Origin of the sequence: Puia sp. (assembly GCF_035546395.1) — a bacterium.
Lineage (GTDB): Bacteria > Bacteroidota > Bacteroidia > Chitinophagales > Chitinophagaceae > Puia.
The window spans coordinates 115,343-230,685 of the sequence record NZ_DASZXR010000008.1 but is presented as its reverse complement, the minus strand read 5'-3'; the positions used below and the strand labels follow the sequence as shown (position 1 = coordinate 230,685).

Below are 115,343 nucleotides of genomic sequence, written 5' to 3'. Positions count from 1 at the left end.
AGGCCGGCAAGCAACGCCTGTATCAGGTCACGTTTCGCCGCCGGATCTAGCACGCCGGCATCCCAACCTGCGGGCCAATCGAGGTCCAGCCCCTTCGCCATCTTTTTCAGATCGATCTCTTTCGAACCGGAATCCAGGTATTCCTCGAAATCCTCATGGTAGGGCAATCGGTCCATCGCATTGCCATCTGAAAAACCTTCTCCCTGCGCCCGAAAACCAGGTCCGCCCATCGTCCACCGCAACAGGAACACCTCCCTCGCGATCCGGCGGATCAATCCGTAAAGTCCCCACAACAATCCCCCGACAAACAACACCAATAAGAAACTTTTCCAGAAAAAGCCAAGATACGGGTACCGCACCGGCAAGGCCGAAAAGATCACCGTCTCCATCGGCGGCGCCACTCCCGCCGTACGCCCCATCACACCCACGCCGGCCCGGCGAAGATCCGGGCCCTCCAAAAACGCAAACGGCAGCGTATCGGCCCGCAACTCCATCCACTTCCAATGCCGGTCGGCCGAATAATTTCGCAACACCGGCACATAGCTGGGGTCGTAGTTGATATTGCCAAAGCGTTGCGCGAGGTTGAAATAGGCCCGCTCGAAGATAAACGGCTTCGCCGCCACCAGCGTGGAGTCCTCGGTCGCCCGGTAATGCCGGTCACCATAAACAGAATAGATGCCCGCGCGGTCGATCGACCAATAATATAGGCTGTCGCGCGGCAGCCCCGCCCGCAGCCGGGACAACGGCGCATACAAGGCCGGCCGCCGGTCCGACAGCTGGTATCCCGTGAGCAGCTGCTCCCGCTTCACCGATTGTAAGATCTCCTGGTTCTGCGCATGCCAGGAGTACAGGAGGGCCGGCGCCACGCCCAGGCAGACGATCAGCGTTAATATCAGCAAGGCGTACGACTTGATATAGCGCCGGCTGGAGAACCGGCCCTTCCCCTCGTCACAAGCCTCTTTCTCATTCATCGCCTTCTGATCCTCCCGCCGCTTCCACCTCCGCCATAGACCCCAGAAAGATCCAAGAACCAACGCAACCGCCGGCGGCGTAACGAGCAACAGCAACAGCACCCCTTTATTGATACCCGGGTTATAAGGATTGAATCCGGCCACCATCACCAACACCACGGAATAGAGCGTCAACAACAACGCGCCTCTTATATATATCGGCACCTTCGTTCTATCCGGCCTTAGATTCACCAAATAATCCAGCGGAGGGAACAGCAGCGGTCGCGACGTCCATCGCCTCCGCGCCGCCACCACCCAGATCACCCAAACCAACACACAACTGAACAGCGTCACCCCACAGCCTATCAGCGAGAACACCAGGATGCGCATATTTACCGGGAGAATATATCCCTTGTCATAAAACACGGCCAGGTAATAGGGCATATTCCCAATGGGACTCAAATGCAGTCCGTAGACGCCCCCGTATAGATCTGTATTCTCCAAATACAACGCCTGCCTCCCCGTCATCGCCGCCCGCAGTTGATCGGGCTCCCCCGACTGATCGAGGAAATTCTCCACCAGGTTCCGGCTGGGCTCGGAATGCAACTGTACCCGCCCATCGGGATCGATGATGCAAAATCCATAACCCGAAGGCAGCACGGTATGGTTCACCGAATACAAATTCGCCGACATCGTGACGATCAGCATCCCCCTGCAACTGCTCCGCCGGGCAAGCACCACCCGAAAATCCCCATCCGTCCACGTGAGCACGGCCCGCACACTCACGACGGAGGTATCGTTGCCGGGCAAACGGTAAGCCGTGTTGTTGATAAAGTCGGTGAAATAAGGTCGCGCCGAGACATCGACATGGAGTTCGCCCTGGGTCGTGTCCAGCGAAGCGGTCACTGCCTGCATGCCGACAGTATCCACCCATACGATACGGTCGAAATGGAAATAACCTGTATCCTGTCCCCCCATGAACTTCACCAGCTGATCCGTCACATCATAATACGCCTTTCCCTTCGGCTTCCAGAGTCCCGAGTCGGCCGCCCGTTGGTCAAGTACCTGCAGCTGCCAAAAGGCCTTTTGCAGTTCGCGGCTCAGGTTGTTGTCAATAGATCGGGAAAGCCGGCTCAACGCCATCTGCTGCCGCGCATTGGCATCCTTCAGCAGGATCACCTGGATGATCGTCAGCGTGATCAGCATACCCCCGCCCAGAAGCGAAAACGCCACCCCCGCCAGGTCACGGGGGCGGATGGCCTCGGTAGGACTGATGATATAGAATTTGATCAGCGGCAACGCGATGGCCAGCAGGATCAGGATGATGACAAAGGGATAGACAAAACTCGCGGGCAGCTGCCGCAGCGACTGGTTATATGCCTCGGCATCCTTGATGCCGCAAAGCGAGAATTGCAACTTGCCCTCCGTCAGCGGCACATAAAAGAGTTTGAAATCCTGCCCACCCGTGTGCAGGTCCGTTATACCCGGATAGAAGGCGCCCTTACTGCCCACCAGCAGGCTGTCCGTAGGGATCTTCAACCCAATAGGCACCCCATCGGATTTATACAGAGTAACCGCCGTCCCGTCCTCGCATTTCAAAAAGATAAAGGCGGAATAAAAATGCGCCGGATAGGCATGCTCGAGATCGCCCATCAGCCGGGAGATCGGCCGGGTCAAAACGATCGTCCGGCGCGGAAGCCTGAACTCATAGATGAGCCGGCCATTGGCGATATCCGCCAGCCGGCGCGAGACGAGCGGCCGCGTGTTGGATCTTGCCTTGCGGGTCGACGTCGTATCCGCCTGTTGGGTGGAGTCGGCCCGGGCGGCGGCAAGGGCGGAAGTCGGGGCCTGCGCCGCCCTGGATGTCGTCCCCACGATCACGCTGTCGACCCCCAATGCCGTCAGGCGCTTCCTCAACTCCCCGGGGACCGTAGAATCTTTGGCCGTATAAAGTGTTTCGAGATTGTTGGCATAGGTGTCGAGGTCCGCGTCGATCTTATCCTGGATAGCCGTCTCCAGCTGCTCCAGGATATGGAAGCCGTATTTGTTGACGCTGGCCTTGTTCGAGGGAACGATGAAAAGATAGAATCCCGCAAAACCAAAGAACAGCACCACCAACCATAGGAATAAGATGCCCAGCTTTCGCATGCTTAAATATACGCATTTATCTGACTAGTACTACCGTGCCTTTTCGCGTAAAACTCCCGCCGGACGGGCATGACAGCTGCACAAAATACGCATACACCCCCGTTGGCGCCGGCTGTCCATGGAAGGTCCCGTCCCACTGCGCATCCGCGTCGGCAGTATAATAATGATCCCGCTCGAATACCATCACCCCCCAGCGGTCATAGATGACCAGGTGGTCGACCTGGCCGATCCCAAGGATGTTGAAACGATCGTTATGCCCATCCCCATTCGGGCTAAATGCCTCCGGGATTCGCACATTCGCCTCGATACAAAGCAGCTTCACGGGCACCGTATCCCGCGCATGACACCCCACATCATTGGTCACCCGCACCTGGTACGTCTCCGGTTTCTTCGGCGTACACACCGGCTGGGCGCAGTCCGTGCAGCTGAGATACTCCGCGGGCGTCCACTCCCATTGCACGATATCGGCGCTGCCCATAGCCGCCAGCGTCACCGGCGTCCCCACCAACACCGCAACCCCGCCACCCCCATTGACCGTTGGCAACGGCAACACCGTCACCGTCACCGCCGCCGTATCGCTAAAGCAGGCATAGGCATCACTCCCCACCACGCGGTAATGCGCCGTCCGCACCGGTTGCGCGAGCGGACTGCCCGAACTGGCGCTGCTGAGCCCATCGAGGTCGCCGATCCACTCAAAAACATCAGTCCCCTTCGCATGCAGCCGCAGCGTATCCCCCAAACAAAGACCCGTCGAATCGGGCGCAACGCTGAGTGGTTCCGGGAACACCACTTTTACCTCGATGGAACGCTGCGCCTGGCAGCCATTCTCATCCGTCCCCGTCACCTGGTAGATGGTGTTCACGGTCGGCGAGGCAACGGGGGCCGGAGCGAGAGCATCATCCAGCCCGGTCACAGGGGTCCATTGGTAGTACTTCGCACCCGTCGCCGTCAATGGCGTCCCACTCCCCAAACAGGCATGCGGATCGGCCGGGTTGATGTTCACGGCCGGCAAGGGGTTCACCCGCACGCTCACCGGCGCATCCGCCGCTACAGAACAACCCACGGTGTCGGTGACTACCAACTGCGCCGTATAGTTCCCGCTCTGCGTATAGACATGCATCACCCCGCTGTCAAGCCCATTGCTCACCGCCCCATCCCCATAGTCGAAGACAAAATTCAGCGCACCCTTCGCCTTCGCCTGCAGTTGCTCGGGTTGGTTGATGCAAATGGCGGGACTCGTCGCCGTTACGCTGGCTGAAGGTTGGCGTACAAAGACCGAATCGTAATACTTCGCGACCAGCCCGCCCGATCCATACACCAACAGCGTCACCCGGTAGGCGCCCGGATGGGTATAGACATGACTCGGATAGTTGAGATTGCCCGCCGTCATCCCGTCGCCAAAATCCCAGGCCACGCTGCTGTAGTTGGTGGAGGTGTTCGTAAACTGCGCGAGCACCGGCGGACAATGCCCATTGCTGACATACAGTGGTGCGATTTGGAAATGAGGATTGAAATAGTTGACGACGATGGTCTGCTGGGTCAGGAGCGTGCAGGTATTCCCATTCGGTCCCTGGGCTGTGAGCCTCACGATATACGTGCCGGGATTGGGATATACATGACTGGGACTGACATCCGTGGACACCGGCGATCCATCCCCAAAGTCCCAGGAATACGCCGTCCCCGGCGCGCCAAGGGTATTCGTATTGTTGTAGAAATAGACCGTATTGCCCATCAGCACGCGGGAGGGGTTATAGGTAAAGCCCGGGGCCGGCCCATTCACCTGTACATTGGCCGTCTGCCCGGCGCTTGACGATATACAGCCGCCCTGGTCGGTTATTGTCAGCCGGGCGATATAATTCCCCGGTTGCGCATAGGCATGACTGACACTTCCACCCGTAGCGTTGGTCGCCGTGACGCCGTCCCCAAAATCCCAGGTCCAGCTCGTGATCGCATTGTTAGGCCCCACGGTGGAGGCGTCTGAAAATTGCACCGGGGTCTTGAAACACCGGTTATCGCCGCTGACCGCAATCCCCGCCGTTGCCGATCCGATGACCGTCAGCGGGATGGCATTGCTCACATCCGTACAGTTGAACCCAAAGCTCTGCGTGGAGACATAGAGCCCGCTCTTCCCTTCCTGTAAACCGGTCAGCGTCCAGCCGAACGCGCCGTTGGAATAGGCATTGTTGGGATGGGTGAAGCTGACCGAGCCCGTAAAAGGCGTTCCATCTCCATAGTAAAAGGTCGGAAGATAGTCATCGTAGTACCCGCTATTGATCTCCCGCGGATTCCGCTCCATCGCCAGCGATACATCGAGACTCCCGGTGCTGCACGCTTTCGGCGCCGCCGACAATATAGGATTCTGTCGTAGCAACACCATCACCGCGTCCGAGTTAGGATTATTGCAGGTCCCATTGGTCGCGTTGACATTGATATAGAACGTACCCGTGTGGGCATAAGTATGTTTCAGCTGGCCCACATTGCCGCCCGTGGTCTGGTTCGTGCCGTCGCCAAAATCCCAGCTGATGCCCGTCGCGCCCGATTGGGTATAGTGAAAGGTCACGATATTGCGATTGCCGTCACAGGTGGTCGTATACCCATCATAGTGACCCGGCGGCGGAAGCACGGTGATATAATTCGTCTTGGTCGCACTCGCCGTACACCCGCCTGCGTTGGTAGCATTGAGTGTGACGGTATAGACGCCGGGCTGGCTATAAATATGTGTGCCCTGGATACTCGCCTGTCCATCCCCAAAGGTCCAGGTGACCGAAGTGGCGCCGGCCGCATCGAGTGAGGGGCTGTTGAAATGGATCGAAGTGCCCGTACAGATCGTCATCGGGGAGGCCGAGAAATCGAGATTCATCGGCGGCGCGATCAACAGTGTGATGCTGTTGGAGATCCCGCTGCACCCGTTCACATCCGTCCAGTGCAGCCTGGCGCTGTACCATCCCGGCTGGGTCCAGGTATGAGTGGGGTTTACATCGGTGCTGGTCGTCCCGTCGCCAAAATCCCAACTCCAGGATTGCAGCGCCGCAGCCGGCGGGTTCCAGGCCAGGGTCTTCGTGATCGGCTGGTTGCAGGTCGCACTGGGCGAGACCGGAGTGGGTTCGTAAATCGAGACGGTCGGCGGCGCGATCGTCAGGTATTGCGTATTCCCACTGGTGCAACCCGCCGCAGTCGTCACCTGCAGCACGATACCGAACTGGCCATTGCCGGTGAAGACATGGCTCGCCGTGCCATCGCTGGTGCTTTGATATTCAGTTTGCGGGGCCGATCCGTCGAGCGACTGAAAGAACCAGTGCCAGTTGGCGATGCCCGCGGGGTTCGATCGATCCGCAAAGTTTACCGTCACCGGTGCGCCGCAGACGGATTGCCTGGTGATGTCAAAGGCCGGCACGATGGGAATCGGGTTCACAAGTATCGTCCGGGTCTTCTGTTGCGGGCAGGCGCCGTAGACATTGGCGAGGGTAAGCGTATGATTGCCGGGCGTGAGGAAGCTATAGTACAATTGATGAAAGCCGCCGCTGGGCACTCCATCCACCGACCAGGTGGTGCTGTTCGGGGTCGGGTTGCTGATGTCGGTGAAGGTCAGCGGTGTGTTGGCGCAGACGCTTGCGATCGGCGGCGTGAAGTCGGTATGATAGTTGGCTACATTCAGCGGGGTCGCCTGCATCGCCGTCGACACACAACCGACACTACTGGTCACGGTCAGTTTGACCGGGTAGTCGCCGGATTGCGCATAGCGATGGGCGGGATTCTGTTGCGTGCCCGTCGTTCCGTCCGCAAAGTCCCAGCTGTAGGTTAAGGTGCCAGGTCCCGTACTGGTATTGGTAAACTGCACGGGATCGCTCACACTGCAAAGCACCGACTTGTCCGGGTTGAACCCAGCGGTTAGTTTTGGAAGCACCTGTACAATATTGGGTTGGATGGCGCTCGCGGTGCAACCATGGTTATCCGACACGGTCAGGCTGACGGTCATCATCCCTTGTTCGAGAAAACTATGGTTCATCGTCGAGCCGCCGTATTGGGTGCTGCCGTCGCCAAAGTCCCAGAGATAGCCGGTAATCGATCCATCGGAGCCAGGCCCACCACCCGTGCCGGTTCCCCCCGCTTGCGCGCTCGCAGTAAAGCTCACAGGCGTGCTGCATACCAGATTGGTGGAAGCGCTAAAACCAACCGATGGGGCCGCATAGACCGTAATAACATGAGATGCGCTCATATTCCGATTTCCAAGAGTCACCGTAAGAGTAACCGTATAGGAGCCGGGGGAAGAATAAATAGCTTGCGGGCTGGGCGTCGTAGCGCTGTTACCGTTGCCAAGGTCCCACTGGTAGCCGGCATTGGGGTTATTTAGGGTGGCGAGAAAGCTGACGGTGAGGGGAGAGCAACCGCTGGAATGATCGACGGTAAAATCCACCGACGACTGGGCTTTCCCGGGGAAGGCGAGGCATAGGAGGAGGACAGTGGAGATCAGCAGTCGGTACATAGAAAAAGACGGGGAAATGGGCCGTGCAACTCGGAAGAAATAGAACGTTTTTGGCAAAAGTTTGTTATATTTCTAGATATGACGTCCAAACAAAGCGCGGGAATTTTGTTGTACCGGCGCCTAAACTCCGGCGTGACCCTTGGTCTCGAAGTATTCCTCGTACATCCTGGGGGCCCCTTCTGGAAGAACAAGGACGCCGGCGTTTGGACGATCCCGAAAGGAGAGTTCACCAACGACGAGCCGGCGCTCGACGCCGCCGTGCGCGAATTCCGCGAAGAGACCGGCGTCACCCTCAAGGGCCCGTTCCAGCCCCTCAGCCCCATCCGTCAAAAAGGCGGCAAGCGCGTCTATGCGTGGGCGTCTCGCGGCGATCTCGACCCCACCACTCTCGTCAGCAACACCTTCGAGCTCGAATGGCCCCGCGGCAGCGGCCGCACCAACACCTACCCCGAAGTCGATCGCGGCGCCTGGTTCACCCTCGCCGATGCGCGGGAATATATCAATCCAGCCCAGATCCCTTTATTGGAAGAATTGGAAGAAACGGTTACGACGCACTAAGCGCCGCCACCTCCGTACAGATATCGTCCACACTCCCCCGATGCACATGCCTGGCCACCACCCCCAGCACCCGTTGCAACACCCGAAACGCATGCGGTTTCGTGATAAAGCACAACGCCCCCATCTCGCCGGCCGTCCGTTTATCCTTCACATTCGATGACGTCGAATACATGATCACCGGGATATGCCGCAACCCCTCCTCACTCTTCAACTTTGACAGGAACTGCCAGCCGTCCATCACCGGCATGTTCACATCCAAAAAAATGATCGACGGCTCCGATAGCTGCTTATTCTGTAACCGGCTGAACGCCTCCTGGCCATCCGTCGCCTGGTCACAAACTATCACCGAGTCCACCGCGGCAAGCGCTTCACAGAACAGCTCACGATCGTCCGTATCATCATCGATCAGCAAGAATCTCGTTGTAAAAGGGTCCTTAGACATGTCGTTCCAGTTGGGTCAAAGGAAGCCGGATGACAAAGCTCGCCCCACCGTTCAACACTCCGGTTGCGGCGATCGTGCCATGATGGCGTTCCACTATCTTTTTGCAAAGCGACAGACCCAGACCGGTGCCCTCGTAGCGATCCTTTGAATTCAATCGCACAAAGGTCTCGAAGATTCGGTCCGCATGCCCGGGGTCAAACCCGATGCCGTTGTCCGTCACCGTCAGCTCTGCAATTCTCCTGCCACCCCCTTCGGTCAGTCTTGACTCAATGGTTACCAACGGATTGTCTCCGGATTTGGCAAATTTCAGCGAGTTATTGAGCAGATTGTAAAAAAGTTGATACAACAACACCGATGCCCCTTCAATCGTCGGCAGCTCACCCCGATGGATGGCCGCCCCCCTCTCCCGAATGGCCAATTCCAGGTCCGCCTCCACCTGGTCGACCACCTCGTTGAGATCGACCTCGACGATCGGTTGCTCGCTTCCGTTGATGAGGGAATAATTCAACACCCCATCGATCATCGCATACATCCTGGCGGTAGCCTGTTGGATCTTCTTCAGGAACACCTGCGCCTCCGCCGGCAGGTTCCCGGCATACTCATCGAGCAACCGCCCGGTAAACGTCCGGATCTTCCGCACCGGTTCCTTCAGGTCATGACTCGCGACATGGGCAAATTGTTGAAGATCCTCATTGCTCCGTTCGAGCGAATGGTTCAGCGATCGCAGCTCCTGCGTCCGCCGCCGCACGGCCTGTTCCAGCTTCTCCGCATATTCTTTCATCGCCGCACTCCGCTCCTTTGCTATGCGGATATTGGCCTCCACCCGGGCCAGCAACTCCCGGGCGGCAAACGGTTTGATCAGGTAGTCATCCGCGCCCGCCTCCAGTCCCTCGACCTTCGCCTCCTCACCCGCCCGCGCGGACAGCAGGATCACCGGCGTCCCCTGCAACACCTCGGATTGCCGCACCAGCTTCAACAGCTGGAACCCGTCGAGCCGAGGCATCATCGCATCGGACAGCAGCAGATCGGGCCGGTGCTCCAGCATCTTTGCAAAGGCATCTTCCCCGTCGACGGCCGTGATGACCGTAAACTGCCGCGACAGCAATCGTTGCACGTACTCGCGCATATCTGCGTTGTCGTCGGCCAACAAAACTTTATATCGCGCCCCGTTACCTTTCTCGTGTCCGTTTCCAGGCCTCTCATCTTCCGGCCCCTCGCCCACCCACATCATTGCCTCCTGCACAAACGCCTCCGCATGCCTCAGCCTGCGCTCCCCCTTCGCCTCCCCCACGATCCGATCCGCCGGCAAATGCGCCGTCCCAACCGGGATGCGCACCGTAAACGTCGACCCCACCCCCACCGCACTGGTCACCCCGATCGTCCCCTGGTGCAGCCGCACCAACTCCCGCACCATCGCCAACCCGATGCCCGTCCCCTCCTGGCTCCGCCCCTCGCTGTTCTCGATCCGGTGGAACCGGTCGAAAATCCGCTCCTGTTGGTCCGCAGGAATACCCACGCCGTCATCAGAAACACCGACAACCACCTCGCTACCCTCCTGCCGCACCTCGACACTGATCACCCCCTGCTGACTATATTTAAAAGCATTGCTCACCAAATTCAAAATGATCCGCTCCCAAAGCTCCACATCCACATACACTTCCCCCTCGATCCGCCGCGCCCCAACATGCAGCCGCATCCCTGCTTTCTCTATCGCACTTCGGAAACTGCTCGCCAGATCCATCGTCAGCCCCGCAATATCCACCCGCCGGAACTGCCCCTCCAACCGCCCCGCCTCTATCCGCGAGAACTCCAGCAGCGTATTGACCAGCTTCTGCATCCGCAGGGCATTGCGATAGGCCACGCCCAGCCGGTATCGCATGGTCTCCGCATGCCGTGCCGCATCAAAGTCCCCGGCCAACGGCAAGGGTTCGTTCAACAACTCCTCCAGGGGACTCAGCAACAAAGTAAGCGGCGTCCGAAACTCATGACTGATATTCGAAAAGAAAGTCGTCTTCGCGCGGTCGATCTCTGCCAGCGCCTCCGCCCGGCGCCGCTCCACCTCCAGCACATGGATATCCGCAAAGCTCGTCGCCACCTGGTCGCCCACCAACGACAAAAACGCCAGGTATTTATCATCAGGCAGTCGATAGGGATTCACCCCCATCACCAGGAACCCATAGGGATCCTTCTCCCCCGCGGGGAACATCGGCAGGACTACCGCCCGGTCCGGCGACACCTCCCACGCGCCGCCCGGCAAGGCCCCCATCCGCTCCCGCAGTCCATCGACGACCACCAGCTCCCGGCCGCCGAGGCCAATGCGAAACGCATCCGGCAACTGTGCGGGAGTATAAAAAAAGACAAAAGGAAAATCATGGGGATTGTCCGCCAGCGTATAAATCGTCCGCCGGATCGTCTCGGCATAGCTGCCGCTATCAACCAAACCACTGGCCAGTTCGCTAAGGGTCTTCAGCTGCCGCTGGCTGATGATCCGATCCGTATCGTCCGTATTGGCGCAGATCATGCCCGCCGTCTCACCATTATCGCCGGGGATAGGCGTATAGCTGAAAGTATAGTAAGTCTCTTCCGGGTATCCGTTCCGCTCCATTATCAGCAGCTGCGACTCGACATAGGTCCCCTCGTCCTTCTCCATCACGGTCTTCAACATAGGACCGATCCGCGGCCATATCTCCCGCCACACCACGGAAGCCGGCGTCCCCAACGCCCATGGATGCTTGCCGCCGACGATCGCTTTATAAGGATCGTTGTAAAGCTTAATGAGTGGCGCCCCCCAGCCGATCCAGATCGGCTGCCGCGAGGCAAGCATAATGCGCACACAGGTCCGAAGACTCTGGGGCCAGGACTCCACAGGTCCCAACGGGGTCGACGCCCAGTCGTACTCACGGATACGCCGGCCCAACTCACCCCCACCCGAAAGAAACTCCGGAACTACGGTCATTGCAGCCTAAAGATATGCAAAAAAGAGACCGCCCTTTTTGAGGGCGGTCCGTATGTGTATCGGAGTCCGGGGTTAGTAAGTGCTATTTCTTATCCTTCGGATAGTTCATCAGGATCATTTCCGTCCGGCGATTGACCGCCATGCCTTCCGGGGTATCATTCGGCGCCAGCGGCTTCTTGCTGCCAAACCCGGCATAGTCCATCCGGTCCGCCGCAATCCCCTTGAACAGGAGGTAATTGTAGACTGCCTTCGCCCGCCGGTCGGAAAGCTTCTGGTTCCGCTGGTCCGTCCCTTCGCTGTCCGTATGACCCTCGATCCGCAACCGCAGCGTCGAGTCCTCTTGCAGGATGGCGGCGACCCGGTCGAGTTCGGCAAAGGAGACCACTTCGATAATGGCCTTCGCCCGGACAAAGAAGATGCGATCGGCCGCGCGGTTCACCGTCGAGATATATTCGGGTTTGATCGGGGGACAGCCATAGTTGCTGGCCACACCCTTCACCAACGGGCATTTGTCTTCATCGTCGTTCACGCTGTCCCCATCGCTATCGGGCGCGGGACAACCCTGGAAGTTGATCGATCCCTTCACCTTCGGACATTTGTCCTTATAGTTCGGAACACCATCTCCATCGTCATCCGGGCAACCGATGAGCTTCACCGGACCGGCGCTGTCCGGGCATTCGTCCTTCGCGTCGACGACCCCGTCGCCATCGCGGTCATTGGTCAGGTTCTTTTCCTGGAACGTGCTATCGGATAGCTTCGGTTCCTTCCGCGCGTTGCGATGCTGGAAGACAGGGATCGTTATTCCGATATGCGCATCCGCCGCCTGGACCCGCTTCTTCAACATATTGCTGACGATCGATCCGCTGCCTACGAATAAAGGCCCAATTCTTACACCGGCGCCCCAGTTCAGTTGACCGTTGGCGCTGTACGAGACGGGAGAGTAGACGCTTACCCATTTCTTTTCGAGGCGCGGCGTCACCGTAAACGTGGTTACATAGTTGGGGCTCATCGGGTTGGTGGCGGACAGCATATTCAACAGCACGTCACCGTTGATATAGATCCGTTTGTAGATATTATAGTCGATGTTCACGTGGACCGCCGTCGGCAGGCTCACCTTCGAAGCCGGCGCCGCACTTTTTACCACCGCCAGACCGGTCGATTGGATACGGGTAAAGTAATTGTTCAGCGATTCCCCGTTCTGCGTCATGAATTCCGTCGTGTTATGACCGTCGGCCGTGAGGGTATATTGGTGACTGTTGGCGCTGTTGACATAGCTCAGCGAACCGATATCCGTCACCGACAGACCCAACCGCAGTTTGGTGATGTTGGGGTCCTTGGCCTTCAGTTCGTAGACAAAGCCGAGGTCGAATCCAAAGCCATGGCTGTTGCGTTTATTGATGATATCCGAAAGACTTGCGCCGCCATTCAAATTATCGAGGTTGCCGCTATACTGCGCGGTTACATCCGCCTGCGCCTTGGCGATCTGGTTGGTTGGGTCGATGTTAAGTACCAGTGGGCCCGAGGCAAGGCTGCCATAGCCAAGGCCTACGACATATTTGCCGGTGACCCCCAGTTTTATCTCCGCCCGGTCGTCCTTGAACAGCACCCGGCCATAGCTAAGACCTGCCTCCGCAAAGGAGTTCACCTTCACCTGCAGGCTGCGGTTAATGATATCGACATTGTAGAAGTTCGGATTGCTGTTCCCCATCAGTTGGAAGAGGGGGTTGCCGAGGTTGTATTCGTTGCCGATCACCCGCATCCGTGTCGTGATGCCCAGCCCGTCCTTGGGAGTGAGGCTGACCGTGGCCGAAGGGCCAAGGATGTCCAGGTTGGTATAGAGGTATTTATAGGCAGTGTTATTCGCCTTGTAGTAGCCGTTGCCTTCCTGTAAGTGGGAGAAATGCAGGCCAAGGAGGCGGCTGCGATCCATTTCATAGGCATTGTTCCCAGCCAACGCACTGACGGCGAATATGTTGACATTGACCTTATAGGCGTTGTCCGCCAGGGTGCCGGGGTTGAGGATCATCCCGTTGACGCCGGCATAATTATCATAGCCGTACCCGATAAACGATTGGGAAGAAGCAGTCAGGCAGACGGTACTGGTCAATAAGAGAGCGAGAGTACTCTTCTTGATCATAGACGCGATTCTTGGTTTTTAAAAGGATTGGACGGCCAAACCACCGGACGGATCCGGGGGTTTATCCTGTGGATAACGGAAAACTACGTGCTTTATTGTTGTACCTTGCCTTTAATGCCCGAAGACCTCTTCTTGTCCAGCAATGACCCCGGTTCCAACCATTATCTCGTCGTAGAAGGTGATAATCTAGCTGTCTGGGCTTATTTGCTCAACGTTGAGGATGAAAAGATTCTAGCGCATGGGTTGGTCTGCTCACGTATGGAACCCGACGAAGAATTAAAAGACCCAATCGATAGGACAAAGCCTCCGCCGCTGATAAAACGGTTTGCCAGCTCCCATAGTATTATTCCCGACCTAAAGGAAGAACAGATGAAAATCGAGTGGATAAATCAGCAAGCCAAACTATATATCGATGGTATCCTATATCTCGTGATGGAGGTTAACACTCGGAGAGCGAGGTGCAAGGCTGTATCAAAACCTGGTCGTTACGGGTTTCCGATGGAGGATTGAATGCATAATATGATCGCTTGCTTTATTTGGCGGTCGCCCGGCTCAGCCCATCCACATCCACCGACGAATTGATCTCGACCTTCTGGATAATGATGGGGGCGCCAATACCGCTAACAGAAATGGAGTAAGGAAGGATATATCCCCCGGGACCGCTCTTGTAGTCGCCATATTCAATGGTAACCGCATCCCCGGGATTCCCGTTCCAAGGGCCGCCCAACTGGCCGCCGCAAAGGATACCGCCGCCCCGGCGCACTTCCTTTAGCAAATGATAATCTTTCCGGTCGATAGAATAGGTGATGGAATGGTTGGAGGGGCAGGAGACTTTTACCTTATAACAAGGCTCCCCGTTCACCGTATCGACACCGGCGTTCTCCACTTTGAAACCCTTGGCGCTATAGTCGGCCAATGGTCCGGCCGGGTCAATCTCCACGCGTAGCGCTTTCAGGTCCTCCCCGGTGATGGCCTTCGCTTCTCCTCCGGTACTGGGGTTTATTGTCCAGGCCCGGCCGGGCGTAGCGACAAGCTTGATATGACTTTCGCCGTAGTCAAGCTCCATCCGGTAAAGCCGGTCGTACACCCGCCACTTCCTGGCCTTTACCTCCAGACCGCTGGGCAATACCGCAACGCCCTCCTCATAAATGGAATTCAATCCCTGCAGCTTTTCTTTCCCACCCAGCGCCTCCACATAGTGGGCAACGATCTGCTCCGCAGACAAAGGACTGGAGGGCGGGGTCGGCCCGGGCCCAGGCAACCCCATAAAGGCAATGACAATCGTAAACAGGATACGCGACATAGGTTATTAGTTACTCAGTACATCAATAGTGGACCAATATCCTAAATATAACGTTATTTCGCGGGTAAATAGTAGTTAAACCCATGCAAATTCGCGGCCACCTCGTACATATTTTCGACCAAAAGATCGATCCGGTCGAAATTGAGATCACAAACGGTATCATCAGCAGCATCACCCCCGCCCCCGCCCTCCCCAAAACGGCCCGATATATCCTCCCCGGCTTCATCGACGCGCATGTCCACATCGAATCCTCCCTCCTGATCCCATCCGAATTTGCAAGGCTCGCCAGCGTCCATGGCACCATCGCCACCGTCAGCGATCCCCATGAGATCGCCAATGTCTGTGGACTGCCCGGTGTGGAATTTATGGTCCGGAATGGCAAAACCGTCCCCTTTTACTTCTTCTTTGGCGCGCCCAGCTGCGTTCCCGCCACACCCTTCGAGACGGCCGGCGCCACCCTCGACGTCACCGCCGTCACCCGGCTGCTCGAGAATCCCGAGATCAAATACCTCAGCGAGATGATGAACTTTCCCGGCGTGTTGAACAAGGACCCCGAGGTGATGGAAAAACTCGCCGCCGCCCACCGCCTGGGCAAGCCTGTCGACGGCCATGCCCCCGGGTTGCGCGGCGAGCAGGCCCGGCAATACATCGCCGCCGGCATCAGCACCGATCACGAATGCTTCACGGCCGAAGAGGCGCTGGATAAATTGCAGGCCGGGATGAAGATCCTTATCCGCGAAGGCAGCGCCGCAAAGAATTTCGAGGCCCTCATCCCCCTGCTCAACGATTGGCCCGGCCAGATGATGTTCTGCAGCGACGACAAACACCCCGACAGCCTGCTCGCCGGTCACATCGACCGCCTCTGCGCCCGCGCCGTCGCCCACGGAATTCCCCTTTATAATGTCCTTCGCGCCGCCTGTATCAATCCCGCCGATCACTATGGGCTGCCCACCGGCCGCCTTCGCGTCGGCGATCCCGCGGACTTCATTTTAGTCGAAGATGTAAAGAATTTCAAAGTCCAGCAAACCTATATCAAAGGGCAACTCGTCGCAGCCGATGGCCGAACGAACATTCCATCCACTCCGCTCGCGGAAACCCCCATCAACAACTTCAAGGCAAAGCCGCGCGACGTCTCGGAATTCGCCTACCCGCTCGATAAATGGGGCGAGCAGGAGAATGTGGAGCAATGCTATTGCGTCGGCGCCCTCGACGGCCAGTTGATCACGGAGAAATTGATCCTTCCGGTTACCGACGTCCTCCCCCGCAACGGCCTTCTCCACGCCAACCCCGAAAAGGATGTCTTGAAAATAGTCGTCGTCAACCGTTACCAGCCCGAGGCCCCCGTCGCCAAATCGTTTATCAAGGGCTTCGGGCTGAAACAAGGCGCCATCGCCGCCTCTGTCGCCCATGATAGTCATAACATCGTCGCCATTGGCGTCGATGATGAAAGCCTCTGCCGGGCCGTCAATCTCATCATTGACCAGAAAGGCGGTCTCGCAGGCGTTTCACCCCAAAAAGAACTCCTCCTCCACCTCCCCATCGCCGGTCTCATGAGTCCTGACGACGGCTACAAAGTTGCCGACGCCTACATTGCCATCGACAAAATGGCCAAAGGCCTTGGCTCTACGCTCGCCGCGCCGTTCATGACGCTGTCCTTCATGGCCCTGCTCGTCATCCCGCATTTAAAGCTCAGCGATCTCGGGCTTTTCGACGGAGACAGGTTTGCTTTAGTTTAACACTGAAGTATAACCGCAGTGAAGGCTTTCCAACGCAAAAATTTTTGCCGGCAGAGTATCCTCCCGGCATAAAGAAGTGTCTTTACTTAATGTGTAGTGAAAACATTAACCTTAAACCTATTTGTATGAAGAAATTCAACTGGTTATTCCCTTCGCTGTTTCTTATCGCCCTTGCGGGTTCTGCCTTTACCCGTCACTCTTTAGGTAAATCCAAAGGTACAGTCGTCGACGCATATTATATGAATACCCATCGCTATTGCGTATTCGTAGATTACTATGATCCGTATGACAATTGCGTAACTGAGGTCACAAATTACATCTGTAAGGAAAATGCCTACTGGGACGGTTCCGGCTGGGTCGTCTTTAACCAGTGCGGATTCAACACTGTCTGCTGGCAGCCCTACTACTCCTATTACCCAAATCATTGAAGTCAATATCGTCCTTGGGAGTCAGAAACCTTGTTCTCCCGGGGCAATTTAGGGTCTTCATGCAAAAATAACGGCCTCCCGGTAGTTATTCTAAGGACAAAGTCGGTATGTATTGTTGGAGCAACGCTCCGGTCCTTCGCTTGCCATCATGCGTTAACCCATTGTTAACGAATCGTTTCTTTTTCCCATATCCACCTTACGTAGACCAAACATTCTTTAGACCTAAACTGCCCAACCATGTTGTTCCAAAACATGTCCTTCACCTCCTATCTCTGCGCGCGAAGTTCTTATTTATCCACAAGTCCTGCTCCCTACCCGGGCCCATTCTGCTGTGAGTCAAACGGTAACTGTGAAGAAAGGTGATCGTCTATTTTGTTTATAACTTGTTAATAATTATAGTTATACAAATTAGATATTTTATTAACTTCACAACACAACCAATCATATGAAAAAGTGGTACTGGTCCTTTATCAGCGCCCTTCTGCTGTCCATTTGCATTTTTTCCATTTTCTCATTCCGGTCCGCCCTTAACGTCTCCGGTCCACCTGTCAACTTATATCTGCATCTTGACAAGTCTGTCTATCAGCCCGGGGAGACTGTCTGGTTTACGGGTTATATCCTTAACCGGGACGCCGGCATCATGCAGGCGCAAAATACCTTGTACGCCGAATTGGTCGATATCGTTACGAGGAAGCCTATATTGCAACAACGCTTCCTGATAAAAGATGGCCTGAGCAAGGGTTTTCTTTCCTTACCCGATAGTCTTATCGAAGGAGATTATTGGGTGCTGGCCTATACAAACGCTTGGCTGGAACAAGGCCCCCAGCCGGTATTCCGTCAACTGATCAGCTTGCGGACCGGCTACGTACCGCCTTTTAAGATCAGTGCGCCGACGGTGCTGCCCGCTTCCAATGACGATACTCTCCGCGTCCGGTATAAAATAAGCACTTCGTACAACGGCATCGCCGCAAGCGGAAGATTCGAATACACGGTCTTCAGTGATGCAAAGCCCATTAGTTCGGGCATCCAAACCGTCGATGCCTTCGGCGAAGTGACCATTCTCCTCGATAAGGCAAAGGTCGCAGGAAAGGATCTTCAGCTGGCTGCCAGGGTTAGCCGCGAAGGGCTGACAAAGAATTTCGTCCTTCCGGTCACCGAACCATTGCCGTCAACCGCAGACGCCGGATCATCCCATCCTGCCGTACTCGCGATCAGGAGTGGTCAGCAGGCATCCCACGAACTCCTGGCGGACCGCTTCGCCGACAGCCCCATGTCACCCCCGGCCCTTCCCTCCTCCCCTGTGGACATCTCCATCCGACCGGACTCCGCCGAATATCATCAACGCTCGAAAGTCACCCTACATATTCGAATCCGGGATAGCGCAGGCAACCGCCTGCCGGCCATCTTCTCGCTGGCGGTAGTAGCGGCAAAAAAGCTCAAGCCCAAACAAATGCCGTCGATCACGGAATATGCCGATCATCCCGCTACCATCTCGGCTGCCGAGGCCGCCATTGCTCTGCCCGCCGGCGATTCATCGACGGCCTATAACGGAGATCCCCGGATGCCCGATCATGGCTACGTCCTCTGTGATGACCAGGCGCCTAAAAGACCCATATCACTCACCATTTTCGGCAATGTTTTCGCTTCGATGACCACCGATTCCTCCGGCCGGTTCGAACTGCCACAGGAACTGCTGGTTACTCCTGTTGGCGCTGTCAACACCCTTAGTGTAGCCGAGAAATCTGTCGATCGCTATAAGATCTTCGTTCAATGCAAGGCCGATACCCTGAATAAACAACTGGCGTCCATCTATCAGCCCTTCGACCTGCGGCAACCAGAACCGCTGGACACGGATGAATCCATTCTACTATCCCGTCCGGGCCTGTTAAAGGCTGCCCTCGTAAAGCAAAAGGTCGCCAATGGCTACGATTTTCTCAATGACGAATTTCGCAGCAACCGTTGCGACACGGATTTTGTCGATATGCATTCGAGTGTCAGAGGAGGAAAAGCGGGTGTACTTAATTGTCCATATGGAAACCCAAGACATCCCTGGCCGGATCCACACAACGGTCATCCAGTCTCGAGGGAAAAACCGAAAGAAGGTGAACAATATCTTGTCTATCAAAATTTCCTTCTGGCCGATAGGATGGGAGGCGGAATACTCGTACCTGTCCGCTACCATTGTACCACTCCCCCCACCCCGCCCTTTATGAAAAGCCTGCAGTCTATCTTGCTCGAAAAACCCTTTCCCCTGCTGGATACCGTCAGTCGAATAGCCCATGGCTCAGGACTGCAATCTACCCTGCTCTGGACCTATGCTCTATCCACCCTTGACAAAGGTGAAGTAACGGTGAGCTTTTATACCGATGACCTCACCGGCTCCTTCTCGTGTGTCCTACAAGGGGTCAGTACCGCGGGCGTCATCAGTCAACGCAGTAGTTTTGCAGTAAAGCCCTCTGAATATTAATTTTTTACAAGCAGGTGTCCTGTCACCTATGCAGAAGTGTCTTTACTTTTGATATAGTATTTTTATTAACCTTAACCTAGTCGTATGAAGAAGATCAAATGGCTATTCCCATCGCTATTTCTCATTGCGTTGGCCGGCTCCGCCTTCACCCGGCAATCACATGCCAAGAGTAAATACACCGATGTGCCCGGTTACTACCAGAACTCTTACCACTATTGCGTCTACTACAACTACGACGACCAATTCGACAATTGTGTCACCGACAATCTCAACTACATCTGTTGGGAAAACGCCTACTGGGACGGCTCCGGTTGGGTAGTCTGGAACCAATTCGGTCTCGGCACCGTTTGCTGGCAGCCCTATTATTCCTACTATTCCAACAAACCCTGATCGATGGCCCTACCTTCCCTCCCGAAACAGAGCAAGCGCCGCTTGCTCTATTTGAGTTATTGCCTGGCAGGTAGCATCGCGCTCATCCTCTCACTGGCCTTCCTATCCGAAGCAGCCAAAAACAGCAGCAATGCCTTTATCCGCATGGCGCCTTCCCATGTCGCCATGCCCACGCAAATTCGCGACCTCCACTCCGCCTCCTGGTACCTCGCAGGCGGCACACCCACCCGCTTCTACCTCGCCAATCGCTCCGCACCCGCCCTGTTAATGGAGATCGGCATGCAATTAAAAGATTCCACCCTGCACTATCTAAGCCTCATCTCCCTATCCAACCGCATCTCCAAATCACTAAAGATAACCGTCGACTCCCCGAATATCTCCCTGGCGGAAGGTGTCTCGCCCCTTCTCGCCGGCGGCCGGGTAGGCGACACCACGCTCCATCGCCTGGCCAATCACGCCTATTTCGGCCTGGCAGCTCCCCTCTCGCCCAGCACCCAGATCCTCCGCGCTACCGACGCTCGCCTGAAACAAAACATCCTGCTCAAACAGACTCCCGATACCCTCATGAGTAAAGGCCCAATCCTCGAAAAACAGGTCGACGGCATCTTCTGCACCGACGGATACCTTCACGCTCAACCGGATTCCAATCGTCTGATATACATTTACAGCTACCGCAACCAGTGGATCTGCCTCGACACCAATTTAAACATCCGGTACAAAGCCAGGACCATCGACACCATCAGTCGCGTAAAATTTTCGGTGGGCTCGATCCCCTCGCAACACGCCCTCACCCTTTCCTCGCCACCCACTTTTGTCAATCAACAAAGCTGTATCAACGGGAATTATCTATTTGTCCATTCCGCACTACGTGCCGACAACGACGAAAGGGATTTATACGAAATGAGCTCTCCCATCGACGTCTATTCGCTCATCGACGGCAAATACCTCCTAAGCTTCTATCTTCCCGACTACCGGAAACATAAGATCCGCGATTTTCGGGTTTTCGGCAATACCCTCGTCGCACTCTATGACCATTACGCTTACACCTATACCCTCTTTTTCCCACCAAAATTGCAAAAATGAAAACCCTCACTGGCACCCCCACCCACAAGCTCACCATCGACAAACGCGAGATAGCCATCCAAACCATCTCCTGCCTGCTCGTCCTCCTCTTCGTCTACGCCGCCGGCAGCAAACTGATGGACTACACCAAATTCCGCGTCGAGATCGGCAAATCCCCCCTCCTCACCGCCTTCGCCGCCCCCGTCGCCATCGCCGTCCCCATCATTGAACTCGTCATCGCGCTCCTCCTCAGCTTCACCCGCACCCGCCTTCCCGGCCTCTACGCTTCGTTTACCCTCATGGTCCTGTTCACCGCCTATATCTTCTACATCCTCCGCTTCAGCCCCTATGTCCCCTGCTCCTGCGGCGGCGTCCTCCAAAAACTCAACTGGACCACACATCTCTGGTTCAACCTCTTCTTCGTCCTCCTCGCCGCCCTCGGCGTCCTCATTTTTCCGTATCTTGAGCCATCGAAAAGCAACAAGGCGCCATGCCCGGCAGATTCACCCTCCTCCTCACACTAACCCTCTTATCGCTCTGCGCGCAGCCTCAGGAGCCAGCCGGCGAACACCTTGCCGACACCACACCCGCCGCAACACACCTCGCCAACGCCAACGGCACCCGCACGCGCCCGGCCGGAACCCATGCCGCCCCAAAAGCCGCCTCAACGCAGCATCTCACCCCCGCCAACCCCTACACCGACTCCATCCACATCCTATGCCTCTACGGCTCCATTCCCGCCAAAGGATTCCAGGGCAAAGAACCCATGTACGGCCCCAACAATCCATTCAATAGGATGGCCAAGATGCACGGCGGCCACGTCGCCATCGAGTACGAAAAAGACAAAGCCCTCAGCTTCCAGCCCCTGCACTACACCGGCATCGCCCGCTCCGGCCACCTCACCAACCGCAGCAACCCCAAAAACTTCAACTCCTGCTTCCGCATCTACACCGCCCACCGCGCCTGGACCGTCCTCGGCAATTATTACAACAACCTCGACAGCCTCCGCCGCGCCACCTTCGTTATCCCCATCACCGCCGCACAAAAGAAGCAGTTAGACAGCATCGCCAAAGCGTACACCCAAAATACGCCCTACGACTACTCCTTCCTCGGCATGCGGTGCGCCTCCGCCTCCTATGAAGTCCTCGCAGCAGCAGGCATCGTCAAGGAATACAAACGGAACTTTTGGTACAATATCTTTACCACCCGCCGTTTCCGTTATATTTTATACAAGGAATATCTCCGGAACAAAGACAAAGGCTGGCGCCTCTATACCTGCAAGGGCTCCCAAAGCCGCGACTGGGAAAAAGACACGGACAACTGGACAAACTTTTAGGTCCCCGATCGCACAACCCGAGGTATCCTTTTCCCTCCGCCAGGTGTCTTTATACTATATCTCTTCATATAGGAGGCTTCTGCATGCTTCTGACGCCCGGCCGAAACAGCATCGTCGACCGGGCTATTTTTTTTCACCGCGCGACCCCAAATAATCCCTACCTTTTGATGACAATTTTATCCCGTTATGTCCTCCCTTCATGTCAAGCTCGCCATCCGCCAACTAAAAAAGAACCGCTCCTTCTCCCTCCTCAACATCTTCGGCCTCGCCCTCGGCCTCACCACCTTCCTGCTCATCGTCCTCTATATCGCCGACGAGTGGAGCTTCGACCGATGGAACACCAACGCCGATCGCATCGTTCGCCTCCATACCGATCTTCTCTCCGATGGTCGGCTCAGCCAATTCGCCGACGCCGCTCCACCCGTCGGCCCGATCCTCAAACGGGACTATCCCGAGGTAGCCAACGCTACCCGCTGCCTCCCCGAAGACGATATCCGCTTCCGCTTCGGTAGCCAGGACATGACCGAACACCATGTCGCTTCCGTCGACCCGGCCTTCTTCGACATCTTCACCCTTCCGGCCATCGAAGGCAATCCGGCAGTAGCAACAGAACAACCCCGCACTGCCGTCCTCACCGCCAGCGCCGCAATGCGTTACTTCAACACCACCCACGCCGTCGGCAAGACCCTCGCCCGTCTCGACGACACCCTCGTCTATAAAGTCGTCGCCGTTATAAAAGATCTCCCCAAAAACGCCAGCTTCAACTACGATATCTTCCTCTCCCTACGCGGCAGCGATATGGAGAAGAACCATAACTTCTGGGCCATCTACCGAATGAGCACATTCGTTCTCCTCCGGCCTGGTACCGATCAAGCCGCTTTCAATACCAAGCTCGCCGGGATGATGGGCAAATACCTGAAAGACTATTCCGCCATGGAAGCCCAGAACGGCGGTAAATGGTATTTCCGCATCGGCTCGATGCCGCTGACAAAAATTCATCTCTACTCACACCGCCTGGACGAACTCGCCGTCAACAGCGATATCCAATATGTTTATATCTTCTCGGCCATCGCCGTCTTCGTGCTGCTTATCGCCGGGATCAATTTCATGAATCTATCGACAGCCCGATCGGCCAACCGCGCCCGCGAAGTGGGGGTCCGCAAAGTCCTGGGTTCGGCCCGCGGAGCACTCATCGGCCAGTTCCTCGCCGAGTCCCTCCTCCTCACGGCCGCCGCCGCGGGTCTCGCCCTAATGCTCACCCGCGTCACTCTTCCGGCCTTCAACCACCTCACGGGCAAAGCCATCGCCTTCGATGGCGCCACCCTCCGCTGGCTGCTACCGGCGCTGGGAATGATCATCATAATACTAGGCCTTTTCTCCGGCGCCTGGCCCGCCTTCTTTCTTTCTTCGTTCCGTCCCGTACAGGTCCTGAAAAGCAAGCTCGGCGCGGGTAAGGGTGGCGGCCTAAGAAACGGGCTCGTCGTCGGCCAGTTCGCCATCTCCATCTTCCTCATCGTCGGCACCGGCGTCGTCTATCGCCAGCTGACATTCATCCAACACCGCGACCCCGGCTACAACCGGGACCAGGTGCTCGTCATAAAGGATCTCGATGCGCTACCGCACCCCGAAGCATTAAAGCAGCAAATTCAGCAGTTGGCCGGCGTTACCGGCGTCACCGGCAGCGATTTTATCCCCACCGGCACCCGCCGCTGGCATAACTGGGGCGTCGCCCGCATTGACTCCCCCAAAAATATCCAGACCGAATTATGGGTCGTCGACAAGGACTATATCCCCACCATGGGCATGCACATCGCCACCGGCCGCAATTTCTCCGCAGCAATGGGCACCGACACCTCGGCGATCATTCTCAACGAGGCCGCCGCCCGGATGTTTGGCATTGCAAAGGACCCGATCGGCAAGACTATCCACTACGCCGCCTATCTCCACCACCCCACCGATTTCACCGTCATCGGCGTGGTCCGCGACTTTAACTATACCAGCATCCGGAACGCGGTCCAGCCGCTGGTGCTCGTCAACCGCCCCGCCGACGTCCCGCCCGGGTTCAGCATCCGTATCGCCGCCGGGCACACCCCCGACGTCCTCGCGCAGGTGAAGAACCTCTTCTCAACGTACGCGCCCGCGGTCCCATTTCACTACTCGTTTATGGATGATGATTTTGACGCCATCTACACCGCCGAGCAGCGGATGGGCACTGTCACCCTCGTCCTCACCGCGCTGGCGATCGGCATCGCCTGCCTCGGCCTCTTCGGCCTCGCCGCCTATGCGGCCGAACAACGCGCTAAAGAGATCGGCATCCGCAAGATCCTCGGCGCGGAAGTTTCGTCCATAGTCGCGCTGTTGTCAAAGGATTTTGGCCGCCTCATCGTGCTGGCCTTTGTAATTGCTACTCCCATCGCGGGGTGGGGTATGCATCGCTGGCTGGAAAATTTCGCGTATCGCACCACCATCAGCCCCTGGCTCTTCGCCGCGGCCGCAGCCATCATCGGCCTCGCTGCCGCGCTGACCACCCTCTTTCAATCGCTCAAGGCCGCTGTCGCCAACCCGGTGGAGTCCTTACGTAGCGAATAGGCCGCTCCACGTCCGGTCCTGCGATCGGAATAAGAAAGGGCCCGCAAAGGCCCCACTATATTTCACCGGCGCATACTGTCAATCTATTTCGCCTTCAACCCCCGGTCCTTTTCCACCGACTCGATCCCTTTTATCTTCACCTTCCCCAGCGACAACGCGCCACTCTCCCCCGTGATCGTCCCCGTCAGCTTCATCACGCGCTTCACCTGCACGCCCATCCCTTCGAGAGACTTAGCGATCTCCCGGATATTCGGCTTCTGCCCCTCTTCCACCTTCGCAATAAAAAGCATAGGACAAATTTATAAAAAATGCTTCAGCCCGCATAGGGCCCAGGCGGTAGGAGGCTGCCCGGCCAAAGGTCGATCATTAGACTCCGCGCCGCAGCAGACCAAAGCCTCGGAGCACCTAAAGCCTCAATCCGCCCACACCAACCCCGCCCCCACTGCCGACGCCGGCAGTCCCAATCTCCTCGCCCCCTGCCCCAGTCTCGCCCAGATCTCCCACGCGCTCGCCTCCGGGTACCGCTCCCACAACAACGCCGCCACCCCCGCCACAAACGGCGCTGCCATCGAAGTCCCCGAATCCAACACCGTCCCACCGCCCAGCCTCGCACTCAAGATCTGATCCCCCGGCGCCACAAGATCCACCTGCCCCCCAGCCAGGCCGCCCCGAACGCCGCCCCCACCCGCGCCGCCGCCTGCACCCTGCCCGCCACGAATGCCCCCATCACCAACAACACCGCGTCCAAAAGCCACCCCCCCACACGAAAACTCCGCCACCTTCATCCCCGCCGTCAACGCTCCCACCGCCAACACAGAAGGACAATTCGCCGGATGATTCACCGGCGCCACCCTCCCCCGCTTACTCTCATTCCCCGTCGCACCGATCAGCAAACTCCCCTGCGCCAACACCGTCTGCGCCACACTCTCAAAAATGGCCGAATAGGATTCCTCCGGCTCCGCACCAAACGACATCGAGATCACCTTACACCCCTTCTCCAGTGCCCATTCGATCGCCGCCAACGCCACCCCATCCGACCCCTCGCCATTATCATCCAGGATCTTCCCGATATACAACCTCACCCCCGGCGCCACGCCATACCTCACACCGGCCTTCCCCGAAGGCGAAGCCGCTCCCGCACGCCCCTTCCCCGCCTTCGCCATCGCATAACCGCCGCCGGCAATCCCCGCACAATGCGTCCCATGCCCGTCCTTGTCAAAAGCCTGCCGGCCAACAAACGATTTCCGATGAATGGTACGGCCGGCAAAATCGGGATGGCCAAAATCAAAACCTGTATCCAACACCGCCAACTTCACTCCCTTGCCCGTATACCCACTGTGCAGCACATTCACCGCCTGTATCCCCCAACTCGCCACTCTGTTATCCACGAAAGGCAACCCGCCACCGCCCGCCCGCGACCCTCCGCGCTTCCCCGAATCGCCACCGGAACGCGACCCTCCGCGCCCCGGCCTCCCCGATGCACCACCCGGCCCATCGTCATTCGCCGCCGCCAATTTCCTCACCACCCGCTCCTGCTCCACCGCCACAAACACACTCCCCTTCACCGCCGCCATCTTCCTCACCTCCGCCGCCGACTCCTCCTCGATCACCGCCACCCGCAGCCGCTCCAGCAGAACACCTTTCAATCCCTTCAACACCGAACCCAACTCCGCCCGCGGATCGATCTTCACCAACAGCCGCCCCGTCAATCCCTTCGGCCGCAAATCCTCAGCCGTCAACTCCTCGGGCCGCAGTCCCTTCGGCCGCAAGCTCTTCCCCGCTAACAAAGCCCCGCGATTCGAACGCCCGCCACTGTCAGTCAATAAAATTTTCTTTGCCATAAGCCGGCAAGATAGAGCCTTTTTTGTTTGTATATTGAGCCGTCATATGAAGCCCCTCCTGCTGATCTTACTCCTCTTCATGGGATGTAAACCCACTTCGTTCTACCTGACCCCCAACGCCGTCAGCAAACGTCACGCAACCCTGTATCTCCTAAACAACGACACCATACCCGGTCAGTTCACCGTCGCCCTCGAAGACTTCTATCATCTTCGTAACGGCGCAGCCTATCCCTCGTACGTCGAGATCACCCCCGAAGGAAAAGATACGGCACAACGCATCCCCCTGAACCAAATCCTTGGCTACCGGATGGGAACCACGTTCTATGCACTCAAAACGGTCGACATCAGCATGAACGGCGTCCAACGCCTCCTGTTTGTGCAACGCCTGACGCCCGACAGTTCAAAGATCCATCTGTACGAGCTCCATGAGTCGGGACAGGCCAATGCCACCGGCGAGTCCCTGTACTCGTATTATCTGTCCCTGCCCGGTTTCGGCCTGCGGGAAACCGTCAACACCCGGGGCACCCGCGTGATCCCCCAATTCGAAGCAAAGATGAGCGAGATCGTCGCCGACTGCCCCACCCTTGCCGAAAAGATCCGGTCAAAGGAAAAAGGCTATTTCATCCCCTTTGTCAGCTTCGGCGCCCGCAAACATCCCGACGTCCTGCTACGGATCATCAACGAATACAACAATTGCCATTAGGCCGCCGGCGCCCGCCTATTCGCCTATCTTTGTCCCATGCGAAAGATCCAACCACTCTTTGGCCAGATAAACCTCATCCAGCGCCAACAAGGCAATCCCGACTGGTACCAACCTCATACCAATGACGAGGTCCTCCGGCAACCACCCATCCCCGTCGCCACCTACAATCAGCTCATCACCTACATCGCACCCCTCCAACACTACAACCGCAACAGCACACTCTTCTATCGCGGCCAGACCGCCGATCGCCAAAAGGACGGCATGACCCAGCTCCTCCCGTCGATCTTCAGGATCTATCCAGGCGAGACCCGCCTCCTGCTGAAGCAACGCTTCTCCCTCTTGCATCAAAAGGCCGAAGCCCTGAAAAAATTGCTCGCAGCCCAGGACCCAAAACCCGGCGGCACAAGATTAGTCACCGAACACCCCGAGCTCGCCTGGGCCCTCCTGCAACACTACCAGGTCTGCCGCACCCCCGTCCTCGACATCACCCACTCCATCCATGTCGCCTGTTCCTTCGCCTTCGACGGCAACACCGGCCCCACCGGCATGGTCTATGTCCTTGGCATGCCCTGGGCCAACGACGCCATCGCCTACAATACCTTTGAAGAACTGGTGAACATCCGCCTGCTCAGCATCGCCCCGCCCGAAGCCCGGCGGCCCTTCTTCCAGGAAGGCTACCTCACCTGCCATTTCCCCAATTACAAGATGGATAATGTAAGAAGAGTGGAACAATACGACGTCGCCCGCCGCGTCCTGGCGAAATTCGAGTTCCCGATCACAAAGGAATTCTGGGGCAGGGATTTTATGCCCATCCCCCATGAGAAGCTCTATCCCGCCGACGACAGCATGTACGACATCTGCGAGTCATTAAAGGATCGCTAAAAAATACCCCCCCCCACCAGCACTTTTCAATCATTTTTCCTCACCCACCAAAAAACACCCCCTCTCCGCCAGCACCCGCCCAAACAAGCCATCGTCCAGCAAGTCCCGGATGGAATGAATGATAAAGTCCGGCGTATATCCAAACTGCGCCAGGTCCGCCTCCTTCGTCACCCCCGAAAGCGTCAGCACGGTGGTAAACCCCATCGAACCCGCGCCCAGGATATCGGTGCCCATCGTATCGCCGATCATGATCGTCTGGTCGGTGGAAAGGCCCAGCATCTTCCTGGCCATCCGCATCATCACGGGACTGGGCTTACCCACACTAAAGGCCTGCCGCCCCGTCGCAAACTCCAGCATCGCCACAAAAGCCCCGCACCCCGCCCGGTACTTGCCATTGCCTACCGGGCAATTGGGATCCAGGTTCGTAGCGATCAGCTTCGCGCCGCCAAGGATCATATTGATCGCCTTGTCGACCGACTCCAGCATGATCGTCCGGCCCTCGCCGATGATCACAAAGTCCGGGTGGTCGTCCACGATAGAATATCCGATGTTGTGCAGCTCCGTCAGCAAACCGCCCTCGCCGATCACATAGGCCGTCCCATTCTCCTTGCGCGAAGCAAGATAGCGGGCCGTAGCCATGGCGCAGGTGAAGATGTCCTCGTCGTTGACGTTGAAACCCATCTTGCGCAGTTTGTAACAAACGTCGCGGTTGGTACGCTGGCTGTTATTGGTCAAAAAGAGGAAGGGATAGCCCATGTCCCGCAACCGGTTGATAAATTCCACCGCTCCGGGGATGGGTTCGCTGCCCCGGTAGATGACCCCATCCATGTCGATAAGAAAACCTTTCTTTTCCATGTGTCTGTTTTTAGTTTCGGCAACAAACGATAGACCACTGGCAAGAAAAAGACAAAAAGGCAAGAAGATCGGAAAGAAGAGGAACCAAAGAAGAGGGTGGTTCCCACGCAAAAAGATGCGCCAATTTACGCGTTTACCCGTAAAAAACGTGCCAAACCCAAACATTATTGTCCACGCGGCGCAAAAGCCCCAACGCGAATCACTCGCTCCGCAAGCTCCGCACCGGGTTCACCAACGCCGCCCGCACCGTCTGGAAGCTAATCGCCACCGCCGTCACCACAAACGTGATCCCCAATCCGCCCGCAAACACCCACCCACTCAAACCCGTCCGGTACGCAAAATCCCGCAACCACCGGTCCATCAACAATCCTGCCACCGGCGCCGCCACGAGAAAGGCGATGCCCATCAACTTCAAAAAGTCCCGCGACAATAAGATAGAAATATCGGCCATCGACGCTCCCAATACCTTCCGGATCCCCACCTCTTTTGTCTTCGCCTCGATCAAAAAGGACAGGAGTCCGATCAACCCAAGGATATTGATCGCGATCGAGAGGCCCGTGAACAACTGGAACAAACCCTGCGTCCGTTGCTCCTCCGCGTATTGTTCCGCAATGGTCTGGTCGAGAAAATGCGACTCGAACAATTCCCGCGGATACACCGCCTGGAAGGCCTTCTCCATCCCCGCCACCGCGGAGGCCGAGAAGCCACCCCGCAACCGAACGCCCACGTTATAATAGAGGAAGGGGAACGGCACCATCAGCACCGGCATGATCGCATCGTGCATCGACGCCACATGATAATCCTTCACCACTCCGACCACCGGCGCCGAGATATCGTTGAACCCAAAGGTCACATATCGCCCGATGGCATCTTCCGGCCGCCGGAAACCCAGCGTTTTCACCGCGGTCTCGTTCAGGACGAAGGCATATTTCTTCACCGAGTCCGGTCCCTTCTCCTCCGCGGCCTTTTCGTCCGCGCCGTCGAACCATCGGCCGGCCACCAGTTTCAGCCCATACGTATCCAGGTAATATTCGTCCCCCGCCTTCACCTCCACCTCGAATTGCTTCGCCTTATACCGCTCTCTTAGATTGAACGACGTGCTCGCCCGGTTTTGCGACACCGGTCCCGCGATCGAGAAGCTGACCTTCTCCACCGCCGGGATATCCCCCAGCCGCGAGCGGAACGACTTCATATCCTCCGCCTTGTTGGTGGGGAGCCCGATGTCCACGACGAGATCCTTGTCGAAGCCCATCGGCGCATTGCGCACGTACGCCATCTGCCGGGCCACCACGACCGCGCAGATGATCAACACCTGCGCCGTAACAAATTGGAATACCACCAGCCCGCGGCGCAGGTTCAACACCGAAGCCCCCGGCGTAAAGACCTTGCTCTTCAACGCCGTCACCGGCCGGAACCCCGACAGCACGATCGCCGGGTAGAAACCCGCCAGCAGCGACACGATCACCCAAAGCGCCAGCAGGAACCCGCCGCTCGCCGGCGTCAGCCAGTTCAATGGGATCTGCCGGTCGAGGAATGAGTTCATCAATGGCAGGAACAGCCGGACACTGAGCGCCGCCGCAAGGATCGCCCCTCCCGTCAGCACAAAGGCTTCGGTCAGCAGTTGGCGCACCAGCTGCTGCCGCGTCGCTCCCAGCGTCTTGCGGATCCCCACCTCCTTCGACTGCCGGATCGCCAGCGCCGTCGAGAGATTCGTATAGTTGATGCTCGCGGCCAGGATAAGGAAGAGCCCGATCGCCCCCACGAGATACAGATACTTCGTCGAGATAGTATAGGCCGGGTTGCTATGCGCAAACCGGGTGTCGTAGTGCACAGTGGAAACCGGTTGTAAAAAATAGCGCGTCTTATTCCGGCTTTCTTCGCTTTTGAGATGCTCCTCCACCAGTCCCGCCAGGACATGCTCCGTCGGCGCCACATTCGCGGCCGTGGGCAGGGCGACATAGGTGAAGCCGCTGGCGTTCATGGTCCAGGTGTCGAGGTTAAAGCCGCCGATGAAATCCTTGCTGAAACTTGGATAGGAGATGAGGAGGTGATAGGGGAGGTGAGAATTCGCCGGCGCATCGGCCACCACCGCCGCCACTTCCAGCTCCAGCTTGCCGTTATTGGTTTTCAGCCGTTTGCCCACTGCCGGTTCGCTGCCGAAATACCGCTTCGCCGTCGTCTCGGTCAACGCGCAAAAGCCGGGCTCTTTGAAAGCCCGCGTCAGACTGCCGTCTTTCACTGTCAAAGGGAATACCTGCGGGAACACCGAGTCGGCAAAGATCACCTGGGTCTCTTTTAGCGCCTGGTCGCCCACGACGATCGTCATGTCCCGTTCGTAGTCGAGCTGCGTCACCCGGGCGCCCTGCGGCAATAGCGCCCGCAACGCTTTGGCCATCGGGTAGGGTGTTACACCCGTGAAGTCCGCTCCCTTGTCGGTGCTGTTCTCCGCCACCACCCGGTACACCTTTCCACCGGTCGCACCGCCGCGGTCAAAGCTCGTTTCAAAAAGGATCAGCAGCGCGATCAGCAACGCCGCCGTCACGCTCAGGTACAGACCCATAAAATTGAGGGCAAAGAATCCCTTGTTCTTGCGAAGCCGCCGCCAGGCGGTGAGGAGATGGTTGAAAAGCATAATTTACCCGATCATAAAAAATGCCGTTTTCCCATATAATTGATTTTCAACTTTCTACGCGCAATCTTTTCCACACATCTGTCCGCTTCCGATACAGCTGCCGTCCGCCCCCGAGCACCACATCACTACTGGCGGCTCTTGGTCGCCCCGATCACCACACTCAACGGCATCCCCGTATACGTCACATAACGCCCCTTCGCCGCCGCCTCGCCGGCCCCAACACCATCCCCAACAACCACAATATTAAATACCCGCTTCTTAAACGCCCCGGGAAAACTCCCCTTCTGCGCCGAGATGCTCAGGTTGTGATTCTTATCATGCCAGTTGAACGCGATCGTCGCAAACGCACCCTGCTCATACCCATACCCCTCATTCTCGTCCTCATACAACGTAAAAGATCCATCCGCGCCCGGGTACACCCTCAACTCCAGCGTATCCGCCGGCTTCTGCGTCGCATACTCCATTTCCCGGCCCATCGGCACAATGGATCCCGCCCGTACATACAGCGGCATCGTCGACAATGGCGCGGACGCATCCATTCTAACGCCGCCATCCAACCGCTTGCCCGTCCAGAAATCAAACCAGCCGCCTCGCGGCAGATAAACGCTCCGCGAAGTCGCGCCCGGTGTAGTCACCGGGTTCACCAAAAAAGCCGGCCCGAACATATATTGGTCCTTGATCCCATACACCGCCGTGTCCCCGCGCCAGTCAAAAGCCAACCCTCGCATCATCGTATAATGTTCCTGCGTCACCTTGCCTGCCAGGGAATAGATATACGGTAGCAGCCGGTAGCGCAGGTTATCGTAGGTCAGCAGGGTAGTCCGTGTCGCCTCATCCCAGTTGCGCGAATACAGCGCCCGCTCTCCCTTGCCATGGATGCGGAACACCGGGCAGAATGCGCCGAACTGAAACCACCGGGTGAACAGCTCGCGCATCTCCGGCCGCGACCAGTCCGGCGCCTGCCAGTGGTAATGGTAGCCGCCGATATCCGAAGTCCAGTAGGGGATACCGGAAGCGCATGCATCGATACCCTGTGGCACCTGATCTTCGAAACTATGCCACGTACACTCGATATCCGACGACCAGAGCGTCGCCGCATTGCGCTGCTCCCCCGCAAACGACTGTCGCGCCAGGAAGAAAGCCCGTTTCCCGGGAATATCGCGACGCCAGTTTTTATAAATGCCATCCGTATGCACCAGAGAGTACGTGTTGAAGAAGTCGATCCCCTTCCCTGTAAAGAACTGTGCATCCCTTCTCGCGTCCAGCAGTGATCCGTTGTCTGGCTCACATTGATCGATCCACCACGCATCCCATCCATACCGTTTCACCAGGCTGTCCCGCGCCTGGTCCCAATACATCTCCCGCGCCGATGGATTATGCGCATCGTAATAGGTGTCGAAAGTATGCGTCACCACATTGTCCCAGGTAATGGATGTCAGTCCACCCGCCGCCTTCAGGGCGTTGAAATTCGCCGTCCCCGAACCGAAGACCGGCCAGATAGAGATCATCGCATGCAGGTTCCAGCTATGAAGGGTGTCCACCATCGCCTTCGGGTTTGGATAACGCTGCGGGTTCATCACATGGCTGCCGATGGGAAGCGGCTCCCAATAATACCAGTCCTGCACCACCACGTCCACCGGGATATGCGCCTTTCGGTAACCCGCACCCGCCGCCAGCACCTCCGCCTGCGTTTTGTACCGGTCTTCGCTCTGGAAGAGGCCATAGGCCCATTTCCCGAACATCGGCGCCCGCCCCGTCGCGTCGCGATACTCTGCGACGATGCGGTCAAAATCCGGTCCGTAAAAAAAGTAGTAGTCGATTTGGTTGCCACTCTCCGACACATAGCTGTATTTGGAAGGGTCCGCGCCCACGAATTTAGAGGCCGAATAATTGTCCCACAGCAGGCCATACCCCTTCGTCGACAGCAGCACCGGGATCGCGCCTGTCAGGTATTTAATGAGGAGATCCTGGTTACGGCCCTTATAATTAATGGAACCCGAATCCAGCGGATGACAACCCAGGCCAAACAGGCCTTCGTCCCGCGGCGACCAGAACGTCGTCGAGCAGCTATAGGTGCGGATATTGGCCACCACCTGCGCCTGCATGCTCTTGTTATCGGAACCGTATTCAGCCAATATCGTATTTCCCGCCAGGTCGTCGTAGGTTATGGCGTTGTTCCCCTTATCGACCGTGATCTTTAATTTTTTGGTGGTGATCACCACCGCCGACGACGTCTCGCTCACGGTGAACCCCGTCTCGCTGCCATAGCGGTTGATCACTACGAGAGAATTCTTCTGCTGCATCCGCGGCAGCATCGTGTATTTGACCTCGATCACATCCGGCTGGCAGACCCGAATAGTCATCGACCCGATGTCGAGCGTAAAATTCACGGCATCGCCGTCCTTCGTCCAGGATTTGATCGAAGCCCGTGCCGGCGCCGGCGCCACGATCGTCACAACCACCAAAAGCAGGAAAAACTTAACGCAATTCGTTAGCATGCAATGTATTTTAAGGAGAAGCTTAAAGATAGGCCTTTTCTGTCAGAAAAATACAACCGATTGCAATTTCATCCCGGCAACGCCTTGGGTGTTGTCCGTCTTATTGCTGCTTCCACGGGCCAGGGACCATCTTGCATACTACGAGACCGCAAAGGAAAAAGCCGATGGTCATATCCAGTAGCATGTGGAAGGACAAACCATCCACTCTTTCTTTCATTTACCTTTCATACCATCCGGGTCCGCGAATCGTAAAGGGTTAAATCAGTTAAGGCGGGTCAAATGCTGATGGTTGTGCACAATTTGCCGATTTGCGTGCAGAATCTGTCAAAAACCGTATAAAAGCCATGCATGGTTCGTACGCCTTTTTCATATTTTTTATCTACCGGTCATGAGTAATCCACTACCCCTAGTCAGTCCGGGCCCTTTTGTGGCTATCTTTATGTCCCATGAAATACACGTGCCCGTGCTGTGGCTACAAGACCTTTGATCAGCCGGTGAATGGAAGTTATGCCATTTGCCGGATATGCTGGTGGGAAGATGACGGCGTCCAGCTGGATGATCCGGATTATGAAGGAGGAGCCAACCCTTTTTCACTCCGCCAGTCACAGAAGAATTTTGCGAAGTATGGCGCCTGTGACGAAGGCATGCTTCCCTTTGTGCGGCCGCCCGCAGCGGACGAACCCAAAGACGAGACCTGGCACCCGTTGAAATAATCTCCTGGTTGTCAACGCGGGCAATGGATCAGCCAGGCAACCGGAATTGCGTCGCCGCCCCACCCCAGTAGGTTACTACCAGGCGGTCAGGGCCAAGCCGCATGCCGGCGCCCGTAAAGAGCGTTGTCGCGCCATCTCTCCAGACGAAGGTATAGACTGTTCCATTCTGCTGAATATGTAAGGTCGCTATCACGGTGCCTTCAGCCGGTTCGTCGATCCAGGCGCTTCGATAGTCTCCGGCGGGATCAGTCACGTTGTCTCCATCCTTCCGGGCAATCTCCACAAAGAGTTGCCGTCGAGAGCCTCCCATAGTGTCGCCGGTTTTGAATCGATTGGTCCAAATGCCACTGAGGTTGCCGTCTTCCAAAATTGCATAGAGGATCATACCCATAGGGGACCGGGTTGTGACGCTGCTTTTGCCATAGGTGGTTTATTTTCTTGTTAGAATTTGTGACGATGCGGCTTTTCGATCCTCCAACAGGCCCTTTAGTTCATGAACGTCATAGGCAAGGCGACGCTGCGAAATAATGACAGGGGAACCCCAGCGTCGGCGCCACCGGCGTAGCGCGATGCGTCTCCACCAAACCTGGCGGGAGATATATACATCCTGATCCTGCAGGTGGATGAAAAGGAGATCGATGCCGAACCTCTTCCTGATCTCGATCCCGACGATGTCCTGCCAGGCGACCCTACCTACAGCGTAGATGCTGGACTGGTCCTCAATGCCGGCATCATCGAGGATGAGGGAAGCCTTTTTGTTGAAAGTATTGTGCCAGTAGTCTGCCCATGAGAAGCAGGTGGCCTGGCTGAAGTAAAAGAGTACAACGAGACTCAAGGCGAGGTTGAATGGGATATGGCTATCGATCGTTCCGTTGACCAGCCAGAATACTATCACGCCGGTCACGTAGGAGAGAATAATGGCGCCATATGGGAATCGCTTTCGGTTGAGGGGGATGCTGAAGGATGCCATGCTCATAAAGATACAAAATGCGGGATTTCATGGTGGGCTAGCAAATAGTTGTGTCTTGGATTTAAACGGGCTTCTTTTCGTTTCTAAAACGCCGACTGCCAAACGAAATTCCGGTACGCTTATCCATTTTCAATTCCAGAAGGCAAAACAAATCCGTTGTAATGGGCTTGCGTAGCCAACTTAGCAGCCGAGAACGATTGCCGCCAACAGCCCGAAAAACCAATAAACGTGCAGGCCCATTACGAAACTTCGCCTCCCAGATGGCGTTCGCCCCAGATGAACAGTACAATGCTTCCCAACAATTGCGACATACTTACGCTTCAATTGCGACAACGCGCTCGCCATCGCAGCCCCATATTTCACGATTCGTATCTTTACCTCCATGACCCACCGCGAAGCCACCACCTTCCTCGACACCCCCGCCCTCCGGACACTCATGACCGGCACCCCCACCCATTGGGCCGACCTCGGCTGCGGCTCCGGCACGTTCACTTTAGCCCTCGCCGAATTGCTCGCCCCCCACAGCACCCTCGCCGCCATCGATCTCCAACCTGGAATAAAGCAACAAACCACAAAAAATAACATCACCATCCGCCCCCAGGCCGCCGACATCACCCAACCCAATCCCACCCTCCAAAACCTCGACGGCATCCTCATCGCCAACGCCATCCATTACGTCCGCGACCAACCCGCATTCATAAAAATGCTGCACACCGCCCTCCAACCCGGCGCAGTGCTTATACTGATCGAGTACGACACCGACACCCCCGTCCCCCGCTGGGTCCCATACCCGCTCAGCTACACATCCGCCTCCCGGCTCCTCAGCCCACCCGATTGGACACCGTTACAAAAAGGCAACACCCGCCCCTCTGCCTACGGCCGCGCCAATCTGTACTGCGCATTCACAACAAAGAAATAACAACAGATCAATTGGCTTGGAGCGCTCCGAAACAAATAGTATTCACTCAAACCAATATATCAGGCATTTACAATTTGGCATTGGGAGATGTCGCCGAAAACGGGGAGATTAACGATAGTAGGATCAGCGACAATGGAGATCGAAATAAGATATTAGCCACCGTGGTGAATGCCGTGGAAGGATATACTAAAAAATATCCCCGCAGAAGGATCGCATTCAAAGGGAGTACAGCCGAGCGCACCAGGTTGTATCGGATGGCTATTGGATTGCACCTAAACGAACTAGGCTCAAAATTCGAAATTTACGGGTTAGTGGAGGGCGAATTCAAGCCATTCCACACCAATATGCCGGTCGAAGCTCTTCTTATTAAGAAAAAATTATCTAATTTTACATAATGAAAAAGAGATCCAAACAATCCACCCATCTCTTTGATCGCAAAGTCACATTGATCGTGGATGAAAAGCTCAATCTTTTAAAAGGCAAGGTCCTCGCGCCCAAAAAATTGGCCGAGATGAATGAACTATTGGCCAAGGTCAAATCTCTGCCCAAATAACCGTTCCTCAATCCCCCTCAGGTCTTCTCATTTGCCCACAATTCTCTACGCAGTGCGTAGAGAATCCACTTGCTCACTCCCGCCCATATACAACCTCTTCTTAACACAGCCCGCCCCCAAAAATTGGCTAATTTTATCCTATGCAAGCCAACCAATCCCCCGAACAACCCAACCCGCCCGCCGACAACGCTGCTCCAGCCTCCCGCGACTTCTCCACCATCAGCCCTTCGGCTTTCACTCTCCTGCTGATGAAGGGTCTCACCCCCATTCCCTACGCCCGCCAGGCCGCCGAGCTCCTCCTCGCCTCCCGGCCCAACACCGCCGATCCCATCGCAGCCGCAAAGGCAACCGCATCGAACCCAACCGAATCGAATCCAGATACCCCGCATCCAACCCCATCGCACCCAAGCGCATCGCAGCCAGACGCGTCGCAGCCCAGCGCCCCAAACCCAACCGCCCCCACCCCCCAACCACTTAACCCCTTCGACACCGAACACCGCCCCCCACTCTTCTGGGCCCGCCTCCTGCACTTCGAAAACCGGTATTGGAACATCGACCAATTGATGCAATCCCTTGACATCACCAACATCCTCGAACTCTCCTCCGGCTTCTCCTTCCGCGGCCTCGCCCTCAGCCGGGAAAAACCCGTTTATTACATCGACACCGATCTCCCCGATCTCATCGCCACCAAACAACAATTCGTCAGCGCGCTCACCCGCGAACCCCAACCCACCGCCGCAAACGCACCCTCAACCCCCGCCCCCGGCCACTACGAACTCCTCCCCCTCAACGTCCTCGACGCCCCCGCCTTCCAGGCCATCGCCCATCGCTTTCCCCCAGGACCCCTCCTCATCGTCAACGAAGGCCTCCTCGTCTATCTCGACCAGGCCGAAAAAGAAGCCCTCTGCCAAACCATCCGCAGCATCCTCCGGCAACGCGGCGGCTACTGGATCACCGGCGATATCTATATCCAAAAAGAACTCGACCCCTCGCTCATCGACCGCGAAGACTCCTTCCATCAATTCCTCCAGCAACACAACATCGAAGAGAAAAAATTCCCCGACTTCGAACGCGCCGCGGAATTCTTCACCCGCATGGGCTTCGTCGTCGATCGCGAAGCCGCCATGGACATCAGTCGCCTCTCCGCCCTGCCCCACCTGCTCGCCTCCATGTCCCCCGAGACCCAAAAGAAACTCGCCCAAACGCCCAAAATGCACGCCACCTGGCGGCTCCGCGTCGCCGGCAGCTGAGGGCCCCCACAGCCGCCGCCAAAAAAACTTCCCCTTTCCCTGAAACCATTCCCGGTTTCCGCAGTACTCTATTATACATACACAAACTTCGCCGCCTTATGCTCCGCAACCTCACATCCGCCCTCCGCAATCTGCGGAAGCACCGCGCCTTCGGCATCCTTAACATCGCCGGCCTCTCCATCGGCATCGCCTCCGCCGCCTTCATCCTTCTCTGGGTCGAAGACGAGCTCAACTTCGACCACAACTTCGCCAACCATGACTACCTCTACCGCGTCATGCAGAACGAAAACACCAACAAGGGCATCAACACCAACGGCAACACCCCCGACGCACTGGCTGAAGCCATGAAGGCAGAGTTCCCCGGCATCGTCGATGTGGCCCGTATCAGCTGGCGCATGGACGAACTCGCGGTAGCCGGCGACAAAAAGATAAAGACAAACGGCCTCTATGCCGATCCCTCCTTCCTCTCCCTGTTCACGGTCGGCCTCACCCGCGGCAACGCCGCTACCGCCCTCGCGACGCCTCAATCCATCGTCATCAGTCAGGCCCTGGCGACAGCGTGTTTCGGCGACGAAAACCCCATCGGAAAAACCATCCACATGAACGCCGGCCAGGCCTACTCCGTTGACGGCCTCTATACCGTCACCGGCGTTTTCACCCCTCTTCCCGCCAACAGCTCCTTCCATTTTCAATGGCTCTCTCCCTACACCACCTGGACGTCCGCCAACACCTGGCTGCAAGGCTGGGGCAACAACCTCACCGAAACCTATGTCCAGCTGGCGCCCAACGCCTCCCGTCAGGCCATCGACAGCAAGCTGAACCACTACCTCTCCACCAAACAAAACGGCGCGACCAATTCCCTCTTCCTCTTCAGCGCCAACGACTGGCATCTCCGCGATAAATTCGTCAACGGCGTGCAATCGGGCGGCGCCATCCGGTACGTACGCCTCTTCACGCTCATCGCCGCCGCCATCCTGCTCATCGCCTGTATCAATTTTATGAACCTGTCCACTGCCCGATCCGAACAACGCGCCCGGGAAGTGGGCGTGCTCAAGGTCGTAGGCGCCGGCCGGACCCACCTCATCGGCAAGTTCATCACCGAAGCCCTCCTCCTGTCATTCCTTTCCGTCCTGCTCGCCGTCGCCTTGCTCTACCTTTTCCTCCCTGCCTATAATGCCCTGGTCAACAAGCAGCTTCAACTTCATCTCTTCGTACCCGCCCATATCATCGCCTTATTCGCCGTGGCCCTCTTGTCCGGCCTCCTCTCGGGCAGCTACCCCGCCTTCTATCTCTCTTCCTTCAACCCCATCCTCGTGTTAAAGGGACTGAAGATAAAGACAGGCGGCGGCGCCGTCACGATCCGCAAAGGGCTCGTCATTACGCAGTTCACCGCCTCGGTCGGCCTCATTATCGGCACCGCCATCATCTACCAGCAGGTACAGCACATCAAGGACCGGGACCTGGGTTATACCCGAAACAATCTTGTCTATATCGATCTGCATGGCAACATGAAGGATCATTTCGACGCGCTCAAAGACAAGCTCCTCGCGACCGGTTACGTGGACAATGCCGCGATAAGCCTCCACGATGCCCTGCACGTGTACAGCTACGGCTCCGGCCTCAACTGGCAGGGGAAAGACCCGAACAGCAAGATCCCCATCCACTCCAATGTCGTAAGCCCGGGTTACCTGGCCACCATGCAGATGCAGCTGCTCGCGGGCCGGGATTTTTACCCCACTCCCGGCGTCGACAGCTCAAACGTCATCATCAATGAAAGCATGGCGAAGCTAATGGGGAAGGAAGGGCATCCGGGCAGCCTCCTCACCCGTGGCGCCGGACATTTCACCGTCATCGGGATCGTAAAGGATTTTGTGTATAATGATGTTTACGGAGCCGGTGCGCCGCTGGTCTTCTATTCCGGCGCCTATTCCGCCACGGTCATGGCGCTGCGCTTCAAACCCAACGCCAACCTGCCGCAGGCGCTTGCCAAAACCGCCGCCGTCATCACCACCGAAAACCCCGATCAACCTTTCGCCTACCGGTTCGCCGACGACGACTTCGACACACTCTTCACGGCCGAAACCCTCATCGGCAAACTCGCCGGCATCTTCGCCGTCCTCGCCGTCACCATCTCCTGTCTCGGCCTTTTCGGGCTCGCCGCCTACACCGCCGAACGTCGCGTCAAAGAGATCGGCATCCGCAAGATCCTTGGCGCCTCCGTCCACGGGCTCACCGGTTTGTTATTAAAAGAATTCGTTCAATTGGTCAGCATATCCTGCCTCATCGCCTTTCCGCTGGCCTTCTGGGTCCTCCACGGCTGGCTCCAAAACTATGAATACCGCACGCCCATCCATTGGTGGGTGTTCGGTCTCGCCGGTGCGCTCGCCCTCGTCGTCGCCCTGCTGACGGTGAGTTTCCAGGCGATTCGTGCCGCGCTCGCCAATCCAATAAAAGCGTTGCGAAGTGAGTAGTCCGCGGTCCGCTACTCCACTTTCAAATTTTTGACGGGATTCAACAGCGCCGTCTTCACGGCCTGTATACTCACCGTCGCAAGCGTCACCGCCACCACCAACAACCCCGCCCCCACAAACACCCAGGGCCCGATCGCAATCCGGTACACAAAATCCTGCAGCCAGGAATGCATCGCCCACCACGCCAGCGGGAACGCAATGACAATCGCCACAACGGCCAGTCGCACAAACCCCGCCGACAACAGAAAGGCCAACGACCCCAACGACGCTCCCAGCACCTTCCGGATCCCGATCTCTTTCACCCGTTGTTTCGCCGCATACGACGACAGCCCAAACAATCCGAGGCAAGCCAGCACTATCGCAATACCCGAGAACAGATTCATCACCTTCCCCAGCCGCTGTTCAGACGCATAGAGTTTATTGTAATTCTCATCCAAAAAGCTCACTTCGTAAGGCACTCCCGGCGCCACTCGTTTCCACACCCCCGCCAGCCAGTCCAGCGTCGCCGCCATATGCTGTCCCGACACCCGCACCAACAGCCTGTCCGCCCGATGCGCCGGGAACAGCACCAACCCCTTGATAGGATTGTGCAGCGACTGGAAGTTAAAATCCTTCACCACTCCCTTCACATACCCCGGCCGCGAAGCATCCATATACATCCGCTTCCCGATCGCCTCCGCCGGCGTCCAGCCCAGGTCCTTCGCCGCCTTCTCGTTCAATACAAAATGGTACACCGGCTTTGTGATCGTGTCGGGCTTCGGCCCCTCATCCGGATGCGCGTCGCGGATATCCTGCTTCGTCAACCCCTCACCCGCTACCAGCTGCAGGCCCGCCGTCGAGATATAGTCCTCGTCGACCGGATTTCCATACACCGCCAGCTGTTGATTCTCCGGCATCGTCTCATTGCGCATATTGTATCCCCCATAGATCTGCACCGGCGAAGACGCACAGGTGCTCAGGCTCACCACATCGGGATTGCGCTTGAACTCGGCTTTCAGATAGTCCAGTTGAGGAAGCAGCTGGCGGTTCATCGGCAGCTCGAGGACATGATCCCGATCGTAACCCAGCTTCTTCTCCCGGATATAGCTCAGCTGTTGACCCATGATAAAGGTCGATACGATCAAAAACACAGAAATGACAAATTGGAACACGATCAACGACTGCCGCAGTCCCTGCCCACCCCGCGTATTCTTAAAAGCCCCTTTCAACACCTTCACCGGGTGGAACCGGGACAAGACCAGCGCGGGGTATCCCCCGGCCAGCACCGCGACCACCGCCGCCGTCAACAACGCCAGCCCCAAAAACCACGGCGAAAAAACCCCGCCGACCGCCAGGTGCCTGTCCGCTAATTTATTAAACGCCGGTAACACCCCGGCCACCACCCCCACGCTCAGCACCACCGCGATGAAGCAAAGCAGGAAGGACTCCCCAATAAATTGCCAGAACAGCTGCCCCCGTCCCGCGCCGATGACCTTTCGCACGCCGACTTCCCGCGCCCGATCGACCGACCGGGCCGTCGACAAATTGATATAGGTGCTGCAAGCGATCACTAAGATCAGCAGCGCCACCCCCGCAAGAATATAGATGTAAACAATACTCGTCCCCGGTTCGAACCCAATGTATTCCGAATACAAATGGATCCGCATGAACGGCTCCAGCAAAAAGTTCACCGACGCCCCCTGTCCTTGCATCTCTTTTACCATAAAGGCCGTCACCTTGGCCTGCAGCGCCGGCAACGAAGTATGCTCCCGCAGCAAAAAGAAGGTTCCATAGTTCGCGTCCCAGTACGTCTCGTCCTGGTTCGCGTACAGGGAAGAAAAGGACGCCAGGAAATCGAACTTGAATTGCGAGTTCGAAGGACAGTCCTTCATCACCCCCGTCACCAGGTAGTCGACGGAATCGGTCCCTATCCGCAGGGTCTTCCCCACCGCCTCTTCCCCCTTGAAATACTTCGCCGCCGTCGACTCGGTCAGCACCACCTTCTTCGGCCCCGACAGAGCCGACGCCGCATCCCCCTTCGTCAGCGGCATGCTGAACACCAGGAAGAAGCTCGAGTCCGCAAACATGAAATTGTCCTCTTTAAATAACTTGTCCTTATAGGATACTATCCGCGGCCTCGCCGTCATCCGCACCGCCGACTCGATCTCCGGGAACACCCGCTTGAAGGTCGTCGCCACCTTCGTGCTGTTGTAATTGCCGTATTGCATGTCACCCCCACCGGCGAATTTATAGCCCATGATACTTCGCACGATCCGCGGCCCCCGCACCTCAAAGTCGTCATAGCTCAGCTCGTGACGGATAAAAAGAGCGATCAGCAGGCAGCTCGACAGGCCGATCGTCAGGCCGAAGATATTGATGGCCGAAGCCATGGGGTTCTTGCGAAGGTTGCGCAGGGCGGTCAAAAACCAGTTTTTGAGCATAAGTCAGCCGTTTTAATGTATGGTTTGTAGTCTTTATTCTAATCGAGCATAGTCGATTTTTTAATTGTATATCGTTAAATTTAACTAAGTGCAAACCCTTAAATTGTCGATGTTCGAACGTTATACGTTTTGATTCCAGCGATAATCTCCGTTACTATGCAGTAAGAATCCCACGGGATTTCTTTAGACCTCCTTTAGTAGCCTCACTTAGTAGCGCGCGGGATACCTCCCGCTGATCTCTTAGCTTTTTCCCCAGAGTCAAAATTTTTTTTGTTGGCGACCCCGACCCGGACGCCCCTGTTAACTATTGCAACAGACAATCAGCCTGCTCGCAAAAGCTGCATTGCCGTGGCTAAAAGTCTCCCAAAGAGGCCAGCCATACGACGCAGCCCAAGCAATGAGCAAATAACCATTTGTCATAGGAAACCTATAGGGCCTACCCCCTCTAAGTTAACCCTTAAATCAACCCCTGTATCAAAATTTTAACGCTGATTGCCTCTATCCTCTGCCTGCTCGCGGCCTCGCCGTGCGCGGCGCAACTGACCACTGGTCTGACCGATCCCGCGACGGCCACCGTCGTTTCCCTGGGCGGCGCCACGTTCACCTGGAACAACCCAAACGGCGCGCTGTCCCCAGGGGGTTCCGTCGCCGGTACGGCCAATTTGCTGTCGGTCACCACCGGCGCCACCGATGTCCTGGAGCTCACCAATTTCGGGTTCAATATCCCCACGGGCTCCACGATCAATGGTATCGAGGTCGACATCACCCGCCAGCAATCCGGCGGTCTGTCCCTGACCATTCTCGGCTCCACGATCAACGGGACGGTCAATGACAATCTCGTCCAACTCGTCGGACCCGGCGTCACATCCGTCAACAAGGCCGGCGGCAGCGCCTGGCCGGCCGCCAACGGCAGCGCCGTGTACGGATCTTCATCCGACACCTGGGGCCCCACCGCATGGACCGCCGCGATGGTCAATTCCCCATCCTTTGGGGTCCATCTCTCAGCCGCCATCAACGGCGGCATTCTCTTCGGCATCAACCTGATCCCCGGCGCCTCCGTCGACGCCGTCCGGATCAACATCACATACAGTCTCCCCGCCACCCTGCCTCTGCAACTATCCCAATGGTCCGTTACCCGCCAAGGCAACAACAACCTCCTCCGCTGGCAAGCCGCCGGCGTCGGCGCGGGCGCCGGCACCTCCGGCAATGGCGCCGGGTCGACCGGCAATGCGGACCCCGGGACGTTCGTCGTCGAGCGGAGCGGTAACGGCAGCGACTGGACCGACCTCGCACAGGTCCCCGCCGGCAACGGCAGCGCCAAATATTCGTACGCGGATGAAAACGCACCCGTTCATGGGACGGCCTACTACCGGCTAAAGTTACACAGCGCCGGCCAGGCCGACAGCTGGTCCACCGTCCAGGTCCTCGCCGAAAAGCCGGCCCGGCCCGGGATCAAAATGTATCCGAATCCCTTTCATGAAATCATCAACATCTCCGCTCCCGGGGCCCCTTTCTCCAAGGTCATCCTGCGCAACGCACAGGGCGCCACGATTTGGATAAAGGAATTTCCCGGCGGCGGAGTCAATAGCACACAAATTCCGACGGCAGGTCTGCCCCAGGGGCTGTATTTCCTGACCATTGACAACGCAACGGGGTCCCTCATAAAGGGGTCGTAAACTTAACCTCGGTAGCCTTCGGGCTCCCCTGGCCTCTGGGATCAAGCGATCCGGCGTATTCCTGCGCCGGATATTTTTTTATGGAAGGGGCGTCCCGTAGCCCCCTTTACCGACAAAACACCGCCACTTGCCGCCTTCCCCCCTTCAAGGGGCGATTCCCCCTTGCACACAGCCGCAATACACACTAGATTTGAGAAAAAATAGAAACCACAATGGACGAACAAGAAGAAAGGAACGACATCCGCCGCAGACACAGAAGCGGCAGGATCTGGGCAGGCCTCCTCCTGCTCGTGATCGGCGGTGTCCTCCTCCTCGATCAAATGAACTTCCCCCTGCCCGACTACCTCTTCAACTGGCATGTCCTCCTCATCGTAGTAGGCCTCTGGATCGGCCTCCGCCACAACTTCCACGGCGGCGGCTGGCTCATCCTCATGGCCGTCGGCGGCTTCTTCATGATCCAGGACTACTACCCCGAAACCCATGTTCAACGCTATATATGGCCCGGCGCCCTCATCCTCGCCGGCATCCTCGTCATGCTCCGACCCAACCGCCCCTACTGGCGCCATCGCTATCATGGCCGCTGGGGCCACGACTGGCGCGAACAATATGACAAAGATCGCTCCGCATGGCGCGAGCAATACGAAAAAGACCGCGCCCAGTGGCGCCAGGGCGGCACCCAGGCCTTCGCCACCCAACGCGAGAACTACAGCTCCGAAGATTTCGTCAACGCCACCTCGGTCTTCGGCGGAGTGCATAAAAAGATCATGTCCAAAAATTTCAAAGGCGGCGATATCGTCACCTTCCTGGGCGGCACCGAGATCGATCTCACCCAGGCCGATTTCACCGGCACCGTCCGCCTCGACGTCACCCAGATCATGGGCGGCACAAAGATCATCGTTCCCCCACACTGGGAAGTGCGATCAGAGGTCACCGCTCTCTTCGCAGGCTTTGAGGACAAACGGCAGCAACCCGCGGCGTCCAACCCCGATAAAGTGTTGATCATCGACGGCACGTCGATCTTCGGCGGGATCGAACTAAAGAATTATTAACGCTAATCATATGAACTGGTATCTCAGCAAGATCATCTTCCGCATCATCTGCGGCGAAGGCAACCACACTCCGCAATTCGACGAGCAGCTCCGCCTCATCGCGGCCCACGACGAAGAAGAAGCCCTCCGCAAAGCCATGGACATCGGCGAAAAGGAGCAGGACGCCTTCTATAACCACGAACAGCAGCTCGTCCAATGGAAGTTCGTCAACGTCGCCGAGCTCTACCGGTTCAGCGGCCTCCTCGACGGCGCCGAGATGTACTCGCGCATCCACGAGACCGACGACCCGGAAGGATATACCGATTTGGTCCATCGTCGCGCCGACCATATCCGCGCCAGCACGACGCACAAAATGCTTCACCTGCTCTAACCAAGAAAACGCAACAGCCAAACCAGCCCGTTCATGGCCAAAGCCCCCCTCTCACAACATAAATTCCTCCTCATCTTCCTCTCCTGGTGGGCCATCTGGGCCTTCCTGCAGGTCTCCCTGCTCATCGGCTTCGGCCTCTCCGCCAGGACCTCGCTGATCGACAGCCTCGTCTCCAACACCCTCGTCGCCCTCAGCTGCGGCTTCCTCAGCAACAACATGCAATACTACCTGCCAAAAAAAGAACGCTACTGGTATATCCTCCTCATCAGCCTAAGCCTCAGCGCCATCATTTTATTGGCCTGCAAAGCCATCCTCGTCCCTCTGCTCAGCGAAAAGGCCGACGGCGCCGCCTATGCGGAGTTCTTCAGCAAAAGTTGGCCCGTCCGCTTCGACATCGTCTTCCTGCAGGTCGGCTGTATGGCCATCCTCAGCGTTTTATGGTATTCCTCCGAAGAAGAACAGGAAAACCGCCAGCGGCGCAACGACGCCGAACGCCTCGCCCGCGAAGCCGAGCTCTTCAAGCTCCGCCAGCAGCTCGCGCCCCACTTCCTGTTCAACAGCCTCAACTCCATCAGCGCCCTCATCGGCAGCCGCCCCGAACAGGCCCGCAAGATGATCCAGCAGCTGTCGGACTTCCTCCGCGGCAATCTCAAAAAGGAAGACCAGCAGTGGGTTCCCCTGTCGGAAGAATTACAATATCTCGAGCTGTATCTCGACATCGAAAAGGTCCGCTTCGGCCACCGCCTCGACACGCAGGTAACCTGCGGCCAGGACTGCATGAGCAGCCGCATCCCGCCGATGCTCCTCCAGCCCATCGTCGAGAACGCCATAAAATTCGGTCTCTATGACACCACCGATGCCGTCACCATCGCCATCCGCGCCAAAGTAGAGGCGAAATTCGTCATCATCGAAGTGGAGAACCCCTTCGACCCCGAGACCAGCCGCCCCAAGAAAGGCACCGGCTTCGGCCTCTCCTCGATCCAGCGAAGACTCTACCTGCTCTTCGCCCGGACCGATCTGCTCGAAACCCGGGTCACCGATAATTTATTCACGACCATCGTCCGCATCCCGCAACTGGAGAACATCCCCGCCAAACCTGCCATTGACAACACGCAAACACCGAAAGCATGAGCAACAACACGCCCGTAAAAGCCATCATCATCGACGACGAACCGCTTGCGAGGATGATCGTAAAAGAATACCTCGGGTACTACCCGGAGATCACGATCCTGCAGGAATGCGGCGACGGCTTCGAAGGCATCAAAGCCATCCAGCAACACCATCCCGACCTCATCTTCCTCGACGTTCAGATGCCCAAGATCAACGGCTTCGAAATGCTCGAGCTCGTGGAGGATCCCCCCGCGGTGATCTTCACCACCGCCTTCGACGAATATGCCATCAAGGCCTTCGAGAACCACGCCGTCGACTATCTCCTCAAGCCCTTCAACAAGGAGCGCTTCGATAAAGCCCTCCGCAAATGGCTCGACCAGCGCGCCACCCGGGGCAGCGACGCAATCACGCACGGTCCGGCGGCGGTAGCCCACGGCCCCGGCGGCGAAAAACCTGCGGACAGCACCGAAGCCCTCCTCGAAACCGCCTCCCAGTCCCCTACCCAACAACAACGCATCGTCGTAAAGACCGGCGGCAAGATCAAGATCATCCCCCTCGAGGACATCCATTACCTGGAGGCCGCCGATGATTATGTGAAGATCCACACCCACAATGGCGCCTTCCTCAAGAACCGCACGATGAGCTTCTTCGAAAAGACCCTCGACCCCGTACAGTTCGTCCGCACCCATCGCAGCTATATCCTCAACGTCCAGCAGGTCACCCGCATCGACCCCTACGAAAAGGACAGCCATCTCTGCATCCTCCAGTCCGGCGCCCAGGTGCCGGTCAGCAAGGCCGGCTACGTGAAGCTGAAAGCGGTGCTCGGGCTGTGATCCCGGGTAAATCCCGTGCCCTCAGAAACGCCGGCGCCCCGGGTAACCCTCGCGCCCGCGGTGCCCCCCCCATCCCCTCAATTCCGCGCCGCCGTCGCCTTCACAGGCTCGACCCGGTCGCTGCGGTTCAAGGTCCGAACCAATTCCATCTCGCCATCGGCGACGCGCACGGTCTTGATGGTCGTGCTGTCTTCCAGGTCGATCAGGTAAATGGACTTCCCATTCGTTTTCACCTCCTGCACCGTGAGGATAGCATAGTCATAATATTCCGGCTTGACGATCGCCCGGACGTCCCGCGGCAACTGGCTCTCCCCATAATAGTCGATCGTGAAACGGACCTTGCCCTTCTTATCATAAAATACCCTGGTAGTCTGGGCAGAAGCAACAACGGCGGTGCCGCCAAGCAAAAGGCCGGCAAATGCGAACTTTAAAAATAACTGCTTCATAAATTGTAGATTGTAGTTTGAGTTTGTTTTAACCCAAAACTACTCCGCCCAAACCCCGCTCCGGTCGCCCATTCGACCACCAACCGCCCGCAACGCACACACAACGTCATCCGGCGGACAGGCGCAACCCGCCGTCGACGAATGACATTCGTCGAAAAAGCAACCCCCCAGCCCCCCAATGGTCTAAATTTGACAAAGACAAAGCCAGCAGGCTCCCAGGTATGACCATCCGGTCCATCATATACTCCAACGACCGCCGCCCCCGACTCGTGCGGCACGGCCTCTTCTGGATGGCCTACGCCCTCTATTTCGCCCTGCAAAGCTTCTTCCCCACCGACGAAGTCCGCGCGAACACCGGCTATTTCGTCTATGTCGCGCTGTTCAGTACGGCCATGTACTTCCCCTACTGCTTTCTTTCCGCTTATCTCCTTTTGTATTACCTCTACCCCCGCTACCTCCGCTGGGGCCGCCACCTCGCCTTCGCGGCGCGCTTCCTCGCGCTGTTCCTGGCCGGCCTCGTCATCAATTATCTCGCCGGCATCGTCTTCTACCGCTATACCCATTGGGGCGACGCCAGTTTCTTCAACATCGTCTGCCTCGACGTCCACAACACCATCATCGCCGTCATCGCCAGCGTGTCCATCCTCGGCCTGCGGCTGGGCCGCGAAGCCTGGCTGCAACACGAGGCCAATCTCCGCCTGGCGGCGCAAAAGGCCCGCGCCGAGCTTCAACTGCTGAAGACCCGCATCGACCCGGCGACCCTCTTCCGCACCCTCGGGCAGCTTCGCGCGGAGGTGGCCCATAAGGACCCGGGCGCCCCGGCCGCCATCCTTCAACTCTCGGAAGACCTGAGCGGCATCCTCTACGCCCAGGAGGGCGACCTCGCCTCATCGAACGACAATTTCCGCTACCAGCCGGAGGCCCTCCCGGTCATAGGCACGCCCACCTCGGGTATCGACGGGTTCATCTTCACCGCTCTCTTCTCCCCAAAGCCGGCCATCCGGCTCGTACGTCATCTTGTCTTCTGGCTCGCAAGGTTCGCCAACCTCGCCTTTGTGTACCGGGTGCAGATATATACACCTTCACCGTCGCCGGTCGATTGGCCGTCGACGATGAGGGCCACGCTTACCGAGCTGGGCTGCGAGATGTTGCTCTCCTATGGTATCGCCTATGGCTTGTTCCCGCTCTTCTTCGAGCGGAGGAACTACTGGCGCTTCGCCGCCGGCTCTCTCGCCCTGCTCACCGTCGCCTTCCTGATCACCTACCCGGAACAAATGAATTTTCATTTCCCCCGCCATGCCGCGGGCGTGGCCTATTTCTGGAACGCCCTGATGCAGTTTGTCCGCACGGGCTTCGTCACCTGGCTGCTCTTCATCGCCTGGCGGCTAAACAAGCAGTACTTCCGCCGCATCAGGGAGAGAATTGCGCTGAGCAAAGAGAAGGCCGATATCGAATTCCAGCTGCTGAAGGCGCAGGTTCACCCGCATTTCCTGTTCAACACCCTGAACAATATCTACTCCTTCGCCCTCGACGGCTCCCCACGCGCGGAAGAACTCCTGGCGAAGCTCATCAGCATCATGAACTATATGATCTACGACTGCCAGGCCCATCGTATGCCCCTTCACCGCGAACTCCACCTGCTGGAGGACTACATCGGCCTGGAAAAAGCGAGATACGGCAACCGCCTGGACCTGCAGGTGAACATCCAGGAGGACAGCCGGCAACGGCGCATCGCCCCCCTGCTCATGATCCCCTTCGTCGAGAACTGCTTCAAACACGGCGCAAGCCAGGTCCTGGAACATCCCTGGGTACGGTTGCAGATCCGCACCGCCGGAGATCAGCTGGACTTCCGGCTGACCAATAACCGCCCGCCGGAGACGGCCGCCCTCAACGGAAAGGGCGGCATCGGACTGAAGAATATCCGGCAGCGCCTCGACCTGCTGTACCCCGATCGCTACCGCCTCGAGATTGATTCGGCAGACGGAGTATTCTCCGTCCGCCTGATCGTACCTTTAGAAGAAAATATCGCGTAAGAGAAATGACCAATGAAAGAAAAATAGCTTGCCTGGTCGTCGACGACGAACCCCCGGCGCTGGAGGTCCTGAAGAAATACATCGCCGCCGTCGCCACCCTCGAAGTCGCGGCCACCGCCAACAATGCCATCGAGGCGCTCAACATTTTACAGACCCGCCCGATCGACCTCATCTTCCTCGATATCCAGATGCCCCAATTACTCGGGACCGATCTTATCCGTACCCTAAAGACGCCCCCCCGCGTCATCTTCACCACCGCCCACCGCAAATTCGCGATCGAAGGCTACGAGCTCGACGCCGTCGACTACCTCCTGAAACCCATCTCCTTCGAACGGTTCCTAAAGGCCGTCAACAAGGTGCTCGGCGCCACACAACCCGCAACACCAACGGTAACCACACCCAGCCCGTCAACCCCGACAGATTCCTTCATCCACCTTCGCGCCGACCGCAAAACCATCCCCGTCGCCCTCGACGATATCCTCTACGTGGAAAGCCTCCGCGATTACATCCGCGTCGTCACCCGTAACAAAACCATCGTCACCAAACAATCCATCTCGTCGCTCGAAGAATCCCTCCCCCGCGAGGCCTTTATCCGCATCCATCGCAGCTACATCGTCGCACTCGCCAAGGTCGAATCTTATACCGCCGAACTCGTCGAGATCGGCCGCCAGCAGCTCCCCATCAGCCGCCTCTACCGCCTCGACGTCGAAAAAATCCTCCAACGCCGGCTCTAGGGCCTGGCGATGGTTCATCCTATCGCGGAATGACCTTCCCCCTCCCTGTCAAGGATATACTCCACCATCTCTTTCCGGTCCCTGAAATCCTTCGCCGAGAAATGTTTTCCATATGTCTCATTTATATACCGCAATAGGGAATCATCGGCCGAAGGGTCTCTTCGTAGGGAAGGCATGATCTTCACCTTGCCCCGGGTAACCAACAAGGTTCGGTTCCAGGTCCACACAAACCCATCGACATCCTGTGTCCAGTAGGGATCATAATAGATGGCGACATCCCCCCGTTCTCCCAGTATCCGGCAAGTGCTCCCCTCGATAATCCGATACCGCGCGAGGTCATCCCCACCCGGTAGCTTCACCTGGATAACATCGACGTCCTCCACCGGTATATTGATGATATCGGATTCTTTCGTTTTGTCAAAAGGCAGCAGAGAGAGGTACTTCATGCGGCCGTGGTTGAAATTGGCGATCTTCACGTAGCCTCTTACCGTATCTTTCTTCCTCGTGACCACGTATCCCTCTCTCACCGGGGCCGTCATATAATCATATTTTCCGTCACCGAGCCGGCGAAGCAGCTTGTAATCGGGCCATTTTTTGTCCAGTGCTGACGCCGGGGGGGCGCAGGAATGGACTCCGAGAACCAACAGGCCAAGAACCAGCCATCGTCCCATTTGTCTTGATGGATCCATAGCGGCAGAATTTTCGATCTCCTCTCCCGATCGCGTTCCGCTAGAGCTTGCTGCGCGGTGTCGTCGACAAGCCGTAGAAGGACAGCGAGTACTGGGTCCAGAAGAAATCTCCGTTAAAGATACTGTTAAATATATTCGTCCCGCCAAACCAGCTCTTCATCGACTGACTCGCCGCTGCGCCGGCAAACTTTGACAAGATATAGTTGCCCGCCTTCAGATCGATAGAATTCCCGTACCATTTTGTCGCCTTGCCGAAATCCGAAAGCGCATTGCCCGTCAGCTTCGAGGCGACGGTCGATGTCAATGCCGGCCATAAGTTCGTCGCATCGAAGAAATACCCGAAGCTCAGCCCCTTGCCCCTGGCATCGGTCTCCTTGATCCCACTGCTGATCACCGCCGCCGCCGAACTGGCAATTAATCCTTTGAATAAGGGATCGACCTTGCTGACTTCGACTCCATTCACCAGGTGGGACCCCCAGGCAAGCTTGTCGATGGATCCGCTGACCGGGGCGGAATTCAGGATCCCCGATACAGCCCCCGAAAGCGTCGCCACATACATCTGGTCCCAGTTCCACGAAAGCTTACCGGTATTTGTCAGCGACGAGGCTTCCGTCGAAAGGATCTGCTGACCGATACTCGTGGCGGCGCTGGTGGCGATATTGGTGGCAGTGGCCGATAAGCCAAATAGACTGGTGGACCCTGCAGGCGCCGCCGCCTCCCCGACACCCACGGCAAATGACGCCGCAATAAGGTCGGCCGTCAATGCCCCCTGCCACCATTTATTATTCCACTTGGAGACATCCCAGTGCCCGGCGCCACCCGATTCCAACGAAGCGCCGACATAACCGATCCCCCCAAGCGCGAAGAATGCCCCGATATCCTCCACGATATTCCAAAAATTACCTCCGCTGGGGTCGATGCCATTCGGCCAGTTATTGCCCATCCCCAGGTAGGGACTCCTGTATTGACCGGCGGGATCCTGCGTATTCCACCGGCCCAGCTGCGGGTCGTAGAAACGGGCGGCCATATCATACTGTTCCATTCCCGTGCCGTCGCTGAACTCCTGCTGCTGCAGCTCCTTGCCCGTGTACTTGAACTTCGTCTCCAGCTCTTTTGCCGCCATGCCGCTGATGCCCGCCATGGTCAGGCCGGTCGGATAAAAATTATTCGTTTGCAGCAACGGCCCGCGGGTCTGTACGACCTGCAGATTATCGAAATACACATCCACCGGGCTGGTATTGCTGGCATATACATAGATATAACCGTTCTGCGGAATAGGGATCGCCTGCAGGTCCGCATGATGGTCCTTTACCGTTCCGACGGACCCGACCGCACTGCACCCGCCACCCAAATATTTGAACTGATCGCTGAACACGACATAGTTGATATAGGCCACCGGCGTCGATCCTACCTGGGCCTTGTTGGCAAAAAGATTCAGGGGATTCACCGTCCCAATCGTGTTCTGGCTGATACCCGATACCGTGGCGCCATGGATGATCGTGCTGCCGGTCGGTCCGCCCAATAAATTCGTCAGGAGATCCGAGACGAGGACCGTAGTATTTTGGACCGGGTTCGTCGGCGCATTGGTGAGATAATAGGACTTGCCGAATATATCGATCTTATCCCCCGCCATCACCCGCAACGTGATCCCCAACCCCGTCTGGTTGGAGCCGCCGTTGATCCGGTACATATAATTGCTGTTCATGTTCTGGTTGATCGGCGACGAATTGACATTGCAGTTGGGATCGTTGTTGGCGATACCGTTGTTATCTGGATAGGCCGTGATACCCGGGGGATTCCCCGAAATATAGCTGGTATTCATGGAATAGAACTGCTGCTCCACATACACCGGATCGGTCGTGGTGATCGATGCCGGGTTGACGGCCTCTACCGTCGCCGCGGGGTAGATATCCTGCCGCAATTCATCCGTCAGCACGGCGCGGATATCGCCCAGCTGGTCCCGCAGGAAATAGTCATACGCAAACGACGAATTGTTATTGTACGTCGCCGGGACAAGGGGCCGGACCCGCCCCTCCTCCTGGCCGAAATACTGCAGGACATTGTTCTCATACAAAAAGCCATTGCAGTAGCTGTCGGTGGTCTGTTTGGCGGTGTTGTTATTATAGGGGGCCGCCAGCTCGGAAACCCGCTTCTCCAGCTTATTACCGGAGGCATCGTAAATAAAAGTGATCGTGCCCTTGGCGCTCCCGTCATCGTTCTTGACGGTAACCTGGTACGGCAGGTTCAGATAACTGTAGACGACCGCCCCGCCCGAGGTCTGATCGACCCCGACGGATCCATTAAAGCGTTTGTTCAGGTCGGTCACCTGGTTCCCATTCAGATCATAGCCATAATCGTCGGCGGTGGTATTCTTGTCCGTAAAATCGCCGAGGGCTACGCCCGCCGGCTGGGCGGCATTGTCGGCCACCGACCGGATCTTGTTGCTGACATCGCCGCTCTCGTAGGTATAGGCCAGGTTGTCTATCAACGGGCTGCTGTTGACGACAAGCCCGTTGTGCTGCAATTGCCGGATATTGCCGTTCTCATCATAGGCCATGCTCACGGTCTGCCCGTCACCGAGCTTCTCCGTATAGTCGACCGTATAATTGGCGTTCGCCGGCTCGGTCTTGCCCCAGGTTCCCCCGAAATTCTGGTTGAAGTCGCCGAACATCACCCGCCCCGAGGGATCATAGCCGAAACCGTACGACCGCTCCTGGCCATCGCCGCCGCTCATCCATCGCTGACCGGACAGGCTCCCGGTGAACCGGTTGGTGCCGAAACCCCAGTCATAGCTCAGATCGAGGCCGAACCACTTCGTGCTGCTGTTGACCTGTGAAGTGGTAGGACCCGATGAAGGATAATTCCAATTGATGCCTTTCAGCCATCCCTGGATATTGTAGGCCAGCGACTGATCTTCCAGCGGCGTGGCCGATGGGGCGCTGCCGCTCACGGTCTGCTGCCCGATCTTCTTTTCCTTCGGCCTTCCCAGCGCATCATAGACATACGACGCGATGGTGCGTTGCGTGGTAGAGGGGGATCCTGCATTCCCATCGTTGTTCAGGTTCTTCTTTATGTTCAGCAACCTGCCCGCCTGGTCATAGTTGTAGTTGGTCTTGATATCGAAGAGGTTGATGTTGGCCGCGACATTATTGTGCACCTCGAACAGGCACAAGACCCGGTCGGTGAAATCATATAAGGAAGTGGTGACATCGACTCCCCCCTTATAATTGGTGTTCTGCACCTGGATGGCCCTGCCCTTGTCGTCATAGAAGCTCACCGTCTCCAGCCAGGCCCCCTGCGTCAGGTCGGCCGCATTTTCGATCACCCTCGCCTTCGAGGAAGTCGCCAGGCCACGGGTCATGACGGTACTGTTGGCCGGGAGCGGGTCCCCATAGGTATTCGAACCGGCGTCCAGGCTGGCGTTGTGCGAGTTGTCGTAGTTCTTGTTGGTGTTGGCGTAATTATCGTAATTGGATTCCGTCAGCGGGATGAAGGTGCTTCCCGGAGGAATGGGATCATCCGATACCAGCTCGCTGTTGGTGAAGGAAAGCGGCCCCGAAGAGACGATCTGGGCGACGAAGCTGGCGCCCGTTTCACTGGTAAACCCCGGGTCGAACACGATGCGGTTGCTGGCCTGGTACAGCGTCTGACCGGCAAGACGGTTGTTGACTTCCAGGTTGGCGATGATCGCCGGATCGATAGAAGTGCCCGACACGTTCTGGGCAGTGGTGGTATAGTTGCCCGTATTCGCGGTCACATAGGCCTGCAAGGCGGATGGGGTCCCGGTATACGTGAGCATCCCGGTCTCCACCGGCCGGTCGAGGGCATCGTACAGGCTGGCCATCCACTGGTTGTTAAGCCGCATATTCGCATCCTGCACGAACACCGGTCTGTCCCGCTTGTCGTAGACAGTGTATACCCAACCTGCCCCCGGCGATTTCCGGGCGATCGGCCGTTGCAGGTTATCGTACTCATACCGGAAAGCCAGCTCGTTGATCATGCCCGCGCTGAGCACAAAGCTCGCGGCATTGACCATCTCCGCCACCGCCTTCGGCGGTATGACAAACCGCAACAGGCCCATATCGTCATATACGTTATAGGTGCACAAAAAACCGCCATACCCGCTATAGTCGGAGGCGATGGCCCCGGTTTGCACCTTGTGGAGGACGACGTGCCCGTCAAAATCGGTATAGTCCACCGTGGCGTTTCCTTGTTCGTCGAGGTCCACCTCTTTATAAAGAGTCTTGACGGCATAGGTCGCGGCGGTAGTAGGGATATTGGTCGACACGTCATTATTGACATAGGTCAGCGCATTCGAGGCGATCAGCCATAGCCGCACCTGGTCGTTGGAATTGTTCAAATAATAGAATTGCTTCTTCCCTCTTTCAGTCGCGCTGCCTTCGCTGCCGGCCCAGCTGTTCCCCGGAGCGAAGATCTTGGAGACCCGGTTTAGGGGCGACGCCTCGAAGTCGGTATGGCTGTAATAGAACTGCTCGTTGCGGAGAGCGGGCTGATCGGCCAGGTACGTGCTGCTGAAGAACGTGCTCTGTTCGCCGAATGGGTTGGTCTTGAAGCTTCCGTCGGTCCCGGATGAGGTATATGGCAGGTATTTATACTGCTCCATGCCGGCAGCATCGTAGTTGACAGGGATCACCATGTCCGTGCCTCCCGGCGACTGTTGCCATAGCACGGTCTGCATCGGCCTGCCGATAGCGTCCGAGTATTGGGTGGTCATGCTGACCTGTTGCACCGTTGTCCCCGATGTGACGGCGGCCTTCGTCGTGAAAGGTTGCCGCGGTTCCCAGGTTCGCACATAATTCACGACGGTGCCTGAAGGGACGGCAGGAACGGGCCGTACCGTTGCGGTAGGGGCAGGGACGGAGCCTGCTCCCGATGGGGTATTGGTCTGTGCCGATGCATCCTGCACCACCAACATCCAGGCGGCGAAAAGGACGGTCAAAAAAGGTATTGCTGCAGCTGTCTTCATGGCATATTGTTGACGAAGGATGATCAAAAAGGCATGTATACCTGTATCGGATCGGAAGAGGCGCTCGAAGTGGGCGGCCCCGGTGGATAACAGGTCACGGTGATGGTATAGGTCTGAAAGGCGTCCGGCAGGGTCAGGACCACGGGTCCGCCGCATCCGCTAGACTGGTTACCGCTGTGACCGGCCGTGTTCGTCCAACTCACGACAATGCTGCCGCAGACGCTGGTCGGTATAAAATACAAGTAGATGCCGTGGACCGGCGCGCCGAAAGTCGTACCCAAAATGATGGGCTTGGTCACGGTAGCCCCCGCGTAGCTGTAACTCAGACTTTTTAAGATATTCCCGTTCAAATCGCGTGTCAGACTGGGACGGCCGTATCCGTCATACTCATAATACGTGCTCCTGCCGGCCGGGTCGGTCTCACTCGTCATGCCCACCATCGGCTGATAGGTATAGCTGGTCATCTGCGCATCCGATGGGAAGATGCGGACGTCATCCACGGGTCCCGTCAGGGTGGTAGGCCCCGTATAGGCTTGCTCGTGAAAGCTCCAGGCGCCACCCGCAAGACTCCACCACTGTATGACATAGTTCCGGCTATTGGGCAGGCTGAAATTCACGGCATAGTTGCCATTGTAGTAGTAGTTGCCGGTATGCGCCGTTCCCGAACTGCCCTGCGGATTCTCCTCGAACCCTTCATAGAAAAATTCCTTGGCCCCGCCATCCGTAAGGTTCGACGCCTGCCAGGTGTACGTGAAGGAGGTGCCGATGGAAAAGTCGGAATTGGGAAATATCGTCAGCGTGTACTGCCCCGGCGGCATATTCGGCAACGTTGCGCTGGGCGGGAAGCTGCAGCCTCCCGCGGACCCGTTGATGCAAAGAGTTCCGCTGGTATTGACGGGGCCCTGCAGGGTATAGTTGAAAGTATAGGTATCCGTGCCCGGGAATTCGCTGAAGCCCCCGGAAAGGGTGATATTGCTCGTAAACAGTTGCGTGAAGCTGCCGTTTTGGGAATTGAAGACGCCGGGGTTCCAGGTAAAAGTGTTGGACCCCAGGCCCGTTCCCGAAACATAGGATACCGTGTTGGTGGCATTGACCACCCTGGCGACCGGGTAAGCGCCATTGTAACCAAACTGGACGGAAGCAGGCTTGGAGCCCACCTGCTCGGCCGACACCTGGTGCGAACTGGCCGCGTCATACAGGTATTGCTTCTGGCGCGTTTGAGCCGAATTAAAGTAATCGGTTGTTCCGGTAAGGTAATAGTTCGTCGTGGCGCCATAGGCATAGCCCTGGTAGTTGTAATTGGTTTGCAGCTGCGTCCCGTTGCGATTGGTTGCGTCCTCGACCAGCACGTCGGTATAGCCTGCAGTCATCATACTATTGACGGTCGACAACTCCTGCTGGGAAAGACCCAGCGTCCCGGCATCCTCGCCATAATAGCGCGTCTCCGTCCTTGAAAGGCCCCTCGAATCGGTCGTGGTGATAGTCTTGATGAGCCGCTGGTCGGCGGCATAGGTATAGGTGGTGGTCTCCTGCGTAAAACTGTTTTGATCGTTTGCGTCGTATACGGCCCGGACACTCGTGGAAGGTACATAATTTTCGACCGGGGTATTGTACTCGCCGGACCCGTAGAAGATGCCGCCGGCGGCGCTCTGCAGGTTCATTGGACGGTACGCGAGGGACTTGGCCGTGACGGGGCTGGTCAACCCGATGTAGGTATTGGTCACGGACGACACCTTCGTCACCGGGCTACCGGCCATGTACAGGGTCCGGTCCCGCAGCAATCCGCGTTTGTACGCCGCGCTGGTGGCGGAAACAAAGCTGGGAGGAGCGCCCGACCCATCGGGCGACGTTTCATTGAGGACGTCGCCAAAGCCCGGATCGTTGAAATTATAATAGTGCGAAATACTATAGCTGCCGTTGGGGAATTGTTGTTTGACATAGGAATAGCCTGAAAAATTCCCATTGACGTCCTGCACGATATAGGGGGATTCGGAATAGAAAAGCGCGGACGTGCCGAGCCCGAAATACAGCTGGTTGTAGAGAGTGCTCAGGATCTGGCCCGAAGACTGCCCCGAGACGGGGTCCGTGTACGTATAGACTGTGGCAAGGCTTTCACCCGTCGGCATCGTATGCGAAAGCTGGTTCACCCGGAGCCCACCGATCGCAACGGTGGCCGAACCGTTATAATAGTCATTCAGCCCGTAACTGAAATTCCAACTGCCCCCCGTCATCTCGTGAACGGCCGTCAATACCCCGGCTACCGCCATAGCGGCATTCGGCTGCCGGCAGGTGGCATAGTTTGCCAGCGGGTCCGAAGAACACGTAGCGGTAGCGAATCCCCAAAAGTCGAAAGCCCCCGAGTTACGCGCCGGCAGGTTAGCCGTTGTATTGTAATCGAAGGACTCATAGACTATGGGCGGATCCGCAATATTGTTGTCGGTCATGTAGATAAGATCCAACCTCAGCCGCAATTGATTCGGGTCCCCCGAAGAAGCGTTGAAATAGCCATACCGGAAATTCACCGTCTGCAGCGTAGTGCTGTTGGTGCCGGCATGGGGATCGTATCCCTTCCGAACGATGGCGGCAAGCCGGGCGGCGCTGGGGTCATCCGTTCGATCGTAAGCATAGCTGAAATCGAACTCTCCCAGCGCAGAAACGATGGACGTGACCACCTTGGGGTGGATGACGGTCCTTGCCTGGTTGAGGGTCGTCGTCTGAAAATGCCCGAACTGGTCCTCGGTCTCGGACGATTGATAGTGGGTCAGGACATCGTTGGCGGCGGCACTGTCATATTTCAGCGAAATGACGTCCTGCGAATTGAAAAGAACGATCTTGTCGAGATACCAGGTGGTGGGGAAGGTGTAGGATACGCCGTATAAGGTGGTGGTGGTCCATTCCCTCGATGCAGGCGTACTGCCGAAATAATATTGGTTGCCCTGTCCGTCGATCACCTCGAAGAAGGTGTTGCCCGGACTGGAGTTGTTGTACAGGTTGTCGATGATCTGGAGCCCCGTGCTGTTGGAAAACACCGGGTGGCCATTGCCGTCAAAGACGAATTGGAAGCTGAAGGCCGGGGTAGAGACGTAAAACAGGTCGGGCTCGCCGTCGGCAACGGGTTCCGTCAGGGTGCCGTTGCCATTTATACCTTTCAATTGCGTGGCCTGGGCCGATGTCAGATCGCCTGGCTGGCCACTGCCCGCCTGGCCCGTCGAATAATAGGGCCAGTTCGCAAGGATATTCCCCCATTGCGCGGTCCCGATATACCCATTGCTGAATTCATCCGGGAACGCTCTTACCACTCTCGAAACGCTGCCGCCGGCATTCAGCCGCCAGCCAAGACCCGCGGGCCCCGCGTAATCCTGCACATGGATGCCGCCCCCACCCGTATAGGTCAGCGAAACGGGAATGGTCACTCCCTTCGAGGGGAGCGCGCCCAATGGGATATTCGCCCTGGCAGCGCCCGTATATTCGTCCACGCCGACGCTCGCCCCGGAGGCAGTCGTACCATTCTTGCCCAGGAAATTATTGTTGGGGGAAGGCAAAGCGAGCGCCCCGCCAAAGTCGCCTTGCGCAAACAGGGTATGACAAAAGGATAAGAAGAATAAGGATAACAGCTTTCTCACAGTTAGAGTATTAAATGGATGTAGAGTGGTCTATGGATTCAGAAATTGTAACCGACCCTGAACTTCAGCGGGGAGGCCTGCGGCCGTTGGCCGGCCGCCAGCAGATCGTACAGCAGCTGCAAATTCCCCTGCATCTTCTTCAGCCTGTATTTCTTCGTCAACCCCAGCAGGGCGCTCTTTTGCCATAGATCATACCGCCTGAGATCGGATATCCCTGCAAATTGCTGCATATAGTTGTATTCAAAACCGCCGGTGACCCATATGCTGCCCTTCGCCCGGATATCCAGGAAGCTTCGCAACCCGATCCCCTGGCTCGTGAAATGAATATGATCCAACCCGCTGCCCCATCCAAGGTTGTAGCTGACGCCTACCCCCGTCACCGCCTTATCGCTCATCCGGTATCCGACCGTGCCGGCGATCGCACTGGTCACCGGCAACGGGTAAGCGCCGGGAGTGTTCTGGATATTCAATCCGAATTCCAGCCTTTTGAGGAAAGGTTTTGTCCGCTGGTTGTTGGGCGCAAGATCCGGCAGGACCGTAGTCGTACTCCCTCCTCCCCTGGCCAGTTGCCGCAGCCGGCCCTTGAGTTTGTCGATTTCCGATTGCGCGGCCTGCACCTGCTGATCGATGAACTGGCGCGGATCATGACCGCCGGCAGCCATGCCCCCGGCGCCGGCATTACCACCCGCATCGATTCCCTGCACCCCGCCGCCACTGCCGTTGCCGCCGCCGACCCGCTGGGAGATCATCTTCTGTACGTCCGCGCTGGTTTGCAACCCCGCAATGGAGACGGCGGAACCATTGCCCGCCGGGGCAGGGAACAATCTCGCCAACATGCCGTTCTTTTGTATGAAACTTCGGAATGCAGGGAGATGGCTCACCCGCGAAAGGACCGCCTGCTCCAACCGGCCCTTGTCATTCAGCATCTCCTTGTATTCCGCCAGCTGTTGCTGATAGTAATAAACCTTCATATTCATGGCCGATAGCGGGCTGCCCGAGGTGTACCGCCCGAGCTGATCTTTCAGCTGCTGCATTCGCACCGTGGCAAAAGACTGGACTTCGCCGGCCACTTGCAAACGTCCTTCCAACTGTTCCAGCTGTTGGCTGAGGGCCTGTACTTGTTCCAACCTGCCCGCCGGCAGGTTCCCCTGGCTCATAAAATGCAAAGCCGTTTGCAGGCTATCCAACCCGGGGATATATTCCTTGAGCCGGGCGCCGGCAGCGCCGGTAGAAACCCCGGCAGCGGCGCCGGCCGCAGAGCTCAACCGGGACTTCCACTCGGCGTACTTCTTCACCGCCTCGCTCATCAGCCTTCGGCCGCCTGCGCTGTCCTCCACCGGCAACTTCTTCGTAACGTCCGCCTCCTGCTTCTCCATTCCATTCATGAATTTGAGGGTCTGCCGTTCCACCATCTGCCCCATCCCACTGTATTTTCTCTGCAGTGCGCGCAAAGTCCCCTCGCTTACCGCATCAGCGCCCGATAGGGATCCTGGCGCAGTTTCATCGGCGGCCGGGCCCGTCTGTCCGTAGGCTTCGCAGGTCGGGCCGGCGAGGGCCAACAGGATCAGTAACTTGATAAAAAAAGAAACAGAACCACGGAGGGAAGGAGGAGGATCCGCAGGGAAAGGAAGAGCATATGACAGCCACTCGTGTAGCCTGCTCTTTCGGATAAGAGTGTACCACATCGGAAAAAGGTTTATCGGTAAAGGAGACCTGGTAGGGAAGGATTAATCAGGAGTCAGCGCTGCGTGTAGCAGTTGACGTAACGCAAAGTGAATGTAAAACAAAAATTTCAAACTGGCCTATAGGTGTTTTGTAGTAGCTCACCGAAACTCATTTCAACCGCACATCCAGATACACCGAATGCCGCCCGTACGTCTCATAGAACGGCTTGAACACCGCATCATCCACCGTAAACTCCAATTTAGCAGGATCGCCCTTGATCGTCTTCCCAATATCCTCCGCATCCAGCGTGATCTTCCGCCAATCCTTTCTCGCCTCCGGCTCCTGCGCCGCCAGCAGGATCGGCCCGTAGAACAGACTCGCAATATTGGGCTGATCCATCACCGGATCGAGATGAAACGCAAAAGGCATTCTCAATTCCACCACATCCCCATCCTTCCACACTCGGCTGATCGCCAGGTAGGATCCCGGAACCGCAGGCAGCGTCTGTCTCTTCCCGTTAATATTCACAAAGAACCCATGGGTCGCCCATCCCGGCACCCGCACATGCAGATCGAATTTTCCACTCCCCCGGACCATCAGCCGGGTATTGTCGGCATTGGGATAGTCGGTCACCTGCTCGATCCGGATATTCCGTTCCTTCCAGTCCAGCGTCGAAGGGATATACAGATTGACATACAGCGACCCGTCGTCCACACTTTTAAAATAGATAGAATTCTGCAGCTTCGTATTGCTCTCCAACGCCGTTCCATTGCAGCACGTAAAACCCGTCATATCCGGATTGCCGAATTGTTTGATCGACCCGGGCCTCAGCGGGATATGATACGTATTGGCCGGGCTGTTCTCCGCAACGGAGGCCAGGATATCATTGTACAACGCCCGCTCGTAATAATCCATCAACTCCCCCCGCGGATCGAAAAGAAAAAGATCGCTTGTCAGCTTCAGCATATTGTAAGTGGCGCAAGTCTCATTCTGCCCACCCGCGGAAAACCCGTTCTCATACAAGGTGCCGGGAGTGCTGATAAAGCACTCCGCATTATTCGGATTGCGTGCGCCCGCCACCCCGCCGATACTGTACATGTAGTCGTTAACGGCCTTATACCAGAAATTATCCGCAATTGTATAATACGCGGGATCATGCGAATCCCGGTACATCTCCATACTCCCGATAATTTGCGGGATATGCTGATTGGCATGCAATCCCCGGAATACATCTACATTCTTCGCCAACCCGTTCGAATGCGCCGTATCCCCAAAGAACACCCGGATATTATCGAACAAATGCGCCGTCTTCAAATAATTCGCATCCCCCGTGATCCGGTACAACCGCGCCATCACCTCATTCATCCCCCCATATTCCCCGGCAATATAGGTGTTCCACATCTTGATCAGCGTGTCCGTCGGCACCCGGCTCAGGCGGGCGTACACCCAATTGCCCATGCCGGTGGCAATGGCCAGCGCTTTCTTGTTCCCGCTCACCTCATACACATCCAACAGCCCCGCGAGAATTTTATGCAACGTATAATAAGGCGCCCAGATGGAGGTCTTCTGCCCGCCGTACTTCGCCCCGTGTTCGAGCATGATGAACTGATCCGGCGGATAGGCGCTGATAAAACCCGTTCCCCAGTTCCAATAGTCATGACGGATGCCCGTATCGCTGAGATCCGAGTCGTAGGTTCTTTTCCCCGGACCCACCGGCACCGCCGCCGGATCGGCCACATGTTCGCCACCCGGCTCCTTCGCCTTCCCCGACAGCTGCGACAGGTCATACAACGTACCCACCATATACTCCATCTTCGCCGCAAAATTGGCCTGCAGGGCCTTGTCATACCCCGTGCTCGCATAAGCCTGGGCGATCGCCGACAGATAGTGGCCCGTCGCATGCCCCCTCAATTTCGTATCCCGCGAATCCCAAACGCCAAGCGGCTCGGCGCCTTCCGGCTGCGGCTGCCCAAACGCATGACGGAACATATACAAAAAGGAATTGGGATCGGTCTTCGCCAATGTGTCGATGAATTTATCGCGGTTGGCGATGAATTGCGTTGCATGCCCATGCCCGTCGGTGTTCAACGTAACCCGCCCCAGATCGAACGTCGCCAGCTTCAACCCCGGCGTAACGGGACCCGTCACCCCCTTCACCGTGACAAAGGCCTTCGGTTGAAATTCCGTTCCCGGAACCCGGCCCACGATGGTATACCGCCCCGGGGCCAGCACGTCGTGATTGTCCGTCGGAAACGGCCAGATCACCCGCACCTTCGGCCCCTTCCCCTTCATCTCACCGGTATAGGTACCCGATACATAACTCGGCAATCGCGGCAACGTTCCAACGGTCGTCCCCACTTCCACATTTGACACCCCCGTCAACCAGGCATTGTAAAGCCGCGCCTCCGCGGGGGAGAAATGCGGCAGATCCTCCGCAGGACCCCGCCGGCCAGTCGTATTGACCACGCCGTCATTGATGCCCCTTCCCCGAAGGCCATTGTTATAGATTCCCGCCACCTGCCCACCGCTCAAGGGCACGCGGTAGATGCGAAAATCGTGGATCATGGCGTTAAGCAAAGGCTCCCCAGGCAAAAGCGATCTCCCCACATATAATAAATTTCCGCCCGATTGCTTCCCGGTCACCTCGCCAAACTCCTTCGGAATCGGCCTGGCCTCACCCACCGCCTTCCCATCGACATAAGTCATCATCCATCGGGAAGGAACATCGACCACAAGCACCCAATGCACCCAGGTATTCAATTTTACCGCCGGGGGAACCGCCATGGAAAAATGCCGGTTGGCATCCTTTCCAACGTCAAAAAGCCGCTGGCCCGGTTGGTTCGTCCGCAAATAGATCCAGCCCGAGATACTCAGTGATTCCACATCCGCCAACGCCTCCCCGGGGATCGTCACAAACCCGGCCCCCGACAAGGACAACACCTTTCCCCACCGGCTGTCGTTGACAAATTCGCCACCCTGGACCCGCGCATGCAAATTATTTCGGGACCAGTCCCTGGCGTCGCCGTCAAACACATAGCGGGCGGCCATTCCCGTTTCGCCGATGCCATCCAATAGCTGGTCGCCGTTTTGTGCGTCAGCAGCAAGGCCCCCTGTCGCCCAAGCGGCAACGATCAGCGCAATCCGCAACAATAGTTTATTCATCAACAGCAAATTAAATCAATAACCCGTATTTTGTTTCAGATTGTTATTCTTATCGAGCTCATCCTGCGGGATCGGGAAGATCGTCCGGAAGTCGCCGTTGGGTTTGTGGGACAACCAGGATTTCTTCGTGAACACGCCAAAGCGGATCATATCGGTCCGGCGCCGGCCCTCCATCGCAAACTCCCAACCCAGCTCGTCGAGCATTCGCCCATACTGAATATCGGCGCCCCCTTCCGGTGCGGCGATGACGTCATTGACAGCCACGCCATATTGGTAGACACTACCCGCCATCAGGTCCGCACCCGTCACCGTCGCCCGGGTGGGATTGGCCTTGAAACTCCGTTGCCGCACCTGCGTCACGATCGCGGCGGCATCATCCGCCTGGCCCATGCGAAGCAGTGACTCGGCCTTCATCATCAGCACATCGGCATAGCGGAAGAAGGGACAGTCGTTGCTGAGATCGAAAAGCGCGCCCATCCGGAACTCGTATTTCCCCAGCCGGAACCCATCGATCTCCTGTGAGGAATCGATCCCCGGCAGGCTGTTGACGAATTCCAGTTTATGCCCCGACGTAGAGAGTGGCGGATATTCACAACCCAGTTGCGCCCCCGTATTTGCATCGTACTGCGGTCCCTGGATCCAATTCGTCTTCAGCCGGTTGTCGTCCGGGTCGAAGGTTTTAATGAACTGCGGGATCGCGCAGATGCCGCCCCAGGGCGATGCCTGTAAGTTATACGTATGTTGGGAGATGGGTTGCAGGGTTTTTTCGACGAGGTTGAAGCCCGTAGCATATTTCTCATCGAACGGTATCGAGAAGATAATTTCCTGCGAATTCTCATTGTCCGTCTTGAACACGTCTTCCTGGTTCGGCTCGAGAATATAGTGATTCGAGTTGATCACCGAGTCGCAGGCGATCCGGCAGCTGTCCCATTGCGGAGTGCCGGTATAGACGCCCGCATTCAAATACAACTTCGCCAGCAACGTCCACGCGGCCCATCTCGTCATCTTCCCATATGTAGACTTATCCACCACGGGCGTCAGCAGCGGAATCGTCGCATGCACCTCGCTCGAAATAAAGTCATAGACCTCCTTGCGCGTATTCTGTTTGGGCAGCTCGCCGACCTTCACCTCGTAGCTGGTCACCAGCGGGACGTTCCCGAAATTGTCGCAAAGCACCCAGTAATACAGGGCCCGCAGCGCCCGCAGTTCGGCGATGGTGGCGTCCTTGCCGGTCGTCACCGGGATCTTGCCCGATTCGATCTGGTAGATCACCCGGTTGCAGTTGTTGATCCCGGTATAACAATCCGACCATACCGTCTCGATATGCGGTTGCAGGGAATTGAACGTATGCAGGTGCATCGTTTTATACACACCCCCATCCACCCATCCATTGGGCCGGGCAGGAATGACCAGCTCGTCGGCGCAGATCTCTTCGAGATCATACAACGCATCCCAACCCATTTCCAGGTCCCGGAGCGTAGCATAGGCAGGTCCCATCAGGGAATTGAGATCGTCCTTCGTCGGCACAAACGTGTCCGAGTCGATGGAGGAATACAGTTTGTTGTCCACCTTGGTACAGCCAAAGCAAAGCAGGCCGGAGAGCAAGGTATATAGGGATAGCTTCTTGATCATAGATTTGTTCTTTACAGATTAGAAGGAAAGGTTTACGCCAAGAGTATACGTACGGGTCGTCGGGTACTTGTCCCGGCCATCGTCCCCATAGGCCAGGGGCTGACCCGGGTCCTGGATCATCACCTCGGGATCGATCCCTTTATACTTCGTTATCGTCGCCGTATTCAGCGTCGACCCATACACGCGGATAGCCTTGATGTATTTGTTGTTATGCAGGTTGAAGCTGTAGCCGAGGGTGATGTTGTCGATCTTCCAGTAATCGCCGTTTTCCACATAGTAACTCGTATATTCCAGCACATCGTTGAGCTGCGTCTTGCCGAACACCTTGTTATACGCCGATTTCAGGCTGTTGTACTGCGTGATCGTCGGGTTCTCATAGTACATCCGCTGGAAGTTGAGGTTCTGGAATTGAAAGGCCCCGCGCATCGTCACCGAAAGGCTCAGGTTCCTGTACCGGAACGTATTGTTAAAACCCGCGTAGTACCTGGGGATGCCGTTGCCGAGGATCATCTTATTATTGGCGTCTTTGTCCAGCGTCGTCTTCCCGTCATTCGTCGCATAGACCCATTTGCCGTCGGGGGTGATGTCCACGACCTTATAGCCATAGAAATTACCGATCGGTTTGCCGACCTGTACGCGATGAGTCGAGGTCTGAATGGGCTCACCCGTGTAGCCGACGTCGAAATAATCCACCGTCGTTTGATAGAGACTGTTGGACAGCGTAACGAGCCGGTTGTCATTATGCGAGCCATAGATGCTGGCATTCCATTGGAAGTCTTTGCGCATCACGGGGATGAAGTTCAACATCAGCTCCCACCCCCTGTTCTGCATGACGCCGACATTGGCGGTTATCGTCGGGTACAGATACGGTGGCGTCGGCACGCTGTACTGGTACAGCATATCGTGCGTCTTCCGGTTGTAATAGTCGAAGGTGCCGCTGATCCGGTTGTTCAGGATCGCGAAGTCCAGGCCGATGTTTATCTCCGTTTTCTTTTCCCAGCGCAGGTCCGGGTTGGGGTTCTGGTTGGGTAATAATTCCGGTACCCATACTCCGTTGATCAGCGTATAACCCGAATAACCCAGTTGGGGCAAGGCCGCATATTCATCGTTCGGGGCGGTACCCGTGATCCCGTATCCCGCACGAACTTTCAGATCGTTGAACAGCCTCTGCCCCTGCATGAATTCCTCTTTACTTATCCGCCAGCCGGCCGAGACCGCCGGGAAGTTCCCGAACTTATGATTGGCCCCGAACTTGGACGACCCTTCATGCCGGATACTGGCCTGCAGCAGGTATTTCTCCTGGTAGTTATAATTCAGGCGGCCGAAGTACCCGACGAGATTCGAATAGGCCCGGTCCGTATGCTGGACGGCCAGCCCCTCCTTAAGAGCATTCCCCTGCCCGATATTATCCCAACCAAATACGTCCGTTGGGAAGTCCCAGTTTTGCATCCAGGAGTTGGAGTGCGTATTATCCTGGTAGCTGTAACCGGCAAGCGCCGTCAGGGCATGATCCCCGAATCGTTTGCTGTATTCGGCCGTCAGCTCCAGCAGGTTGTCGATAGCCGTCGCCGCACCGTAGGAAGCATACCCATTCCTTCCATCGCGCGTCGTCGAGATATTCTTCTTCGTCTCGGCATAACCCCGCGTCTGGTAGTAGCGGGTGGTCGAGGCCAGCCCTTTGAACCGCAGGCCGGTGATGGGTTCGAACAGCAGCGAACCGCTGTAGCGCGTGTTGGTGGCGTCGTTCTCGCCATGGCTTTCGCGCAGCATGGTGACCGGGTTCTGGTAGACATAGATGCTCCGTTCCTGCCAGTTGCCGGCGGAGTCCTTTACCTGGTCCGTCGGGTTACGGATCACCGCCTGCCGGTAAGTGAGCGTGCTGAAGCCGGTGCCGTCGCCCGTCGTATAATATTTGTTCTCCGAGCTGACGATATCCGCCATCGCCTTCAGCTTGCCGTCGAACATACTATGATTTATCTGCAGGTGACCCGTAAAGGTGTTATTGTCGGAGTTGAGAAAGATCCCCTGCAGGCCGCGATAGTTGGCGTCCGCGACATAATTCGTCCTGGAGGTCCCACCCCGGAGACTGATATTATGGATTTGCGAATAGGGCGTCCGCGTGACCTCCTTCAACCAATCCGTATTATGGCCATAGTCGATGCGGTTGGACCCGGCGGCGGCGAGCCGCTTGTAATCCGCGGCCGTTAGCAGGTCCAGCTTCTTCACGATCTGTTGCGTGCTGAGACTACCGCTGTAGTCGATGGCCGGTTCTGCAGTAGCGGAACCCCGTTTGGTTGTAATGAGTACGACCCCATTGGTGCCGCGGGTGCCATAAATGGCCGCTGCCGATCCATCTTTCAGCACATCGATGGACTCGATATCCTCCGGCGCCACCGTGTTGAGATTGCCGGGGATCCCATCAATAAGGATGAGTGGCTGTGAACCGGACGCCAGCGTGGTAATGCCCCGAAGCATGATCACCGAGTTGCCCGTCGGGTCCCCACTGGGGACGTTGACGGTGACGCCCGCGACCTTGCCCTGGATGAGCTGGCCCGCATCGATGACATTCCCTTTGACGAAGTCGCCGGCCTTTACACTCGCCACGGCGCTGGTCAGGTCCGCCTTCTTCTGCGTACCATAACCCACGACCACGACCTCGTTCAGGTTGGTCGCGTTGGGCTTCATGTCGAAGGTGAAGCTGGTGCGTCCCGCGATGGACATCTCCTGCTGCGCGTAGCCGATCGCCGAGAGGATCAGCGTCTTCTCGTTATCCGGGATGTCGAGCGTGAACTTCCCATTCGCGTCCGTGGCCGTCATCGCCCCGCTGATCTTCCCGCGAACGGTGACTCCCGCCAAGGGCTGACCGCTTTGAAAATCGCGGATAGTACCATGAATGTGAATGGGTGGTAATGGTGGTGAACCGAAGGTGTCCACAAAGAGAAGCAGGCCCACGAGCGTGGGCAGGACAAGGCAAAGCAATCCTTTCATAAAAGTTAAGTTTTTATGGCGTTTTACAATTGAGAAGCAGAGTAGATCAGGGTCTGCCACTAAATTAATGTCAACTTAACAATTATTCCGAACGGATATTAACCGGTTATAAGCAGGAATTAACCGGCTTTCAAAGGACTGCTGCAACAATACATTAATGTGTGAAGCGGAATTCCTTATCAAAAGGGATCATATCGAAGCCCGGGAAGCGGTGGAGTTGGCGTCCGCCTCTTCACTTGTCTTCCCTGTATCGAATCAGGTCTTCTATGGTCTGCGGCAAGGTATCCATCAACAAATAACTCATCCAGGCTTCCTCCGCCGGCGTCAGATCCGTCTTCCGTTCCATAACGAAATGCCATCCGCCCTTCCGGGTCTCGTCGCCAAAGAATTTCTCACGTAACAATTTGCGTTGTTCACCCGCACGGCCCAGTTCACTCAAAAGACGCTCCCCTTTTTGGGCGAACCAGGTTCGCTGGTAGTCAAGGAATAAATTAGCGACGGCCTTTATCCCATCGTCTGCCTGGTGAAAAAAGGAGTGATAATCCGGCATCAGGGTCCATAGTTCGTGACGTAGCAAGGCGAGTCGGAGACCATTGGGTTGCAGCCGCCTGCTGAACCGATAATGGTTCAGGACAAGATTACGTTTCTGCCGCGCCCGGTACACCCGGAATTCAGCACGCAAATAGGCGAACCTCTCTTCCTGTAAATTTCGGGCGCCGAACCCCTCCAGCCCCATCTCCTTATGAAGCTGTGGAAGAAAGGTCTTCCGCAACCAGTTGATATACGTTTGATGATATTCTATTTCTTTCAGCTGCTTCGCGTCGTCCCGGATGAGCTGTTTTTCGTGCTCCCGCAGAAGCATCTTATGCTCACTGACCCACAGCTTGAATTGCTCCGGCTTTAAAAGGGACTGCCACCGATCGAAGTCCCGATCCATCTTTTCCCAATAAGTAAAAAGCTCGCCGTCCGGCCTGCCCATCACATGGTCTTCCTGTTCCATTTTCCAAACAGCCCGCGCCTGCCCGGGCGTCAGCTTCAGCCACCGATACCGGTCCCGTACTATTTTTATTTCCCATTCCAGTTGTGATTCCATGGATCGAATTTATCTAATTTCCGCCATTGTCACGCCTCCTGGCCGATCCACACCGCGCCGCCGATACTATCCCGGCTGGCCCCCGTCACGCTCGCCAGCACGTTGTTCTCCTCGCGCCAGCGAAGCACGCCCATCAGCGCCATTACCAACGCCTCTTTATAGTCCACCAATTGCGCCTCCGGCACGACCACATCGATCCCAAACGCGCGAAGCCGCTCCACCAAAAACGCGTTATGCGCTCCGCCGCCAGTCACCAGGGTTTTACCCCCACCCCCAAGCTGCTCCACGGCCCGCCCCACCTGCACCATGATATGTTCGACATAGGTCCGTAGCGCATCCGCCGTCGGGAGCTCCGCCTGCAACACCATCGGCAGCACCGTCTCCGTCCCGAATTCATTGGCCAGCGACTTGGGATACGGCAGACCGTAATAATCCAACGCATTCAACCGCTCTAAAAGCCGTTCGTCCACGCGGCCCGCAGCTGCCAGTTCCCCACCCGCATCATAGGCCTTCCCCTCTAATTCCGCCAACGCATTCAACACCCGGTTGGCCGGGCAGACATCATACGCAATAGCCCCACGCGAAATATTAGCAATCCCACCCAAATTCAAAAAATACTCATTCCCCGGGAGCAACAACCGCTCCCCGATCGGCACTATCGGCGCCCCCTGCCCGCCCAGCGCCACATCCATCGCCCGCAGATCGCTGACCACATTGACGCCCGTCACCGCCGCAATAGCCGCCCCATCCCCCAGTTGCGCCGTCATCCGCCGCGCCGGATCGTGAAAGGTCGTATGCCCATGACTGGCGATCAGCTGCACCTGGTAATGCAATCCATGCGCCTCGATAAAAGCAAGCACCCGCTCACCCAGGTAGCGCCCATACTCCACATGCAGCAGCTGATACTCCAGCGCCGAAAGGCCCGTCGCACGGGTCAGCCGCCGCCTCCACTCCTCCGGGTAGGGATCCGTTGCCGTTTGCAGGAAAGTATATCCCCAGGCCCGCGGACCCTGCCGCTGCGTGGAGGGTTGCTCCTGTAATTCAACATAGGCGATGTCCAGCCCGTCGAGGCTGCTGCCGCTCATTAAGCCGATGATTTTGTAGACCATGGCGCAAAATTAATGGATCGATCACCTCGACTTGACTTTTTCAGCCGCCGGCGCCTTTCCCACTTCCGGAATATTTTCCAAATACTGCACGGCGCCGCCGCGCAGCCGATTTGTAAAACACTCATTTTCAACGCAAAAAGCACTTGGATCGAGTTTTGCCCTAATAGGTTATCCTTAAACCAATATGTACCGTGAAGACCTTTCTGACCCTATTGACCCTGTCCCTCACCCTGCTTGCCCAGACCCTGACTGCGGCCAACCGGTATTGGATCGCCGCATCCCCCGGTAGCTGGACATCCACCGGCAACTGGTCTGCGAGCCCGGGAGGCGCCGGCGGCGCGAGTGTCCCCGGATCCTCCGACGTGGCCATCTTCGACAACAACGGCCTCGGCAACGCCAGCATCCCCGGCACCCTAACGCTCAGCGGTCTCACCATCAACAGCGGCTATACCGGCAATATCACCCAGGGCGCCGCCGCCATCACGATCACCGGCAATGCAACCTTCGCCGGCGGGACCTTTACCGGCAGCGGTAGCAGCCTGACGGTTAATGGAACGCTCACCCTCTCCGGCTCGACCTTTATCGCCCCCGCCCAGTTGACGCTCAACGGCGGCAGTTATACGCTCAGCGGAGGCTCGATCAATACCACCAGCAACAATTCGAATTTCACCTTCGCATCCGGAACGACCATCACCGGCAGTCAGACGCTCAACAACGTCACCTTTACCAATACGACGCCCTGGCCGATGACCTATACCCTGGCCGCGGGCGCCACCCTTACCATCACCGGGAACATCAACACCACCGGAACCCAGTCCCAGACCTGGTCCGGCGGCACGATCAACATCCAGGGCAACCTCAGCCTCGCCAACACCGCCACCGGCGGTGGCGGGACCACCGTTTTTAATTTCAACGGCACCGGCAGCCAGTCCATCACCAGCAGCCTGGCGATCAGTCAAGGCGCACTCCCCGCCATCGTCATCAACAAATCCTCCGGCACCCTGACGCTGCCCGCTCTCATCAGCATCGGCGGCAGCACCTGGACCTATACGACGGGAACCATCGATGCCACGACCAATAATTCCACGGTCGCCTTTACCGGCAATACGACCATCACGGGCACCCATACCCTGAACAACATCACCTTCGCCAATACGACCCCCTGGCCGATGACATACACCCTTTCCTCCGGCACGACCCTGACGGCAAACGGTACGGTCACCATGAGCGGCACCGCGGCCCAGACCTATACGGGCGGCACCATCAGCCTGATGGGCGACCTCAGCCTCACCAACACGGCCACGGGTAGCGGCGGAACAACGGTGCTCAGCTTCGCGGGTACCGGCAACCAATCCATCCTCAGCAGCCTGCCCCTGGGACAAGGCGCCCTCCCTTCGGTCACCATCAACAAGTCCTCCGGCACGCTGACCCTGCCCGCCCTCATCACGATGGCCGGCACCAAGTGGACCTATAGCAACGGCGCCATCGACGCCACCACAAACAACAACACCGTCGTCTTCAACAGCAATACGACGATAACGGGCAGCCATACCCTCAATAGCGTCAACTTCAGCAACACCACCCCCTGGGGCATCACCTATACCCTTTCCGCCGGAACGACCCTCACGACCGGCGGAACGCTCACGCTGAGCGGCTCTTCGAGCATCAACCTCTCGGGCGGGACCATCAGCGTGACGGGGAATACCGCCCTGACCAACACCTCCACCGGCGACGGTGGCACCACCGTATTGGCCTTCACGGGAACCGGGAGCCAGGCGATCACCAGCAGTCTGCCAATCAATCAAGGCGCCCTGCCTTCGGTGAATATCAACAAACCCTCTGGCACCCTGACCTTCCCGGCCATCCTGACGATGGCGGGCAGCAACTGGACCTACACGCAAGGCACGCTCGACGTCACGACCAATAATTCCAACGTCGTCTTCGACGGCAATACGACCATCACGGGTAGCCATAGCCTCAACAACGTGACTTTCAATAACACCACTCCCTGGGGCATCACCTATACGATCGCGGCCGGTACCACCCTCACCACGACGGGCACGCTGTACCTCAGCGGCGGATCCAGCATCACGCTCAGCACGGGCACGATCAATGTCCAGGGCGATATGAACCTGACCAACACCTCCACCGGCGACGGTGGAACAACGGTTCTGGCCTTTGTAGGGGCCGGCAACCAGTCCATCATCAGCAGCCTGCCGGTGAATCAAAGTTCGCTGCCTTCGGTGAACATCAACAAACCTTCCGGTACGCTGACCTTTCCGGCAATACTCACCATGGCGGGCAGCAACTGGACCTATACCGCAGGCACGCTCGACGCAACCACCAATAATTCAAACATCGTCTTCGACGGCAATACGACCATCACCGGCTCCCATACGCTCGACAATGTCACGTTCAATAATATCACGCCCTGGCCCATCACCTATACGATAGCCGCGGGCACCACCCTTACGACTTCGGGTACACTGTATTATAGCGGGGCTTCGGGCATCACGCTCTCCAACGGGACGATCGACCTGCTGGGCGATCTCAACCTCGCCAATACTTCCACCGCCGACGGCGGCACCACGGTGCTCACTTTCGCCGGTACAGGCAACCAGTCCATCGTCAGCAGCCTGCCGGTATACCAAAGCGCTCTACCCTCGGTGAACATCAACAAGACCTCCGGCACGCTCACCTTCCCGGCGATCCTCACGATGGCAGGCGCAAAATGGACCTATACCCAGGGAACCCTCGACGTAACAACCAACAACTCCACCGTCTATTTCACCAATAATGTGACCCTCACAGGAAGCCATACGCTCAATAACGTCAATTTCACCAACGCCACCCCCTGGCCCATCACCTATACCTTCACGGCAGGCACAACGCTGACCAATGCCGGAACGACCACCATCGGCGGCTCCGCCGGGATCACCTTCTCCGCCGGCACCATCGCACTCCAGGGAGATCTCAATCTCACCAACACCTCAACGGCCGATGGCGGCACCACCGTACTGGCCTTCGTCGGAACGGGCAACCAGGCGATCACCAGCAGCCTGCCCTATAAACAGAACAGCCTGCCTTCCATCAGCATCAATAAGGCTTCCGGCACCCTCACCTTCCCGGCGATCCTCACCATCGCAGGAAGTACCTGGACCTATACCGCGGGTAACGTAGACGCCACAACCAATATGTCGACCGTGTATTTTACCAGTACGGCAACGATCAACTCCGCCGGCATGAATTTTTACAATATCAATTTCACCGGCGGCAGCAGCGCGATCGGCAACGCCCTCTCGGTCAATAATAATTTCACCATCACCTCCCCCGCCGTCCTCAGCGCCGTCGCCAACACCATCTCCCTGATGGGGAATTGGTCCGACTGGGGGCCGGCCGGGTTTACCGAGGGCACCGCCAGTACGGTCAACTTCATCGGTTCCTCCCTCCAAACCATCTCCAGCCCCGGCGGCGAAGCCTTCGCCAACCTGACGATCAACAACTCCGGTCCCGGCATCACGCTGGCCAATAATGTCGGTCTCCTGAAAACCCTGACCATGACAAAGGGGAATATCGATCTCAACACCAACACCCTGACCATCGGCACAGGCACGGCCAACCCCGGCGCCCTCGCCTATACGGCAGGGATGATCATCAATACGGGCTCGGTCACCCGTTGGTTCAAAACAGGGGCGATCGCCACGGGCTCGTCGACAGGTCTCTACCCCTTCGGCACCACCGCAGGCGACTACCGGCCCTTCAGCGTCTCCGCGCCCACCACGGGCCCGACCAGCGGCGGCACCATCACCGTCGCTTATACGGATGGGGTTACCAACACCGCCGTCTCCTTCCCCGATGGGGCGGCGACGGTGCAGGTACGCAAGAACCTCAACTGGGCGGTAACAACGGGCAACGGCCTTAACGGCGGCAACTATAACCTCGGCATCGCCGGCACCAACTATGGGCAGATCGGCAATGTGAGCGATCTGCGGCTTACGCTGGTCAACAGCGTTGTCGGCACCGCTGGCGTCAATGCCGGAACGACGCTCAATCCCCAGGTCAACCGCACGGCCCTCACCACTGCCAACCTCAATAACACCTTTTACCTTGGCTCTATCAATCCGGGAATGTCCTCACTCCCGGTAACGCTGATCGACTTCAGCGCCCGCGAAGCCGGCAGCACCGTACTGCTCGACTGGACTGCCACCCTTATCGGCGAGAACACCGGCTTCACGATCCTGCGCTCCGCCGACGGCAACACCTGGACACCGCTGCAGGTCATCCCCGGTCAGGGCGCCGGCACAACGGCAGACTATACCACCGTCGATCCCACCCCCCTCGACGGGACCTCGTATTATCGATTGAGCATCGCCGGACAGGACGGGTCCCTCTTCTATTCTTCCATTGCCGTTGTCAACCTCTCCGTCAACAGCAGCGCGACCCTCTCGGTCTATCCCAACCCCGTAGCCACCCTGCTGACCGTGAACAATACCCGGCCGGGCGCCTGTACCATCAGCCTCTTCAGCCAATTGGGCCAACAGGTGATCCAGCTAAGGAGCGAAAATGAAAGTCCGGTGCAACTCAACGTCTCGGGCCTTGCCGCAGGTTTTTATTTCCTCCGGATCAGTGGGGTCAATTGGATGGAAACAAAAAAGATCGTCATAAAGCGGTAAGTATAAAAGTCTCCACAGCGAAGCATTGGGATTAATAGTAAGATAACTTTGCTAAAGAGTCAAATCCGCCATTAGCATCCATCTTTGCGTCCGCACCCGTAACGCTTCAGCCGCGGTGCACCGCAACGACCGTGAAAGACAACCTCCTCATAGCAATCAGGAAAGGTGACCGCAAGGCCTTCTACTCCGCCTTTGATGAGTACAACATCAAGCTGCACCAATATATCTATAGGTACACCGGCAACGCCTGGTACGCCGAAGAGACCGTCCAGCTTTCCTTCATCCGTCTCTGGGACAAGCGGGAAAGCCTCTCCGAGCATTATTCCCTCTCCATCCAGCTCTTCCGTATCGCCAAAAGCATCCTTATCGATCTGCAACGGAAAGAAAAGCTGCGCGACACGCGCGAGCTGTCCGATACCTTTATTTCCGGACCAACGGAAAGCGAACGGCTGATGTATAAGGAACAGCTCGAAAAGGTCCTTTCCGCCATCGACGAGCTGCCCGACCAAAGCAAGAAGGTATTTCAGCTCAGCCGCCTCGACGATCTCTCCCATAAAGCCATCAGCGAGCAGCTCTCCATCTCGCCAAAAACGGTGGAATCCCATATTACCAGGGCGTTAAAGCATCTCCGCAAAACGCTGAAACTTTTTTTGTAAACAGGCTAGGGGATTTCCCTTTCTCATCCGAATATAGAGTATGCACAACTCCGACGACGACCTGCATGAGCAAAGCTGGGAGAACTTTCAACCCGACCCCTCCGAACCCGTGCCGACGCAAAAGATGCGCGAGCACATCGAAGGGCATGTCGGCCGGCCGCCGGTAAGAACCATCGCCTATCGCTGGGTCGCCGCCGCCTCGGTCATCCTCCTGGCGGCCGCAGGCCTCCGCTTTTGGAAAACAACAGAAAAACCACCCGTGGCCACGGTCAATACCCAAAAGACGCAGCCACCGGCAACCGCCGCAAGACGGATCATTACGAATAATACCTCTGCAGTCCAACTCTTCTTCCTGCCCGACGGCAGCAAAGTTCGCCTGTCAAAAGGCAGCAGCATCAGTTTTGATAGTGGGCGCGACGCACGCCGCGACATCGCCCTCACCGGCCAAGCCGTCTTCACCGTCGCCCCCGACAAGACAAGACCCTTCACCGTCCACTCCATCGATCTGGCCGTCACCGCCCTCGGCACCGTCTTTGGCGTAGACGACACCCACAGCGCCTTCACCACCGTGCTGCTCTACAGCGGCAAGGTCGTCGTAAAAAAGGCCGCCACGGGCGCCCGCGGGTTCTCCGACGTCTACCTCACTCCCGGCCAGCAGCTCACCGTCGATCGAAACGATCTCTCGGTAAGCATCCGGATGGCCCTGCCGCCCCAAAGCGCCGCGGCCGAAAAGACGCCGGCCGTAAAGCAGCTGATGACCTTTACCCGCCAACCGCTGACGGAAATATTCAACGAGCTGCACAACACCTATCATATAACCATCAACTATGACGCTGCCGCCGTGAAGAACATGGATTTCACCGGCACATTCAACAGCGAGAAGGAAAGCCTCGAGTCCTTTTTGAGTACCCTCTGCGACCTCAACGAGCTCACGCTTAAAAAGACAAAGGACAAGGGCTTCTCGATTCAACCCCGGTAAACCGGCACCCAATCTACAAATCCTCAAATCAAGTGTATGATCAGACATCTGACCAGTTGCATTCTATTGCTCACCTGTTGGGCACAACTATCCGCACAGGCGCCCCCGGCGACGCCGGCCAACATCGCCACAGGCATCATCCGCGATGAGAACGATGTCGAGCTCCCCGGAGCCGTCGTCCGCCTGCAAAATGACGCCAATGGCTTTGACCACAGCGCCTCCACCGACCGACGCGGCATCTTTACGTTCCGAAACGTTCCCGCCGCCGCCGGCTATCGTTTCGTCATCAGTTACATCAACCACGACAACGATACCCTATCCGGTTATGAGATGAAGGAAGGCGGCCGTATTTCCCTCAGCATTACCCTCCACAGCAAACAATCCACGCTGGACAAGGTAGTGGTCGTCGGCTATGGCACGATGCGGAAGCGCGACCTGTCCGCCGCAGTATCGGAGGTTCCGGACATGCAGCAGATAAAGGAGCGGCCGGTTGTCGACGTGGCCAATATGATCCAGGGCAAGGTACCCGGCGTCACCGTCGTCAGCGACGGCGGCCACCCCGACAGGACCCCGTCCGTCACCATTCGGGGCGTCGGCTCCCGCAACGCCGAAGAAGTGCTGTACGTCGTCGACGGTGTTCCGAACGCACCCTACAACCCCGCCGATGTGACGTCGATCACGATCCTCAAGGACGCCGCCTCTTCCGCCATCTACGGCGCCTTCTCCGGAAGCGCCGGGGTCATCCTGATCACGACCCGCCAGGCGGGTCAGGGCAAGCCCGGCGTCGAGTACACCGCCTTTGCCGGCGCAAAGACTGCCTGGCGCCTCCCGCAGTCACTGCCCGCCGCCACGCAGGCGCAGGTGGCCAACATCGCTTACGCCAACGCCGGCCTTACCCCCCTTGACGGTTGGAACGCCAGCCTCAACCCCTACGACCAGGTGACCCGCACCGACTGGGTCCATTCCATCTTCCGCACGGGTCTCGTCCACCGGCACAACATCGCCATCAATGCCGGAACGGATAAATTCTCGACCCTCTTCGAAGGCCGCTACGAGGAAAATGAAGGGACCCTGCTAAACACCTACGCCAAGAACATCTCCGGCCGCTTCAATGCCTCTTATCAATTCGACCCGCATGTCCGGTTCAAACAGGAGGTCTTCGTCAACAGCAACGACAACCGCGGAACGCAAACCTCCAGCGGCTATGACGGGGTCATCCTCTCGGCCATCTATATGCCGCGCAGCGCCACCGTCTACTATCCCGACGGAACCTTCGGCGGCACCGGCCCCCGCAATTCTCCCTATCTCGGTATCCACGGCGACGCTATCAATCCCGTCGCAACGCTCCTGCGCAACCAGGCCTACAACCGCACCCTCGACCTGCAATCCGTATCCGAGCTGAAGGTGTCCAATGTCCTCACCCCCGGCCTGTCCTTACTCTCACGCTTCTCCTATCGCCAGAGCAACCTCCTCAACAAGACCTTCCAGCCCGAACGCACCGAGCCCGGCAAGCCCGTCTTGTACAATCAGCTCAGCTATACCAGCGACCGCAGCTGGAATTGGATCTGGGAGAACACCATCAACTACAATCACACCTTCGGCCGCCACAGCATCGGCGCCATGGCTTCCACCACCGCCCAGGACGTCGGCGATATGTACTTCTATGCAGCCGCCAAGACCTTCGACAACGAAGCCACCTGGGCGCAATTCTTTGTAAACGCCGCAAATTTCACGGATATCCGGCCGCAGGATGGCCAGCTCGACGATCGCAACCTCTCCTATGTCGGCCGCCTCTCCTATAGCTGGGCCGACCGCTACTTCCTGACCGGCAGCTATCGCTATGACATGGCCGATCGCCTCCCGATCCAGCATCGGGGGAAAGGCTTTCCTGCCGCCACCGCCGCCTGGAAGATCAGCTCCGAACCCTTCTTCTCCATCCCCTCGATCGATCTCTTTAAACTTCGCGCTTCATGGGGCCGCATCGGTAACATCGGGTCCGTCAAAACCTACTATGGCTACCCGACCCTGGCCTCCGACTATACCTACCAGGTGGGCAACGGCGGCCCCATGACCCCGGGCCTGTACATCGACAGCCTCTACAACCCGAATCTCTCCTGGGAAACCTCCGAGCAAAAAGACTTCGGCGCCGACATCAGCGTGCTCAACCAGCGCCTGAACTTCACCTTCGATTATTTCAACAAGCTCACCTTCGATCTCATCCAGCCCCAGAGCAACAACTGGCCTAACACCATGGGCCTGAACCCCCCGCTGATCAACCAGGGGAAGATCCGCAACATGGGTTTTGAATTCGCGGTCAGCTGGAAGGGCAATATTGGCAAGGTCGGCTATGAGCTGGGCGCCAATGCAGCCACCCTGAACAATAAGGTGGAATACATCGACGGCAATCCCAAATCCGCCTGGCAGCATTCCGACGCCTGGCGCGGCACCCTCGCTCCCTATCGCAGCACGGTAGGCCAACCCTACTATTCCTATTGGCTGATCCGCACGGCCGGCATCTTCCAATCCGATGCAGCAGCCGCGGCCTATGTCGACAAGAGCGGCAATCGCATCCAGCCCAATGCCAAAGCCGGTGACCTGAAATTTGTCGACGTCGACGGCAATGGCAAGATCGATGACAACGATCGCGTCTATATGGGCAATGCCTTCCCCAAATTCACCTATGGGTTCACGGCCAATTTCACCTGGAACCGCTTCGACCTCAGCCTCTTCCTCCAGGGCGTCGGCGGCGTCAAGCTGTTCCATGCCTTCAAGGAATCCACCCTCAACGGCTCCGAACAGGGCTACGACCGTTGGAACAAGATCCTCGATGCCTGGTCGCCCACCAACCCGAAAGGCAGCATCCCGCGCATCTCCGCCAGCGATCCCAACAACAACTTCCAGACGGCCTCCGACTGGTACCTCGAGAGCGGCAACTACCTGCGCCTGAAAAGCCTCATTATCGGCTACACCTTCCCGCATCTCATCCGTAACAACAGCCTGCGGGTGTACTTCAGCGGCGACAACCTCGTCACCCTTACAAAATACAGCGGCATGGACCCCGAGGTCGGCGGTATCGGCCTCGACGGTGGCCAGTTCCCCGTCTCGCGGACCTTCGCCATAGGTGTAAAACTAAACTATTAATCTTTGAAAACTGCACAGTCATGAAACCTTCGTATATCTTTCCCCTGTTGCTCCTGCTCGCTTCCTGCACGAAGACCTGGGTCGACACAAAACCCTACGGCAGTCCTTCCACCGCCAATCTCTGGACGGACTCCACGGATGCCCTCAAAGGCACCGCCGCCCTCTACATCGCCATGAAGAACGAATCCACCTGGGGCCGCGACCTCTTCTGGATGCAGAACGCCGGTGACGACCTCATCGTGGGCCGGCCAAAGCCCGCCGCCGAGAACATCAAGAACTTCGTATGCACCGGTCATGAAGGCTACATCTCCCAGGGCTGGAGCGATCTCTACAGCATGCTCAACATCGCCAACGAAGCCATCGCCGGTCTGAAGAACGCCACGGCCCTCTCGGCCAGCCTCCGCAATCGCTCGCTTGGCGAAGCCTACTTCATGCGCGGGTTCGCCCACTTCTGGATCGCCTATCTCTGGGGCGAAAAGACCCAGGGCGTACCGTATGACAGCGTCGAGAATCCCCTGTATGGCAAACGCATCGCGCCCCAACAGCCCTCGGTGACGGTGAATTATTCCATCATCGCCGCCGATCTGCAACGCGCCGCCGATCTCCTGCCCCTTTTCGAGACCTATGCCCCCGCAGACCAGGGCCGGGCCCACCGCGCCGCCGCACTGGGCTATCTCGTCAAGACCTACGCCTACTGGGCCCAGTATGATGCCAGCAAATGGTCGCTGATACCCGACCTGGTAGACCGGATCCACAATGAATGCAACCGGGCGCTGATCACCAACCAGCCCACCCCCGCGCAGAACTACAGGTCCGTCTTCACCATCGCCAACAACTGGAGCTCCGAATACATCTGGTCGGTGACGTCAAGCAATTTGGGTGGATCGGAATTCATGGGTGTCGTCCTGGAGAATACCGGCTGGGGCTTATATAATGGGTGGGGTTACTTCCAACCTACCGAAGAGCTCTATGACGAATACGAGGCGAACGACCCACGCCGCGCCGCCACCATCCTGAATTTCGGCGACACGTTCACCTACTTCGGCCAGAGCCGGCAATATTATTCCACCAACAGCCTCTCGGGTTTTCAGCTGGCGAAATATATGGAACCCTACAGCTATGGCTCCAACGGCGATGCGTCCACGGATGGGATGGTCAACCCCAATGGCGACTACCCCACCACCGCCCTCAACCTGCCCCTCATGCGCTACGCCGAGCTGCTGCTGTTCAAGGCCGAGGCACTCATCCAACTGGGCCGTAATGCCGATGCCGCCGCTCCCCTCAACGAGGTACGCGCCCGTGTCGGTCTCGCGCCAAAGTCCAACCCGACCCTCGCCGATCTCAAGCACGAGCGGCGCTGCGAGCTGGCCGGCGAATGGACCGACCGGTTCATGGATTTGAAAAGGTGGGGTAATTACACGAATATCGATATGCCCCTGCACGGACGCATCCATAGCAACAAGACCGATCCTGCTTCTTCCTATACGATCCAGCAGGTGTGGCCCGCCCGGAACTTTGATCCCAACCGGGATATGGCCTGGCCCTTCGATCCCGATGAGATCTCCCGCAGCAACGGAGCCTACAAACAGACTCCGGGCTGGTAACGGCCCCGGTCCGCAAAAACCTTTTCCGAAGGCCGCTCCCACAAGGGCGGCCTTTATATTTTTCCGATCTCCCCCGCCACCCGCTGCGCGCTCCGCAGACAGGACTCCATTCCCCGGCTCATATTGTCCGCATAGGTCCCCGCAAAATAGATGCGCCCTTCCGGCCGCAATATCTCCGGCCAGAACTTATGCATCTCCCCGATGGCAAAGGGCTCCATCTCGCACACCGGCGCATACTTGTCCTTCGACCAGTCATAGGTCACCGCCTTTACGATAGTATCCTTCTTGCCCGGATACAATTTCCGAAACGCGGCCAGCACCTGCTCCGGCGCAAACCCGCTCGGCCCAAAAGCCTTTAAAACCACCCGCTGCGTATCCACTTTATTCGTTTCCATCCAAATGCTATCGATCATCGGATCTCCAAAGTCCATATTGATACTCGGAATGCCTTCATCGAGCCAAAATTTCGAGGTCGCCTCGAACACATAAAATGGATGCGAGGAATATTTGAGGTGGTTCACCACATATTGCTTGGCCGGCGACAACGCCGGCGTAACGGGAATGGCCGAGAAAACCGGCAGCGTGATACAATTCACCAGCACATCCGCCGGCAGCTGCTGTTCCGTCCCGCCCTTCGGCCGGCAAGTCACCGTTACACCCCTTGCACTATGCCGGATGCCCGTCACCGGGCAATTCAAACGGATCCTTTCCCCCAATTGCTTCGCAAACGCCTTCGGCAACTCCTCATTTCCATCTTTCAGATGAAAGGTCTCCCCTTCCGACAACGGAATACCCCGCGAATACATCAGCGACAGCCGCCAAAGCGCGTACAACGCATTCTCATGTCTTCCGCCCAGAAAACGCAACGCCGCCGGCGAAGCGCCCTCCCGCTTATAAATTTCCGCAATCGCCAATTTATCATACGCATCATACCCGACCCCGAATGGCTGCATCGGATCAGTAAAAGCGCTAACATATTTTTTCAGGAACAACGCCCGAAATTCGTGCATCGGATGTTGCGTCAAAAACTCCACCTCCCGAACGTTGAACCCAAAGCCCTTCAATACCACCGGATCCTTCAATTGTTCCGCCCGGTAGAATTTCCCGTCGATGACCTTCAGTTTGTCTTTATCGTAGTGGTGCTCCGAGCCCTCCGCGTTGGGATAGGGAATAGCCGTCAGCCCAAACTCCTCCACATACCCGAAGAACCGCTCATACCCCGGCTTCGTAATATGGTCCGCGCCATAGTCCGCATAAAGGCCGTCCGACAGTCCCTCCCGCCGCGTATACACATGCCCCCCGGTTCGCCCCGAGGCTTCCAGCACCGTCACGTCATGCCCCGCCTTCATCAGCTCGTAGGCGCAGCACAGTCCCGTGATGCCGGCGCCCGCCACGATCACTTTCTTCGGCGCCCCGGCCTCATCGGCCCCAGTCAAACCCGCCGCCGCAACACCAGCCGCCTCAAGCCCTGGCGCCAGCGCGATCCCCGCGCCAGCCGTCAAGGAATTTTTGATAAATACGCGTCGCTTCATAATACAATATACAAAACAATTCTACCTTTGATCTCCGCCTTGCAAATCCGCCGGATGCACCTGTCCCGAACGCCAAACTATTTCTTAGCAACACTCTTCTCTTCATTTCCTGGTATACGACTCAAAATCGTTCGATCGATATAGAACGTCCCGAACGGCACGACACAAGCCACCAGCACCCTCCAGGTCGTCTCCCGGAAGGTCCACCCCTGCTCCACCCCGACGCGAAGCGTATTCAGGACAAAGAGGAGAAACAACATCCCGTGAATGGGACCCAATGCCCGCACCAGCGTAGGATCGTGGCGCCAATATTTCATCGGCACCGCCACAAAAACCAGGACAAGTAAAGAAAAGCCTTCGAGCCATCCGAGCAGCCGCAGCCGCCCGACAGCATGGGTAAGCAACTTTGACATAGTTAAAAATTTCGAAAGTAAGGCCGCTGCGCCAGCGGAGAGAAGGGCCACGGCACAAGCAGCAAGATGATGACAAGCCCGGCGAGGAACCAACGAAACGCCGTCGCAAATCGATCGGCATCGTGCGCGCGCCTTTTAGCCATCGCGCTGCCGATCGTGATCACCGTCACGGCAAGGGTCATCCCCGCCATATGAATAAGGCGAAACCGGTCGGCCACCGGGTTTCGGACAAACAACGTCACGCCAAGCACTAATTGCACATGCGTCACCGTCGCCGTCCAATGCCGGATCGCGTTATCAAGAGGAGAAAAAGGGACGCCGCCACGCCGGCCGCGAGCCATCCTCGCGATCGCACCCGTCAGCGTCAGCAGTACCACCCAACGCCAGGTCGAATGAAGAAACAGGAAGATCATGGCGCAAAGTTCCGGCCGCCCCGATCGTCCCGTTAGGACGTTTCACGCCCCCTCTAGCACTTTTCAATCATTTTAAAAAACCTTCCAAAAACGCCCCCCACCCCCGCCGCCTACCCCAGCCAATGTCACTCCCCCCGCATCATCTTCCGGTATTCCGCCGGCGACATTCCCTCGTACTTTCTGAACAGCCGGCTGAAATAGGACGCATCCCCGATCCCCGCCGCCGAGGCGACCGCTCCCACCGGATCAAGGGTCTGGGCCAGCAAAACCTTGGCGTCTAAAAGAATAGCCTCGTCGATCCATCGGGTCGGCGACTTGGAGGTGGTCTCTTTTACCACCTTGTTGAGATGATTGGGCGTGACATGCAGCAGCGCGGCATAATCGGTCACCCGCTGTTTGTCGACATGATGCTCCTGCAACAGTTTCAGGAAGCGGCTGGTCAATTCGCGGCCCGGCTCGGCCGCCCGGTGAAACAGCGGCCGGTAGGCATTTCCCATCCAGGTAAGCACCGTCATCAGAAAGGTCGGGATCAGCTGGTTCGCAGCATCATAGATATAAAAAGAATGCATATCCCCCAAACTGCCTTCCAGCAGGCTGGCGTCGTGCCGGTCAAACCGGATGCGGGGATTGCTGTACACGTCCAGGAATTCAAATTTGTCCAGCAGGTGCTGGCAACCCAGGGCCGCCCCCAGCCACTGCTCGTTGAAGTGAAACAGATAACCTTTATTGAACTTGTCCGGCGTATGTTCGTCGAAGGAAAACACCTGCCCCGCGGCCACCACCAGCATCTCCTCTTCCTGGATCGTGTAGCGCTCGCCGCCGATCCGCATGTGCGCTTCCCCCTCACACAAATAGATGATCGTATGATTCGTCGCCCGCGACGGCGGCACCGGCTGGCCCACATGCCGATGCATCTCCTCGACGCGCACGATAAAGAAATCCCCGAACCGTCCCTTCAACATCTGACGCACCTCTTCGGCCGGCATGAACTTCCGGGTAAACGTCGCCGTATCGTATAGTGGAATCTTAGAACCCATATTTAAACCCTTTATCCGGATGCGCCGGCACCCGCACCGGCGGCACCGGCTCCGCCGCAATCTGCTTCTTCAAATACTCTACCGCCGCCTCCAGCTGCGCGTCGCGACCCCGGTACGTCGCAAACGGCAGATTATCCACCGCAATGTCGGGGTCAACACCATGCCCCTCGATCAACCACTTCTCCTCCGGCCCAAAGACACCCAGCTCCGCCGCCGAAGCAATCCCATTATCCACCAACCGGTTGTCCATCGACAACCAGATCTCCCCGCCCCAGGTCCGCATCCCGATGACCTTGCCAAGCCCCAGCCGGCGGAAGCCCTCGGTGATCGCCTCGCCGTCGGAGGCCGTCACCTGGTCACAAAGAATGACCATATGTCCGCGGAACGCATACGGCATATTCCAGAAGGGACCGCCCGAGCGCCCCTGCCAGTACATCCACGCCTTGCGGACCAGCTTCTCCAACACCCAGCTATCGATATTGCCGCCGAAGTTATGGCGCACGTCGATGATCAGCCCCTTGCGATTGAACACGGGGTAGAACTGCTTCACGAACGCATCCATATCACTCCCGCCCATCGCCCGCAGGTGCACATAGCCGATATCGTCATGGCTCATGCTGTCCGTCCGCTCGCGGCGCTCCAGCTCCCACTCGCCATAACGCAGGTTATAGTCTTCGCCGCTGCTGAAAGGCTTCACCACCTCGGCATAGGCCTTGCCTGTCTTGTCGACCAGGTCCAGTTTCACCGGCACGCCGACCTTATTGGCCAGCAACACCGAGATATCGGCCACCTGGTTCAACGGGACGTTGTTCACCGCCGTGATGATATCGCCCTCATGGATATGCAGCTCGGGCCGCCGCAGCGGCGAGCAGACATCGGGATAATCCGGATCGCCGCGATAAATATGATCGATCACCGCACCGCGGGCGTCGCGCCCGAGGACGGCCCCCAGGAATCCCACGGGGATCTGGTCCGGCGACACCCGCTTGTCACCGCCGAAGACAAAGGTATGCAGCGCCGACAGCTCGCCCACCATCTGCGAAAGTAGATCATCCAGCTCGTACCGGTCGGTCAGCCGGCTCACCAGCGGCTCATAGCGCTGCCGCGTCGCCACCCAATCCACTTTATGGAGGTCCCGGTCATAGAAATAATCCCGCATCATCCGCCAGGCATCGGCAAACATCTCCTTCCAGTCCTCCGCCGGGTCCACCTGGAAACTCCAGTTATCCAAGGTCAGCTTGTCCTTGTCGACATCGACTTTCTTGCCGTCGGCATCATCGACGGTCAGCGTCCTGTTGCGATATCCGACCATCAGCTTCTTTCGGTTGCCCGACAGACCGAACCAATTCACACCGGCAGCGATCTCCACCGGTTCGTATTTCTTGCTTTCCTTTGCCTTCAGCGCCATCAGCTTCGCGCCGTCTCGATTCCCGGCCGGTCCATAATCAAGCCAGTACAACCAGCCGTCCGCCGCGGCCTGCAAGCTCCCCAGGTTGCCGCTCTTCACCGGCAGCTGGTATAATAAAGCCTGCAATTGATCCCAGTCATAGGTCCGCGCCGCAGGCGTTGTCTTTTTCTTTGCTGCTGCGGGATTAAAAGCCGAATCCGTCAACCAGGTATCCGTCGACAAGAAAGGAAACCGCAGCGAAGGCTCCAACGGCATCGCATAGAAATTATCGGTCTCCGTATAAAAAGGCTCCGGCTGCCGCGGTCCCCAGGGCGATTGCACCCGCGTATGCAGGTTCCGGTCCGAAACAAAATACAGCCAGTTGCTGTCGGCAGACCAGGCCGGGTCGCCGCTGTTCAGCCGCGTCGTCGTCACCGGCGTCATCTTCATCCCACGGGTGTCTACGATGCAGATCTGCGAATTCCGGTTCTCGAGCCCCCGGTTGAAATGCAGAAAACGGCTGTCGGGACTCCAACCCATTCCTCCAACGCCGTCATAAGCCTCACTGTATTCATAGCGCACCGCGCCGCCGGCCACCTCGACGATACGCAACACATCGTTCTGATCGTCATACGCAATATATTTCCCATCCGGCGACACTACAAAGTGGCGGATCATCGTCTTCGTCCCCTTCGTCAGCTGCTTCTCTCCTTCACTGCCATCGGCCGTCACCGTCCAGATCTCATATTCTCCACTCTCATCCGAAAGCAGGGCAAGGGTGTGATCGTTGACAAACTGCACTGCCTTATACCGGATGCCGCTCCGCCGGTTGATCTCCACCCACCGGTCGCTCTTCGCCGGCGAAACAAAGACCCTGCCCCGGCTGATCAGCGCCACATAGTTACCGTTTGGCGAAAGTGCACTAAAGGTTACCGAGGCAGCCGGGCTCTTTATCCAGCACGGCTTGCGTTGATCGAAATCCGAAACCAGCCGGATATCCAGCATCTTCTCCGTTTCCGCAGCCGCATCAAAAAGCCAGATATCCGCCCCCTTCTGATACACTACCGACCCCGCGTACATCGACGCCGATCGCAAGTCCCAGCCCTTCGAAAAGGTATGTTGTTTCAACCCCTTCCCGCCGGTATCCATCGACCAGAGATTCATCGTTCCGTCCCGGTCGGACAGAAAATAGATGCGGCCGCCGTACAACATCGGCCGGGTGCTCGTTCCATCAAAATCGCAGGTAAGACAGGTGGCTTCGTTCCTGCCATCGAACTTCCAGATCTGTTCGATATTGCCGCCTTTATAGCGCTTCGTCTGGCTCCCCTGGAAAGGCCAGCGGGTGAAATACAGGACACCCGACTTATCATAACAACCATCGGAACCCGTCGCCAGGGGAATCGGCTGACGGGAAAGGGTGGACGCATCCAGCCGGACCAGCTGGGTCGACGGAAGCTTATCGTAGGTAGAGGTCCGGTAAACCACCTTCCCATCATTGGTGAAACAGGTGGCCTTCATCGACCCGTCGAAATCATAGGTCAGCCGCTTCGGCACGCCGCCTTCCATCGGCATGCAATACAGTTCCGGTACGCCCTCATATTCGCCCGTGAAATACAGCGTCTTGCCATCCGGCGAGATCAGCGGCAGCGTCTCGAGCCCTTCATGCGTCGTCAGCCGCGACGCCAGCCCCGAGCCCAGGTCATACTTCCAGAGGTCACCCTCCGCAGTAAAGACGACAGTATTCTTGTAAATGGCAGGAGTGCGGTAGTAGCCCTTTTGCTGGGCGCTGGCGCCCGCACATAACAGGACGAGTAGCAGTGCGGCGAGAGTTTTGGCTGGCATAACGGCGTCGATTTAGGGCCGGAATTTAGGACAAATCCAGCAGACCCGTCCACCGCCTATCCATCCGGGTTAATCCAGCACGACATCCTTTATTTTCAGGACCCCGTTGATCTCCTTCACCGCCAGGTGAACGACGATCCGATCCGGGGTCTCGCTAAAAGAAACGGCATACAGATCCTTATTCGGAACCCTCTTCACTTCCAGGCTCCTGATCCATTCCAGCTCGACATCCTGCGCCTTCAAAAAAGGATCATAGTCCAGCGAGCCCGACCACTTCTTGTCATCCAGCCGGGCAAGCAGCTTCGCGTCGCAATTGGCCTTCAACAACGGCTGCAGCTTCCGCTCATCCGTCGGGTATTTATTCAGTGTCCGGATATATTTAGTGTAGAACCCCCTTAACATCGCAAACACTTCTTCGTCCGAAGGCCGGGCCCTCACAAAATCAAACTTCGCATCGAATCCTTCCTGCACCAGCTTCCACTTGCCATGCACCAACTCTTCGCTGCTCACCGGCTTCAGCCGCCCGGCCCGTACCACGAGCTTGTACCGCCGCTCCACGGAACGGATCGTCAGCGTGTCCCCGACCTGCTGATACGTACCGGCCGACTCCTTCCCCAGCTCGCAGGAATAAGTCATCACTTTATGACCCGGCCTGAACCGCAGCCGGTCGGTGCATTTCTGGCCCGTCTTGTTTTCCCACCGGGTATTGGCCAGTTCGACCGCGGTGCGCGCCGGCGGTCCTGCCGGTTTGGCGGCGAAAAGCTGAACGGAGAGATTCATTAAAAGTATAATTCCGGTCATATGGTTTTTGGTCATCAAACGCCATTCCGGCGCTCAAATTGTCCCACGCGTTCCCTGCCGGCGCCATCGCCCTCCTCATCGCCCTGGCGACCGTGAGCCTGCAGACGATAAAAGCGGCGCTGTCCAACCCGACGAAGGCATTGCGCGGGGATTGAACCCTGCACCTCTAAATTCGTATCTTCGGTTATGGCCAAAAAACATTTCCTCCCCCTCCTCCTCACCCTGACCCTCCTCGGCCCCGCCGCAACCCGGGCCCAGAAACCCATCCCCGTCATCTTCGACACCGATATCGGCCCCGACTATGACGACGTCGGCGCCATCACAATGCTCCACGCCTTCGCCGACAGCGGCAAATGCCAGATCCTCGCGACCATGGCCGGCAACCGCTATGAAGGCGTCGCAGCCGTCCTCAACGTGTTCAACACTTACTTCCACCGCCCGGAGATCCCCATCGGCGTGCCCGGCGGCAACGCCCCCGACATCCGCGATCAGCAACACTGGACCGATAGCATCATCGCCAACTATCCGCATACCATCCAAACCAACAGCGACGCCAGCTACGCCATCCCCCTGTACCGGAAGATCCTGGCCCGGCAGCCCGACCACAGCGTCGTCATCATCACGGTGGGATTCCAGACCAATCTGGCGGACCTGCTCAAGACCAACCCCGACGAGAATTCCCCGCTCGATGGCCAACAGCTCGCAAAGAAAAAGGTGAAATTATTGGTTTGTATGGCCGGCGGCTTTCCCCGCGGCAAGGAATTCAATATCCAGCGCGACGTCTCCGCAGCGCTGGCCGTTTCCAAAAATTGGCCCACGCCTATTATTTATAGTGGATTCGAGATCGGCAGGAAAATAAAGACCGGCCTGCCCCTCGTCAACAACAACTCCATCCGGCACAGCCCCACAAAGGACGCCTTCCGTATCAGCATGCGCCAGGCCGCCGAGGACGCGCAGGGCAGGATGAGCTGGGACGAAACGGCCGTCCTCGTCGCCATCAACGGCTACTCCCCCTGGTATAGCCTCCGGCGCGGACATATCGTCATCGACACCTACGGCTCCAACACCTGGGTCGACGCCGTCGACGACAAACAAAAACAATCCTATCTCGTGGAGGCCCTTCCCGCCACGACCGTCCAATCCGTCATCAACAAGCTGATCCAGCACCAGCCGAAATAGCTTCCCTAGTACCGGCAACCCGCTACAAGGAAAACAGCAGGATCATCTGCCCATGTGACAGACGTCATCGATCATTCCCCCGGGAGTAGCGAACTTCAGTCGCATTCCTATTCTATTATCCTTAATAACCTTCCTATGCGCCGGACAAAATTGCTCCTGGGGGTATTGTTGCTATTCCTTCATCCATTCGTATCCGCACAGGCAGTGATCACCTTATTGCAGCCTGCGCCATTCCAGACGGTGGGCGACTCAGTCATGATCCGCGTCTCGGTTCGTTCAGATTATTTGACAAATTCCGTTACCGGAGTCATTGCGGACCCCGGCAACAGGGCCATTTACCTGGAAACGGCATTGGTGTACGACGCCGGATCGGCCAGCTGGTCCGGTTCCTTCAACCTGAAAGGAATACCGGATGACACCCTGACCCTGCTTGTGAACACTCGCGACGCACAGCATTTTCTCCGCGATCAGATACAGACCCGTATCGTCCACGATTCCGTCCTAAAGACCACGCCGGCGCAAGCGCCACAGCTGGTCATCTCCTCACCACTTCCCTGGTCAACGGCAAGGCCGGTCGTTCGTCTTACCGCGAAAGCCAATGCAATGACGGATAGCTGTCAATTGATCCTTAGGGCAACCGCCCAGTCCACCGTCGTCATGGGCGCCTTTCTGGACTCCATTCAGACCGATCTGGACCTTTCTTCCTTTGAAGGCTCGGAAGTGCTCCTGACAGTGCAGGCGATCGATAAAGATCATCAGACGACAACCAGCCCGCCCATGCCTGTCTTTGTCGAGAGCAGCCCAAACTTGCAGGAATACTTCGTAGCCCCGCGGCGGATCGTCAATTTCAATTTCAATCGACTGTTGATAGTGGATGACAGCGCGGTGTCCAATCCACGGATCATCGATCTGGCAGACAGCAGTATCGTTCCAATCCCTTATCCGGGATATGTGGATACCGGGTATATCACTTCCCAGGGGGCTGTCTTCAGCGCGATCCCGGGGAATGGCCTCACTCCGGATTCGCTGTTCGATCTCAACTACGGAGTCCTTTATCCGCTTGGACCCGTCGACCGGGGGACCGCCAAGGTCGCCGGCAACAATCTGATTTGGGTAAAGCCTCCCAGCGACGGTAATTCATCAACGGATAGCCTGTTCCTTCGAGACCTCGCTACCCGGTCGATCACCTACATTGCCCGGAACGTGCTCGCCGGAAGCCGAAGCAGTATTGACGTCGCGGCAAACGGCACCGTCGTGTATGCAGATTCCACTCAAAACATCATAAAATACTTCAACGGCACGTACACTGCGGTGACCAACATAACCAGGGTCCCGACCCAGAGCGCCGGCAATCCGTTGACGGACGGTAATACCATCATTTATCTGTTCAGGAACGAAACGATCAACCAGGCGATGCTGGTTGGACCAACGGGAAATGCGACCCTGACGGGAGGACTGAGGGGTTCTGTGCCGGGCCCCTATTCGGACTACCAGTTGAACAATAACTATTTCGCCTATATAGACATCCCTATCGCAGGCATTCCGCCCGATTCTCCCTTGCACCGGGAAGTTGTGCTGATGGATCCGGCCCTGGTTCCCGTACCTGTTATGAGAGATGCGTTTTCAAACCGTGATGGGCTTGATCTGTTGGGTCCCAATGGGCAACTGATGTTCTTTCATGCCGTGGGGTTCGATCCGCCGGTCAGAGAATGGACTTTTATGAGGGGGCCGGTGAAGCAGATCGCATCGTCGTTGGGCAAAACCTATTATTACGACTCCGGCTGGTATGTCGCCATCGGCAGGACCCTGTTCCGGGTCGATCTCAACGCCCCGCCCGACCGGATAAAAAATTCCACGCTGCTGATCCCGAAGGATTCCACGCATACGCTGACAGCGGCCGACTTCACCGCCAACTTCTCCGGTCCGGGTCAGCTGATCCGCGTAAAGATAACCGGTCTGCCCGCCAATGGGATATTGAAAAAGGCCGGCATCCCCGTCAATACCAACGACGAGATTATCCGCGCCGATCTCGGCTTGCTGACCTATACACCCGAAAACGCCCTTGTCACCAACGATACACTGCAATGGAACGCCTCCGACGGCATTACCTACACCGCCGCCGACGCCCAACTCAGCCTGCGGATGATCGGCAAACCCATCCGGCCGCAGCCGGCAGGATTGAAGGACGCCTATTGCACAAATGCCTCCGCGCCCACCGTCACCATCATCAACTACCCGGGAAATGCCGATGGAACGACCATACAGGTATTGCTGGACAACAGCCCGATCGGCTCGCCAGGAATGGACACGGTCTATTCTTTCGATCCGGCCAGCCTCAGTCCCGGCGACCATACGCTGATCGTCATATTCGTTAATGTCGCGGGTTCCAGCAGCGACACGGTCGGTTTCCGCGTGCTGCAGCCCGTTACCCCGGTCGTGAGCCTGTCCGCGAACCTGGCCACGGTCAACGATCCGGCGGTGGCCCTGACCCTGACGGCAACCAATACCGGCGGCGGCGGTACCGCACCCTTATACACCTTTGCAAGGGACAGGGCGTTTAGCAATGTTTTGCAAAAGGAAAGCAGCGAGAATACCTACGTTCCCGATCCGCGCACGCTGTCTTTTGGCGATAACAGGTTCTATGCCCGGATGCGGACAAGCGATAGTTGTTACACGATAGAAACGGGTGTGGACAGCATCGATATCCGGAGAGAAGCCGCCGTGGGTCTCACCGATGCCGACGACCCCGGCCACATCATCGGCGTCGCCCCGAATCCATTTACAGGTCAATTCGCAGTGGAGGGATTGAGCAATAAGAAACGCTACTCGCTCACCTTGTATCGGGGGAGCGGCGACGTCCTGATCACGGTACCAGTGATCAACCGGTCGTTCATCACCCTGCAATTGCCGCAGGAGGCGCCCGGCATCTATTTCCTCAAGGTCTATGATGCCACCAGGGGAAAGCTACTGGGAACCATCAGGTTGCTGAAAGAATGAGACTATGCGTTAGCCGGCTTGTGCATCAACTTCTGCAACAACCCCGGCAGGGCGCCTGCAATCGCCCCTGTCGCGGCGGGCGATAACCCGAACTTTGCAGCGAGGCTGCTCACCAGCCCGCCTTCCACGGCGCCGGCAAGGGGATTGTTGCTGCCGATGGCAGACTCCAGTTGCCCAAGCAAGCCACCCAGCATCCCTTCCGCACCCGCGGGTGGGTTGGCTGCATTGGCCACATGATTGGCAATCTCATTGTGTATCGCCTCCTGCTGCTCAGCGGGGATGTGTTGAGCGATCTCAGGATTCTCAGCCAGGTGCTGCTTCACGGTGTTTAAGATCTCTTCAAACATATGTAGTGATTTTAGAATACTAAAGCTAACCTTTTTCCCACCGGGATAATCATTATTTTAGCCTTATGGTTGTCCGATTTCTTCGCCGGCACAAATACGCGATCCTCTATGGGACCGGGTTGGCCGTGCTGCTGTTCCTGCTGAAATGGCTGGAATGGCGGTTCATCATCTTCGACCACGCCTTTGAAATATACAGCGGACTCATCGCCGTGTTATTCACCGGCTTAGGCATCTGGCTGGCGACCAGGCTGGCCCGGCCCAAGGTCGTCACCATCACCCTGCCGCCCATCGAGCCCGCCAAAACCCCCGACCCCGGAGCCATCGCCAAACTCGGCCTCAGCACCCGGGAGCTCGAAGTGCTCCAACTCATGGCCGAAGGCCTCAGCAACCAGGAGATCGCCGCCCGGCTCTTCCTTTCCCTCAACACAATAAAGACCCATTCCTCCCGTATCTTCGAAAAACTCGACGTCCGCCGCCGCACCCAGGCCGTCGAAATGGCCCGCCGCCTAAAGCTCATCGCCGACCCAGCCGCTCACCCAAAAGCATGAAAATTCCCACTAAGCCTCAAAATCACCCGAAAGTATGACCCCAATCCGCCACTCAAACCCCATTTTTGAGGAACAAAACAACCAGTCATGAAAAAAACGATCCTGGTCTTCGGCGGCATCGCCAGTCTCATCCTCTGCCTCTTCATCATCTCCCTCAGCCTGTTCCACACCGGCAACGCCATCTGGGGCTACAGCTCCATGATCATCGCTTTCTCCTTTATCTACGCAGGCATCCGAAGCTACCGCGACAAATACAACAACGGCCTCATCAGCTTCGGTAAAGCCTTCCGGATCGGCCTCGGCATCACCCTCATCGGGTCCACCGCCTATGTCCTCATCTGGTGCATCGACTACTACTTCTTTATCCCCGACTTCATGGAAAAATATGCCGCCAGCCTCGCGAAAGAGGCCCGCGCCAGCCTCTCCGGCGCCGCACTGGAAAAAAAGCTGGCCGGTATAAAACAAATGAGCGATCTCTATAAGAACCCCGTCATGGTGGTCCTCTTCACCTACGCCGAGGTCCTGCCCGTCGGCATCGGCATCTCCCTGTTGGCGTCGTTGATCCTCAAACGAAAAACCCCGAAACCCAATTGGCAACCCGCGGCCTGAATGGCATAGACCTGAATAGCCTATATTTGACCACCACAACCAAAAATACAAGCATGAAACGCGTAATCGGCATCGGCGGCATCTTCTTCAAATGCAAAGACCCGGAAAAGACAAGGGAATGGTACAAGACCCATCTCGGCTTCGACATGGAATCCTTCGGCTCCATGTTCTCCTACCAACAAAGCGCGGATGCGGCAAAGGACGGCTATACCCTCTGGAGCCCCTTCGCCGAAAAGACCAAATACTTCGAGCCCTCGACCAGTGGCTTCATGATCAACTACCGCGTCGAAAATTTGGAAGCCCTCCTCGAAGAGCTGGTAAAAGAGGGCGTCACGGTAGTGGATAAGATCGAAGCCTCCGAATACGGAAAATTCGTGCATATCCTCGACCTCGACGGCAACAAGATCGAACTCTGGGAGGCCTAGCGGGACAGGGCAGGTGCGCAAGCTGCTGGCCTTCTCCTATCCTGTCATGGTCTTCCTCGAGCTCTCTCTAATCAGCCGCTCCAGTTTTCCTGCTGAGCTATTACTGCCTCCTCTTTAAGGAAAACCAATTACTGCCCATGCCGATCATGCCGGAGCAGGACGAAATGTTCTGCCATTATGATGTACACAGCATTTTAGCATAAGGCGGAAGCCCATTGGAAACTATCTTTCCCGAAGTATAGCCATTTATCAGGACTCGCATGTGAACTCTTCGAATCCATGTAAGCATGTGGAATAAACCCGCACATTTTTCTTACATCTTGTTACAATGTGAGGAAAACTAAATATATTAGCAACTATGAGGTTTTTCTAGTGAAAAGAATTATTTAACTTTGACAAGATGCCAACCGCAAAGAAAAATATTACTCGCAAGAGAGCAAAGAAGAACCCTCCCACCGTCGTGTTGGTGACCAAGACGTTCCATCCTGTCGAGGACACTCATTTCCCAGAGAAGGTAAAAAAGGTCAGAGAAGTTCTGACCAACGCCGGATTTCGTCCTTTGTGATTTCTAATCTGAAGTTCAAGGTATAGAAATGGGCCCGCCAGGGACAATCACTACCGCGCGTCTGCCGGTAAATAAGGCCTCAACAATTCCATCAGCGAATCGTTCCTATACCAGTTATTGCCTTCGCCAGCGACCCAACCGCCGCCCGTGGTCTTCAGCAGGGCAATGAATGATGACAAATACCCAATTTCGCATCACTGAAGATAATCGTCTCACCGAACCTCGGCGCCGCGGTCAGCCGGCGACGGAAGCCGCCTGTCCCGAACCGGCCCGCCGCCCGTTGAAATAATTCCTTGCCGGCACCTCCAGCCACCGGTAACAAAGCGAGGCCGCCACAAGCGTCACCGCCAGGAAAATGCAGGCGGCAAACCACCCCACGCGGTAGTCCGGCCCAAGGGTAAAGAACCCATTGGGTACCGGCCAACCGAGTAAGGGGGCGATACCCCTGTACGAAAAGAAGATCGGCATATGCACCATATAGATGGAGAACGACCATTCGCCCAGCCGCTGTGCGGGCCGCGTCGACAGCAGCCGGCTGGCCGACCCACCGTTGTACACCGTCGCCAGGATCAGCAACGGGAACAGCGCCACTGTAAGCAGCTCGTTGACATCAAAATGGAAACTCAGGACCAATGCCGCCGTAACGACCCAAAAGAAAAGATTCCGCTGAAACAAGGTCCGCCAAAGCCCCAGCTGAAACCATCGATAGGTAAGCATCCCCAGTCCAAAGCCCGCCGCACACCGGAGAAAAGCAAAATCATTGATGGTATTCAACGTCGCCGGCTGCCGCTGCCATAAATGCATTCCGAATTGAGGCACCAGCCAGTACTTCACCGCCGCATAAAGGCCCCCCACAGCCAGCAGCCAAACCAGCCGCCGCGCCCGGCCACCCCCCAGTAACAACGGGATCAGCAAAGGGAACAACAGGTACATCCACCACTCCGTACTCAGCGACCAGGACACCGTATTCATCGGCGCCGTCGGATATAAATGCAGCGCCTGCACCAACAACAGGCAGGCAGGCGCCGTTCGGATATCCAGGATGAAACGTATCCCCCGGTTCCATTCCGCCGCGATCGGCCCGGCCACCACCAGCGTCCCCGCCGCGATCGTCCACAAAAGCGTAAAGAAATGCAGGGGATAGACCCGCGCAAACCGCGCCCGCAGATAGTTCCAATAAGCCACCCGTGTAACACCGCCCCGGAAGGCATAGCCATAAACATGCGTCAGGATGAATCCGCTGAGAACAAAGAAGAAGTCCACCCAAAGCCAGCCCTTCGCCAGGAAGAGGCTGGCATGCCCATCCACCAACGGGTAAATAAAGATCTGGCTATGGAACAGCACGACGAGCACGGCCGCCACGCCACGCAGCGGGGTCAGCTCCGGCAGGTAGGAGTAGTTCATAGCGGCCGGATATTCTGATTCAGTCGAAAGACATTATTCGGATCATACCGCTGCTTGACCGCCGCCAGCCGCGTATAGTGTTTCCCGTAAGTGTCGCGCACCCGCTGCTGCCCCTCGTCCATCATGAAATTCACGTAGGAATCGCCGCAGGAATACGGATGCAGCGCCGCCCAATACTCCTTCGCCCAGGCGGTGGTTGATTCGGCCGATGCAGGTTCCTCACCGACGCCCGCGATCACCATCGCCAGCGTCGCATCCCGGTAATTCCAGGCCGTATCGCTCCAGGCCACCCGCGCCGCCGCCCCGTTCACAGGATACAGATGCATAATTGACGGTCCCGCCGGCATCTTCCCCGCCTGCTCCACATGCCGCTGGATCGCCTCCTCCGGCAGATCGGCCACAAAGTCGCCCTTCCAATACCATTGCAGGCCGGGCGGCAACAGCGGATCGAACAGCGTTTGAAACGCCGTAAAAGGCATCTCGCCCACCGCGTCTATTAACGGCGTCTTCAGCCGACGCACCTCGTCCAGCACTTCCTTCACACCGGCCGCATCCGCCGTGCAACACCAGAAGATGCCACACGCCCGCTGCCCGTGCAATTCGACCGGGAACGGTTCCACCGGCGGCACGCAGTGGAAGCTGAAGAAGCCGCTGATGTCTTCCGGCGCGTTCCGGATAAAATCGATATACCATCTCAACACATCCGGCGCATCTTCCAGCCGCCAGAACATCGGCCCCGCCTGTACCGTCTGCACCGGGTGCAGCCGGAATTTAAACAGCGTCACCACGCCGAAATTCCCGCCGCCGCCGCGAAGCGCCCAGAAAAGGTCCGGATGCTCCGTCGCAGACGCATGCACAAAACTTCCGTCGGCCAGCACCACGTCGGCCTCCAGCAGATTATCTATCGTCAGTCCATAGCGCCGTGTCAAATTTCCAAGCCCGCCACCCAGCGTCAACCCGCCGATGCCCGTCGTTCCAAAGACGCCACAGGGCAATGCCAACCCATGTTTGGCCGTGGCCGCATCGATCTCCTTCAGCAGACACCCCGCCCCCACCGTAACCGTCCGGGCCTCGGCATCCACGCGGATCTCTTTCATGGCCGACAGATCGATCACCAGGCCGTCATTGCACACACTCAGCCCCGCCCCATGGTGCCCCCCGCCGCGGACCGCTATCGCCAGGCCCTGCGTCCGCGCAAAATCGATACAGACAGAAACATCCATCGCGTGGAAACATTGTACGATCACCGCGGGCCGCCGGTCGATCATCCCATTATATACTTTACGAGTCTCGTCATAGGCAGGATCGCCGGGGAGGATCATTTTCCCCGCCAGTTGTTTACTCAGCTTCATTACAGGAAGAAGATCGGAGATCATTTGAAGTAGTTACCCGCAGTTTTTAGACATCAGCCAGTGCCGCTGCAAGTGATGCAAAGGTAGAAGGCCGGCCCGCCGGCGGGTTTTCCGGAAAGTCCAAAAACTTATCTCTCCGGCTCAATCTTCCCACCCCGGTATTGCAGGGGAGCCATGCCAAACCGGTCCTTAAAGACCCGGTTGAAATGCGTCTGACTCTCGAAACCGCATTCATCCGCGACATCCGCCACCAGCTTATCCGAATGCAGCAACAACCGTTCCGCATGGTCCAGCCGCCGCTGCAACAGCCACTTGCCCGGCGGCATCCCGTACAACGCCAGGAAATCCCGCTTGAACGCCGACAGGCTCCGGTTCGTGATCCGCGCAAACTCATCCAACGAAAGATTATACAGGAAATTGGCCTCCATTACCTCGCGCAGCGACGTTTCTTTATCATCGATCCGGCTGAGATAGGCCAGCAACGCCTGGTTCTCCGGATCCGACAGCAACAGGAACATCATCTCCTTCACCTTCATCTCCACCAGCGGTTCCGGCACGCCGGCCGGTTCAAGGAAATAGGAGATCATCGAATGAAAGAAGTCATGGCTGAGCTCCGTGACATGCAGCGTGATCACGGGCTCGTCCGTCATCCGTGGGAGGGGCCGAACACCAACAGAATGTTGATATTCCGCCACCACGCTCCGCAAATAATGGTCCGGGATAAAGAAGGCCATCACCTGCCAGCCCTTATCAAAAAAACGCTCCTGGTGAAACCCACCCTTCCGGATGAAGGCGCAAGCCCCGGTATTGAGAGGATAAAAATAGTCCCCATGGTGAAAGATCTTCTTCCCATCTATAACATAAAGAATATAGTTCAGGTGCGTATACAGCGCCGAATATCGCTCTTCCTGCGGACACCGGTAGTGCACAAACAGCAGATCCTTGAAGGACAACTTCTTGAAGTCGTCCCCCTGGGATTGCAGAAAGTCGTGCACGTTCATCATAACTATCACTCCTTTTTATCACCGCCGGGTTTGGCGCCGGCCCGCCGGATATTCACGAATTGTATCAGCAGGCTGAACCAAAAGGGGGCGCCCATCGACAGACAGGCCGCCGCAATCAGCCATCCCACCAGCAGCCATCCGATCTCCCCGGCATCCATATTCATGGAACTAAAGTTTGATCGCCCCCTTCAACGCCGTCAGCGCCGTCGTGATCATACCCGTGTTCTTGCTCGCAATGCCTCCCGCCAACGCGATGACATTGGCGGCAATGGTGATCACGGTATCCGTCTTCTGTATTTTCTTCAACGCATCGTTGATATCGTTAGTGGCGTTCTGCACCATTTTGAAATATACATCGGCACCTTCGAACGCGATCGCATCGGAAAGCGCAAAGAACGTATTCGAATACGAGATCAGCCGGGTCTGGTCATTCGACAGGATGGTGAACTCATCAGCCGGGATGTTCCCGATGTTCTCATGCAGATAGTTCCCCACCTGGGTCGCCATGTTCTGGTAGAACCGGGCAATGAAATTCGCAAATTGTGCGGCGGCTACTTGATCCATAGGTTAAGTTTAATGATAGTTTGAGGCAAGCGCGTTCACAAAACCCATCAGCTTATTCTTGAAAGATGCAGAGTGGAGGTTGTCGAGATTGTCGACGATCAACTGGCCACCGGCGATGATCGTCTCCAGCTCCTTCACCCGTTGCTGGTAGTGCGCCAGCGCGGCATCCAGCTCCTTCCGCTTCCGCTCGTAGACGAACAGCACCGGCATTTTCACCGCTTTGTCAGTGGTATAGCTGATCAATGAATCGGCGACCCGGTCCAGTTGCAACTGCAGGTTGACGATCCTCCCCGCAAGGTTGTCCGCGCGGATCTTCAGCAGCATGATCAGCGGCGCCACCGAATCCCGGTACTCCGCCATGAACACCTTTATCTTCTTCGCCTTATAGCCCGTCGTCGTCAGCGTCGTCAGCGCCGTGGCCACATAGGCCGAGTAGCTCGCCTCCTGGGCGCTGAAGTTGACATGTCCATAGGTTCCGGCGGGAACCGGGCTGCCGATGGGCGCAAAGTTGAAGTACGACCCCGGATCGGCAAATCGCGCCAGCGCAGCGAAGTAGGCGCAGAGTTGGTTGTATTCTCCCGCAATATGCGCATCCGCCTGTTTCTCCGCGTCGCAATGACAGTCCACATCGCGAAGATGATCCGGCAGATAGTGATAGAGGTAAGTGGAATCGTGATAGTAGGCGTAGTAACCAAAGTCTTCGGACCGCTGCTTATCAAGCGTCTGCCGGCTGCCGGTGGCAAAGGCATTCACCTCTTTCACATTCGCGCAACGGGTGAACACAGCGGCGCAAAAGAACAGCAGGCAAGTGTTTCTCAGTGATAAGGCCATGTTCATAGATTAGTTGGCACTAAAATACCGCCTTTTTTCCTCATCCCCGCTTCAATATCCAAAAACCGTATTTTTACCCGTTCAAGGCCGATAAAAATCCCCTAACCTTGCACTCTAATATGTGCTGAAAATGCGCATCAAAAAAAATTAGCGCATTTCCAGCAAGCCGCAGATGTCTGTCCTTCGGACAAGATGCCTGTGGCATCTTAAAAACTTCTCCTATGCCGATAAAAGATTATGGCGTCGTTCAGGGTAAGGTCTTCGATCGCGTCCTCGCCACTTCAAAGAACGAACACTATCACATCCTCCTCAACCGCGGCAACAACCCGCATCGCGTGGCCATCAACACCCAGTCCGCGACCCCGCCGAGCCAGGTATTATTCTTTTCGAATCCGGATTTTCAGCACCCCATCACCGATCTCATCCTGCAACAGGGCCTGGCCCTGGGCTATACCCCCCTCGCCTCCAGCCCCGGCGGCATCGCGCTGGACTTCATCCGCGGCAATCTGTTCGACACCGGCGCGATGGCCCCCCTGCCCGCCACCGCCGCCGGCGCCAATAACGATCTCAACGACCAGCTCGACCTCACCGTCCGGCAGGCCATGAGCGATACCGATGCGGTCCTGTATGCCTTCGGTCAACATTGGGTAGATGCAGGCGGCGCGGACAAATATTTCCCCGAGATAAACCCGAGCACGGGTATCCATGACATCCACATGAACCAGGGGAACCCCAAAGGGAGCTTTTTTGGTGATAATGGTGTCTACCAGGATGGCGGGCTGCTGTTCCATTTTCCGTCGCGCAATCGCTGGGCCGCCATCTTCACCGCGTTCCAATCCCAGTCCTTCCACACCGATGACCACACCGGCAATCCCCTCACCGCCGCAGGTCCTACGGGTCCCGATCAACCGCAAAGCAATACCCCCGTACACATCGCCGCGGCCCTCGTCAACCCCCAGGGCGGCGACCCCGGCAAGGAATATGTTTTGCTGCTCAACACCGGCGCCGCCCCCGTCGACCTCTCCGGCTGGGCCATCGCCGATTCCCGCAAGAACAAGGACACCATCGGCAAGCATACCCTCCAACCCGGCGACACCTTCCGCGTCAACCTCACCGGCCACGGCGCGCAGCTGTCCAACAAAGGCGGCATCATCACCCTCCTGAATGCCCAGGGGCTGAAGATAGATGGGGTGAAATACACGAAAGAGGATGCGTCCACAGAGGGGGTGTTGGTGGATTTCTAGCCGGACCGCTCAGTCCCGGCCGCCAGCCGCCATCCAAAACCGCCAACCGCTCATTCCCCCTCCCGCAAAAGCGCGATGGCCAATACATTTACACCTCAAACGGGGCACGCTCCCTAGTTTTGAATGGTATAACTTCGGGGTTCCTTTCCAGGAGCTCCTTTTTTATTTCGTACCTTCCTATAACCATGGACAAAAGAACCTTCATAAAAAGCCTCACCGCCGCCGGCGCGACCCTCCCCCTCTCGCTCGCCGCCCTGGCCGACCACATCGCGCGATACGCGCCTGAACCCCATACCGAAGAATTCTGGACCACCATCCGCGCCGGCTACCGCCTCAAACCCGACTACATCAACCTCGAGAACGGCTATTACAACATCCTCCCCGAACAAACCCTCGAGGCCTTCATCCGCCATGTCCGCGAGGTGAACTATGAAGGCGCCTACTACATGCGCACCGTCCAGTACGATCGCAAAAAAGCCGTCGCCGCCCGCCTCGCCGCCATCGCCGGCTGCTCCCCCGACGAGCTGATCATCACCCGCAACACCACAGAATCCCTCGACATGATCATCGGCGGTTATCCCTGGAACCCCGGCGACGAAGCCATCATGGCCCTGCAGGACTATGGCGCTATGTTGCAGATGTTCCGCCAGGTCCAACGCCGTCATAACATCGTCTGCAAGACCCTATCCATCCCCAACCACCCAAAAGACGATGACGAGCTGGTCGCTCTCTACGAAAAGGCCATCACGCCCAAAACCCGCCTGCTCATGCTCAGCCATATGGTCAACATCACCGGCCATATCCTGCCTGTCCGGAAAATAGCCGACATGGCCCACCGCCATGGCGTCGAAGTCATGGTAGACGGGGCGCACAGTTTCGCGCAGATCCGCCACAACGTTCCCGACCTCGGCTGTGATTACTATGGCGCCAGCCTCCACAAATGGCTCTCCGTCCCGCTCGGCGCGGGCATCCTGTACGTAAAAAAAGACCTGACCGATAAGATTTGGCCGCTGCTCGCCGAAGCCGAGAGCGTGAAGGGCATTGCCCGGCTGAACCACACCGGCACCCTCCCGGTCCACACGGACCTGGCCATCAACGACGCCATCGACTTCTACCAGACGCTGGGCCCGGAGAGAAAAGAACAACGCCTCCGGTATCTCCAACAGTACTGGACCACCAAAGTGCGCAACATCCCCGGTGTCATGGTCAACACGCCCGCCGACCCCGCCCGCTCCTGCGCCATCGCCAATGTGGGCATCAAGGGCATGCCGCCGGCACAGCTCGCAACCACCCTGCTCGAAAAGTATAACATCTACACCGTTGCCATCGATCTCCCGCAGGGCAATGTCCAGGGCTGCCGCATCACCCCAAACGTCTTCAACACCCCGGAAGAGCTGGACACCCTCGCCGCCGCGCTAAAGGAACTCGCACAGAAGTCCTAAAACCAGTATCACATACCTTTCTTATTGGCATCCCACGATGCCTGTGACCTTGCCCAGACCTTTTACGCAACAGCCGTCTCCCCGGGAGACGGCTTTGTTCATTTGGCGGGTTTCCGCTTCGGCAACACCAGACTATCCGCCGGATACCGGGCCTTGAGACTGTCGATCACCTCATGAAACCAATTCTTCAGCGTCACCTTATCGCCTTCCGAAAGCGCCGCTTCCTTATGGATCCACAGATACGACTCCAACGGCATCTCCCCATTGTCGATCTGTTCGACACAATCTTCCATCCGCTTCTTCTGCCGGGCAGCAGACTGCGCCAGAAAAGTATTCAGGTTCAAATGCCGCTTCCCGTCCTTGATATGGCTCGACAGCCACCAATTCACCGGCTGGACCTCCGCATACCAGGGATAGCGGGTAGTATTGGAATGACAGTCGTTGCAAGCCCGTGCGAGGATGCGATCCACCGAATCCGAAACGGGAAATTTCTTCCGGATATCCATGCTTGCCTCCCCCGATCGATTCCGGGCCGGCCGGATAAATTGAATAGCGACAAAGACGATGAGCAAAAAAATAAGGATCTTCTTTAGCATATGATTCGTTGAAATTTTTCAAATATCCTTCCCCGTTATCTGCCGTAACGCTTCCCGGTACGTCTCCCCCACCGGCAACTCCAGCGTACCGATGAACACACTGTTCTTCCGCACTGCGGTAATGGCCGAGACCGACACGATATACGATTTGTGGATCCGGACAAAGCGGTCCCCCGGCAGCTCCGCCTCCAGCGCCTTGGCGCTGATCCGCACCAGCAGGGGCTTGTTGCTGCTTCGAAGATGGAATTTGACATAGTCCCCCGAGACTTCCACCCAGATAATATCCCCAAACAACACCTTCACCAGGCTATAGTCGGCATTGACAAAGATATAGTCCGGTTGCGCCGCCGCAGAGGCTCCCGCTCTCAGTTGATGTAATTCCTGCGCCTTATAACACGCTTTCAAAAACCGATCCATCCCCACCGGCTTGATCAAATAGTCCACCACCTCCAGGTCAAATCCCTCCGGCGCAAACTTCTTATACGCAGTGACAAGGATGAACATCGGCCGCTTCGCCAGGCTCTGGATGAATTGCAGTCCCGTCAGCCCCGGCATCTGGATATCCATAAACACCAGGTCCACCGAAGACTCCTGCAACACCCGCGCCGCCTCAAAGGCGTCCCCGCAAGTCCCCACCAGCGTGAGAAACGGCACCTTCGAAATATATTCCGTCAGCAGGTGCAGCGCCAACGGCTCGTCGTCCACCGCAATACAGGTCAGCATCAGTGTAGATTTAATTCTAGTGAAACAAGGAACCACCCCTCACCATGACTCACCAGCAACCGGTGCTGCGACGCATACAGCAACTTCAGGCGCCGCCGGACATTCCCCAGCCCTATCCCACTTCCCTTATCCTTCACCTCCGACGAGTCCGGATTATACCGGTTCCGTACCGAGAACAACAGCACCCCGCCCCGCACGCGTAACGAGATCTCGATCCCCGGGTTCTCGATAACCCCCACCCCATGTTTAAACGCATTCTCCACAAAGGGTATCAGCAGCATCGGTTCGATCTCATACTCCACCGGCGGCGTTTCCAGCAACACCGTAATGGGTACTTTTTGTCCGAATCTCTGCCGTTGCAGATCGATATAACTCTGCAAATACTCCACCTCCCGCGACAACGACACCCGCTCCTCGTCCGTGTCATAAAGCATATACTGCATCAACCCCGACAATTTCAGAATGGTCGGCCCCAGCTCGGGCGACTTCATCTGCTCCAATGCCACCAGGTTATTCAGGATATTAAAAATGAAATGCGGGTTTATCTGGCTTCGCAAAAACGAAAGCTCCGTCTTCAAATTCTCCTCCTGCCGCTGATGGATAAGCCGGTCCGCCTGCAATTTGTCACTCACCAGGCGCAACGTCATGCTCACCGTCACCATCAGCGCAAACTGCGGCAGGAGGAATCCCATAGCTCCCGTCCAGGTGAACCAGGGATGTTGAACGATCCGGGAAAACAACAGCTCATGGATCATCAGGACCACGCAAAAGCTCGCCAGCAGGCAGGCCGCATAAGGCAGATAGTGCTTCTTGTAGAACAGCTTCGGCAGGAAGAGATAGTAATTGAGATAGAAGGGCCCGACCCAAAGCAAATTCGTCAGGAAGTTCAGGTAAAAGAACCTCCGTTCTATCTCGTCTCTGTCCTGGTGGTGCATCCCATGACGCGTGTCCAGCAGATGGGGCAGTGAAAGGACCACCGCCCACACCAACACATGCGTCAGCACCCGAACCACCCGGCTTTTATACCAATCCGACTTCATGATTATAAATATACTATTGTTCCTCTGATTGTATATTATTGTTCTTCCGCTTGAAAAGGCTCGCATCCACCTTCCCAAAATTATACGTGATCCCGAGTCTCACCACCTGCGGATTCCGCAGCCGGCTATACTCCTGCGTCAGATAGGTACTGTAGGTATACTGATCCTGCTTCCGGCTCCGGAAGATATCATTCCAGCTCAGCATCAGCGACAGCTTATTGTTCAACAGGCCCTTCTTCACCGCAATATCCGCCTCATAAAAGGGCTTGATATAGCCCTGCGAGGCGCTCTGGTTCATCTGCGGCGGCCCGGGTTGGTTGCTGTTGGTGCTCACCGGCAGGTTGCTCTTCGATTGATACATCCCCGAAAGCTGCAAAGACCAGTTGGATGGCAGCCGGAAATTCGTATTCAGCTTCCCAAACCAGCTCCACAAAGCCTGTGGCGCAAGGGCGTCCGAAGCCGCCACATTGATTTTCGACTGATAGGCATTCACGTTGGCCGACAGATCCCACCAGCGGGTCACCGGCAGCTGGGCCGTCAGTTCGCCACCCAGCGAGTAGCTGCTCTCGGCGTTGATAAAGGTATTGATCAGCGTCGTCGTCCCGCCCGAAGAATCCGTCTCGATATATCCCGTGATAAGGTGATCCGTATGCTTATAATACACGGAGGCAAGCAGGGTGCTGTTCCGGCTGAAGGTTTTCAGATAAGACAGCTCCAGCGATTGCGTAAACTCCGGCACCAGGTCCGGGTTGCCCCGGGTGATATTCAGTCGGTTCGAAGAGTCGGTATAGGGCACCAGCTGGAAGAAATTCGGGCGGTTCACGCGCCGCGTATAGCTCAGCTGCAGCTCCTGGCCATCCCCCAATTTCTGTCCAAGGAATAGCGAAGGAAAAAGACTCAGCGGATACTGGTTGCTGAACCCCTGCCCCGAATTCAGCAAGGTCCCGTGGTAGTTGCTACTCTCCACCCGCAGCCCGGCCTTATAGCTGAAATTGCCGATCGTGCTCGCCAGCGTCGCATAGGCCGCATACACGTTGTTCTCGCTTTTGTAATTGCTCGCCGCGGAGGGCGCCAGCACATAGTCCCCCGAATCCGTATTGAAATTGTAGTTGTTGTTGATGTTCCGCCGGCCCTGCAGCGCCGCCCGCAGTCCGGTCTCCAGCGTGGTATGCGGAGTCAGCGGATCGGTAAAATCCGTCTGCAACACGATGTTATGGTCGTTACCCCCACCGATGATCTTTTGCAGCTGCGAGCTCGAAAGCGAAGAGGGATTTCCCGCGGCAAAATAATTAGTCGTATAGTCGGAGTGGTTGTCGGCATTGCCCGAGAAATAGCTCGCGTCCGCCGTCCATTCCTCTTTTTCTTTTGCGAACAGTTGTTTGAAACCGAGGGTCACGCCGCGACCGTTGAACGACCGCGAGCTACCGATCTCCTCGGCGCTCAGCTGATTCACCTTCCAGCTGCTATAAAGACTGTCCGTGCTGAACGCCAGGTTGGACGTGCTGTTCATCCCAAAGTGCACCATGAAGCCCGTCAGCGAGAGGGTAGCCTTGTTGGTCAGGAAATAGTCGAGCCCCAGCCGCCCGAAAATGGCGTGGCCGCGATTGGTATCCAGCTGGTGTTCGTTCAGGAAGGTCGTCGGGCTCGTGCTATAGTCCGTGCGTACGAGCGACCCCGTAGTCCGGTCCCGCATCGCCCGGGCATTGATATCCGCCGAGATATTGAACTTATTTTCCCGGACGTTCAGGCTGGCGCCCCCGTTGACGCCGCCATAGCTGTCGGCCCCGCCGCGGACGCTGCCGTTATAACCCGACTTCCGGTTTTTCTTCAGGACAATATTCAAAATTCCCGCCCCGCCGCCGGAGGCGTCATATTTCGCCGAAGGATTGGTGATAACTTCCACACTCTCGATCGCATCGGCCGGTATCTGATCCAGCGTCAGCAAGGTCGGCTTTCCATCGACAAAGATCTGCGGCGATCCGCCGCGAAGCGAGATGTTCCCGTCGATGTCCACATTGATGCTCGGCACATTCTTCAGCACGTCCAGCCCGCTGCCGCCGGCGCTGACGATATCCTTGGAGACATTGAACACCTTCTTGTCCATATCGACGCTCATCGCCGGCTTGGACGCCGTGACCACTACCTGTTCCAATTCCTTGGCCTTCGACATCAGGCGAAGGCTGCCCAGGTCTTTTTCAATAGAAGGCGCCCGCAGCGTGATCTCCTGGTCCCACTCGCTATAGCCCACCGCCGTTGCCTTCAGTTTCAGCGGCACGCCCACCGGCAGGTCCTCCGCCGAGAAGTCGCCGTTGCCCTGCGTCGTGAGCCCTTTTACCAGCATCTCCTTTCGCTTCCCCGTAGCGTCGACCGACACCTTGAGAATCAGCACCGAAGCACGGCCAATACCCTTGCCCGCCGAGTCTACGAGTTTGCCGTACAAATGGCCGGAATTGGCGCTGGCGCCGGGCCCGAAACCGGGCCCGCCCGGACCGCCCGCGGGCGGTCCGCCAGCCGGAGGCTGCGCCAGCAGCCGGCCGATCGAAAAAAGGCATATAATAACAGCAATGATCTTTTTCATGCCCCAAAACTAGTTCGGGGCTCCCGCCCATTTCAGCCAATGAGGGGAACCCCGAAAAATCTGCGGTCAATCGCCAAAAGTCGGCGGAAGCGGCATCAGCCGCCATTTAATAAAAAAAGGGGCCGAAGCCCCTTAATTTGCTGGATATTTACCGACAAGCTATTTCCTCGAAACCACGAAAATCATTACAGTCATTGCAATCCCAACGACCCAATAAACGGTCTTGATCTCATTGCTGAGTTTATCATGCACCATTTGGATCTTGTCGTTGGTCATCTGTATCTTGGCCTCTAACCTGGCCTCTATTTGCTTCATTTCGGCGATCACCTCTCTCATATCGTTATTAACTTTTACGTCGATCAGTTTCAAAATTGCTTTCCTTTGATCTACGGGTAAGGAGATGTTATCCAGGCTACAGTTTACGTCCGAGAGTTCCATGACTTCAAATTTTCAATTATAGCCTTCCAAACAAAATTACCATTTCCCTCGTTAATTTTCGCAAAGTATAAATTAATATTCAGCCACATTCCCCCGCCGAAATAGTCTACCTTTTCCCAATGAAACAACTCGCGCTCATCGCCCTCTCCCTCCTGCACATAGCCTTCGCCCAATCGAGGAAATACACCCTCCTCATCACCAACGCCAACATCGTCGACGTCGCCGCGGGCAAGATCATCCCCCACCAGCTCCTCGCCATCAGCAACGACACCGTCAAAGCCGTCGACGACACAAAGTTCGCAGCAAAATACAAAGCCGAAAAACAATACGACGCTCACGGCCAATACGTGATGCCCGGCCTTTGGGACATGCATATCCATCTCCGCGGCGGCGACTCCACTATCGAGGCCAACAAGGCGCTATTGCCGCTCTTCCTCGCTTATGGCGTCACCACTGTCCGCGAATGCGGCGGCGATATCACCCCCTCGGTATTGAAATGGCGCAGACAAACCGCCTCCGGCGAACTCGCAGGCCCCCGCATCTTCACGGCCGGTCCCAAGCTGGACGGTCCGCACGCGGTATGGGCCGGGTCCATTCCCGTGGTAACCCCCGCGGACGTCACGGCGGCCCTTGACAGTCTGCAAAAGATACAGGTGGACTTTGTAAAAATCTACGACAGCAAAATTTCCGGTGACGCCTACCTCGAGATCGTCCGCCAGGCCAAACAGCGGGGAATGAAAGTAACGGGACACATGCCCTACACCGTCGAGTTGAAGGACGCCGCGAATCTCGGCATGGATGGGTCCGAACATTTATACTACATCTTCAAAGCCTGCTCGTCAAAAGAGGATAGCCTCACCCAACTCATCCGCGAACGCGAGCACAGCGATCGCCCGATCGGTCTCTTCGGCGCGCTGCCCGCCCTCTACAACAGCTTCGACAGCGCCAAAGCCGCCCGGTTGTTCCAATTCCTCGCGGCAAAGCACTTCTCCATCACTCCCACCCTGTATATCTCAAAGACCCTCGCCGGCATCAAGACCACCGATCATACCCGGGACAGTCTCCAAAAATACATCGACCCAAAGATCATCGCGACCTACGCCGGCCGCGTCCGCAGCGCAAGACGCCAGTCGGATGAGGGCACGAAGTTCACCGAAAAATATGAGGCCCTCGTCATGTCGCTGGTCCCGAAAATGTACAAGGCCGGCGTAAATATCGTCGCCGGCTCCGACTGCGGCAGCTCCAACTCGTATGTCTATCCGGGGGAATCCATTCATGGAGAGATAAAGCTGCTCGTGTCCGCGGGCCTCACGCCGGCCCAGGCGCTGCAGACCTCCGTGATCAACGGCTCGAAATTCTTTGGAGTCCAGTCCCAATTCGGCAGCCTGAAGCCGGGCAAATGCTCCGACCTCATCGTGCTCGGGCAGAACCCGCTCGAGAACATCGCCGCCATCGACCGGCTCAACGCCGTCCTCTCGCACGGGAAGCTCTATTCCCGCACGGACCTGGACGCGCTGCTGGCCTCGATCCGGCATTGAGCAGGCCGCCGGCCCGGCTAATTCCACACCAGCACCGTCTGATACGCCGAGCTCGACCCATTGCTCCAAACGATCTTATATACCCCCTTATTCAATCCATGCAGATCAACCCGCACGGGCCCCGCATTGGGCGGCACGATGATGGTCCGCACCACATTCCCGCTCATATCCGTCACGGTTATCTTCGATGTCGTAGCCGATTGCGGCACCGGCATGACCATCGATCCGGGCGCCGGGTTGGGGAACCCACTCAGCGTCGGCATAGCGCCGGGAACAGAAATGGCTACAATATAGCTGCTGTCCACCCCGCCCGTGGCGCGGATATAGCGAAGCCGGTAGAAGTTCATCCCCGTCCGCTCGATCGAGTCGGTAAACGTATAGGCCGCCGTATCGACGCGCAAAGAAGACACCACGCCCGCCGGGTTGAAATGAGTGCTGTCCGGCGCCCGATCCACCTCATACGCCGCGATGGGCTCGTCGTACAAAGTCGTCCATAGCAGCCTGGGATGCGTCCCGTTCGCCATCGCCTGCAGCGTCACCAGTTGGAAGGCCGGCTTCACCGTGTCCCCTGGCGGCGGCGTCCCACCCGCCGAATCGACATACCGGAAACCCGGCAGCGAATCCAACCCATGCGATCCGCGAACATACACCAGCCCGCTTGCCCCATTGCCGACCGTCGCGGAGAGCAAGGTATCGGATAGAACACTGAACGACTTCGCCGCCACCCCGCCAAAGCTCACCGAGTTCACCCAGGTGAGCCCCGCGCCATGCAGCATCACCGTCGTTCCCCGGCCCCCGCTGGCCGGCGCGTACGAGTGCAGGACAGTATAGACACGAGGAGCCGTACTCGTATCCTGGTACACAAAGCCCGCCAGCGAGTCCATTCCCTGGGGCCCCGAGATCCACACCTGGCCGCTGGCCCCTGCGGCCACCTGTGCAGTGATCAGTGTATCTGACCCCACGGTAAACGTCTGCGCCGCCACCCCGCCAAAACGCACCGCGTTGACGCCGTTGAACGAGACCCCGTGTATCTGCACCAGGTCGCCGGTTTTGGCCATCTGCGGCGAGAAATAACTTATCTTGATCGCCCCCGGCGGCGGGAGATAGAGAAAGCCAAAGACACCCAGATTGCCCCCCGGGCTGATCACCGTCACCGCGCCCGTGTTGCCATAGCCCACGACGGCCCGGATGACCGTGTCCGAGAGGATGGTGAAACTCGCCGCCGGCACTCCGCCGAACCGTACCGCAGTCGCCGTATTCAAGCGAACGCCATACAGTAAGATCACCGCCCCCGGTCCCCCGCTCTTCGGGCTAAAGGAATCCACCCGCGCGGGCAAGATCGTAGGAAAATAGGTAAAGCCGGCTTGCGAGTCCACGCCGTTCGGACTCCACACGGATACATATCCGCTCGCGCCGCCGCCGACGACCGCCGTGATCATCGAGTCGTAGTTGATCGTAAAGGAGGTGGCATTGACCGCGCCGAACCGCACCGCCGTGACCCCCGTAAGATGGCTGCCATGTATCTGCACGGCTTCCCCCGACGAGGCCCCGTTAACGGAGAGCCAGTCGATGTGCGGGGCCTGCGCGAACCCCTTGCCGGCCCCAAGGCAGGAAAGCAGCAGCAGGAGAAAAAGCAGGCGGCGCCCACGTGCGGGGGTAAGGCGGATAGGGGTCATAGCAAAGGTTTTTTTAAGCGAGCATGACTCCTTAAGATAGTAAAAAGAACGCAGATATTTATAAATTGCAGTACCGTTAAAACCATGTTGCTACAATACTGCTCCGACCTGCACCTCGAGTTCCCCGCCAACCGCGCCCACCTGGCCGCCAAACCGCTGATTCCCAGGGGGCAAATCCTCATCCTCGCAGGCGACATCGTCCCCTTCGCTTCCATGGACTCCCATGACGCCTTCTTCGACGGGCTCGCCGCCAACTATCAGAAGGTCTACTGGATCCCGGGCAATCATGAATACTATGGCAGCGACGCCCGGCTGCGATCCGGTTCCTTCCAGGAGAACATCCGTGAGAATATCCTCCTCACCAATAATACCGTGTTCGAAGAGGAGGGAGTGCGCCTCATTTTCTCCACGCTTTGGTCGCATATCAGTCCCCGCTATGCCTTGGAGATCGAACAAAGTCTCAATGATTTCGAGATCATCAACTATGGCCATCGCGCCCTGCGCGCCGCCAACGTCAACCAGTTACACGCCGAAAGCCTGGAATTCATAAAGGCCGGGCTGGCCCGGCCCTCGGATAAAAAGACCGTCGTCGTCACGCACCACGTGCCCACGCTGTTTCATTACCCCGATGTGTACCGGAACAGTCCCCTCAACGAAGCCTTTGCGGTCGAACTGTTTGATCTCATCCACGACTCCCCCGCCGACTATTGGCTCTTCGGACACAACCATTTCAACCTCCCGGACTTTCATATCGGCAAGACCACCCTCTCCACCAACCAGCTCGGCTATGTCGAGCGGAACGAACACCGCGGGTTCAACCCCGAGAAGTTCATCGAGGTCTAGCGGCCCCCGCAAGATCAAGGGATAATCCGTA

General features: G+C 57.2%; 83 protein-coding genes (1 of these 83 cut by a window edge). 39 read left to right on the top strand and 44 right to left on the bottom strand.

From position 1 onward, the window contains the following. Together VHE34_RS09370 and VHE34_RS09365 are read right to left on the bottom strand one after the other, a co-directional pair. Positions 1-3,098, bottom strand: the 5' portion of a protein-coding gene (locus tag VHE34_RS09370) for a hypothetical protein (protein WP_325587061.1). It extends 511 nt beyond the left edge of the window; only the first 3,098 of its 3,609 coding nucleotides appear in the window; the start codon lies at positions 3,096-3,098; its stop codon lies off the left edge, out of view. A gap of 16 nt (positions 3,099-3,114) precedes the next feature. Continuing rightward, a complete protein-coding gene (locus VHE34_RS09365) occupies positions 3,115-7,581 on the bottom strand; it encodes a PKD domain-containing protein (RefSeq protein WP_325587059.1) in 4,467 nt (1,488 codons plus the stop codon). A 78-nt stretch (positions 7,582-7,659) separates the two neighbouring features. On the opposite strand from VHE34_RS09365, the gene VHE34_RS09360 reads away from it, so the two are divergent. Beyond that, positions 7,660-8,139, top strand: coding sequence for an NUDIX domain-containing protein (locus VHE34_RS09360; RefSeq protein WP_325587057.1), 480 nt, complete (start codon positions 7,660-7,662; stop codon positions 8,137-8,139). Here the strand turns inward: VHE34_RS09360 and VHE34_RS09355 are convergent. From VHE34_RS09355 to VHE34_RS09345, 3 genes are all read right to left on the bottom strand, one after another. Beyond that, positions 8,126-8,581, bottom strand: coding sequence for a response regulator (locus VHE34_RS09355; protein ID WP_325587055.1), 456 nt, complete (start codon positions 8,579-8,581; stop codon positions 8,126-8,128). The genes VHE34_RS09360 and VHE34_RS09355 overlap by 14 nt on opposite strands. Then, the gene (locus VHE34_RS09350) at positions 8,574-11,537 is read right to left on the bottom strand and encodes an ATP-binding protein (RefSeq protein ID WP_325587053.1); all 2,964 of its coding nucleotides are present in this window, start codon (positions 11,535-11,537) and stop codon (positions 8,574-8,576) included. The genes VHE34_RS09355 and VHE34_RS09350 overlap by 8 nt, the downstream gene beginning before the upstream one ends. 82 nt (positions 11,538-11,619) lie before the next feature. Then, on the bottom strand, positions 11,620-13,674 hold the full coding sequence (locus VHE34_RS09345) for a DUF5723 family protein (protein ID WP_325587051.1): 2,055 nt from the start codon (positions 13,672-13,674) through the stop codon (positions 11,620-11,622). A gap of 114 nt (positions 13,675-13,788) precedes the next feature. Between VHE34_RS09345 and VHE34_RS09340 the strand changes: the two genes are divergently transcribed. Continuing rightward, the gene (locus VHE34_RS09340) at positions 13,789-14,184 is read left to right on the top strand and encodes a hypothetical protein (RefSeq protein WP_325587049.1); all 396 of its coding nucleotides are present in this window, start codon (positions 13,789-13,791) and stop codon (positions 14,182-14,184) included. A gap of 22 nt (positions 14,185-14,206) precedes the next feature. Here the strand turns inward: VHE34_RS09340 and VHE34_RS09335 are convergent, their stop codons facing one another. Further along, positions 14,207-14,977: a hypothetical protein gene (locus VHE34_RS09335; RefSeq protein ID WP_325587047.1), complete on the bottom strand. Its 771-nt coding sequence runs from the start codon at positions 14,975-14,977 to the stop codon at positions 14,207-14,209. 83 nt (positions 14,978-15,060) lie between these two features. Here VHE34_RS09335 and ade point away from each other — a divergent pair, with 83 nt between their 5' ends. The 8 genes from ade to VHE34_RS09295 all read left to right on the top strand — a co-directional run bounded on the left by ade (position 15,061) and on the right by VHE34_RS09295 (position 24,985). Further along, the gene (gene ade, locus VHE34_RS09330) at positions 15,061-16,713 is read left to right on the top strand and encodes an adenine deaminase (protein ID WP_325587045.1); all 1,653 of its coding nucleotides are present in this window, start codon (positions 15,061-15,063) and stop codon (positions 16,711-16,713) included. 125 nt (positions 16,714-16,838) lie between these two features. After that, positions 16,839-17,141, top strand: a complete 303-nt coding sequence (locus VHE34_RS09325) for a hypothetical protein (RefSeq protein WP_325587043.1) — start codon at positions 16,839-16,841, stop codon at positions 17,139-17,141. Between the two features lie 445 nt (positions 17,142-17,586). Next, entirely contained in the window at positions 17,587-19,608 is a 2,022-nt protein-coding gene (locus tag VHE34_RS09320) for a hypothetical protein (protein WP_325587041.1), read from the top strand. Between the two features lie 84 nt (positions 19,609-19,692). Then, positions 19,693-19,998 (top strand): hypothetical protein, encoded by a 306-nt coding sequence (locus VHE34_RS09315; protein WP_325587039.1) that lies wholly within the window; start codon positions 19,693-19,695, stop codon positions 19,996-19,998. A 3-nt stretch (positions 19,999-20,001) separates the two neighbouring features. Then, positions 20,002-21,081, top strand: a complete 1,080-nt coding sequence (locus VHE34_RS09310) for a hypothetical protein (protein WP_325587037.1) — start codon at positions 20,002-20,004, stop codon at positions 21,079-21,081. Further along, positions 21,078-21,584 carry a MauE/DoxX family redox-associated membrane protein gene (locus VHE34_RS09305; protein WP_325587035.1) on the top strand — a complete coding sequence of 169 codons (507 nt, stop codon included), beginning with the start codon at positions 21,078-21,080 and terminating at the stop codon, positions 21,582-21,584. The genes VHE34_RS09310 and VHE34_RS09305 overlap by 4 nt, the downstream gene beginning before the upstream one ends. Further along, a complete protein-coding gene (locus VHE34_RS09300; RefSeq protein ID WP_325587033.1) occupies positions 21,551-22,396 on the top strand; it encodes a hypothetical protein in 846 nt (281 codons plus the stop codon). The genes VHE34_RS09305 and VHE34_RS09300 overlap by 34 nt, the downstream gene beginning before the upstream one ends. Before the next feature lie 186 nt (positions 22,397-22,582). Then, positions 22,583-24,985: an ABC transporter permease gene (locus tag VHE34_RS09295; protein ID WP_325587031.1), complete on the top strand. Its 2,403-nt coding sequence runs from the start codon at positions 22,583-22,585 to the stop codon at positions 24,983-24,985. An 83-nt stretch (positions 24,986-25,068) separates the two neighbouring features. Here the strand turns inward: VHE34_RS09295 and VHE34_RS09290 are convergent, their stop codons facing one another. Continuing rightward, positions 25,069-25,275, bottom strand: a complete 207-nt coding sequence (locus VHE34_RS09290) for a hypothetical protein (RefSeq protein ID WP_325587029.1) — start codon at positions 25,273-25,275, stop codon at positions 25,069-25,071. A gap of 123 nt (positions 25,276-25,398) precedes the next feature. After that, complete coding sequence (locus VHE34_RS09285) at positions 25,399-26,826, bottom strand: S8 family peptidase (protein WP_325587027.1); 1,428 nt, start codon at positions 26,824-26,826, stop codon at positions 25,399-25,401. A 46-nt stretch (positions 26,827-26,872) separates the two neighbouring features. On the opposite strand from VHE34_RS09285, the gene VHE34_RS09280 reads away from it, so the two are divergent. After that, positions 26,873-27,529 (top strand): hypothetical protein, encoded by a 657-nt coding sequence (locus VHE34_RS09280; RefSeq protein ID WP_325587025.1) that lies wholly within the window; start codon positions 26,873-26,875, stop codon positions 27,527-27,529. 36 nt (positions 27,530-27,565) lie between these two features. Beyond that, a complete protein-coding gene (locus VHE34_RS09275) occupies positions 27,566-28,411 on the top strand; it encodes an FRG domain-containing protein (RefSeq protein ID WP_325587023.1) in 846 nt (281 codons plus the stop codon). A 30-nt stretch (positions 28,412-28,441) separates the two neighbouring features. Here VHE34_RS09275 and VHE34_RS09270 read toward each other — a convergent pair whose 3' ends face one another. The 3 genes from VHE34_RS09270 to VHE34_RS09260 form a co-directional block, all read right to left on the bottom strand. Beyond that, entirely contained in the window at positions 28,442-29,266 is an 825-nt protein-coding gene (locus tag VHE34_RS09270) for an HAD-IIA family hydrolase (protein WP_325587021.1), read from the bottom strand. Positions 29,267-29,465: 199 nt separating this feature from the next. Further along, complete coding sequence (locus tag VHE34_RS09265) at positions 29,466-31,898, bottom strand: ABC transporter permease (RefSeq protein WP_325587019.1); 2,433 nt, start codon at positions 31,896-31,898, stop codon at positions 29,466-29,468. A 125-nt stretch (positions 31,899-32,023) separates the two neighbouring features. Further along, a complete protein-coding gene (locus VHE34_RS09260; protein WP_325587017.1) occupies positions 32,024-34,396 on the bottom strand; it encodes a glycoside hydrolase family 31 protein in 2,373 nt (790 codons plus the stop codon). Positions 34,397-34,842: 446 nt separating this feature from the next. On the opposite strand from VHE34_RS09260, the gene VHE34_RS09255 reads away from it, so the two are divergent. Further along, the gene (locus VHE34_RS09255) at positions 34,843-35,109 is read left to right on the top strand and encodes a CPCC family cysteine-rich protein (RefSeq protein WP_325587015.1); all 267 of its coding nucleotides are present in this window, start codon (positions 34,843-34,845) and stop codon (positions 35,107-35,109) included. A gap of 28 nt (positions 35,110-35,137) precedes the next feature. Here the strand turns inward: VHE34_RS09255 and VHE34_RS09250 are convergent, their stop codons facing one another. Then, entirely contained in the window at positions 35,138-35,419 is a 282-nt protein-coding gene (locus VHE34_RS09250; protein WP_325587013.1) for a hypothetical protein, read from the bottom strand. A gap of 120 nt (positions 35,420-35,539) precedes the next feature. Then, positions 35,540-36,085 carry an STM3941 family protein gene (locus VHE34_RS09245; protein WP_325587011.1) on the bottom strand — a complete coding sequence of 182 codons (546 nt, stop codon included), beginning with the start codon at positions 36,083-36,085 and terminating at the stop codon, positions 35,540-35,542. Between the two features lie 376 nt (positions 36,086-36,461). Between VHE34_RS09245 and VHE34_RS09240 the strand changes: the two genes are divergently transcribed. The 5 genes from VHE34_RS09240 (at position 36,462) to VHE34_RS09225 (ending at position 41,272) form a co-directional block, all read left to right on the top strand. Beyond that, entirely contained in the window at positions 36,462-36,998 is a 537-nt protein-coding gene (locus VHE34_RS09240) for a class I SAM-dependent methyltransferase (protein ID WP_325587009.1), read from the top strand. Next, positions 36,914-37,393 carry a DUF6934 family protein gene (locus tag VHE34_RS31110; protein ID WP_414709865.1) on the top strand — a complete coding sequence of 160 codons (480 nt, stop codon included), beginning with the start codon at positions 36,914-36,916 and terminating at the stop codon, positions 37,391-37,393. Before VHE34_RS09240 ends, VHE34_RS31110 begins: the two co-directional genes overlap by 85 nt. Beyond that, positions 37,393-37,551: a hypothetical protein gene (locus VHE34_RS09235; protein WP_325587005.1), complete on the top strand. Its 159-nt coding sequence runs from the start codon at positions 37,393-37,395 to the stop codon at positions 37,549-37,551. The genes VHE34_RS31110 and VHE34_RS09235 overlap by 1 nt, the downstream gene beginning before the upstream one ends. Positions 37,552-37,691: 140 nt before the next feature. After that, positions 37,692-38,801 carry a hypothetical protein gene (locus VHE34_RS09230; protein WP_325587003.1) on the top strand — a complete coding sequence of 370 codons (1,110 nt, stop codon included), beginning with the start codon at positions 37,692-37,694 and terminating at the stop codon, positions 38,799-38,801. Positions 38,802-38,899: 98 nt separating this feature from the next. Continuing rightward, positions 38,900-41,272, top strand: coding sequence for an ABC transporter permease (locus VHE34_RS09225; RefSeq protein WP_325587001.1), 2,373 nt, complete (start codon positions 38,900-38,902; stop codon positions 41,270-41,272). 11 nt (positions 41,273-41,283) lie between these two features. Here the strand turns inward: VHE34_RS09225 and VHE34_RS09220 are convergent, their stop codons facing one another. Next, entirely contained in the window at positions 41,284-43,692 is a 2,409-nt protein-coding gene (locus tag VHE34_RS09220) for an ABC transporter permease (protein WP_325586999.1), read from the bottom strand. Positions 43,693-44,354: 662 nt separating this feature from the next. Between VHE34_RS09220 and VHE34_RS09215 the strand changes: the two genes are divergently transcribed. The 5 genes from VHE34_RS09215 (at position 44,355) to VHE34_RS09195 (ending at position 48,730) form a co-directional block, all read left to right on the top strand. Beyond that, positions 44,355-45,368 (top strand): T9SS type A sorting domain-containing protein, encoded by a 1,014-nt coding sequence (locus VHE34_RS09215; RefSeq protein WP_325586997.1) that lies wholly within the window; start codon positions 44,355-44,357, stop codon positions 45,366-45,368. A 212-nt stretch (positions 45,369-45,580) separates the two neighbouring features. Next, positions 45,581-46,417 (top strand): LiaF transmembrane domain-containing protein, encoded by an 837-nt coding sequence (locus VHE34_RS09210; RefSeq protein WP_325586995.1) that lies wholly within the window; start codon positions 45,581-45,583, stop codon positions 46,415-46,417. A 10-nt stretch (positions 46,418-46,427) separates the two neighbouring features. Then, positions 46,428-46,787, top strand: a complete 360-nt coding sequence (locus tag VHE34_RS09205) for a DUF4288 domain-containing protein (protein WP_325586993.1) — start codon at positions 46,428-46,430, stop codon at positions 46,785-46,787. Positions 46,788-46,820: 33 nt separating this feature from the next. Next, positions 46,821-47,918 carry a sensor histidine kinase gene (locus tag VHE34_RS09200; RefSeq protein ID WP_325586991.1) on the top strand — a complete coding sequence of 366 codons (1,098 nt, stop codon included), beginning with the start codon at positions 46,821-46,823 and terminating at the stop codon, positions 47,916-47,918. Further along, positions 47,915-48,730 carry a LytR/AlgR family response regulator transcription factor gene (locus VHE34_RS09195; RefSeq protein ID WP_325586989.1) on the top strand — a complete coding sequence of 272 codons (816 nt, stop codon included), beginning with the start codon at positions 47,915-47,917 and terminating at the stop codon, positions 48,728-48,730. Before VHE34_RS09200 ends, VHE34_RS09195 begins: the two co-directional genes overlap by 4 nt. 77 nt (positions 48,731-48,807) lie before the next feature. Here the strand turns inward: VHE34_RS09195 and VHE34_RS09190 are convergent, their stop codons facing one another. Then, positions 48,808-49,176: a hypothetical protein gene (locus VHE34_RS09190; RefSeq protein WP_325586987.1), complete on the bottom strand. Its 369-nt coding sequence runs from the start codon at positions 49,174-49,176 to the stop codon at positions 48,808-48,810. 221 nt (positions 49,177-49,397) lie between these two features. On the opposite strand from VHE34_RS09190, the gene VHE34_RS09185 reads away from it, so the two are divergent. After that, complete coding sequence (locus tag VHE34_RS09185; RefSeq protein WP_325586985.1) at positions 49,398-51,209, top strand: sensor histidine kinase; 1,812 nt, start codon at positions 49,398-49,400, stop codon at positions 51,207-51,209. A 5-nt stretch (positions 51,210-51,214) separates the two neighbouring features. Beyond that, on the top strand, positions 51,215-51,943 hold the full coding sequence (locus tag VHE34_RS09180; protein WP_325586983.1) for a LytTR family DNA-binding domain-containing protein: 729 nt from the start codon (positions 51,215-51,217) through the stop codon (positions 51,941-51,943). 14 nt (positions 51,944-51,957) lie between these two features. On the opposite strand, the gene VHE34_RS09175 is transcribed toward VHE34_RS09180, so the two are convergent. The 9 genes from VHE34_RS09175 to VHE34_RS09135 form a co-directional block, all read right to left on the bottom strand. Further along, positions 51,958-52,632 (bottom strand): hypothetical protein, encoded by a 675-nt coding sequence (locus VHE34_RS09175; protein WP_325586981.1) that lies wholly within the window; start codon positions 52,630-52,632, stop codon positions 51,958-51,960. A 40-nt stretch (positions 52,633-52,672) separates the two neighbouring features. Beyond that, a complete protein-coding gene (locus VHE34_RS09170; protein ID WP_325586979.1) occupies positions 52,673-57,619 on the bottom strand; it encodes a DUF6443 domain-containing protein in 4,947 nt (1,648 codons plus the stop codon). 23 nt (positions 57,620-57,642) lie between these two features. Next, entirely contained in the window at positions 57,643-61,242 is a 3,600-nt protein-coding gene (locus VHE34_RS09165) for a hypothetical protein (RefSeq protein ID WP_325586977.1), read from the bottom strand. A 38-nt stretch (positions 61,243-61,280) separates the two neighbouring features. Further along, positions 61,281-62,927 carry a hypothetical protein gene (locus VHE34_RS09160; protein ID WP_325586975.1) on the bottom strand — a complete coding sequence of 549 codons (1,647 nt, stop codon included), beginning with the start codon at positions 62,925-62,927 and terminating at the stop codon, positions 61,281-61,283. 148 nt (positions 62,928-63,075) lie between these two features. Further along, positions 63,076-66,069, bottom strand: a complete 2,994-nt coding sequence (locus VHE34_RS09155) for a beta-L-arabinofuranosidase domain-containing protein (protein WP_325586973.1) — start codon at positions 66,067-66,069, stop codon at positions 63,076-63,078. A gap of 15 nt (positions 66,070-66,084) precedes the next feature. Next, positions 66,085-67,701, bottom strand: coding sequence for a RagB/SusD family nutrient uptake outer membrane protein (locus VHE34_RS09150; protein WP_325586971.1), 1,617 nt, complete (start codon positions 67,699-67,701; stop codon positions 66,085-66,087). An 18-nt stretch (positions 67,702-67,719) separates the two neighbouring features. After that, entirely contained in the window at positions 67,720-70,689 is a 2,970-nt protein-coding gene (locus tag VHE34_RS09145) for a SusC/RagA family TonB-linked outer membrane protein (protein ID WP_325586969.1), read from the bottom strand. Between the two features lie 232 nt (positions 70,690-70,921). Continuing rightward, positions 70,922-71,782: a hypothetical protein gene (locus tag VHE34_RS09140; RefSeq protein ID WP_325586967.1), complete on the bottom strand. Its 861-nt coding sequence runs from the start codon at positions 71,780-71,782 to the stop codon at positions 70,922-70,924. A 29-nt stretch (positions 71,783-71,811) separates the two neighbouring features. Next, positions 71,812-72,891, bottom strand: coding sequence for an anhydro-N-acetylmuramic acid kinase (locus VHE34_RS09135; RefSeq protein WP_325586965.1), 1,080 nt, complete (start codon positions 72,889-72,891; stop codon positions 71,812-71,814). Between the two features lie 191 nt (positions 72,892-73,082). Between VHE34_RS09135 and VHE34_RS09130 the strand changes: the two genes are divergently transcribed. From VHE34_RS09130 to VHE34_RS09110, 5 genes are all read left to right on the top strand, one after another. Further along, on the top strand, positions 73,083-77,564 hold the full coding sequence (locus VHE34_RS09130; RefSeq protein WP_325586963.1) for a T9SS type A sorting domain-containing protein: 4,482 nt from the start codon (positions 73,083-73,085) through the stop codon (positions 77,562-77,564). A 131-nt stretch (positions 77,565-77,695) separates the two neighbouring features. Beyond that, complete coding sequence (locus tag VHE34_RS09125; RefSeq protein ID WP_325586961.1) at positions 77,696-78,220, top strand: RNA polymerase sigma factor; 525 nt, start codon at positions 77,696-77,698, stop codon at positions 78,218-78,220. 40 nt (positions 78,221-78,260) lie between these two features. Continuing rightward, complete coding sequence (locus VHE34_RS09120; RefSeq protein ID WP_325586959.1) at positions 78,261-79,199, top strand: FecR family protein; 939 nt, start codon at positions 78,261-78,263, stop codon at positions 79,197-79,199. Positions 79,200-79,235: 36 nt separating this feature from the next. Further along, on the top strand, positions 79,236-82,340 hold the full coding sequence (locus VHE34_RS09115) for a SusC/RagA family TonB-linked outer membrane protein (protein WP_325586957.1): 3,105 nt from the start codon (positions 79,236-79,238) through the stop codon (positions 82,338-82,340). Positions 82,341-82,360: 20 nt separating this feature from the next. After that, positions 82,361-83,944, top strand: coding sequence for a RagB/SusD family nutrient uptake outer membrane protein (locus VHE34_RS09110; RefSeq protein ID WP_325586955.1), 1,584 nt, complete (start codon positions 82,361-82,363; stop codon positions 83,942-83,944). A gap of 53 nt (positions 83,945-83,997) precedes the next feature. Here VHE34_RS09110 and VHE34_RS09105 read toward each other — a convergent pair whose 3' ends face one another. The 6 genes from VHE34_RS09105 to VHE34_RS09080 form a co-directional block, all read right to left on the bottom strand. Next, positions 83,998-85,476 (bottom strand): flavin monoamine oxidase family protein, encoded by a 1,479-nt coding sequence (locus VHE34_RS09105; protein ID WP_325586953.1) that lies wholly within the window; start codon positions 85,474-85,476, stop codon positions 83,998-84,000. Between the two features lie 77 nt (positions 85,477-85,553). Then, complete coding sequence (locus tag VHE34_RS09100; RefSeq protein WP_325586951.1) at positions 85,554-85,889, bottom strand: DUF3817 domain-containing protein; 336 nt, start codon at positions 85,887-85,889, stop codon at positions 85,554-85,556. A 2-nt stretch (positions 85,890-85,891) separates the two neighbouring features. Next, positions 85,892-86,302, bottom strand: coding sequence for a hypothetical protein (locus VHE34_RS09095; protein WP_325586949.1), 411 nt, complete (start codon positions 86,300-86,302; stop codon positions 85,892-85,894). 125 nt (positions 86,303-86,427) lie between these two features. Then, positions 86,428-87,339 carry an AraC family transcriptional regulator gene (locus tag VHE34_RS09090; RefSeq protein ID WP_325586947.1) on the bottom strand — a complete coding sequence of 304 codons (912 nt, stop codon included), beginning with the start codon at positions 87,337-87,339 and terminating at the stop codon, positions 86,428-86,430. After that, the gene (locus tag VHE34_RS09085) at positions 87,329-90,568 is read right to left on the bottom strand and encodes a S41 family peptidase (protein ID WP_325586944.1); all 3,240 of its coding nucleotides are present in this window, start codon (positions 90,566-90,568) and stop codon (positions 87,329-87,331) included. The genes VHE34_RS09090 and VHE34_RS09085 overlap by 11 nt, the downstream gene beginning before the upstream one ends. 69 nt (positions 90,569-90,637) lie before the next feature. Beyond that, a complete protein-coding gene (locus VHE34_RS09080) occupies positions 90,638-91,348 on the bottom strand; it encodes a DUF3828 domain-containing protein (RefSeq protein ID WP_325586942.1) in 711 nt (236 codons plus the stop codon). A gap of 207 nt (positions 91,349-91,555) precedes the next feature. On the opposite strand from VHE34_RS09080, the gene VHE34_RS09075 reads away from it, so the two are divergent. Beyond that, complete coding sequence (locus VHE34_RS09075; RefSeq protein WP_325586940.1) at positions 91,556-92,548, top strand: nucleoside hydrolase; 993 nt, start codon at positions 91,556-91,558, stop codon at positions 92,546-92,548. 135 nt (positions 92,549-92,683) lie between these two features. Beyond that, positions 92,684-95,545: a hypothetical protein gene (locus tag VHE34_RS09070; RefSeq protein WP_325586938.1), complete on the top strand. Its 2,862-nt coding sequence runs from the start codon at positions 92,684-92,686 to the stop codon at positions 95,543-95,545. 2 nt (positions 95,546-95,547) lie between these two features. Here the strand turns inward: VHE34_RS09070 and VHE34_RS09065 are convergent, their stop codons facing one another. Beyond that, positions 95,548-95,892, bottom strand: coding sequence for a hypothetical protein (locus VHE34_RS09065; protein ID WP_325586936.1), 345 nt, complete (start codon positions 95,890-95,892; stop codon positions 95,548-95,550). Positions 95,893-95,957: 65 nt separating this feature from the next. On the opposite strand from VHE34_RS09065, the gene VHE34_RS09060 reads away from it, so the two are divergent. The 3 genes from VHE34_RS09060 to VHE34_RS09050 all read left to right on the top strand — a co-directional run bounded on the left by VHE34_RS09060 (position 95,958) and on the right by VHE34_RS09050 (position 97,474). Further along, positions 95,958-96,440 carry a response regulator transcription factor gene (locus VHE34_RS09060; protein ID WP_325586934.1) on the top strand — a complete coding sequence of 161 codons (483 nt, stop codon included), beginning with the start codon at positions 95,958-95,960 and terminating at the stop codon, positions 96,438-96,440. Positions 96,441-96,527: 87 nt separating this feature from the next. Further along, the gene (locus VHE34_RS09055; RefSeq protein ID WP_325586932.1) at positions 96,528-97,049 is read left to right on the top strand and encodes a DUF4199 domain-containing protein; all 522 of its coding nucleotides are present in this window, start codon (positions 96,528-96,530) and stop codon (positions 97,047-97,049) included. A gap of 53 nt (positions 97,050-97,102) precedes the next feature. Then, positions 97,103-97,474, top strand: a complete 372-nt coding sequence (locus tag VHE34_RS09050; protein ID WP_325586930.1) for a VOC family protein — start codon at positions 97,103-97,105, stop codon at positions 97,472-97,474. Positions 97,475-98,089: 615 nt separating this feature from the next. Here the strand turns inward: VHE34_RS09050 and VHE34_RS09045 are convergent. The 7 genes from VHE34_RS09045 to VHE34_RS09015 form a co-directional block, all read right to left on the bottom strand. Beyond that, the gene (locus VHE34_RS09045; RefSeq protein ID WP_325586928.1) at positions 98,090-98,218 is read right to left on the bottom strand and encodes a hypothetical protein; all 129 of its coding nucleotides are present in this window, start codon (positions 98,216-98,218) and stop codon (positions 98,090-98,092) included. Between the two features lie 55 nt (positions 98,219-98,273). Further along, positions 98,274-99,443, bottom strand: a complete 1,170-nt coding sequence (locus tag VHE34_RS09040; protein WP_325586926.1) for an acyltransferase — start codon at positions 99,441-99,443, stop codon at positions 98,274-98,276. After that, on the bottom strand, positions 99,440-100,819 hold the full coding sequence (locus VHE34_RS09035) for an FAD-binding oxidoreductase (RefSeq protein WP_325586924.1): 1,380 nt from the start codon (positions 100,817-100,819) through the stop codon (positions 99,440-99,442). Before VHE34_RS09035 ends, VHE34_RS09040 begins: the two co-directional genes overlap by 4 nt. Before the next feature lie 104 nt (positions 100,820-100,923). Continuing rightward, positions 100,924-101,799 (bottom strand): AraC family transcriptional regulator, encoded by an 876-nt coding sequence (locus tag VHE34_RS09030; RefSeq protein WP_325586922.1) that lies wholly within the window; start codon positions 101,797-101,799, stop codon positions 100,924-100,926. Between the two features lie 5 nt (positions 101,800-101,804). Further along, entirely contained in the window at positions 101,805-101,963 is a 159-nt protein-coding gene (locus tag VHE34_RS09025; protein WP_325586920.1) for a hypothetical protein, read from the bottom strand. Positions 101,964-101,967: 4 nt separating this feature from the next. Continuing rightward, a complete protein-coding gene (locus VHE34_RS09020) occupies positions 101,968-102,363 on the bottom strand; it encodes a hypothetical protein (RefSeq protein WP_325586918.1) in 396 nt (131 codons plus the stop codon). Between the two features lie 9 nt (positions 102,364-102,372). Then, a complete protein-coding gene (locus VHE34_RS09015; RefSeq protein ID WP_325586916.1) occupies positions 102,373-103,194 on the bottom strand; it encodes a hypothetical protein in 822 nt (273 codons plus the stop codon). Positions 103,195-103,415: 221 nt separating this feature from the next. On the opposite strand from VHE34_RS09015, the gene VHE34_RS09010 reads away from it, so the two are divergent. Both VHE34_RS09010 and VHE34_RS09005 read left to right on the top strand, forming a co-directional pair. Continuing rightward, positions 103,416-104,438 (top strand): DUF2278 family protein, encoded by a 1,023-nt coding sequence (locus tag VHE34_RS09010; RefSeq protein ID WP_325586914.1) that lies wholly within the window; start codon positions 103,416-103,418, stop codon positions 104,436-104,438. A 185-nt stretch (positions 104,439-104,623) separates the two neighbouring features. After that, a complete protein-coding gene (locus VHE34_RS09005) occupies positions 104,624-105,880 on the top strand; it encodes an aminotransferase class V-fold PLP-dependent enzyme (RefSeq protein ID WP_325586912.1) in 1,257 nt (418 codons plus the stop codon). A gap of 98 nt (positions 105,881-105,978) precedes the next feature. On the opposite strand, the gene VHE34_RS09000 is transcribed toward VHE34_RS09005, so the two are convergent. The 5 genes from VHE34_RS09000 to VHE34_RS08980 all read right to left on the bottom strand — a co-directional run bounded on the left by VHE34_RS09000 (position 105,979) and on the right by VHE34_RS08980 (position 111,255). Further along, positions 105,979-106,476, bottom strand: a complete 498-nt coding sequence (locus VHE34_RS09000; RefSeq protein ID WP_325586910.1) for a heme-binding domain-containing protein — start codon at positions 106,474-106,476, stop codon at positions 105,979-105,981. Positions 106,477-106,494: 18 nt separating this feature from the next. Further along, a complete protein-coding gene (locus tag VHE34_RS08995; protein WP_325586908.1) occupies positions 106,495-107,199 on the bottom strand; it encodes a LytTR family DNA-binding domain-containing protein in 705 nt (234 codons plus the stop codon). Further along, positions 107,199-108,239 (bottom strand): sensor histidine kinase, encoded by a 1,041-nt coding sequence (locus tag VHE34_RS08990; protein ID WP_325586906.1) that lies wholly within the window; start codon positions 108,237-108,239, stop codon positions 107,199-107,201. The genes VHE34_RS08995 and VHE34_RS08990 overlap by 1 nt, the downstream gene beginning before the upstream one ends. Before the next feature lie 13 nt (positions 108,240-108,252). Next, positions 108,253-110,817: a TonB-dependent receptor domain-containing protein gene (locus VHE34_RS08985; RefSeq protein WP_325586904.1), complete on the bottom strand. Its 2,565-nt coding sequence runs from the start codon at positions 110,815-110,817 to the stop codon at positions 108,253-108,255. Between the two features lie 159 nt (positions 110,818-110,976). Continuing rightward, the gene (locus VHE34_RS08980; RefSeq protein ID WP_325586902.1) at positions 110,977-111,255 is read right to left on the bottom strand and encodes a hypothetical protein; all 279 of its coding nucleotides are present in this window, start codon (positions 111,253-111,255) and stop codon (positions 110,977-110,979) included. A 119-nt stretch (positions 111,256-111,374) separates the two neighbouring features. Here VHE34_RS08980 and VHE34_RS08975 point away from each other — a divergent pair, with 119 nt between their 5' ends. Next, positions 111,375-112,793, top strand: coding sequence for an amidohydrolase family protein (locus VHE34_RS08975; RefSeq protein ID WP_325586900.1), 1,419 nt, complete (start codon positions 111,375-111,377; stop codon positions 112,791-112,793). Positions 112,794-112,810: 17 nt separating this feature from the next. On the opposite strand, the gene VHE34_RS08970 is transcribed toward VHE34_RS08975, so the two are convergent. Continuing rightward, complete coding sequence (locus tag VHE34_RS08970; RefSeq protein ID WP_325586898.1) at positions 112,811-114,469, bottom strand: T9SS type A sorting domain-containing protein; 1,659 nt, start codon at positions 114,467-114,469, stop codon at positions 112,811-112,813. An 84-nt stretch (positions 114,470-114,553) separates the two neighbouring features. Here VHE34_RS08970 and VHE34_RS08965 point away from each other — a divergent pair, with 84 nt between their 5' ends. Further along, positions 114,554-115,312: a metallophosphoesterase gene (locus tag VHE34_RS08965; RefSeq protein ID WP_325586896.1), complete on the top strand. Its 759-nt coding sequence runs from the start codon at positions 114,554-114,556 to the stop codon at positions 115,310-115,312. Positions 115,313-115,343: the final 31 nt, after the last annotated feature.

Coding starts and splice junctions, on each gene's coding strand:
- VHE34_RS09295 (WP_325587031.1), top strand. CDS start 22,583: ATGTCCTCCCTTCATGTCAAGCTCGCCATCCGCCAACTAAAAAAGAAC.
- VHE34_RS09210 (WP_325586995.1), top strand. CDS start 45,581: ATGGACGAACAAGAAGAAAGGAACGACATCCGCCGCAGACACAGAAGC.
- VHE34_RS09185 (WP_325586985.1), top strand. CDS start 49,398: ATGACCATCCGGTCCATCATATACTCCAACGACCGCCGCCCCCGACTC.
- VHE34_RS09120 (WP_325586959.1), top strand. CDS start 78,261: ATGCACAACTCCGACGACGACCTGCATGAGCAAAGCTGGGAGAACTTT.
- VHE34_RS09240 (WP_325587009.1), top strand. CDS start 36,462: ATGACCCACCGCGAAGCCACCACCTTCCTCGACACCCCCGCCCTCCGG.
- VHE34_RS09310 (WP_325587037.1), top strand. CDS start 20,002: ATGGCCCTACCTTCCCTCCCGAAACAGAGCAAGCGCCGCTTGCTCTAT.
- VHE34_RS09260 (WP_325587017.1), bottom strand. CDS start 34,396: ATGCTAACGAATTGCGTTAAGTTTTTCCTGCTTTTGGTGGTTGTGACG.
- VHE34_RS09005 (WP_325586912.1), top strand. CDS start 104,624: ATGGACAAAAGAACCTTCATAAAAAGCCTCACCGCCGCCGGCGCGACC.
- VHE34_RS09070 (WP_325586938.1), top strand. CDS start 92,684: ATGCGCCGGACAAAATTGCTCCTGGGGGTATTGTTGCTATTCCTTCAT.
- VHE34_RS09300 (WP_325587033.1), top strand. CDS start 21,551: ATGCCCGGCAGATTCACCCTCCTCCTCACACTAACCCTCTTATCGCTC.
- VHE34_RS09365 (WP_325587059.1), bottom strand. CDS start 7,581: ATGTACCGACTGCTGATCTCCACTGTCCTCCTCCTATGCCTCGCCTTC.
- VHE34_RS09115 (WP_325586957.1), top strand. CDS start 79,236: ATGATCAGACATCTGACCAGTTGCATTCTATTGCTCACCTGTTGGGCA.
- VHE34_RS09305 (WP_325587035.1), top strand. CDS start 21,078: ATGAAAACCCTCACTGGCACCCCCACCCACAAGCTCACCATCGACAAA.
- VHE34_RS09230 (WP_325587003.1), top strand. CDS start 37,692: ATGCAAGCCAACCAATCCCCCGAACAACCCAACCCGCCCGCCGACAAC.
- VHE34_RS09140 (WP_325586967.1), bottom strand. CDS start 71,782: ATGGAATCACAACTGGAATGGGAAATAAAAATAGTACGGGACCGGTAT.
- VHE34_RS09025 (WP_325586920.1), bottom strand. CDS start 101,963: ATGAATATGGATGCCGGGGAGATCGGATGGCTGCTGGTGGGATGGCTG.
- VHE34_RS09145 (WP_325586969.1), bottom strand. CDS start 70,689: ATGAAAGGATTGCTTTGCCTTGTCCTGCCCACGCTCGTGGGCCTGCTT.
- VHE34_RS09040 (WP_325586926.1), bottom strand. CDS start 99,443: ATGAACTACTCCTACCTGCCGGAGCTGACCCCGCTGCGTGGCGTGGCG.
- VHE34_RS09245 (WP_325587011.1), bottom strand. CDS start 36,085: ATGAGCATGGCATCCTTCAGCATCCCCCTCAACCGAAAGCGATTCCCA.
- VHE34_RS08990 (WP_325586906.1), bottom strand. CDS start 108,239: ATGAAGTCGGATTGGTATAAAAGCCGGGTGGTTCGGGTGCTGACGCAT.
- VHE34_RS09350 (WP_325587053.1), bottom strand. CDS start 11,537: ATGACCGTAGTTCCGGAGTTTCTTTCGGGTGGGGGTGAGTTGGGCCGG.
- VHE34_RS09020 (WP_325586918.1), bottom strand. CDS start 102,363: ATGGATCAAGTAGCCGCCGCACAATTTGCGAATTTCATTGCCCGGTTC.
- VHE34_RS09090 (WP_325586947.1), bottom strand. CDS start 87,339: ATGGGTTCTAAGATTCCACTATACGATACGGCGACGTTTACCCGGAAG.
- VHE34_RS09320 (WP_325587041.1), top strand. CDS start 17,587: ATGAAAAAGTGGTACTGGTCCTTTATCAGCGCCCTTCTGCTGTCCATT.
- VHE34_RS09085 (WP_325586944.1), bottom strand. CDS start 90,568: ATGCCAGCCAAAACTCTCGCCGCACTGCTACTCGTCCTGTTATGTGCG.
- VHE34_RS08965 (WP_325586896.1), top strand. CDS start 114,554: ATGTTGCTACAATACTGCTCCGACCTGCACCTCGAGTTCCCCGCCAAC.
- VHE34_RS08970 (WP_325586898.1), bottom strand. CDS start 114,469: ATGACCCCTATCCGCCTTACCCCCGCACGTGGGCGCCGCCTGCTTTTT.
- VHE34_RS09195 (WP_325586989.1), top strand. CDS start 47,915: ATGAGCAACAACACGCCCGTAAAAGCCATCATCATCGACGACGAACCG.
- VHE34_RS09255 (WP_325587015.1), top strand. CDS start 34,843: ATGAAATACACGTGCCCGTGCTGTGGCTACAAGACCTTTGATCAGCCG.
- VHE34_RS08995 (WP_325586908.1), bottom strand. CDS start 107,199: ATGCTGACCTGTATTGCGGTGGACGACGAGCCGTTGGCGCTGCACCTG.
- VHE34_RS09060 (WP_325586934.1), top strand. CDS start 95,958: ATGGTTGTCCGATTTCTTCGCCGGCACAAATACGCGATCCTCTATGGG.
- VHE34_RS09170 (WP_325586979.1), bottom strand. CDS start 57,619: ATGAAGACAGCTGCAGCAATACCTTTTTTGACCGTCCTTTTCGCCGCC.
- VHE34_RS09035 (WP_325586924.1), bottom strand. CDS start 100,819: ATGATCTCCGATCTTCTTCCTGTAATGAAGCTGAGTAAACAACTGGCG.
- VHE34_RS09110 (WP_325586955.1), top strand. CDS start 82,361: ATGAAACCTTCGTATATCTTTCCCCTGTTGCTCCTGCTCGCTTCCTGC.
- VHE34_RS09220 (WP_325586999.1), bottom strand. CDS start 43,692: ATGCTCAAAAACTGGTTTTTGACCGCCCTGCGCAACCTTCGCAAGAAC.
- VHE34_RS09180 (WP_325586983.1), top strand. CDS start 51,215: ATGACCAATGAAAGAAAAATAGCTTGCCTGGTCGTCGACGACGAACCC.
- VHE34_RS09270 (WP_325587021.1), bottom strand. CDS start 29,266: ATGGAAAAGAAAGGTTTTCTTATCGACATGGATGGGGTCATCTACCGG.
- VHE34_RS09080 (WP_325586942.1), bottom strand. CDS start 91,348: ATGAATCTCTCCGTTCAGCTTTTCGCCGCCAAACCGGCAGGACCGCCG.
- VHE34_RS09345 (WP_325587051.1), bottom strand. CDS start 13,674: ATGATCAAGAAGAGTACTCTCGCTCTCTTATTGACCAGTACCGTCTGC.
- VHE34_RS09175 (WP_325586981.1), bottom strand. CDS start 52,632: ATGGATCCATCAAGACAAATGGGACGATGGCTGGTTCTTGGCCTGTTG.
- VHE34_RS09205 (WP_325586993.1), top strand. CDS start 46,428: ATGAACTGGTATCTCAGCAAGATCATCTTCCGCATCATCTGCGGCGAA.
- VHE34_RS09100 (WP_325586951.1), bottom strand. CDS start 85,889: ATGTCAAAGTTGCTTACCCATGCTGTCGGGCGGCTGCGGCTGCTCGGA.
- VHE34_RS09015 (WP_325586916.1), bottom strand. CDS start 103,194: ATGGCCTTATCACTGAGAAACACTTGCCTGCTGTTCTTTTGCGCCGCT.
- VHE34_RS09325 (WP_325587043.1), top strand. CDS start 16,839: ATGAAGAAATTCAACTGGTTATTCCCTTCGCTGTTTCTTATCGCCCTT.
- VHE34_RS09095 (WP_325586949.1), bottom strand. CDS start 86,302: ATGATCTTCCTGTTTCTTCATTCGACCTGGCGTTGGGTGGTACTGCTG.
- VHE34_RS09275 (WP_325587023.1), top strand. CDS start 27,566: ATGCGAAAGATCCAACCACTCTTTGGCCAGATAAACCTCATCCAGCGC.
- VHE34_RS09315 (WP_325587039.1), top strand. CDS start 19,693: ATGAAGAAGATCAAATGGCTATTCCCATCGCTATTTCTCATTGCGTTG.
- VHE34_RS09190 (WP_325586987.1), bottom strand. CDS start 49,176: ATGAAGCAGTTATTTTTAAAGTTCGCATTTGCCGGCCTTTTGCTTGGC.
- VHE34_RS09355 (WP_325587055.1), bottom strand. CDS start 8,581: ATGTCTAAGGACCCTTTTACAACGAGATTCTTGCTGATCGATGATGAT.
- VHE34_RS09105 (WP_325586953.1), bottom strand. CDS start 85,476: ATGAAGCGACGCGTATTTATCAAAAATTCCTTGACGGCTGGCGCGGGG.
- VHE34_RS09265 (WP_325587019.1), bottom strand. CDS start 31,898: ATGCTTTTCAACCATCTCCTCACCGCCTGGCGGCGGCTTCGCAAGAAC.
- VHE34_RS09200 (WP_325586991.1), top strand. CDS start 46,821: ATGGCCAAAGCCCCCCTCTCACAACATAAATTCCTCCTCATCTTCCTC.
- VHE34_RS09050 (WP_325586930.1), top strand. CDS start 97,103: ATGAAACGCGTAATCGGCATCGGCGGCATCTTCTTCAAATGCAAAGAC.
- VHE34_RS09280 (WP_325587025.1), top strand. CDS start 26,873: ATGAAGCCCCTCCTGCTGATCTTACTCCTCTTCATGGGATGTAAACCC.
- VHE34_RS09075 (WP_325586940.1), top strand. CDS start 91,556: ATGGCCAAAAAACATTTCCTCCCCCTCCTCCTCACCCTGACCCTCCTC.
- VHE34_RS08975 (WP_325586900.1), top strand. CDS start 111,375: ATGAAACAACTCGCGCTCATCGCCCTCTCCCTCCTGCACATAGCCTTC.
- VHE34_RS09225 (WP_325587001.1), top strand. CDS start 38,900: ATGCTCCGCAACCTCACATCCGCCCTCCGCAATCTGCGGAAGCACCGC.
- VHE34_RS09250 (WP_325587013.1), bottom strand. CDS start 35,419: ATGGGAGGCTCTCGACGGCAACTCTTTGTGGAGATTGCCCGGAAGGAT.
- VHE34_RS09065 (WP_325586936.1), bottom strand. CDS start 95,892: ATGTTTGAAGAGATCTTAAACACCGTGAAGCAGCACCTGGCTGAGAAT.
- VHE34_RS09285 (WP_325587027.1), bottom strand. CDS start 26,826: ATGGCAAAGAAAATTTTATTGACTGACAGTGGCGGGCGTTCGAATCGC.
- ade (WP_325587045.1), top strand. CDS start 15,061: ATGCAAATTCGCGGCCACCTCGTACATATTTTCGACCAAAAGATCGAT.
- VHE34_RS08985 (WP_325586904.1), bottom strand. CDS start 110,817: ATGAAAAAGATCATTGCTGTTATTATATGCCTTTTTTCGATCGGCCGG.
- VHE34_RS08980 (WP_325586902.1), bottom strand. CDS start 111,255: ATGGAACTCTCGGACGTAAACTGTAGCCTGGATAACATCTCCTTACCC.
- VHE34_RS09360 (WP_325587057.1), top strand. CDS start 7,660: ATGACGTCCAAACAAAGCGCGGGAATTTTGTTGTACCGGCGCCTAAAC.
- VHE34_RS09290 (WP_325587029.1), bottom strand. CDS start 25,275: ATGCTTTTTATTGCGAAGGTGGAAGAGGGGCAGAAGCCGAATATCCGG.
- VHE34_RS09335 (WP_325587047.1), bottom strand. CDS start 14,977: ATGTCGCGTATCCTGTTTACGATTGTCATTGCCTTTATGGGGTTGCCT.
- VHE34_RS09150 (WP_325586971.1), bottom strand. CDS start 67,701: ATGATCAAGAAGCTATCCCTATATACCTTGCTCTCCGGCCTGCTTTGC.
- VHE34_RS09010 (WP_325586914.1), top strand. CDS start 103,416: ATGCCGATAAAAGATTATGGCGTCGTTCAGGGTAAGGTCTTCGATCGC.
- VHE34_RS09155 (WP_325586973.1), bottom strand. CDS start 66,069: ATGAATAAACTATTGTTGCGGATTGCGCTGATCGTTGCCGCTTGGGCG.
- VHE34_RS09055 (WP_325586932.1), top strand. CDS start 96,528: ATGAAAAAAACGATCCTGGTCTTCGGCGGCATCGCCAGTCTCATCCTC.
- VHE34_RS09340 (WP_325587049.1), top strand. CDS start 13,789: ATGCCCGAAGACCTCTTCTTGTCCAGCAATGACCCCGGTTCCAACCAT.
- VHE34_RS09135 (WP_325586965.1), bottom strand. CDS start 72,891: ATGGTCTACAAAATCATCGGCTTAATGAGCGGCAGCAGCCTCGACGGG.
- VHE34_RS09160 (WP_325586975.1), bottom strand. CDS start 62,927: ATGTGGTACACTCTTATCCGAAAGAGCAGGCTACACGAGTGGCTGTCA.
- VHE34_RS09000 (WP_325586910.1), bottom strand. CDS start 106,476: ATGCTAAAGAAGATCCTTATTTTTTTGCTCATCGTCTTTGTCGCTATT.
- VHE34_RS09030 (WP_325586922.1), bottom strand. CDS start 101,799: ATGATGAACGTGCACGACTTTCTGCAATCCCAGGGGGACGACTTCAAG.
- VHE34_RS09235 (WP_325587005.1), top strand. CDS start 37,393: ATGAAAAAGAGATCCAAACAATCCACCCATCTCTTTGATCGCAAAGTC.